This is a genomic window from Streptomyces sp. NPDC037288, from assembly GCF_055603265.1.
Genome location: NZ_JBVJVY010000005.1, coordinates 55,549 through 144,009, shown reverse-complemented (window position 1 = coordinate 144,009; position 88,461 = coordinate 55,549). Strand labels below are relative to the sequence as shown.

General features: G+C 72.0%; 74 protein-coding genes and 4 pseudogenes (1 of these 78 only partly in view). 48 read left to right on the top strand and 30 right to left on the bottom strand.

The window, feature by feature from the left end; translation table 11 throughout:
• Window positions 1-173 precede the first annotated feature (173 nt).
• The 3 genes from ACZ7GZ_RS08080 to ACZ7GZ_RS08070 all read left to right on the top strand — a co-directional run bounded on the left by ACZ7GZ_RS08080 (window position 174) and on the right by ACZ7GZ_RS08070 (window position 4,526).
• Entirely contained in the window at window positions 174-1,739 is a 1,566-nt protein-coding gene (locus ACZ7GZ_RS08080; protein ID WP_471021978.1) for a phytoene desaturase family protein, read from the top strand.
• A gap of 112 nt (window positions 1,740-1,851) precedes the next feature.
• A complete protein-coding gene (locus tag ACZ7GZ_RS08075; protein ID WP_471021977.1) occupies window positions 1,852-2,979 on the top strand; it encodes a nitronate monooxygenase in 1,128 nt (375 codons plus the stop codon).
• Window positions 2,976-4,526, top strand: coding sequence for an acyl-CoA synthetase (locus tag ACZ7GZ_RS08070; protein ID WP_471021975.1), 1,551 nt, complete (start codon window positions 2,976-2,978; stop codon window positions 4,524-4,526). The genes ACZ7GZ_RS08075 and ACZ7GZ_RS08070 overlap by 4 nt, the downstream gene beginning before the upstream one ends.
• Window positions 4,527-4,559: 33 nt before the next feature.
• On the opposite strand, the gene ACZ7GZ_RS08065 is transcribed toward ACZ7GZ_RS08070, so the two are convergent.
• From ACZ7GZ_RS08065 to ACZ7GZ_RS08055, 3 genes are all read right to left on the bottom strand, one after another.
• On the bottom strand, window positions 4,560-7,469 hold the full coding sequence (locus ACZ7GZ_RS08065; RefSeq protein WP_471021974.1) for an ATP-binding protein: 2,910 nt from the start codon (window positions 7,467-7,469) through the stop codon (window positions 4,560-4,562).
• A gap of 144 nt (window positions 7,470-7,613) precedes the next feature.
• On the bottom strand, window positions 7,614-8,531 hold the full coding sequence (locus ACZ7GZ_RS08060) for a (-)-alpha-amorphene synthase (RefSeq protein WP_471021971.1): 918 nt from the start codon (window positions 8,529-8,531) through the stop codon (window positions 7,614-7,616).
• A gap of 73 nt (window positions 8,532-8,604) precedes the next feature.
• Window positions 8,605-10,032, bottom strand: coding sequence for a cytochrome P450 (locus ACZ7GZ_RS08055; RefSeq protein ID WP_471021970.1), 1,428 nt, complete (start codon window positions 10,030-10,032; stop codon window positions 8,605-8,607).
• A gap of 207 nt (window positions 10,033-10,239) precedes the next feature.
• On the opposite strand from ACZ7GZ_RS08055, the gene ACZ7GZ_RS08050 reads away from it, so the two are divergent.
• Window positions 10,240-11,736 (top strand): acyl-CoA synthetase, encoded by a 1,497-nt coding sequence (locus ACZ7GZ_RS08050; protein ID WP_471021967.1) that lies wholly within the window; start codon window positions 10,240-10,242, stop codon window positions 11,734-11,736.
• A 150-nt stretch (window positions 11,737-11,886) separates the two neighbouring features.
• Here ACZ7GZ_RS08050 and paaK read toward each other — a convergent pair whose 3' ends face one another.
• Complete coding sequence (gene paaK, locus ACZ7GZ_RS08045; RefSeq protein WP_471021966.1) at window positions 11,887-13,191, bottom strand: phenylacetate--CoA ligase PaaK; 1,305 nt, start codon at window positions 13,189-13,191, stop codon at window positions 11,887-11,889.
• A gap of 208 nt (window positions 13,192-13,399) precedes the next feature.
• Between paaK and ACZ7GZ_RS08040 the strand changes: the two genes are divergently transcribed.
• Together ACZ7GZ_RS08040 and ACZ7GZ_RS08035 are read left to right on the top strand one after the other, a co-directional pair.
• Complete coding sequence (locus tag ACZ7GZ_RS08040; protein ID WP_471021965.1) at window positions 13,400-14,266, top strand: alpha/beta fold hydrolase; 867 nt, start codon at window positions 13,400-13,402, stop codon at window positions 14,264-14,266.
• Between the two features lie 38 nt (window positions 14,267-14,304).
• Entirely contained in the window at window positions 14,305-15,009 is a 705-nt protein-coding gene (locus ACZ7GZ_RS08035) for an alpha/beta fold hydrolase (RefSeq protein ID WP_471021962.1), read from the top strand.
• Between the two features lie 73 nt (window positions 15,010-15,082).
• On the opposite strand, the gene ACZ7GZ_RS08030 is transcribed toward ACZ7GZ_RS08035, so the two are convergent.
• Window positions 15,083-16,699 (bottom strand): acyl-CoA synthetase, encoded by a 1,617-nt coding sequence (locus ACZ7GZ_RS08030; protein WP_471021961.1) that lies wholly within the window; start codon window positions 16,697-16,699, stop codon window positions 15,083-15,085.
• Window positions 16,700-16,897: 198 nt separating this feature from the next.
• Between ACZ7GZ_RS08030 and ACZ7GZ_RS08025 the strand changes: the two genes are divergently transcribed.
• The 9 genes from ACZ7GZ_RS08025 to ACZ7GZ_RS07985 all read left to right on the top strand — a co-directional run bounded on the left by ACZ7GZ_RS08025 (window position 16,898) and on the right by ACZ7GZ_RS07985 (window position 25,945).
• Window positions 16,898-17,698: a crotonase/enoyl-CoA hydratase family protein gene (locus ACZ7GZ_RS08025; protein WP_471021959.1), complete on the top strand. Its 801-nt coding sequence runs from the start codon at window positions 16,898-16,900 to the stop codon at window positions 17,696-17,698.
• Between the two features lie 113 nt (window positions 17,699-17,811).
• Window positions 17,812-18,753: a Zn-ribbon domain-containing OB-fold protein gene (locus ACZ7GZ_RS08020; RefSeq protein WP_471021957.1), complete on the top strand. Its 942-nt coding sequence runs from the start codon at window positions 17,812-17,814 to the stop codon at window positions 18,751-18,753.
• Window positions 18,750-19,799 (top strand): thiolase domain-containing protein, encoded by a 1,050-nt coding sequence (locus ACZ7GZ_RS08015; protein ID WP_471021956.1) that lies wholly within the window; start codon window positions 18,750-18,752, stop codon window positions 19,797-19,799. The genes ACZ7GZ_RS08020 and ACZ7GZ_RS08015 overlap by 4 nt, the downstream gene beginning before the upstream one ends.
• A complete protein-coding gene (locus ACZ7GZ_RS08010; RefSeq protein WP_471021954.1) occupies window positions 19,796-20,962 on the top strand; it encodes a thiolase domain-containing protein in 1,167 nt (388 codons plus the stop codon). The genes ACZ7GZ_RS08015 and ACZ7GZ_RS08010 overlap by 4 nt, the downstream gene beginning before the upstream one ends.
• 82 nt (window positions 20,963-21,044) lie before the next feature.
• A complete protein-coding gene (locus ACZ7GZ_RS08005; protein WP_471021952.1) occupies window positions 21,045-21,287 on the top strand; it encodes a DUF397 domain-containing protein in 243 nt (80 codons plus the stop codon).
• 137 nt (window positions 21,288-21,424) lie between these two features.
• A complete protein-coding gene (locus ACZ7GZ_RS08000; RefSeq protein WP_471021950.1) occupies window positions 21,425-22,327 on the top strand; it encodes a universal stress protein in 903 nt (300 codons plus the stop codon).
• Window positions 22,328-22,539: 212 nt separating this feature from the next.
• A complete protein-coding gene (locus ACZ7GZ_RS07995; protein WP_471021947.1) occupies window positions 22,540-23,787 on the top strand; it encodes an extracellular catalytic domain type 1 short-chain-length polyhydroxyalkanoate depolymerase in 1,248 nt (415 codons plus the stop codon).
• Between the two features lie 185 nt (window positions 23,788-23,972).
• Complete coding sequence (locus tag ACZ7GZ_RS07990) at window positions 23,973-25,337, top strand: 3-hydroxybutyrate oligomer hydrolase family protein (protein ID WP_471021944.1); 1,365 nt, start codon at window positions 23,973-23,975, stop codon at window positions 25,335-25,337.
• 110 nt (window positions 25,338-25,447) lie between these two features.
• On the top strand, window positions 25,448-25,945 hold the full coding sequence (locus ACZ7GZ_RS07985; protein ID WP_471021942.1) for a hypothetical protein: 498 nt from the start codon (window positions 25,448-25,450) through the stop codon (window positions 25,943-25,945).
• A 16-nt stretch (window positions 25,946-25,961) separates the two neighbouring features.
• Here ACZ7GZ_RS07985 and ACZ7GZ_RS07980 read toward each other — a convergent pair whose 3' ends face one another.
• Both ACZ7GZ_RS07980 and ACZ7GZ_RS07975 read right to left on the bottom strand, forming a co-directional pair.
• Window positions 25,962-27,929 carry an N-acetylmuramoyl-L-alanine amidase gene (locus ACZ7GZ_RS07980; protein ID WP_471021941.1) on the bottom strand — a complete coding sequence of 656 codons (1,968 nt, stop codon included), beginning with the start codon at window positions 27,927-27,929 and terminating at the stop codon, window positions 25,962-25,964.
• A gap of 259 nt (window positions 27,930-28,188) precedes the next feature.
• Entirely contained in the window at window positions 28,189-29,334 is a 1,146-nt protein-coding gene (locus ACZ7GZ_RS07975) for an aminoglycoside phosphotransferase family protein (RefSeq protein WP_471021940.1), read from the bottom strand.
• 335 nt (window positions 29,335-29,669) lie between these two features.
• Here ACZ7GZ_RS07975 and ACZ7GZ_RS07970 point away from each other — a divergent pair, with 335 nt between their 5' ends.
• On the top strand, window positions 29,670-31,163 hold the full coding sequence (locus ACZ7GZ_RS07970) for a DNA-binding protein NsdB (protein WP_471021939.1): 1,494 nt from the start codon (window positions 29,670-29,672) through the stop codon (window positions 31,161-31,163).
• Window positions 31,164-31,226: 63 nt separating this feature from the next.
• On the opposite strand, the gene ACZ7GZ_RS07965 is transcribed toward ACZ7GZ_RS07970, so the two are convergent.
• Window positions 31,227-32,654 carry a PP2C family protein-serine/threonine phosphatase gene (locus ACZ7GZ_RS07965; RefSeq protein ID WP_471021937.1) on the bottom strand — a complete coding sequence of 476 codons (1,428 nt, stop codon included), beginning with the start codon at window positions 32,652-32,654 and terminating at the stop codon, window positions 31,227-31,229.
• 349 nt (window positions 32,655-33,003) lie between these two features.
• Here ACZ7GZ_RS07965 and ACZ7GZ_RS07960 point away from each other — a divergent pair, with 349 nt between their 5' ends.
• Window positions 33,004-33,420: an SsgA family sporulation/cell division regulator gene (locus tag ACZ7GZ_RS07960; protein ID WP_471021936.1), complete on the top strand. Its 417-nt coding sequence runs from the start codon at window positions 33,004-33,006 to the stop codon at window positions 33,418-33,420.
• Between the two features lie 131 nt (window positions 33,421-33,551).
• Window positions 33,552-35,576, top strand: a complete 2,025-nt coding sequence (locus ACZ7GZ_RS07955) for a phosphocholine-specific phospholipase C (protein ID WP_471021934.1) — start codon at window positions 33,552-33,554, stop codon at window positions 35,574-35,576.
• On the opposite strand, the gene ACZ7GZ_RS07950 is transcribed toward ACZ7GZ_RS07955, so the two are convergent.
• Both ACZ7GZ_RS07950 and ACZ7GZ_RS07945 read right to left on the bottom strand, forming a co-directional pair.
• The gene (locus tag ACZ7GZ_RS07950; RefSeq protein WP_471021932.1) at window positions 35,566-36,591 is read right to left on the bottom strand and encodes a Gfo/Idh/MocA family protein; all 1,026 of its coding nucleotides are present in this window, start codon (window positions 36,589-36,591) and stop codon (window positions 35,566-35,568) included. The two genes, ACZ7GZ_RS07955 and ACZ7GZ_RS07950, sit on opposite strands and share 11 nt — an antisense overlap.
• Before the next feature lie 96 nt (window positions 36,592-36,687).
• The gene (locus tag ACZ7GZ_RS07945) at window positions 36,688-37,782 is read right to left on the bottom strand and encodes a baeRF3 domain-containing protein (protein ID WP_471021930.1); all 1,095 of its coding nucleotides are present in this window, start codon (window positions 37,780-37,782) and stop codon (window positions 36,688-36,690) included.
• Between the two features lie 156 nt (window positions 37,783-37,938).
• On the opposite strand from ACZ7GZ_RS07945, the pseudogene ACZ7GZ_RS07940 reads away from it, so the two are divergent.
• Together ACZ7GZ_RS07940 and asnB are read left to right on the top strand one after the other, a co-directional pair.
• Window positions 37,939-38,427 (top strand): annotated as a pseudogene (locus ACZ7GZ_RS07940) (alpha/beta fold hydrolase); the annotation flags it as partial.
• A 342-nt stretch (window positions 38,428-38,769) separates the two neighbouring features.
• Window positions 38,770-40,611 carry an asparagine synthase (glutamine-hydrolyzing) gene (gene asnB, locus ACZ7GZ_RS07935; protein ID WP_471021929.1) on the top strand — a complete coding sequence of 614 codons (1,842 nt, stop codon included), beginning with the start codon at window positions 38,770-38,772 and terminating at the stop codon, window positions 40,609-40,611.
• On the opposite strand, the gene ACZ7GZ_RS07930 is transcribed toward asnB, so the two are convergent.
• Together ACZ7GZ_RS07930 and ACZ7GZ_RS07925 are read right to left on the bottom strand one after the other, a co-directional pair.
• Window positions 40,604-41,128: a DUF4232 domain-containing protein gene (locus ACZ7GZ_RS07930; protein ID WP_471021928.1), complete on the bottom strand. Its 525-nt coding sequence runs from the start codon at window positions 41,126-41,128 to the stop codon at window positions 40,604-40,606. The genes asnB and ACZ7GZ_RS07930 overlap by 8 nt on opposite strands.
• 130 nt (window positions 41,129-41,258) lie before the next feature.
• The gene (locus ACZ7GZ_RS07925; protein WP_471021925.1) at window positions 41,259-42,869 is read right to left on the bottom strand and encodes an alpha/beta hydrolase; all 1,611 of its coding nucleotides are present in this window, start codon (window positions 42,867-42,869) and stop codon (window positions 41,259-41,261) included.
• A 284-nt stretch (window positions 42,870-43,153) separates the two neighbouring features.
• On the opposite strand from ACZ7GZ_RS07925, the gene ACZ7GZ_RS07920 reads away from it, so the two are divergent.
• Window positions 43,154-43,813 carry a chaplin gene (locus tag ACZ7GZ_RS07920; RefSeq protein ID WP_471021924.1) on the top strand — a complete coding sequence of 220 codons (660 nt, stop codon included), beginning with the start codon at window positions 43,154-43,156 and terminating at the stop codon, window positions 43,811-43,813.
• Window positions 43,814-43,908: 95 nt separating this feature from the next.
• Window positions 43,909-44,340, top strand: a complete 432-nt coding sequence (locus tag ACZ7GZ_RS07915; protein WP_471021923.1) for a hypothetical protein — start codon at window positions 43,909-43,911, stop codon at window positions 44,338-44,340.
• Between the two features lie 208 nt (window positions 44,341-44,548).
• Here the strand turns inward: ACZ7GZ_RS07915 and ACZ7GZ_RS07910 are convergent, their stop codons facing one another.
• Window positions 44,549-45,511, bottom strand: coding sequence for an SDR family NAD(P)-dependent oxidoreductase (locus ACZ7GZ_RS07910; RefSeq protein WP_471021922.1), 963 nt, complete (start codon window positions 45,509-45,511; stop codon window positions 44,549-44,551).
• Window positions 45,512-45,650: 139 nt separating this feature from the next.
• Here ACZ7GZ_RS07910 and ACZ7GZ_RS07905 point away from each other — a divergent pair, with 139 nt between their 5' ends.
• Window positions 45,651-46,505 (top strand): GNAT family N-acetyltransferase, encoded by an 855-nt coding sequence (locus ACZ7GZ_RS07905; RefSeq protein ID WP_471021920.1) that lies wholly within the window; start codon window positions 45,651-45,653, stop codon window positions 46,503-46,505.
• A 128-nt stretch (window positions 46,506-46,633) separates the two neighbouring features.
• On the opposite strand, the gene ACZ7GZ_RS07900 is transcribed toward ACZ7GZ_RS07905, so the two are convergent.
• Complete coding sequence (locus tag ACZ7GZ_RS07900; RefSeq protein WP_471021919.1) at window positions 46,634-47,866, bottom strand: MFS transporter; 1,233 nt, start codon at window positions 47,864-47,866, stop codon at window positions 46,634-46,636.
• A 59-nt stretch (window positions 47,867-47,925) separates the two neighbouring features.
• Here ACZ7GZ_RS07900 and ACZ7GZ_RS07895 point away from each other — a divergent pair, with 59 nt between their 5' ends.
• Window positions 47,926-48,297, top strand: coding sequence for a MerR family transcriptional regulator (locus ACZ7GZ_RS07895; RefSeq protein ID WP_471021918.1), 372 nt, complete (start codon window positions 47,926-47,928; stop codon window positions 48,295-48,297).
• A 40-nt stretch (window positions 48,298-48,337) separates the two neighbouring features.
• Window positions 48,338-49,114: a GNAT family N-acetyltransferase gene (locus tag ACZ7GZ_RS07890; RefSeq protein WP_471021916.1), complete on the top strand. Its 777-nt coding sequence runs from the start codon at window positions 48,338-48,340 to the stop codon at window positions 49,112-49,114.
• An 8-nt stretch (window positions 49,115-49,122) separates the two neighbouring features.
• Here the strand turns inward: ACZ7GZ_RS07890 and ACZ7GZ_RS07885 are convergent, their stop codons facing one another.
• Window positions 49,123-49,386 (bottom strand): GlsB/YeaQ/YmgE family stress response membrane protein, encoded by a 264-nt coding sequence (locus ACZ7GZ_RS07885; RefSeq protein ID WP_471021914.1) that lies wholly within the window; start codon window positions 49,384-49,386, stop codon window positions 49,123-49,125.
• Window positions 49,387-49,598: 212 nt separating this feature from the next.
• Here ACZ7GZ_RS07885 and ACZ7GZ_RS07880 point away from each other — a divergent pair, with 212 nt between their 5' ends.
• Window positions 49,599-51,050, top strand: a complete 1,452-nt coding sequence (locus ACZ7GZ_RS07880) for a hydrolase (protein ID WP_471021912.1) — start codon at window positions 49,599-49,601, stop codon at window positions 51,048-51,050.
• A 39-nt stretch (window positions 51,051-51,089) separates the two neighbouring features.
• Here ACZ7GZ_RS07880 and ACZ7GZ_RS07875 read toward each other — a convergent pair whose 3' ends face one another.
• Together ACZ7GZ_RS07875 and ACZ7GZ_RS07870 are read right to left on the bottom strand one after the other, a co-directional pair.
• Window positions 51,090-53,810: a glycoside hydrolase family 2 protein gene (locus ACZ7GZ_RS07875; RefSeq protein ID WP_471021910.1), complete on the bottom strand. Its 2,721-nt coding sequence runs from the start codon at window positions 53,808-53,810 to the stop codon at window positions 51,090-51,092.
• 107 nt (window positions 53,811-53,917) lie between these two features.
• Window positions 53,918-55,102 (bottom strand): ROK family transcriptional regulator, encoded by a 1,185-nt coding sequence (locus ACZ7GZ_RS07870; RefSeq protein ID WP_471021909.1) that lies wholly within the window; start codon window positions 55,100-55,102, stop codon window positions 53,918-53,920.
• A 118-nt stretch (window positions 55,103-55,220) separates the two neighbouring features.
• Here ACZ7GZ_RS07870 and ACZ7GZ_RS07865 point away from each other — a divergent pair, with 118 nt between their 5' ends.
• Window positions 55,221-56,654: an APC family permease gene (locus tag ACZ7GZ_RS07865; protein ID WP_471021908.1), complete on the top strand. Its 1,434-nt coding sequence runs from the start codon at window positions 55,221-55,223 to the stop codon at window positions 56,652-56,654.
• Between the two features lie 65 nt (window positions 56,655-56,719).
• Window positions 56,720-57,487 (top strand): annotated as a pseudogene (locus ACZ7GZ_RS07860) (ArsR/SmtB family transcription factor).
• Between the two features lie 75 nt (window positions 57,488-57,562).
• Here the strand turns inward: ACZ7GZ_RS07860 and ACZ7GZ_RS07855 are convergent.
• Window positions 57,563-58,000, bottom strand: coding sequence for an SPW repeat protein (locus tag ACZ7GZ_RS07855; RefSeq protein WP_471021907.1), 438 nt, complete (start codon window positions 57,998-58,000; stop codon window positions 57,563-57,565).
• Between the two features lie 92 nt (window positions 58,001-58,092).
• Window positions 58,093-58,622: pseudogene (locus ACZ7GZ_RS07850) on the bottom strand (LysR family transcriptional regulator).
• Window positions 58,623-58,810: 188 nt separating this feature from the next.
• On the opposite strand from ACZ7GZ_RS07850, the gene ACZ7GZ_RS07845 reads away from it, so the two are divergent.
• The 6 genes from ACZ7GZ_RS07845 (at window position 58,811) to ACZ7GZ_RS07820 (ending at window position 63,662) form a co-directional block, all read left to right on the top strand.
• On the top strand, window positions 58,811-58,894 hold the full coding sequence (locus ACZ7GZ_RS07845; RefSeq protein ID WP_356032329.1) for a putative leader peptide: 84 nt from the start codon (window positions 58,811-58,813) through the stop codon (window positions 58,892-58,894).
• Between the two features lie 128 nt (window positions 58,895-59,022).
• Window positions 59,023-60,144 (top strand): dimethylsulfone monooxygenase SfnG, encoded by a 1,122-nt coding sequence (sfnG, locus tag ACZ7GZ_RS07840; protein ID WP_471021905.1) that lies wholly within the window; start codon window positions 59,023-59,025, stop codon window positions 60,142-60,144.
• Between the two features lie 41 nt (window positions 60,145-60,185).
• Window positions 60,186-60,740 carry an NADPH-dependent FMN reductase gene (gene ssuE, locus ACZ7GZ_RS07835; protein ID WP_471021904.1) on the top strand — a complete coding sequence of 185 codons (555 nt, stop codon included), beginning with the start codon at window positions 60,186-60,188 and terminating at the stop codon, window positions 60,738-60,740.
• Window positions 60,741-60,745: 5 nt separating this feature from the next.
• Window positions 60,746-61,930, top strand: coding sequence for an SfnB family sulfur acquisition oxidoreductase (locus ACZ7GZ_RS07830; RefSeq protein ID WP_471021903.1), 1,185 nt, complete (start codon window positions 60,746-60,748; stop codon window positions 61,928-61,930).
• Window positions 61,931-61,954: 24 nt separating this feature from the next.
• Window positions 61,955-63,097 carry an LLM class flavin-dependent oxidoreductase gene (locus ACZ7GZ_RS07825; protein WP_471021901.1) on the top strand — a complete coding sequence of 381 codons (1,143 nt, stop codon included), beginning with the start codon at window positions 61,955-61,957 and terminating at the stop codon, window positions 63,095-63,097.
• Window positions 63,098-63,125: 28 nt separating this feature from the next.
• Window positions 63,126-63,662 (top strand): HXXEE domain-containing protein, encoded by a 537-nt coding sequence (locus tag ACZ7GZ_RS07820; RefSeq protein WP_471021900.1) that lies wholly within the window; start codon window positions 63,126-63,128, stop codon window positions 63,660-63,662.
• Between the two features lie 112 nt (window positions 63,663-63,774).
• Here ACZ7GZ_RS07820 and ACZ7GZ_RS07815 read toward each other — a convergent pair.
• Window positions 63,775-64,816 (bottom strand): annotated as a pseudogene (locus ACZ7GZ_RS07815) (acyl-CoA dehydrogenase family protein).
• A gap of 112 nt (window positions 64,817-64,928) precedes the next feature.
• Between ACZ7GZ_RS07815 and ACZ7GZ_RS07810 the strand changes: the two are divergent.
• From ACZ7GZ_RS07810 to ACZ7GZ_RS07780, 7 genes are all read left to right on the top strand, one after another.
• On the top strand, window positions 64,929-65,279 hold the full coding sequence (locus ACZ7GZ_RS07810; RefSeq protein WP_471021898.1) for a YciI family protein: 351 nt from the start codon (window positions 64,929-64,931) through the stop codon (window positions 65,277-65,279).
• A 1-nt stretch (window position 65,280) separates the two neighbouring features.
• Window positions 65,281-66,513 carry an RNA polymerase sigma factor gene (locus ACZ7GZ_RS07805; protein WP_471021896.1) on the top strand — a complete coding sequence of 411 codons (1,233 nt, stop codon included), beginning with the start codon at window positions 65,281-65,283 and terminating at the stop codon, window positions 66,511-66,513.
• Window positions 66,514-66,625: 112 nt separating this feature from the next.
• Complete coding sequence (locus ACZ7GZ_RS07800) at window positions 66,626-67,948, top strand: aldehyde dehydrogenase family protein (protein WP_471021895.1); 1,323 nt, start codon at window positions 66,626-66,628, stop codon at window positions 67,946-67,948.
• 475 nt (window positions 67,949-68,423) lie between these two features.
• On the top strand, window positions 68,424-68,804 hold the full coding sequence (locus ACZ7GZ_RS07795; protein ID WP_471021893.1) for a BlaI/MecI/CopY family transcriptional regulator: 381 nt from the start codon (window positions 68,424-68,426) through the stop codon (window positions 68,802-68,804).
• A complete protein-coding gene (locus ACZ7GZ_RS07790) occupies window positions 68,801-69,727 on the top strand; it encodes a M48 family metalloprotease (RefSeq protein ID WP_471021891.1) in 927 nt (308 codons plus the stop codon). The genes ACZ7GZ_RS07795 and ACZ7GZ_RS07790 overlap by 4 nt, the downstream gene beginning before the upstream one ends.
• Window positions 69,728-69,856: 129 nt before the next feature.
• Window positions 69,857-70,249 (top strand): VOC family protein, encoded by a 393-nt coding sequence (locus ACZ7GZ_RS07785; protein WP_471021889.1) that lies wholly within the window; start codon window positions 69,857-69,859, stop codon window positions 70,247-70,249.
• 46 nt (window positions 70,250-70,295) lie between these two features.
• Window positions 70,296-71,375 carry an adenosine deaminase gene (locus ACZ7GZ_RS07780; protein ID WP_471021887.1) on the top strand — a complete coding sequence of 360 codons (1,080 nt, stop codon included), beginning with the start codon at window positions 70,296-70,298 and terminating at the stop codon, window positions 71,373-71,375.
• Here the strand turns inward: ACZ7GZ_RS07780 and ACZ7GZ_RS07775 are convergent.
• From ACZ7GZ_RS07775 to ACZ7GZ_RS07765, 3 genes are all read right to left on the bottom strand, one after another.
• On the bottom strand, window positions 71,357-71,872 hold the full coding sequence (locus ACZ7GZ_RS07775) for a mycothiol transferase (RefSeq protein WP_471021885.1): 516 nt from the start codon (window positions 71,870-71,872) through the stop codon (window positions 71,357-71,359). The genes ACZ7GZ_RS07780 and ACZ7GZ_RS07775 overlap by 19 nt on opposite strands.
• Before the next feature lie 28 nt (window positions 71,873-71,900).
• Window positions 71,901-73,403 (bottom strand): carotenoid oxygenase family protein, encoded by a 1,503-nt coding sequence (locus ACZ7GZ_RS07770; RefSeq protein ID WP_471021882.1) that lies wholly within the window; start codon window positions 73,401-73,403, stop codon window positions 71,901-71,903.
• A gap of 67 nt (window positions 73,404-73,470) precedes the next feature.
• Entirely contained in the window at window positions 73,471-74,385 is a 915-nt protein-coding gene (locus ACZ7GZ_RS07765) for a LysR family transcriptional regulator (RefSeq protein WP_471021880.1), read from the bottom strand.
• Window positions 74,386-74,533: 148 nt separating this feature from the next.
• On the opposite strand from ACZ7GZ_RS07765, the gene mgrA reads away from it, so the two are divergent.
• Entirely contained in the window at window positions 74,534-75,526 is a 993-nt protein-coding gene (mgrA, locus tag ACZ7GZ_RS07760) for an L-glyceraldehyde 3-phosphate reductase (protein ID WP_471021878.1), read from the top strand.
• Window positions 75,527-76,403: 877 nt separating this feature from the next.
• Here the strand turns inward: mgrA and ACZ7GZ_RS07755 are convergent.
• Entirely contained in the window at window positions 76,404-76,787 is a 384-nt protein-coding gene (locus ACZ7GZ_RS07755) for a nuclear transport factor 2 family protein (RefSeq protein ID WP_471021876.1), read from the bottom strand.
• 315 nt (window positions 76,788-77,102) lie between these two features.
• On the opposite strand from ACZ7GZ_RS07755, the gene ACZ7GZ_RS07750 reads away from it, so the two are divergent.
• Window positions 77,103-77,513 (top strand): hypothetical protein, encoded by a 411-nt coding sequence (locus ACZ7GZ_RS07750; RefSeq protein ID WP_471021874.1) that lies wholly within the window; start codon window positions 77,103-77,105, stop codon window positions 77,511-77,513.
• 58 nt (window positions 77,514-77,571) lie between these two features.
• Window positions 77,572-77,733, top strand: coding sequence for a hypothetical protein (locus ACZ7GZ_RS07745; RefSeq protein ID WP_471021872.1), 162 nt, complete (start codon window positions 77,572-77,574; stop codon window positions 77,731-77,733).
• On the opposite strand, the gene ACZ7GZ_RS07740 is transcribed toward ACZ7GZ_RS07745, so the two are convergent.
• The gene (locus ACZ7GZ_RS07740; protein ID WP_471021869.1) at window positions 77,730-78,998 is read right to left on the bottom strand and encodes a streptophobe family protein; all 1,269 of its coding nucleotides are present in this window, start codon (window positions 78,996-78,998) and stop codon (window positions 77,730-77,732) included. The genes ACZ7GZ_RS07745 and ACZ7GZ_RS07740 overlap by 4 nt on opposite strands.
• 432 nt (window positions 78,999-79,430) lie before the next feature.
• On the opposite strand from ACZ7GZ_RS07740, the gene ACZ7GZ_RS07735 reads away from it, so the two are divergent.
• Window positions 79,431-79,883, top strand: a complete 453-nt coding sequence (locus ACZ7GZ_RS07735) for an ATP-binding protein (protein ID WP_471021867.1) — start codon at window positions 79,431-79,433, stop codon at window positions 79,881-79,883.
• A gap of 49 nt (window positions 79,884-79,932) precedes the next feature.
• Here the strand turns inward: ACZ7GZ_RS07735 and ACZ7GZ_RS07730 are convergent, their stop codons facing one another.
• Window positions 79,933-80,820 carry an RNA polymerase sigma factor SigF gene (locus ACZ7GZ_RS07730; RefSeq protein WP_471021865.1) on the bottom strand — a complete coding sequence of 296 codons (888 nt, stop codon included), beginning with the start codon at window positions 80,818-80,820 and terminating at the stop codon, window positions 79,933-79,935.
• A gap of 254 nt (window positions 80,821-81,074) precedes the next feature.
• Between ACZ7GZ_RS07730 and ACZ7GZ_RS07725 the strand changes: the two genes are divergently transcribed.
• Window positions 81,075-81,497 carry a helix-turn-helix domain-containing protein gene (locus ACZ7GZ_RS07725; RefSeq protein ID WP_471021864.1) on the top strand — a complete coding sequence of 141 codons (423 nt, stop codon included), beginning with the start codon at window positions 81,075-81,077 and terminating at the stop codon, window positions 81,495-81,497.
• 250 nt (window positions 81,498-81,747) lie between these two features.
• Here the strand turns inward: ACZ7GZ_RS07725 and ACZ7GZ_RS07720 are convergent, their stop codons facing one another.
• The gene (locus tag ACZ7GZ_RS07720) at window positions 81,748-82,947 is read right to left on the bottom strand and encodes an epoxide hydrolase family protein (RefSeq protein WP_471021861.1); all 1,200 of its coding nucleotides are present in this window, start codon (window positions 82,945-82,947) and stop codon (window positions 81,748-81,750) included.
• 121 nt (window positions 82,948-83,068) lie between these two features.
• Here ACZ7GZ_RS07720 and ACZ7GZ_RS07715 point away from each other — a divergent pair, with 121 nt between their 5' ends.
• Window positions 83,069-83,551, top strand: coding sequence for a VOC family protein (locus ACZ7GZ_RS07715; protein ID WP_471021860.1), 483 nt, complete (start codon window positions 83,069-83,071; stop codon window positions 83,549-83,551).
• A 286-nt stretch (window positions 83,552-83,837) separates the two neighbouring features.
• Here the strand turns inward: ACZ7GZ_RS07715 and ACZ7GZ_RS07710 are convergent, their stop codons facing one another.
• From ACZ7GZ_RS07710 to ACZ7GZ_RS07700, 3 genes are read right to left on the bottom strand one after another with little or no spacing between them, the layout of a single operon-like run.
• The gene (locus ACZ7GZ_RS07710) at window positions 83,838-84,716 is read right to left on the bottom strand and encodes a geranyl diphosphate 2-C-methyltransferase (protein ID WP_471021858.1); all 879 of its coding nucleotides are present in this window, start codon (window positions 84,714-84,716) and stop codon (window positions 83,838-83,840) included.
• Window positions 84,717-84,770: 54 nt separating this feature from the next.
• Window positions 84,771-85,823: a family 2 encapsulin nanocompartment cargo protein terpene cyclase gene (locus tag ACZ7GZ_RS07705; protein ID WP_471021856.1), complete on the bottom strand. Its 1,053-nt coding sequence runs from the start codon at window positions 85,821-85,823 to the stop codon at window positions 84,771-84,773.
• Between the two features lie 14 nt (window positions 85,824-85,837).
• Window positions 85,838-87,280 carry a family 2B encapsulin nanocompartment shell protein gene (locus tag ACZ7GZ_RS07700; protein WP_471021854.1) on the bottom strand — a complete coding sequence of 481 codons (1,443 nt, stop codon included), beginning with the start codon at window positions 87,278-87,280 and terminating at the stop codon, window positions 85,838-85,840.
• Between the two features lie 409 nt (window positions 87,281-87,689).
• On the opposite strand from ACZ7GZ_RS07700, the gene ACZ7GZ_RS07695 reads away from it, so the two are divergent.
• A protein-coding gene (locus tag ACZ7GZ_RS07695; RefSeq protein WP_471021852.1) for a VOC family protein crosses the window boundary here: on the top strand, window positions 87,690-88,461 show its 5' portion. It continues 23 nt past the right edge of the window; only the first 772 of its 795 coding nucleotides appear in the window; its start codon is at window positions 87,690-87,692; the stop codon falls past the right edge of the window.

The window sequence follows — 88,461 nt, the reverse complement described above, 5'->3', positions numbered from 1 at the left end:
CCCCCACGCCCACCCCCCCCCCCCCCCCCCCCCCCCCCCCCCCCCCCCCCCCCCCCCTCCCCCCCCCCGCCCCCCCCCCCCCCCCCCCCCCGGGGCGGCCGGCCGCCGGGCGGCGAGGAGGACCACCGAAACGCGCTCTCGCCGACCGGGATCATCCCGTGTTACCAAGGACCATGTCTGCCAACGAGGGAACCCGCGCGTACGACGCCGTCATCGTCGGCGGCGGCCACAACGGCCTGGTCGCCGCCGCCTACCTGGCCCGCGCCGGCCGTTCGGTGCTGGTGCTGGAACGGCTGGACCACACCGGCGGCGCCGCCGTCTCCACCCGCCCCTTCGCCGGTGTCGACGCCCGGCTGTCGCGCTACTCCTACCTGGTCAGCCTGCTGCCGCAGAAGATCGTGCGCGACCTCTCACTGGACTTCCGCGTCCGCTCCCGCACCATCTCGTCCTACACCCCCACGGAGCGGGACGGCCGGCCCACCGGACTCCTCGTCGGCGGCGGCGAGCCGCGCACCAGGGAGGCCTTCGCCCGGCTGACCGGCGGCGACCGCGAGTACACGGCATGGCAGCGCTTCTACGGCATGACCACGCGCGTCGCCGAGCGCGTCTTCCCGACCCTCACCGAGCCCCTGCCCACCCGCGAGGAACTGTGCCGCCGCATCGACGACGAGACCGCCTGGCGGACCCTGTTCGAGGAGCCGATCGGCGTCGCCGTCGAGGAGAACTTCGAGGACGACCTCGTGCGGGGAGTCGTCCTCACCGACGCCCTCATCGGCACCTTCGCCGACGCCCACGATCCCTCCCTGGCCCAGAACCGCTGCTTCCTCTACCACGTCATCGGCGGCGGCACCGGTGCCTGGGACGTGCCCGTCGGCGGCATGGGCGCCCTCACCGACGCCCTGGCCGCCGCGGCCCGCTCGGCGGGCGCGGTCATCGCGACCGGGCACGAGGCGGTCCGGATCGCCACCGACGGACACACCGCCGAGGTCACCTACCGCACGGCCGACGGCGAGGGCGTCGCCGCCGCCCGGCACGTCCTGGTGAACGCCTCCCCTCAGGATTTGGCCACGCTCACCGGCGGGGCGGCGACCGAACCCGCCGAGGGCGCCCAGCTCAAGGTCAACATGCTGCTCACCCGGCTGCCCAAGCTGCGCGACCCGGCCGCCGACCCGCGCGAAGCCTTCGCCGGCACGTTCCACATCGCCGAGGGCTACGCGCAGCTCGCCACCGCCCACACCCAGGCCGCCGCCGGTGAACTCCCCGCCGTCCCGCCCTCGGAGATCTACTGCCACTCCCTGACCGATCCCACCATCCTCGGCCCCGACCTCGCCGCGCGCGGCTACCAGACACTCACCCTGTTCGGCCTGCACACCCCGGCCCGGCTCTTCGACCGGGACAACGACGGCGTACGCGAGGAACTGCTCAAGGCCACCCTCGCCCAGCTCGACGCCCACCTCGCCGAACCCCTCGACGACTGCCTGGCCACCGACGCCGAAGGCCGCCCCTGTATCGAGGCGAAGACCCCGCTCGACCTCGAACGGGACCTGCGACTGCCCGGCGGCAACATCTTCCACCGCGCCCTGTCCTGGCCCTACGCCCAGCAGGAGACGGGCCGTTGGGGCGTGGAGACCCGGCACCCGAACGTCCTGCTGTGCGGCGCGGGCGCGGTGCGCGGGGGAGGGGTGAGCGGCGTACCGGGACACAACGCGGCGATGGCGGTGCTGGAGGCCACCGCGTAAAACGGCGGACGCGACGAACACGGCGGACGCGGCGGACGAAGCGGCCAAAGTAATCTGACGGGACGTCAGAAAAGGTCTTCCGTCGTCCGGCCGGCTGCGGCATCCTGCGCCCATGCAGACGGAGCTGAGCAGGAAACTGGGAGTCGAGCACGCCGTCTTCGGCTTCACGCCGTTCCCCGCCGTCGCCGCGGCCATCAGCCGGGCGGGCGGCTTCGGGGTGCTCGGCGCGGTCCGCTACACCGCCCCCGACGACCTCAAACGCGACCTCGACTGGCTCGACGCACACACTGGCGGCCGGCCCTACGGGCTGGACGTCGTCATGCCCGCCAGGAAGATCGAGGCCCCGAAAGACCAAACACTGACCGAGGCGGACGTCGAGGCCATGATCCCCGAGGGCCACCGGCGGTTCGTGCGCGAGACCCTCGCCCGGTACGGCGTCCCCGAGCTGGCCGACGGGGAGGCGTCCGGGTGGCGCATCACGGGTTGGATGGAGCAGGTCGCCCGCACCCAGCTCGACGTCGCCTTCGACTATCCGATCCGGCTCCTCGCCAACGCCCTCGGCTCCCCGCCCGCCGACGTCGTCGCCCGAGCCCACGACCGGGACATCCTGGTGGCCGCGCTCGCGGGCAGCGCCCGGCACGCCCGCAAGCACCAGGAGGCGGGCATCGACATCGTCGTCGCCCAGGGCTACGAGGCCGGCGGCCACACCGGCGAGATCGCCACCATGGTGCTCACCCCCGAGGTCGTGGAAGCCGTCGACCCCCTGCCCGTGCTCGCCGCGGGAGGCATCGGCAGCGGACAACAGGTGGCCGCCGCCCTCACACTCGGCGCCCAAGGAGTGTGGCTGGGCTCGATATGGCTGACCACCACAGAGGCGGACCTGCACTCGGCCGCCCTGACCCGCAAGCTCCTCGCCGCCGGCTCCGGCGACACCGTCCGCTCCCGTGCCCTGACGGGCAAGCCCGCACGGCAGCTCCGTACCGAGTGGACCGACGCCTGGGACGACCCGTCCGGACCCGGCACCCTGCCCATGCCGCTGCAGGGCCTGCTGGTCGCCGAGGCGGTCTCCCGTATCCAGAAGTACGAGGTCGAACCGCTGCTCGGCACCCCGGTCGGCCAGATCGTCGGCCGGATGAGCGGCGAACGCAGCGTCAAGGCCGTCTTCGACGACCTCACCCGCGGCTTCGAGGAGGCCGTGGACCGCATCAACCGCATCGCCGGAAGGAGCGGCCAGTCGTGAGCACACCCACTGCCGGATTCTGGGCCCAGGCCGCCCAGCACCCCGACCGCACCGTCCTGGTCGACCCCGACGGCGAGGAGTGGACCGCCGGACGTCTGCACTCCGCCGCCAACCGGCTCGTCCACGGGCTGCGCGCGGCCGGCCTGGAGCGCGGCGACGCCTTCGCCGTCGTCCTGCCCAACGGCGTCGAGTTCCTCACCGCCTACCTGGCCGCGACCCAGGCCGGCCTCTACCTGGTCCCGGTCAACCACCACCTCGTCGGCCCGGAGATCGCCTGGATCGTCGCAGACTCCGGCGCCAGGGTGCTCATCGCCCACGAGCGGTTCGCCGACGCGGCGCGCCGGGCCGCCGACGAGGCGGGGCTGCCGGCCACGCACCGGTACGGCGTCGGCGCGGTCGACGGCTTCCGGCCGTACGCCGAACTCCTCGACGGACAGCCGCAGTCGGCCCCCTCCGGCCGCGAACTCGGCTGGGTCATGAACTACACGTCCGGTACCACGGGACGCCCGCGCGGCATCCGCCGCCCGCTGCCCGGCAAACCGCCCGAGGAGGCCTACCTGGGCGGCTTCCTCGGAATCTTCGGCATCAAGCCGTTCGACGACAACGTCCACCTGGTCTGCTCGCCGCTCTACCACACGGCCGTCCTGCAGTTCGCGGGAGCGTCCCTGCACATCGGCCACCGTCTGGTGCTGATGGACAAGTGGACACCCGAGGAGATGCTCCGCCGCATCGACACCCACCGCTGCACCCACACCCATATGGTCCCCACCCAGTTCCACCGCCTGCTGGCCCTCCCGGACCAGGTGAAGGCCCGCTACGACGTCTCGTCCATGCGGCACGCCGTCCATGGCGCCGCTCCCTGCCCCGACCACGTCAAGAGGGCCATGATCGACTGGTGGGGACACTGCGTGGAGGAGTACTACGCGGCCAGCGAGGGCGGCGGCGCCTTCGCCACCGCCGAGGACTGGCTGAAGAAACCCGGCACCGTCGGCAAGGCCTGGCCCATCAGCGAACTCGCGGTGTTCGACGACGACGGCAACCGGCTCCCGCCCGGCCGACTCGGCACCGTCTACATGAAGATGAGCACCGGCGGCTTCTCGTACCACAAGGACGAGACCAAGACCCGCAAGAACCGCATCGGCGACTTCTTCACCGTCGGCGACCTCGGCTACCTCGACGAGGACGGCTGTCTCTTCCTGCGCGACCGGAAGATCGACATGATCATCTCCGGCGGGGTCAACATCTACCCCGCCGAGATCGAGTCCGTGCTGCTCTCCCATCCGGCCGTCGCCGACGCCGCCGCCTTCGGCATCCCGCACGACGACTGGGGTGAGGAGGTCAAGGCCGTGGTCGAGCCGGCCCCCGGACACGACCCCGGCCCGGATCTGGCCGCGTCCCTCCTCGACCACTGCGCCGAGCGGCTCGCCGGTTACAAGCGGCCCAGGAGCGTCGACTTCGTCACCGAGATGCCCCGCGACCCCAACGGCAAGCTGTACAAGCGGCGGCTGCGCGACCCGTACTGGGAGGGGCGCACGCGGCCGGTGTGACCGCGGCCCGGCGCGAAGCCGGGACGCACGGCCTCAAGGGTGGTGGTGAGGACAGCTCGCCAGGAACCCGGCGAGACCGGCGGCATCGGTGCCGATCTTGCGGTAGACGCTGGACAGCAACTGCCGCACGCCCTGCTCGGTCAAGCGCAGTTCCTTGGCGATCACGGCTACCGGGTGCCCCTGGGCGGTCAGTTCGGCGGTACGGCGTTCCCGGGCGGTCAGGGTGTCCGCCTGGACGTAACGCAACGGCAGCGGGCGCAGACCGGCCGCCGAGAGTTCTGCCCTGGCCCGGGCGGCGAGTCCCTCGGCTCCGCAGTGGACGGCGCCCTCCAGGCCCTGGTAGAGCCGGTCGGCGGCCTCCTGCAGCCGCCCGTTGCGGGACAGCGCGGCGCCGTGACCGATCTGGGCGCGGGCGAGTTCGTAGGCGGCGGGTGACTGCTCCAGGTGGTCGACGGCCTGCGCGTACAGATCGAGTGCCGCCGTCCCGCCGGTCACCTCGGCGAGGGTGTGCAGGGCCTGGCCGACGATGGAGGCGGCACCGAAGTCCCGGGCGCGGCGGACGGCGTCCTTGGCGTGGGCGATCGCCGCGTCCGGGGCGGCGGGGGCGAGCGCGCTGGCGAGCCGTAGCTGCCACGGACACCAGGCCGGGTTGCGCCAGGCCCGTCCGTCCAGCCAGTTCCCGACCGCCAACAGCAGCTCCGCTGCTTCCGCGTGCCGCCCCTCCGCCAGGAGGAGTTCCGCGTACACGGTGCGCGGGTCGGGATAGATGACGGCGTTCGGAGTCATCTCACCGAAGTGGTGGTCGTCGGCGAGTGCGCGGGCCTCGATGACCCGCCCGCGAGCCAGCAGCGTCTGGATCAGGACGCTGACGCCGTACCACTGGGCGGCCACGACCCCTTCCACCTTGTCGGCGATGCGCAGGCCCTCCCGGACCAGGTCCTCGGCTTCGGCCAGGCAACCGCGGTGGTAGCGGACGTAACCGGCGATGGTCTGGCCGAAGGCCAGGTGAGAGCCGTGCCAGCCCTTGCCCGCGCACTCGGCGATCCCCTTCTCGAACAACTCCTCGGCCCGTCGCGGCTGGTCTGCGTACATGAACACCAGGGCGACCGAGAGGGGCACCTCGAAGCCCCGGTTCTCGTCGGTCCAGCTCATGCCGCCGCGCAGGGACTTCTCGGCATAGGCCAGGGCGGTCTGCCGCGGTTCGCCGCGCAGGACGGCATCCCAGGCCCGCAGCCCCAGGATGTAGCGCTCCTCCAGCCTGCGACCGGGCAGTTGCTCGGCGAGGCGCGTCAGGGTCCGGGAGCGGGCGGGCGAGTCGGGATCGTCGGCGCGCATCGTGCTCCAGACGAACTGGTCGGCCTGCATCCGCAGTTTGACGCGCGGATTCGTGGCCTGCCGCACCTCCTCGGCGGCCACGGTCACGGCCTCGGCCATCCGGTCCGTGTGGGCCAGCGCTGTGGTCAGCCGATAGACGATGGAGGCGCGCAGATCGGGGTCGACGTCGGGCTCGGCCAGCGCCTGGCGGAGATGCCGCACCGTGGCCGTGGGCTCGATCAGGAACGTGGCGCACGCGAGTTCGTGCAGGACCCTGGCACGGTCCTCGGGGAGGGGCGGCTCCTGCAGCGCGCGGGTCAGCAGACGCCGGGCGGCCTCGGTGGCCCCGGCGCGAAGGTACTCGCGAGCGGCCTCGCGCAGACATTCGACCGTCTGGGGGCTGCCCTCGCAGGGCACCTCCAGCAGATGCCGGGCGGCGGCGGTGGGGCCGTATCCCGCGGCCAGGACGGCGTCCGCGGCCGCATTGTGCAGACCGGCCCGGAAGCCGGTGCGAATGGACCGGTAGATCGTGGTGGCGATCAGCGGGTGGACGAACTCGAGCTCCCCCTCGGGGCCGTGGCCGTCGGTGAGGAACCGGGCCGCGCGCAGCTTCTGGGTCGCCTCGGCGGCGGCCTCGTCGCCGAGCACCGCGATGGTCGCGGCGAGCTGCGGTGAGAAGGGCGACCCCAGGACGGCCGCGGTGTGCGCGAAGCGGACGGTCGCCGTGTCGAGCTGTTCCAGACGCTCGATCAGTCCCGGGCCCTTGATCGCTGCGGCGAGCTCACGCATCGCGGGCAGGTCGTCCGCGGTGCCGCTCAGTTTCCGCTCGGCGAGCCCGATGGCGAGCTCCACCGCTTCGAAGGGGCTCCCGCCGGTGGCCGACCAGCATTCCTTGCAGAAGCCGTCCTCGGCCGTCTCACCGATTTCGCTCCTGATGATCTGCGCCACGCCCTCGGCGGTGAGCTGCGCCAGGTCGTGCGGGCGGTCCCCGTGATGTCCGACCAGGGTGCGCAGTTCGCCCGCGTCGGACGGCAGCTCCTCGGGCCGGTAGGCGACCACGATCAGCAGGGGAAGGTCATCGACCCGTGACGCGAAGGAATCGAGCCAGCTCAGGGATTCGGTGTCCGCCCAGTGCAGGTCGTCCAGGAGCAGGACAACGGGTGCCTTCTTCACGGTGAGGCGTGTCATGACCCAGTCAAGACCTTCGCGGACCCCGGTCAGGTCCGGCGCGGGGTCGCAGCCCCTGGCTTCAAGACCGAGCACGGCGGCGACGATGTCGTACCAGCTTCCCAGAAGGGTACGGAGTTCCGCCCCGTCCATCTTCGCCAGTGAGGGCTGCACCAGCTGGCGCACCACGCGCAACGCCGACCCCTGTTCCGTCTCGGCGCCCCTGCCCGACAGCACCGTGAATCCGTACGCCGCGGCCCGGTCACGTGCTTCCGTGATGAGTGCCGTCTTGCCCAGTCCGGCCGATCCGCGGAAGGTGAGCAGACCCCTGCGCCGCGCTCGGGGCATGCCGTCCGTGGTGCGTCGCAGCTCCCGGAACGCGGCATCGAGGGACTGCATTTCCCGTTGGCGCTCGATCAGCGTGCGCTGTTCCGTGACCGGTTGCCGGCGCTCCGTCGCCATGTGCCGTACCGCCTTCTGTCGTTCGCCCGGGGCAGCCGAGCGTACGCCTGGTCGCCGTGCGGCAGGTCGGATTGGGCACCATAGGGTGAATCATGAACTGAAGGTGGGATAATGTCCCCTCGCCGGGTATCAGGTCCGGATGGCCTACGGCATGGCGGGCACCGACGCCACATCCGCGTAGCGTGGCACCGTGCGGGACCAGTGGTAACACCCGCGGATCCAGCCGATCATGCCCTCCACGTAGCCGACGCCCGCCGGGCTCAACTCCGGTTCGACCCCGGCGTAGAGCTCCTGGAACTCCTTGATCGCGGCGTTGATCTCCCCGATGGCCAGGATGACGGCGGCCTGCAGAGAGCACCGGTGTTCGCGCCGGCGGGCGAGGGCCAGGTTGATCATTTCGCCCGTCCGCTGTTCCTTCACCGCGGAGAACAGATCGGCTGTCCATACCGCAACGTCGGCGGACAGCCGGCTCAGACGCCGTACGACGGGGTGGTGGAGTTCGGCAGGGGGCGGTTCGTGTGGCTGGGCGGCCTCGTACAGCGGGTAGAACGGCTCGACGCCGGCGGTCAGCGACCGTATGGAGGTGCAGTCTCCGGTCCGCAGGAGGAGGGGGTGGGCCTGGGCCACCGCTTCGTACAACAGGCCGTGGACGTATTCACGGCTCTTGTCGGCCCACCGCGCGGCCTGTGCGGGTGTGCACCGTTCCCGGACCTGCCGGTGGAGATCGGCCAGGGCTGCTCCGAGGGGAGTGGTGGGCGGCCGGCCGTCCCGCAGAATCGCGACGCTCTCGCACAGCATGGGCAGCAGACTGCCCGGGGAGAGCCGACCGATGTCCTCCGCTCGGTCGTCGAAGACGAACTGGTAGGCGATCTGATTGGCCACGATCTTGAGAAGGCCGGAATCCACGGTGGGGCTGGTATAAGAGGCGAGTTCGGCGGGGCGAGTGCGGGCGATCATCGCCGCCACACCTGGTTCGTCGGTCAGCCCCCACACGCTCAGCCATGCGTCGACGCCGGCCGCGGCTTCGGATTCACAGGGGTTGCTCCGGAACGGAAAGGGCATGTGGAGATTTGTCTCGATCAAGTCCCTGAGGTTGGAGACCGGAGGCCCCGCCGGCAGGCCGAGCGTGGTTTCCTCATGCGTTGTCGACAACGGGTTCACCTGCCATCCGGGAATCCGACGCGCCTGGTGTCGTACGTGAACGGGCTTCGCAGACCATGACCAGTGACCGCGGGCCCAGCGTGATCCCAGCGCGTGGTATCCGTGCGACATACCCGGGCAGATGGCGCAGGCGCCGCCGGCCGGCGATGGTCGCGAGTGCCAATGTGGCCTCCACCATGGCGAACTCGTCACCGAGGCATTTGCGGTTGCCCGCGGAGAACGGCATCATCGCGCGGCGCTGCTCGGCGGTGGGCCGCCCCGGCAGCCAGCGGCCGGGGTCGAAACGCTCCGGGTCGGGGAAGGACGAGGGATCGTGGTGCAGGAGGTAGGGGCTGTACAGAACGGTGGCTCCCTCGGGCAGACGGCACCCGGCGAGCTCGGTCTCCCTGGTGGTGACGCGGGTGAAGAGCCAGCCGGGCGACGAGTGGCGCAGCGTCTCGGATACGACGCACCTGGTGTAGACGAGGTGCGGCACATCGTCGGGACCGGGGCTCCGGCCTTCGGCGAGGACGGAGTCGAGTTCGTCGTGCAGCCGGCGCTCCGCCTCCGGATGGCGGGCCAGCAGGCTGAAGGCGCTGGCCAGGCACAGTGCCTGGGTCTCGACGCCCGTGAGCAGCAGCGTGATCAGATGGTCGTGGACCTCCTGGTCGGTGATCGCCGCTGCTCCGCCGTCACCGCGCGCGGCGGCCAGCAGCGTTCCCAGGACATCGTCGCGGTCGGCACCCCGGCGGCGTTCCGCGATCACCGCGTCGATGATCGCGTGCAGGCGGGCGAGGGCGCGCCGGTAGCGGCGGTTGGCGGGCGTGGGGAGGCGGAAGAGGGCGTCGATCGGGACGACGGTACGGACGAACAGGCCGCGGACGACGGCGGTGAGACAGTCCCGCACCTCGGCGGTCCTGGTGTCGTCCAGCGAGTCGGAGAGGAGGACCCGGCTGATCACGCGTGCCGTGAGAGTCATCATCGTCTCGGTGACGGGAACCGTCTGCCCCGTCGGCCACGCGTCGCACACCGACTCGGCCTCCTCGGTGATGAGGTCCGTGTAGCGGGCGACGTGGGAGGGGCGGAAGCCGGGCTGCAGCAGCGCCCGCTTGCTCCGGTGCGCCGGCTGGCGGCAGGTGACGAGACCGTCCCCCATCAGCTTCCCGAGCCTGTCGTACAGCGGGCCCCCCTTGTCGAAGGTGTGCGGATCCATGAGCACCTCGTGGGTCAGCTCCGGGTGGCACACCATCCAGGCGCGCTGCGGCCCCAGCCGTATTTCGACCAGATCCCCGTACGCGGGCAAAGAATTCAGAAACGCCAGCGGCCGACGGTAGAAGGCGATACCGTGGCCGAGGAGTGGGAATATGCCGGGAGCAGTACCTGTCCTCCACGTTGGTTTCTGTTCAGGCACAGCACGGCTCATGGGTACCTCCAGCCCGATGTGACATGAAATGTGCGAACTCGCTGGGGACTTCGCTCGAGAAATGTCCTGCCCAGGTTCGAGGGTGCTCGGTTTCAGGAAACCTTTCTCCAAAGGGGCGCACAGGAGCACGCGGAAGCAAAAAGTTGCACTCCGTGAGTGTCCGTTGATGCTTGACCTGCCTCGGCGACGCACCGAGGATCATGAGTCATGACGCAGGGACACGGCAGCACGGTCGACGGGGTGCTGCGCCGCAGCGCCCGGCGCACCCCGGCCCGCCTCGCGGTGGAGTACGGCGGACGCCGCTGGACGTACGAGGAACTCGACGACGCGGTCTCCCGCGCGGCCTCGGTACTCCTCGCGCAGGGCCTCACGCCCGGCGACCGGGTCGGCGCCTACGGCCACAACTCCGACGCCTACCTCATCGGCTTCCTCGCCTGCGCCCGCGCGGGCCTGGTCCATGTGCCGGTCAACCAGAACCTCGCCGGGGACGACCTGGCGTACCTCGTCGGCCAGTCCGGCAGCACCCTCGTGCTCGCCGACCCCGACCTCGCCGGCCGGCTCCCGGACGGGGCACGCGTGCTGCCGCTCCGGGACGCCGAGGGCTCGCTCCTCGCCCGGCTGGCCGGCACATCGCCGTACGACGGGCCCGAACCCCGCACCGAGGACCTGGTACAGCTGCTGTACACCTCCGGTACGACCGCCCTGCCCAAGGGCGCGATGATGACCCACCGGGCTCTGGTGCACGAGTACCTGAGCGCCATCACCGCCCTCGACCTGAGCGCCGGCGACCGGCCGGTGCACGCGCTGCCGCTGTACCACTCGGCGCAGATGCACGTGTTCCTGCTGCCGTACCTAGCGGTCGGCGCGACGAACATCATCCTGGACGCGCCGGACGGGGACCGGCTCTTCGATCTGGTCGAAGCTGGGCGCGTGGACAGCCTGTTCGCGCCGCCCACGGTGTGGATCGGCCTGGCGAACCGGCCCGACTTCGCCACCCGTGACCTCGGCGGCCTGCGCAAGGCCTACTACGGCGCGTCGATCATGCCCGTCCCGGTCCTGCGGCGGCTGCGCGAGCGCCTGCCGGGACTCGCCTTCTACAACTGCTTCGGGCAGAGCGAGATCGGCCCGCTGGCCACGGTGCTCGGCCCCGGCGAACACGAGGGCCGGCTGGACTCCTGCGGCCGTACCGTGCTGTTCGTGGACGCCCGGGTCGTGGACGACAACGGCGAGGACGTGCCCGACGGCACGCCCGGCGAGATCGTCTACCGCTCACCGCAGCTGTGCGAGGGCTACTGGGACAAGCCCGAGGAGACCGCCGAGGCCTTCCGGGACGGCTGGTTCCACTCCGGCGACCTCGCGGTGCGGGACGCCGACGGTTACCTCACGATCGTGGACCGGGTGAAGGACGTCATCAACTCCGGTGGTGTCCTGGTGGCTTCGCGCCAGGTCGAGGACGCGCTCTACACCCACGAGGCCGTCGCCGAGGCCGCCGTGATCGGTCTGCCCGACGAGCGGTGGATCGAGGCCGTGACGGCGGTCGTCGTCCCGCGCGGGGAGGTGACGGAGAGTCAGCTCGTCGAGCACGTGAAGGAGAAGCTCGCCTCCTTCAAGGCGCCCAAGCGGGTGCTGTTCGTGGCGGAGTTGCCGCGCAACGCCAGCGGGAAGATCCTCAAGCGCGAACTGCGGGACCGCTTCAGCGGCTAGCGGAGGCCGTCAGCGGGCCTTCGCCGGCAGCAGGGCGTCCGCCGTGCGTGAACGCGTCCCGCCCGAGCGCCTCCGGGATCCAGACGGCCCGCCGATTTCGAGGTACGTCGATGCGACCCCGCCCGCCGTCCGTCAGGCCAGGTCGAGGCCCTACCCGGCGTCCTTGGGCCGCAGGTCCACGATCCGCCGGATCTTGCCGACCGACCGCTCCAGCGACTCCGGTTCCACGATCTCCACGTCGACGGACACCCCGATCCCGTCCTTCACGGCCGCGACGATGGACCGGGCCGCCGCGTCCCGTGTCTCCGGACCCGCGTCCGGGCGGGCCTCGGCGCGGACGGTCAGCCGGTCCAGCCGGCCCTCCCTCGTCAGCCGGAGCTGGAAGTGGGGCGCCACGCCGGGCGTGCACAGCACGATCTCCTCGATCTGGGTCGGGAACAGGTTGACCCCGCGCAGGATCACCATGTCGTCACTGCGTCCGGTGATCCTCTCCATCCGCCGGAACGCCCGCGCCGTGCCGGGCAGCAGCCGGGTGAGGTCGCGGGTACGGTACCGGATGACCGGCATGGCCTCCTTGGTCAGCGAGGTGAACACCAGCTCACCCCGCTCGCCCTCCGGCAGGACCTCGCCCGTGATCGGATCGACCACCTCCGGATAGAAGTGGTCCTCCCACACGGTCAGCCCGTCCTTGGTCTCCACGCACTCCTGAGCCACACCCGGGCCGATCACCTCGGACAGGCCGTAGATGTCGACGGCGTCGATCGCGCACCGCTCCTCGATCTCGCGCCGCATCTGCTCGGTCCAGGGTTCGGCCCCGAAGATGCCCACGCGCAGCGAGGTGGCGCGCGGGTCCACGCCTTGCCGCTCGAACTCGTCCAGCAGCGTGAGCATGTAGGAGGGGGTCACCATGATGACGGCCGGCTCCAGGTCCCGGATCAGCTGCACCTGCCGGGCCGTCATGCCGCCGGAGGCCGGCACGACCGTGCAGCCCAGGCGCTCGGCGCCATAGTGGGCGCCCAGACCGCCGGTGAACAGCCCATAGCCGTACGCCACATGCACGAGGTCACCGGGCCGCCCGCCGGCCGCCCGGATCGACCGCGCCACCATGTCGGCCCACAGGGAAAGGTCGTTGTCCGTGTAGCCGACCACCGTGGGGCGCCCGGTGGTGCCGCTGGAGGCGTGCAGCCGGCGGATCCGCTCTCGCGGCACGGCGAACATGCCGTACGGGTAGTTCTCCCTGAGGTCGGCCTTGGTCGTGAACGGGAAACGGGCCAGATCGGCGAGGCAGCGGCAGTCCTCGGGGCGGACGCCGGCCTTGTCGAAGGACTCCCGGTAGAACGGCACGTTGTCGTAGGCGTGCCGCAGCGAGGTGCGCAGCCGCTCCAGCTGGAGCTTCCGCAGCTCCTCGGGTCCGAGCCGTTCGCCCGCGTCGCGCAGATCCGTCGCGTCCGCCATCGAGCCGTCTCCCTCGCGTCCTCACATTCCGGGCGACCGATCATTCGGTAGATCCGTCGGGGCCAGTAATTCAGGCCATGCGACTGGGGGCAAGAGGGCTGCGAGGATTTTCTGCACCAGCCGCGCGGACCGGGCACGGGGAGCTGCGACGGGCACCGGTGACCTTCCGCGTTGCGCCGCTCCGGGGCGGAACGACATGATCATGCCCATGCCGACCTTCACCACACCCGACGGGACCCGGCTCGCCTACCACCTGCGGGGCGGTGGTGAGCCTCTCGCCGTCCTGCCCGGCGGGCCCATGCGTGCCTCCGCCTACCTCGGCGACCTCGGCGGGCTGTCCGCGCACCGGCGCCTCGCCCTGCTGGACCTGCGGGGCACCGGTGACTCCGCGCTGCCGTCGGACCCGGCGACATACCGCTGCGACCGGATGGTCGAGGACGTGGAGGTATGGCGCGCACACATGGGTCTGGAGCACATGGACCTGCTCGCCCACTCGGCCGGCGCGGCCCTGGCCATGCTCTACGCGGCCCGCCATCCGCAGCGGATCCGGCGGCTGCTGCTCATCACACCCAACCCGTCCGCCCTGGGTCTGCGGGCGACCCCCGAGGACCGGCTGGCAGCGGCCCGGCTGCGTGCGGACGAGCCGTGGTTCGCTCAGGCGTTCCCCGCCTTCCGGGACTGGCTGGCGGGCGACGCGGACTTCGACGACGCGTTCCTGCCGTTCTTCCACGGCCGCTGGGACGACGCCGCCCGCGCGCACACCGACGACGAACTGGAGCAGACCAACGAGGAGGCGGCCGAGCGCTACTTCGCCGACGGTGCCTTCACGCCGGACGCGACCCGGACCGCCCTCGCCGCGCTGACCGCGCCGGCCCTCGTCCATGCCGGGGAACTCGACGGCGGTCCGCGCCCGAGCCTTGCCCGCCGTGCCGCCAAGGCCTTCGCGCGGGCCGAGCTCGCCGTCCAGCCCGGCGCCGGCCACTATCCCTGGCTGGACGACCCGGAGTGGTTCGTGCGGCGAACCCTCGCCTTCCTGGACGGGCCCGCGGGCGCCGCTCTGCCCTCGGCAGAGTAGGCGGCCGGGGACGGACGGGCCCGGTTAGCGTGTCCGGCATGGACACCGCGGCGCTGCACACCGTCGAGGCGAACGGCATCACCCTGGCCTGGCGGGCCTGGGGACCGGCGGACGCCCCGCCCGTCGTGCTGCTGCACGGCCGGGGCGCCGACGGCGGGGACTGGACGCACATCGCCGAGCGGCTCGCAACACCCCCGCGCCCCCGCCGGGTGTACGCCCCCGACCTGCGCGGCCACGGACACAGCGACTGGCCGGGTGACTACCCGGCCGAGGCGATGAGCGACGACGTCCGTGCCCTGCTGTCCGCCCTCGGGCTCGACAGCGCCGATGTCGTGGGCCATTCGCTGGGCGGGATCGTCGCCTACCTGCTGGCGCAGCGCCACCCCGGGGCCGTACGACGCCTGGTGCTGGAGGACGTCTGCGCACCCGTGCCGCTCGACCCGCCCCGCCCGCCCGCCGAACGGCCCGCGGGGGAGCTGCCGTTCGACTGGGCGATGGTGCGGGCCACCGACGCGCAACGCAACGCCCCTGATCCTGTGTGGTGGGACCACATGGACCGGATCACCATGCCGACGCTGGTCATCGGGGGTGGCACCACCAGTCTCATCCCGCAGGACCAGGTCGCGCAGCTCGCCCGGCTGATCCCGGACGCCTCGCTGGTGACCGTGGACGCGGGGCACCTGGTGCACGAGTCCTGCCCGGAGGAATTCCTCGCCCTGGTACGGGAGTTCCTCGACCGGTGATCACGGGCACCGCCGGGTCCGGCCCGGTCGCGGCCCGAACGCCGCCGGAAACCGGTCCTGACACCCCGGCGTGCTACCGCTGGTCGGCCGCGACCGCCACCTCCCGGGCCCACCGGTAGTCGGCCTTGCCGCTCGGGGACCGCTGGATGGATTCCGTGACGACCAGCTGGCGGGGAACCTTGTAACCGGCCAGCCGGGTACGGCAGTGGCTCTGGATGTCGGCCAGCGAGGGCCGCGCCGCTCCCTCGCGCAGCTGCACCACAGCCGCCACATGAGTGCCCCAGGTGGCGTCCGGCACCCCGGCGACCAGGGCGTCGTACACATCCGGGTGCGCCTTGAGCGCCTGTTCGACCTCCTCCGGGTACACCTTCTCGCCCCCGGTGTTGATGCACTGCGAGCCCCGGCCGAGCACGGTGACCACGCCGTCCTCGTCGACCGTCGCCATGTCGCCCAGCAGGACCCAGCGCTGTCCGTCCTTCTCGAAGAAGGTCTCGGCCGTCTTCCGCGGGTCGTTGTAGTAGCCCAGCGGCACATGGCCGCACTGGGCGACCCGGCCGATCCCGCCCGCGGTGACCATCTCGTGCGTGGCCGGGTCCACCACGCGGGTACGGGGGTTGACCCGGATGCGGAAGCCGCGCTCGGGCCCCGAGTCCTCCGTGGCCGTACCGTTGAAACCGGACTCTGAGGAGCCGAAGTTGTTGAGCAGCATGGCGTTCGGGACCAGCTCACGGAACTGCCGGCGCACCGTCTCCGACATGATCGCGCCCGACGAGGACACGCTGAACAGGGCCGAGCAGTCCGTGCCCTTCATCGGCCCGCTCAGCGCGTCGATCAGCGGCCGGAGCATCGCGTCGCCGACCAGCGACATGCTGGTGACCCTCTCCTTCTCGACGGTCCGCAGCACCTCCTCCGGGACGAACTTGCGGTGCAGGACGACGCGTTGGCCGAAGTTGAAGCCGATGAACGCCGTCAGCGTGGAGGTGCCGTGCATCAGCGGGGGAGTGGGGAAGAAGGTGATCCCGGAGCCGCCGGCGGCGACCCGCTCGGCCAGTTCCTGAGGCGTCTTCACCGGCTCCCCGGTCGGCGCCCCGCCGCCCAGCCCGGCGAAGAACAGGTCCTCCTGGCGCCACATCACACCCTTGGGCATGCCGGTCGTGCCGCCGGTGTAGATGATGAACTGGTCGTCGCCGGAGCGGGCCGGGAAGTCCCGCCCGGGCGACCCGGCGGCCTCCGCGTCGGCGAACGCCACCGCGCCCGGCACCCCGGCCGTCTCCGGACCGACCCGCAGCAGATGCCGCAGCTTCGGCACCCGCGGCAGCGCGCCCGCCACCCGGTCCGCGAACTCCGCGTCGAAGACCAGCGCGACCAGATCCGCGTCCCGGTAGAGATACACCAACTCCTCTTCGACGTAGCGGTAGTTGACGTTGACCGGGACGATCCGCGCCTTCAGGCAGGCCAGCACCGTCTGCAGGTACTCGACGCCGTTGTACAGGTGCAGGCCCAGGTGTTCGCCGGGGAGTATCCCGCTGTCGGTGAGATGGTGGGCGATGCGGTCGGCTGCCGCGTCCAGCTCCGCGTACGTCAGGCGGCGCTCCGCGCCGGTGCCGGGATGGTCGACGTACACGAGCGCCTCGCGGTCCGGGACCACGTCGACGACCGACTCGAACAGGTCGGCAAGGTTGTACTCCACCGCTCCTCCTGACCCCGGCAGTCCTGACGACCAAAGGCGCATCGGTCGGTTCGCCGGTCATCAGAGCAAAGCGCGCGGCAACTGTGAAGGCCCCGCGCCAACAAATCTGACTGTCTGTCAGAAAACCCTTGAAGCTCCCTTGAAGTGCCTCCCCGCCTCCTGCAACCTGTTCTCGTTCTCACCGAGGGGAGAAAGCCGATGGGCGGGACGGAACACCTCACCGTGCGACGCGAGGGCGCCACACTGGTGCTCACGCTCAACAGGCCCGACGCAAGGAACGCGCTCTCGCTCCCGATGCTCGTCGGCCTGTACGACGGCTGGCTCGAGGCCGACGGGGACGACGAGATCCGCTCGATCGTGCTCACCGGGTCCGGTGGCTCCTTCTGCGCCGGCATGGACCTCAAGGCGCTCGCCGGCAACGGCATGGAGGGGGAGCACTACCGCGACCGGCTCAAGGCCGACCCGGACCTGCACTGGAAGGCGATGCTGCGCCACCACCGCCCGCGCAAACCGGTCGTCGCCGCCGTCGAGGGGTACTGCGTCGCGGGCGGCACCGAGATACTCCAGGGCACCGACATCCGGGTCGCGGGCGAGTCCGCGACCTTCGGCCTGTTCGAGGTCAGGCGCGGGCTGTTCCCGATCGGCGGCTCCACCGTCCGGCTGCCACGCCAGATCCCACGCACCCACGCGCTGGAGATGCTGCTCACCGCACGGCCGTACAGCGCCCGGGAGGCCGCCGCCATCGGCCTGATCGGCCGGGTCGTCCCCGACGGCTCCGCGCTCGATGCGGCCCTGGAGATCGCCGGGCAGATCAACGCCTGCAGCCCGCTCGCCGTCGAGGCCGTCAAGGCGTCGGTGTACGAGACCGCCGAGATGACGGAGACCGACGGACTGGCGGCCGAACTCGCGCGCGGCTGGCCGGTCTTCGACACCGCCGACGCCAAGGAAGGCGCCCGCGCCTTCGCGGAGAAGCGGCCCCCCGTCTACAAGCGCGCCTGACGCTCCGCTGGAGGTGCGGTTCGGACCTGCGGGCCGTGCGTGGCTGGTCGCGCAGTTCCCCGCGCCCCTTCGGGCGCGACCTCACCGACCTTCCCGAAGGAGGCAAGTTCCCGATGCCCGAAGTCCTCAAAGCCCCCCTCGTCGTCGCATTCCCCTTCACCCGCTCCCTCGGCCCCGTTCAGAGCGCCTTCCTCACCGGCCTGCGGGAACGCGTCGTCCTCGGCGTGAAGACCACCGACGGACGCGTCCTCGTCCCGCCCGTCGAGTACGACCCCGTCACCGCCGAGGAGATCCGCGACCTGGTGGAGGTCGCCCCGACGGGCACCGTCACCACCTGGGCCTGGAACCACGAGCCCCGCCGCGGCCAGCCCCTCGACACCCCCTTCGCCTGGGTCCTGGTCCGGTTCGACGGCGCCGACACCGCCCTGCTGCACGCCCTCGACGCCCCCGGCCCCGACGCCGTCCGCACCGGCATGCGGGTCCGCGTGCGCTGGGCCGGGGAACGCACCGGCGCCATCACCGACATCGCCTGTTTCGAGCCGTACGACGGAGAGCCGGGGCAACCGGCAGGCCACAGCGGCGAATTCGCCGACCCGCTCACCCAGATCGTCGCCCCCGCCCGCCTCGACTACACCTACTCACCCGGCCGCGCCCAGTCCGACTACATCCACGCCCTCTCCGACCGGCGGACCGTCGGCGAACGCTGCCCCTCCTGCCGCAAGGTGTACGTCCCGCCGAGGGGTGCGTGCCCCACATGTGGCGTGGCCACAGTGGAACAGGTCGAAGTAGGTCCGCGCGGCACAGTCACCACCTTCTGCATCGTCAACATCAAGGCGAAGAACCTCGACATCGAGGTCCCCTACGTCTATGCGCACATCGCACTCGACGGCGCCGACCTCGCCCTGCACGCCCGGATCGGCGGCATCCCCTACGACCAGGTGCGCATGGGCCTGCGCGTCGAGCCCGTGTGGACGGACGGCGCCCGCTACCCCGACCACTACCGGCCCACCGGCGAACCCGACGCCGACTACGACACCTACAAGGAGCTGCTGTGACCCGGGAGATCGCGGTCGTCGCCTTCGCCCAGACCGACCACCGGCGCTCCACCGAGGAGTCCTCCGAGGTCGAGATGCTCATGCCGGTGCTGCACGAAGTCCTCGCGCAGACCGGCCTCAGGGCCGCGGACATCGGCTTCACCTGCTCCGGCTCCAGCGACTACCTCGCAGGCCGCGCCTTCTCCTTCACCCTCGCACTCGACGGCGTCGGCGCCTGGCCGCCGATATCCGAGTCGCACGTCGAGATGGACGGCGCCTGGGCGCTGTACGAGGCCTGGACCAAACTGCTCACCGGCGACGCCGACACCGCGCTCGTCTACTCCTACGGCAAGTGCTCGCCCGGCTCGGTGCGGGACGTGCTCACCCGCCAGCTGGACCCGTACTACGTCGCACCCCTGTGGCCCGACTCCATAGCCCTCGCCGCCCTCCAGGCACAGGCGCTCATGGACTCCGGCCACACCGACGAAGCGGCCCTCGCCGCCGTCGGCGCCCGCAGCCGGGCCGACGCCGCCGCCAACCCGCACGCCCAGCTCAAGGGGCCGGTTCCGCACGGCGACTACGTCGTACGGCCGCTGCGCACCGGCGACTGCCCGCCCGTCTCCGACGGCGCCGCCGCGGTGATCCTCGCGGCGGGGGAGCGGGCCCGGGAGCTGTGCGAGCGACCCGCCTGGATCCGCGGCATCGACCACCGCATCGAGGCGCACGGCCTGGGCGTGCGCGACCTCACCGACTCGCCCTCCGCCCGGCTCGCCGCCGAGCACGCCGGTGCCTTCGAACGGCCCGTCGACACCGCCGAGTTGCACGCGCCGTTCACCTCCCAGGAAGTGGTCCTGCGCAGGGCGCTCCGCCTCGGCGACGAGGTACGCGTCAACCCCTCCGGCGGGGCGCCGGCCGCCAACCCGGTCATGGCCGCCGGACTGATCCGCATCGGCGAGGCCGCCGCCCGCATCCACCGCGGCGCGTCCGACCGCGCCCTCGCCCACGCCACCTCCGGCCCCTGCCTCCAGCAGAACCTGGTCGCCGTACTCGAAGGGGATCCACGATGAGCAAGGAGCCCGTGGCCGTCGTCGGCATCGGCCAGACCAGGCACGTGGCCGCCCGCCGGGACGTGTCGATCGCCGGACTCGTCCGCGAGGCGGCCCGAAGGGCCCTGGACGACGCCGAGTTGACCTGGACCGACATCGACGCCGTCGTCATCGGCAAGGCGCCCGACTTCTTCGAGGGCGTGATGATGCCCGAGCTGTACCTGGCGGACGCGCTGGGCGCCGTGGGCAAGCCCATGCTGCGGGTGCACACCGCCGGCTCCGTCGGCGGCTCCACCGCGCTCGTGGCCGCGAACCTGGTCGCCGCCCGCGTCCACGGCACCGTCCTCACCCTCGCCTTCGAGAAGCAGTCCGAGTCGAACGCCATGTGGGGCCTGTCCCTCCCGATCCCCTTCCAGCAGCCCCTGCTCGCCGGCGCCGGCGGCTTCTTCGCCCCGCATGTGCGCGCCTACATGCGGCGCAGCGGCGCCCCCGACACCATCGGCTCCCTCGTCGCCTACAAGGACCGGCGCAACGCCCTGAAGAACCCCTGCGCCCACCTCCACGAGCACGACATCACGCTGGAGAAGGTCCAGGCCTCGCCGATGTTGTGGGACCCCATCCGCTACTCCGAGACCTGTCCGTCCTCCGACGGCGCCTGCGCCATGGTCCTCACCGACCGCGCCGGAGCAGCCCGCGCGCCCCGCCCGCCCGCCTGGATGCTCGGCGGCGCCATGCGCAGCGAACCGACCCTGTTCGCGGGCAAGGACTTCGTCTCCCCGCAGGCCGGCAAGGACTGCGCCGCAGACGTCTACCGGCAGGCCGGCATCACCGACCCGCGCCGGGACATCGACGCCGCCGAGATCTACGTGCCGTTCTCCTGGTACGAGCCCATGTGGCTGGAGAACCTCGGCTTCGCCGAGGAGGGGGAGGGCTGGAAACTCACCGAGTCCGGGGTGACCGAACTCGACGGCGACCTGCCCGTCAACATGTCGGGCGGTGTGCTGTCCACCAACCCCATCGGCGCCTCCGGCATGATCCGCTTCGCCGAGGCCGCCCTCCAGGTGCGCGGCCAGGCCGGGGAACACCAGGTGGACGGCGCCCGCCGGGTGCTCGGACACGCCTACGGCGGCGGCTCCCAGTTCTTCTCCATGTGGCTCGTGGGAGCGCGGCCACCGGAGTCCTGAAAGTCCTCCCCAGGTGGCCTGTCGGGCGTCGTGAGCGGTCGCTAGGCTGACCCGCGGACGACGAACCGGGAGGAGCAGGGACGTGGCCGAGAGCACGATCCAGCAGCAGCCGCTCGTGGGCTGGGACAAACCGGAGCTGGACCTCAGCAGCGCCGAGTGGCAGTCCAGCAGCCGAGGTCTGGGCGATGTCCAGATCGCGTTTGTCGAGGGCTTCATCGCGATGCGCAACAGCGGCCGTCCGGAAAGCCCATCCCTGATCTTCACACCGGCGGAGTGGGGCGCTTTCGTCACCGGGGCCCGTGAAGGGGAGTTCGACCTCACCTGACCCGGGTCCCGATGACCTGAACCGGGGGTGTTCCGAGCCGATTTCCGGACACGCGACCAGCGGGACCCCGCTGCGACCGCAGCCTGCGTCAGGCTGGCCGCAGCACGGGGAAGGTCGTGTTCCGGAAGGTGAGGACGATGAGCACTGCGCCGGTCATCGCCGCGGTCGACGGCTCGGACGACAGCCTGCGCGCGCTGGAGTGGGCCGTCGACGCCGCCCGCCGCCGCGCCGCACCGCTGCGCGTGGTGCACGTACGGCAGTACGCCGCCTGGGGCCAGGCCGACGTGCTGGTCGCCGGGCCGCCCGAGGCGGAGGGCGATCCGGTCCTGGACGACGTGCACGCCCGGCTCGCGGACCGCGGCGCGCAGCCCTCCGTGGAGTACGTCGCCCTGGAGGGCGTACCGGGCGCCGTGCTGCCGGAACTCGGCGCCGACGCCCAGCTGTTGGTCCTCGGCTCCCGGGGGCGCGGCGGCTTCGCCAGCCTGCTGCTCGGTTCCAACGGACTGGCCGCCGCCCGGGACGCCGAGTGCCCGGTGGTCGTCGTACCCCGGCCCGGCCGTCAGGTGCACGGCGACGGCCCGGCCGAGCCCGGGCCGCGGGTGGTGGTCGGCCTGCACGCCGACAGCCCCGACGAGGCCACCCTCGCCCTCGCCTTCGCCGAGGCCGCCCTGCGAGCGGCCCGCGTCCAGGTGATCGCCGCCTACCCGTGGCCGGTGCAGGCCTGGTCCGTCCCCGGTCAGTTCGTACCGCCCCAGGCCGACCAGGACGCCGTCGAGAACGAGACCCGCGCCCTCGCGGAGGGTTTCCTCGCCCCGCACCGCAAGCGGTACCCCGACGTCCGCGCCGACGCCGAGGCGCTGCCCGGCGACGCGGCCGGCCACCTCGTCGCCGCCTCCAAGGACGCCGAGCTGGTCGTCGTCGGCCGGCACCGGCGGCGCCTGCTCGCACCGGCCCGCATGATGGGCTCGGTCACCCAGGCCGTCCTGCTGCACGCCGCGAGCCCGATCGCGGTGGTGCCGCCGGGACCGCCGCAGGGGTGAGCCCGGCAGTCCGGCAGGACGCGGCCGAACCGGCGTAGCAGAGCACCCGGCACCCCGCAATCCGTGCGGCGCCGACCGGCACGGACCCGGCTGTGGTGTCCCGCGCCATGGCGGCGCCCCACCCGCGTACATACGGTTCCGCCACGCCCGGCGCCGTGTGCGCCCCCCGCGCACGAGCGACCGGGACACCTGTCCTTGTGAAGGAGCCGCCCATGCCGCCGCCACCGTACAGAAGGGTGCCCGGAGCGCCGCCCCGTGCCCGTCTCCTGTCCCGTCTCCTCGCCGTGGTCGCCGTCGTCCTCGGCACCGCGCTCGCCGGGCCCGCGCCCGCCGCCCGGGGCTCCGCGACACTCACCGAGGTGAGTGACTTCGGGTCCGATCCGGGCGCCCTCGCCATGTACGTGTACCGGCCCGCCTCCCTGCCCGCGCACCCGCCGGTCGTCGTGGCCCTGCACGGCTGCACCCAGAACGCACAGGTCTACGCCGACAACTCCGGTCTGCCCCAACTCGCCGACCGCGACGGCTTCCTGCTGGTGCTCGCCCAGACCAGCTCGGCCAACAACCCGAGCCAGTGCTTCAACTGGTTCCAGACCACGGACAACCGGCGCGGACAGGGCGAGGCGCTGTCCGTCCGGCAGATGGTGAGCCGGGCCGTGACCTCCTACGGAGCCGACCCCCGGCGGGTCTACGTCACCGGTCTGTCCGCGGGCGGCGCCATGACCGCCGTCCTGCTCGCCACCTATCCCGACGTCTTCTCCGCCGGTGCGGTCGTCGCCGGCCTGCCCTACGACTGCACCAAGGACGACAGCCCCTACACCTGCATGAACCCGGGCGTCGACCTCAGCCCGGACCAGTGGGCCCAGCGGGCGCGGGACGCCTATCCGGCGTACACCGGGCCGTGGCCGCGCACCGCCATCTGGTACGGCGACCAGGACACCACCGTCGTCCCGCGCAACGCCACGGAGCTGCGCGACCAGTGGACGGCCCTGCACGGCCTCTCCCAGACCCCGAGCCGCACCACGACCATCGGCCCCGACGCCACACGGCAGGACCAGTACCTCGCCGCCGACGGCACGGTCGCCGTCGAGGTCGACCGGGTCCCCGGCATCGGCCACGGCACCCCGGTCGACCCCGGCACCGGCACCGAGCAGTGCGGCAGCACCAAAGCCCCCTACTTCCCGGACTCGATCTGCTCCAGCTACTGGATCACCCGGTTCTTCGGCCTGGACACCTCCGACCCGGGCGGCGGCAGCGGCGGCGGTGGCGGCGACGGTGGTGGCGTCTGCTACACGGCGAGCAACTACGCCCAGGTGCAGGCCGGACGGGCCAGCACCAGCGGCGGATACACCTACGCCAACGGATCCCAGCAGAACATGGGCCTGTACAACACCTTCGTCACCCACACACTGAAGGAGTCACCCACGGGTTACTACACCATCGCCGACGACGGCTGCCCCTGACAGACAGTCAGCCACGCTCGGTCATGTGGCCGACGACACTTTGGGGGCCGCCTTCATGGCGGCCCCACACATGTCCGACACGCCCACTCCACCTCTAGCCTCCAGCGCGTCCACCCACAGCCGGAGGAATCCCCATGCCCATCGCACCGCCCGGACGGCCCCCACGCCGAACCCTTCTCCACGCGATGTCGCTCACCGCGGCCTGCCTGCTCCTGACCACACCGGCCACGGCGGCACCCACCGGCACCCCGGGCGACCACTGCGCCGGCCGCACCGATCTCCGCGTGCCCGGCGCCGCCCGCCAACAGTCCGACTGCCTGGACGAACTGACCACCGCGGGCACCGTGGCCTCCGGCCACACCGACCCCGCCGACTACGCCGGTCTCACACCCAAGGACCTGCCCACACCCCGCGGCGTCCCCGGCATCCAGATCGACGGCTACTTCCCGGACACCTCCACCACCAACACCGACCACGGCTGGAACCACGACTCCCAGTTCGTCATCCGCCTGCCCGACCACTGGAACGGCGGCCTGGTCGTCGCCGGAACCCCCGGCAACCGTGAGCAGTACGCCAACGACAAAGCCATCGCCGACTGGGTGCTGGCCCGCGGCTACGCCTACGCCGCCACCGACAAGGGCAACACGGGCACCGCTTTCTACCGCGACGGCCGGCGGCCCGGCGACGCCATCGCCGAATGGAACACCCGCCTCACCCAGCTCACCCGTGCGGCCCGCGCCGTGGTCACCCAGCGCTACCACCGGCCCCCGGCCCGCACCCTCGCCACCGGCCTGTCCAACGGCGGCTACCTCGTCCGCTGGCAGCTGGAGAACCACCCCGAGCTGTACGACGGCGGAGTCGACTGGGAGGGCACCCTCTGGCGTACGGCCGGGCCCAACCCGCTCACCTTCCTGCCGCCCGCGCTGCGCCACTACCCGGCGTACGCCGCCGGCGGCCCCGCAGCCGCCGACGCCGAGGCCGCCCTGCACAGGGCGGGCTTCCCGGCCGGCTCGGAATTCCTGTGGCCGTACCACCACCAGGTCTACTGGGACCTCACCCAGCGCATCTACCGGGAGGAACTCGACCCCGGCTACGACGGCGCCACCGAGGCCGGCACCCCCTTCTGCGCCTCCGGCACACCTGCCTGCGACGCCGACTACGACTACCCGGCCCGGCCCGCCGCCGTCCACCGCGCGGTCGACCGGATCGCCCTCACCGGACGCATCGGCAAGCCGCTGATCACCCTCCAGGGCACCCTCGACGTGCTGCTGCCGATCAGCCAGGACTCCGACGTCTACGCACGTATGGTCCAGGCAGCCGGACGGGGCTCGCTGCTGCGCTACTACCGCATCGAGGACGGCACCCACACCGACTCCCTCGTCGACGCCTTCCCCGACAGGCTGCGCCCCATGGTGCCTTGCCACCGCTCGGCCTTCGAGGCCCTGGAACGCTGGATCGACGGGGACGCGCTCCCGCCCGCCGACCACACCGTGCCGCGCCCGTCCGGCGCCACCCCGACCACTCTCCTCGCCGGCTGCCCCCTGAGCTGACCGGCAGCGGGACTGCGTTCACATACGGCTCCGCGGCCGAAGGGCGACCCGTCCCGGCGCTCACGGGGACCCGCACCGCACTTCCGGCGGAGCCCACGTACCATGGCCGCATGTCGTTCCTCCGCCGCCGCAGCGCCACTCCCGCCGGGCCCGAATTCGACGTGTTGGCCATGGACCCGGGCGACTGGCCGGGCAACCTCGGCGCGGGCCTGCTGCCCGCCCCCGACGGCACCTGCCAGGGTGTCTTCCTGCGCTACGACCTCTTCGGCGGCCGCGGCCCCGCCATGATCATCGGCAATCTGCCGGACGGCTCCCCGGCCCGCGAGGTCGCCGAGGGCGAGATCCCCTTCGAGGTGGGCCAGCTGCTGCTGGCGCTGGAGAACGACGAGGAGGTCACCGTCGTCGGCGTCGAGGACACGCCCGTCCTCCAGGGTGACAACCTCCTGATCGTGCGGCGGCTGAAGCTGTCCGAGTCCCGGATCTCCTGCGTCCAGTTCGACCGCAGCGACGGCGTCCTCGTCACCATCGCCGCCTGGGACCGCCCGATCACCGACGACCTGTACGCCCTGCTGAAGCCGCTCCCGGCGGAGCTTTTCCAGCAGGGCTGAGGCCGGTGGCGCGCGGCTAGTCCGTCGAGTCCTCCACGGTCACGTCCGCGGCGCGCACAAACCCGACCCGATGGCCGTACTGGATCTCGTAGTACAGGTCCTTGCCCACCACGACCCGGTGCGAGTCCGTGGTGAAGGTGACCGCGTAGTAGTACTCGCCCGGCACCGCGTCACCGACCACGTACCTCTGCCCGGCCGGGATCGTGTACGGCAGCGGGACGACCGGCTGGGCGGGGACATCCGCCGGATAGGCCTCCTTCTCCGGGTAGGCGCGGCCGTACACCGGGACGCTCGCCAGGCCGTCCTTCGGCGTGATCACCAGGCCCCTGGCGGGCACCGCCGTCGGTGCCTTGCGTGGATTCTCGAACCAGGCCTTCTGGCCCAGGTACCAGATCGCGGTCCAGTCGCCCCAGTAGTCGGCCACCACGTACTGCTGGCCCGTGGACACCCGGGAGGACAGGTCGTTCACGTCGGTCGTCGGGTCCTTCTTCAGACCGATGTCCCTGACCAGCGGCGCGTTCACGTCGTGGTCCGTGTACAGGCGCACCTCGCTGGAGCCGTGTGCCGGGCACGCGGCACCGCCGGTGGTGCAGCCGGTGTACGCCGGCTGGTTCGCCGCGTAGTCCGGCAGGATCGTCACCAGCCCGGCCGACCTGCCGGCCGTGCGCTTGAACGGGTGTCCCAGCAGCTGGAAGTAGTGCCGCCAGTCCCAGTACGGACCCGGGTCCGTGTGCATGCCGGGGATGGTGGACGTGGTCGGACCGGGCACGTTGTCGTGGCCCAGGATGTGCTGCCGGTCCAGCGGGATGTCGTACCTCTGGCTCAGGTACTTCACCAGCCGGGCCGAGGACCGGTACATCGCCTCCGTGTACCAGGCGTCCGGGTTGGCGAGGAAACCTTCATGCTCGATGCCGACGGACCGGGCGTTGACGTCCCAGTTGCCCGCGTGCCAGGCCACGTCCTTCGCCTTGACGTGCTGGGCGATCAGACCGTCCGTGGAGCGCACGGTGTAGTTCCACGACACGTAGGTGGGGTCCTGGATCAGATTCAGCACTCCGTCCCAGACACCCTCCGTGTCATGGATGACGATGTACGCGATGCGCTGCGACACCGGACGGTCGCCGAGGTCGTGGTTGCCGTAGTCGTCGTCTCCGAACTGCGCGTACGGCGCCCAGACCGCCTCGCAGGACACCGACCGCGGACACTCGACGCCGTCCGTGGGCAGCGTGCCCAGGCCGGCCCGGATCAGCTGGGCGGTGTCGGCGGTCAGCTCCGGTTGGGCGGCCAGCGCGACCAGCTGGCCGTCGTCCGTGGTGCGCTCCTCGCCGGTGCGCAGGACGTCGTACACGTCGTTCGCGTACGCCGCCGCGGTCGCCGTGTCGTCGGCGCCCGAGAAACGGGCCACCGCGCCGTACCAGTCGGCCGGGTCGGCGCTCAGCGGCTCGCCCAGCTCCTTCTGCGCGGCGGCGAGCAGGGCGGCACCGCCGGCCACGTTCGCCGCCGGGTCGGTGCGCAGCTCCTCGGCCGGGAGGCCGGTCAGCTCCGCCGCCTTCGGCAGCGTCTTCAGGCGGGGCGGCAGCGTCGAGACGGCCGGCACCTTGACGTCGGGGTGCAGGGCGGCGCGGGCGGTGTCGCCGCGGGCGTCCCCCGTGCCCTCGGCGAGGTGCTCCGTGGTGGCGAGCGCGGTCCGGGCGTCCGTGAGGTGCATCGGGCCGTAGCCGCCGGTCACGCTGGGCGCGCCCGCGTGCCGGTCCCAGCGGGACTGGAGGTAGGAGACGGCCAGCAGGACGCTCTGTGGTACGTGGTAGTCGGCCGCCGCGGCGGCGAACGCCTGTTGCAGCTGGTCGGTGGAGTCCGAGGCGCCCGGGGCGGGAGCCGCGCCGAGCAGCGGCAGCAGCAGGGCCGCGGAGGCCAGGGGGACGGCTGCCCGCCGCAGGTGTCTGTGGCCGGGTGTGGACGTGGGGTCGGTGGCGGAACCTCGCAATGCGGCCTCCTGTGACGGGCGGGCGTGGCGGGGTGTGCGGCGCCGGGCTGGGTCAGTGGTACCGGCTTGCCGACGATCCGTCAATGATGCCGTCAGGACGGTGATTTGCCTTGTCACGGAGGGGTTTCGGCGAGTTTCGCGGCGGCGGTGCGCGGGCCTGCGGGGCGTCACTGGCGTACACCAGTGACCACAGCCGGCCCGGACATACGAAGGTCCGCGGTGCGCCGCCGCTCTGGCGCACCGCGGACCTTCGTACCCGTCAGCGAGTGCCGACCGCCGCGCGGACGGCCTTGCGGGCCATCTGGCAGTCGTCGTGCAGCCGCCTGAGCAGCAGCCGCTGTTCCTCGCCGGACGGCGCGGCACCCGGCTGGGCCGGGACGGGTGCCGCCGGAGCCGCCTCGTGCATCGAACGCTGCACGGCCGTCTCGTACGTACGGATCTCCCGGGTCAGCAGCAGCATCAGGTTCACCAGGAAGGCGTCCCGGGAGGCCGGGCCCGCCGACTGGGCGATCTGGCTGATCTGCCGCCGGGCCGCCGGTGCGTCCCCGAGGACCAGCCACAGCGTCGCCAGGTCGTACCCCGGCAGATACCAGCCCGCGTGCTCCCAGTCCACCAGCACTGGACCGGCCGGTGACAGCAGGATGTTCGACAGCAGGGCGTCGCCGTGGCAGAACTGCAGCATGCCGTGGCGGCCCACCTCCTGGGCGATGCCGTGCAGCAGCTTCTGCAGGTCCCCGAGGTCCCGGTCGGTGAGCAGGCCCAGCTCGTGGTACCGGGAGATCCGGGCACCGTAGTCCAGCGGCATCTCGAACGTGCCCGCCGGGGGCCGCCAGGCGTTCAACCGGCAGATCGCGCCGAGCGCGGCCCGGATGTCCGCGCGGGGCGGCGCCTCGGCCGGATGCCGCTGCAGCGCCGCCACCCGGCCCGGCGAACGCTCGATCACCAGTGTGCAGTTGTCCGGGTCCGCCGCGATCAGCCGGGGCACGCGGACCGGTGGCCGGTGCCGGACGAACGAGCGGTATGCGGCTATCTCGTGGCGGAACCGCTCGGCCCAGGCGGGCGAGTGGTCCAGCAGACACTTGGCCACGGCCGTGCTGCGCCCTGTCGTCCCGACGAGGAGGACGGACCGTCCGCTGCGCCGCAACACCTGCACCGGAGCGAACTCCGGACAGATCCGGTGCACCGAGGCGATCGCGGTGCGTAGCTGTGCGCCCTGGGGACCGGACAAGTCGAGTCTTCCGCTGAGCGGTTGGGTACCGGGCTGGCCCGGGAACCTCCGGGGCCGGCCGGCGACCGGCACGGGTCCGCCCGGTCGCGCCACCGGCTCGAGGTACGGTCCGCCGCCCGCCGGGCGGGAGCGCAGCGGTCGTGGCGGGGCGGACACGGAGGACGATGCTGCGTACATGGGAGATACAGATCCCTTCGTGTGCCTGCGGTGCCTGCCTTGTGGTTCCGTGCTCGGCGCACGTGCGCGGGGCCGGTCGCTCCAGGAGCCCGTACTCCGATCGCATGCACTGCGAGCGTGCGCCTGCCCGGCCCGGCCGCTCGGGTGCACCCTGGGGAATGCATCCGTCAGCTCGACGAGGCCGGGCTGCGACCGGGTCGGGGTGGCGCGTTCCTACTCGACACCCGATGCCCAGTGGCACACCATCTGGCGGACCCTGGCGAACCCTGGCGAATAGTCGCCCGGCAACCTCCACGGGGCTACTGTCAACTCAGCCGAGAACCTGGGGGCTTGACGTGAGCGGACAACCCAACACCCGCCTTGCGGACCTGTTCGGCCTGGCCGGCTGGTCCAAGGGTGAACTCGCGAGGCTGGTCAACAAGCAGGCGGCGGCCATGGGTCACCCCCAGCTGTCGACCGACACCTCCCGGGTCCGTCGGTGGATCGACATGGGAGAGATCCCGCGTGATCCCGTACCGCGGGTGCTGGCGGTTCTGTTCACCGAGCGTCTCGGCCGTGTCGTGACCATCGAGGACCTCGGTCTGGTGCGGCACGGGCGCGCGGGGAAACGGCAGGGCGACGGGATCGAGGAACATCCCGACGGCGTGCCGTGGGCGCCCGAACGGACCGCCGCGGTCCTCACCGAATTCACGGGAATGGACCTCATGCTCAACCGACGCGGCTTGGTGGGCGCGGGTGCCGCGCTCGCCGCGGGATCCACACTCAGCAGCGCCATGTACGACTGGCTGCACACCGACCCCACCCTGAAGGCCGACGCCCCTGTCCTCGACGATCCCCTGCACGCCGACCCCGCTGGGTTCGACCGCTATGAGGCCGCCCCCATCGGGTCGCAGGAGATCGAGGAACTGGAGCGCTCGGTCGAGGTGTTCCGTGCCTGGGACGCGGCCCGTGGCGGCGGGCTTCAGCGCAAGGCGGTCGTGGGCCAGCTCAACGAGGTGGGCGGCATGCTCGCCTACCACCACCCACCCCATCTCCAGCGACGCCTGTGGGGCGTCGCCGCCAACCTGGCCGTCCTCGCGGGCTGGATGTCCCACGACGTGGGCCTGGAGCCCACGGCGCAGAAGTACTTCGTCATCGCCGCCCATGCCGCCCGCGAGGGCGGGGACCGGCCGCGCGCCGGTGAGGCCCTGTCCCGGGCGGCCCGGCAGATGGTGCACCTCGGCCGGCCCGACGACGCGCTGGACCTGATGAAGCTCGCCCAGTCCGGCGCCGGCGACCGTCTGCAGCCGCGCACGAAGGCGATGTTCCACACCATCGAGGCCTGGGCGCAGGCGTCGATGGGCAAGGGCCAGGCGATGCGCCGCACCCTCGGCCAGGCGGAGGACCTGTTCGTCTCCGACCGCCAGGACGCGCGGACACCGGACTGGATGCAGACCTTCAAGGACGAGGACCTGTACGGCATGCAGGCCCTCGCCTACCGCACGCTCGCGGAGTTCGACCCGGGCGCGGCCGTACACGCCCAGCACTACGCGGAGAAGGCCCTGGCCCTGCGCGTCGACGGCCGGGAGCGGTCGAAGATCTTCGACCATCTGTCCATGGCCTCGGCCTGCTTCATCGCCGACGATCCCGAACAGGCCGACCGCTACGCACGGCTGGCCCTGATGTCGATGGGGTCGAACTCCTCCCGTCGCACCTGGGACCGGCTGCGTCAGATGTACCGGCTGACCGCGGAGTACGCCGGCTATCCGGGGATCCACGAACTGCGGGAGGAGATCCGGCTCGCCCTGCCCAAGCCGCGGGGCAAGGGTGGCAGCAGCGCACAGGCGTGAGGGCACGGGCCCGGGGGCCTGTGCGCCGGTTCACCCACCACCTCGACGAACTCGCCGTTCAGCTCATGCGGTGACCTTGGCGACGAGCACGCAGGCGTCGTCCTCGCGTCCGGCTCCGCCGAACTCCTCGACCACCGTCCGTACGCAGTCCTGCGCGGTGCGCGCCGCGCCGAACCGCGGGGCGAGGTCGAGCAGGCGCTCCACGGCGTCGGCCGGGCTGTGTCCGGGCACCACCCCGTCGGTGTGCAGCAGGAGGAGGTCACCGGGTTCCAGGGTCGCCTCGGCCTGCCCGTAGACGGCGCCCGAGGTGGCGCCGAGCAGGACACCGTCCGGTGCGTTCAGCACGCGCCCCGTCCCGTCGCGGTACAGCAGCGGGGCGGGGTGCCCTGCCTGCGCCCAGACCAGGGTGCGGGTGTCGGGCCGGTAGCGGCAGCAGACAGCGCTGCCGAGGGCGGGCTGCACGGTGGCGTCGAGTAACTGGTTGAGCATGCCGAGCAGTTCACCGGGCCGGGTGCCGGCCAGGGCCATGCCGCGTACGGCACCGAGCAGCGTCGCCATGCCGGTGGCGACGGCCACCCCGTGCCCGGTGAGGTCGCCGACGCTGAGCAGGGTCTCGCCGTCGGACAGTTCCAGCGCGTCGTACCAGTCGCCGCCGAGCGGCGTGGTCGCCGTCGCGGTCAGACGGCGGGCGGCGAGGTCGAGGGTGCGGGGCCCCTGGTGCGGGAGCCGCAGGGAGCCGCGCCATGGCGGTAGCACGGCATCCTGCAGCTCGGCCGCGATCCGGTGCTCGGTCTGCTCCTGCCGACGGTGGCGCTGCAGCGAGTCACGGGTCTCGCTCACCGTCCGCCGGCAGCGGCGCAGTTCGCTGACGTCCCGCAGCACGGCCCACATGGAGGTCGTGCTGCCGTCGGCGCCGAGCACGGGCTCGCCCATCATGTGCACGGTCCGCACGGAGGCGTCGGGCCGGACGATCCGGAACTCGCCGTCGATCGGCTTGGCGTCGACCAGGCAGTCCGTGACCATCGCGGTCAGCCCCGGCCGGTCCTCCTCCAGGACCAGCGAGGGCAGTTCGTCCAGGGTGAGGGCGGGGGCGGCCGGGGCGAGGCCGAGGATCTGGTACAGCTCCCCGGACCAGGTCGCCTCGTCCGTGAGCAGGTTCCACTCCGCGCTGCCGACCCGGCTGAGCAGCGAGCCGCCCGGGCCGGCCGCCGGCCCCGGCGGCTCGACCGGTTCGGCCGGGACGGCGGGCTCGGCTTCGGGGCCGTCCCGCAGCTGGGCCAAGTGGGTGTCCAGGTCGTGCAGTTGGTGCAGCGCGAGGTCGTACAGGGCGCGCTGCCAGCGTTCCTCCGGGTCCGCGCCGTCGCTCCGGGTGTCGCGCCGTACGGCGTCCACGTCGCCCTTGAGCCGTCGCGTCTGCGTGATCAACGCCTCGACCGTGCCGCGTCCGGGTGGCTGGGCGGCTGGGTGGTCCGCGGAGACTGGGGACGGCATGACGCACTCCGATGGGGGACGATACGGCCGGGGAAGGACCGGGGGGACCGTTACGACTCTCGCACAGCCCGCGACGGCCCGTAAGGGAATTGGCAACACACGATACGGTGGTGCTTCCGGCATATGCCAGAGTCTTCCCGGAGTGTTCCCGACGCATGAATCATGTACGCGGCCGGTGGCCTAAGTCGTAGACGGACTACGGGAGTTGCCTAATTGCGGACGTTTTCCTACGGCGCTCAGTCATTTGTTCGTCGCTCCTGTGTTCGTGGGTACTCCGATCGTCTTGTACACGACGAAGTCTGACCGGATTTGGCGGCATGCGAGGTGCCCCCGAAGACTCCATAAGGGCATGGACTCCATCACAGTCGAACAGCCCGCCCAGGCCCGGCTCATCACCGCCGACGACCTGGAGATCCCCGTGCCGGCCACGCTGCGCTACACCACGGACGACCCCCTGGCCGTCCGCGTGGACTTCCCCGCCGAGGCCGCCCTGGAAGGCGAGGAGGTCACCTGGATCTTCGCGCGCTCCCTGCTCGACCAGGGCCTGCGGGCCCCGGCCGGCCATGGGGACGTACAGATATGGCCGTACGGCCGCACCCGGACCGTCGTGGAGTTCCACTCGCCCCACGGCGTGGCTCTGCTGCAGTTCCCCGCCTCGGCGCTGCGCCGCTTCCTGCTGCGCACCTACGCGGCGGTGGCGGCCGGGCAGGAGGACCTGGCCGGGGTGGTGGAGCGGGGGCTGAGTGCCCTGTTCGGCGGGGTATGAGGGGAACCGCGGACCACTTCGACTGCTGTTCATCTCCGCCTCATCGCACCGGTATGGACCCCTGAGCACCACCGCGGGCACCCTGGCGCGCGGTGTGCCGCAGGGGCACTCCGGTGACGAGGACGGGGCCAATGACACCGATCAGCCGAAGAGGCTTCGTGGGTCTCGGCGCCTCCGTGGCGGCGGGTGCGGCGCTGGGCGCCGGCACGCGCACAACGGCGGCTGCCGCGACCACGGCGACCGGCACGATCAAGGATGTGCGGCACGTGGTGATCCTCATGCAGGAGAACCGCAGCTTCGACCACTACTTCGGCCGTCTGAAGGGGGTGCGCGGTTTCGACGACCGCAGCGGCATCACCCTCGGCGGCGGCTACCCGGTCTTCAACCAGCCGAACGGGACGGGCCGTCAGTACCCGTGGAAGCTCAGCGCGACACCGTCGGCCGGCGGCAAGGACGGCGAGACCCTGGCCCAGTGCAACGGCGACCTGCCCCACTCGTGGTCCTCGCAGCACTCGGCATGGAACAAGGGCCGCATGGACAACTGGGTCGCGGGCGTCGGCAACGTCCGCTCGCTCGGTTACCTGGACCGCTCCGACATCCCCTTCCACTACGCGCTCGCCGACAACTACACCATCTGCGACGCCTACTTCTGCTCCGCGCTCAGCGCGACCGGCCCCAACCGCACCTACCTGTGGAGCGGCAAGGTCGACTCCTCCTCCTACGACGGCGGTGACGAGTCCGGCCTGACCTGGCAGAACTACGCCGAGGCGCTGCAGGCCGCCGGAGTGACCTGGAAGGTCTACCAGAACGCGGCCGACAACTACGGTGACAACGGCTGCGCCTACTTCAAGAACTTCGCGAACGCCAAGGCCGGCGACCCGCTGTACGACCGCGGCATGTCCTCGGTACCGAGGACGACCGGCTCGACCCCCGACGACATCGCCGCGGCCATCAAGGCCGACGTCGTCGCGGGCACCCTCCCGCAGGTCTCCTGGATCGTCCCCGACCAGGCCTTCTCCGAGCACCCCTACGCCCCGCCCGGCGACGGTGCCCACTTCGTCAACCTCGTCTACCAGGCCCTCGCCGCCGACCAGGACGTCTTCGACTCCACCGTCCTGTTCCTCAACTACGACGAGAACGACGGCTACTTCGACCACGTGCCCCCGCCGGCACCGCCCGCCGGAACGGCCGGGGAGTTCCTGAACGGCGTGCCGTACGGCTTCGGCTTCCGTGTCCCGATGATCGTGATCTCGCCCTGGACGCGCGGCGGCTGGGTGTCCTCCGAGGTCTTCGAGCACACCTCGGTGCTGCGTTTCCTGGAGACCTGGACGACCGCGCTGGGCAAGCCGGCCGAGTGCCCGAACATCAGCGACTGGCGGCGCAAGGTCAGCGGCGACCTCACCGGCGTCTTCGACTTCGCCCACCCGGTCCCCGGCCCGGTGTCCCTGCCCTCGACCGGCGTCATCGGCATCGACACCTGCGGCCCGCTGCCCAACCCGGTGCCGACGGACAACGCCCTGCCCGCCCAGGAGCCCGGTACCCGTCCGGCCCGCCCGCTGCCCTACCAGCCCAACGGCTACCTGGACCACCTGGAGTTCGGCGCCGCCGGCAAGATCCTCGCCTGGTTCACCATGACCAACCAGGGCAGCCCGGCCTCCCGCGCCGCCCACTTCTCCATCCATCCGAACGCCTACCGCGACACCACCCCCTGGCAGTACACGGTCGACGCCGGCGGCACCGCCTCGGACTCCTTCGGCATCGGCACGGGCTACGGCAACGGCAAGTACGACCTGACCATGGTCGGCCCCAACCGCTTCCTGCGCCGCTTCCAGGGCGACGCCACCAAGGCCGGCAAGGCGGCGGAGGTGAGCACCCGGTACGCGGTCGAGCCGGGCACGGGCAAGCTCGCCCTCTACTTCAAGATGGCCAACTCGGGCACGTCGTCGGTGAGGTTCACGATCACCTCCCACCACTACCGCAGTGACGGCCCCTGGACGTACACCGTCGCCGCGGGTGCCTCGACGGAGGACTTCTTCAACGCCGTCGCGTACCAGAACGGCTGGTACGACTTCACGGTGACCGTCGACTCCGACGCGACCTGGTCGCGCCGGTTCACCGGCCACCTGGAGACGGGAGCCGCGAGCGTCAGCGGCTGAACGCGGCGTACAGGTCCGGGCGCGGGGCGAGGCCGACGGCCACCCGGCCGCCGGTCTCGAGCGCCCGGACCCCGGCCTCGGCGACGACGGAGGCGGCGTACCCGTCCCAGACGGTCGGACCGGTGACCTCGCCCCGCCGGGTGGCGTCGACCCAGGCCTGCACCTCGCGGTCGTAGGCGTCGGCGAAGCGGACGAGGTAGTCCTGCGCCACTTCCTCCCGGGCGCTGCCCGCGCTGGTGACCACCATGGCGTGCCCGTCGCCGATCCGCGCGCTGCCCTTCTCGCACACCGCCTCGCAGCGCACCTGGTAGCCGAAGCCGCAGTTCACGAAGACCTCGACGTCGACCAGCGCGCCCCCTTCGGTCTCGAACAGCACGAACTGCGGGTCGAGCAGGCCCTCGGGGGCACCGGCGGACGGCGTGGGCCGCAGCACGGTCACGGCCGTCAGCTCCTGCCCCAGCAGCCAGCGCGCCGCGTCGATCTCGTGCGAGACGGAGCTGTTGATCAGCATGGCGCTGGTGAAGTGGCCGGGGGAGGAGACGTTGCGGTGGGTGCAGTGCAGCATCAGCGGGCGGCCGAGGCCACCGCCGTCCAGCAGCGCCTTCAGGCGGCGGTACTCGGCGTCGTAGCGGCGCATGAAGCCGATCTGCGCCAGCCGCCGGCCCAGCCGTGCCTCGGACTCCACCACCCGCAACGCACCGGTGGAGTCCGGCACCATGGGCTTCTCGCACAGGACTGGCAGCCCACGGGCGAAGGCCGCGAGCAGGGCCTCCTCATGGGCGGGTCCGGGGGAGGCGATCAGCACGGCGGCCACACCGGGCGCGTCGAGCACGGCGACCGGGTCCGTGTGCACGGTGACCCCGTCGAGGCCGGCCGTGGCCTCCCTGGCGCGCTCGACGTCGGGGTCGGCCACCGCCGCGACCCTGGCTCCGCTGACCACCTGTTCGAGACGTCGTATGTGGTCGGCCCCCATGTGTCCGGCACCCAGCACCGCCACTCCCAGCAGGTCACCCACGCGTGCGCTCCCTTACGCCGACGATCACGCCGTAGCGTACGCCGCGCAGGGAGCGCTGCCGGGGGCCCGCCGGGACACCGCTGCCTGGGGTCGGTTTCAGTACCGCAGCACTCCGGCGATCCCGTTCGCGTCGCCCAGCGTGCCGTCGGGCACGAAGCGGACGTCGGCGCCGGTCTCCAGGCACTGCTCGACGATCTCGTCCACGATGTCATCGTGGGCGTCCAGTTCGCCGGGCCCGGCCGGCACCAGATGCTCGCCGAGGTCGCGGACGGCCGCCCGGAAGTTCTCCTCCACGGCGAGCAGCCGGACCCGGCCCTCGCGGGCGCTCTGCCACAGCTCGTCCAGACCGGCCGCGAAGGTCCGGTGACCGCGTGCCGAGGTCAGCTCCCGGACCACGTCCGTGGTGCCCTTGCGGGCCTCGGCCTCCAGCACCGGCCGCAGTGCCTGCCACACCGCCTCGGGACCGGCGTGCGCGAGGCCGCCGTGCGGGACGTGGACGGCCGCCTTGGCGACGCTGCCGACCTCCTCCAGCAGGGACAGGGCCGCCTGTTCGCCGGTGACGTACAGCGGCCGGGGCTGGTCGCGCAGGATCGTGTTCATGGCGGTGTCCGCCTCGCGCAGGAACTGCCGGGTGCCCTCGTCGCTGAAGGTGCTCGGCAGGCCGCCCGTGCGCATCTGGCGCTCGGGATCGAAGTTCTCCTGTCTGCGCTCCAGCGGGAAGCCGCCCGAGCGGTCCTGCACCACACGCTCGTCGCCGCCGCTCCACAGGGTGACGCGGTCCGCGGAGACCGACAGCACCCAGAAGGGGCGTCCGGCGGCCTGTGCGGCGACCAGGTTGCGGGTGAGGAAGGTGTCCGAGAGCACCACCCGCTCGGGGACGGTGCGGGCCAGGGACCACACCTGGTGCTCGCCCGGGGCGGCGAAGATCACCAGGCCGTCCTCGGCGTGCGCCAGGTCCACTTCCGCCAGCGCCCGGTCGAGTTGCGCCACGACCTCGTTGCGCCGCTCACGGGTGACGGCGGGGTCGGACTCCAGACGTCTGCGGGCCTCGGTGACCACATTGCGCAGCCGGACGGGATCCTGCCCGTTCTCGGGTTCGCGGCGGTGTGTCGGGGTCAGCACCGACACCGCCGGATACGGACGCGGGCGCCGGAGTTCGGCGAGGGTCGCGGGACTCAGTGCGTGCTCCATGACAGCACGATAGGTCGGATTCACATGTCCGGCATTCGGGGTAATCCAGACCGAAGCTCCTGTGAACGTCGTTGCCGCACCACGGTGACGCCACACCCCGCGGACCGTTACCGTACCGGCCAGTAACCGATCGCGGCGCACCCCCGGAGGCCAGACATGCCGCAGCTCGAACTCGACGGAGCGGCCCTGACGTACGACGACGAGGGTCCCCGTGACGCACCGCGGGTGCCCCTCGTCTTCATTCACGGCTGGACCGCCGACCGGCACCGCTGGGACCACCAGGTCGCGCACTTCTCACCGGGGCGCCGGGTGGTCCGGCTGGACCTGCGCGGGCACGGCGAGAGCACCGGGGCCGGGGTGCGCACCATCGCGGAGCTGGCCCAGGACGTCCTCGCCCTGCTCGATCACCTGAAGGTCGAACGGTTCGTGCCGGTCGGCCACTCGATGGGCGGGATGATCGCGCAGACCATCGCGCTGGCCCATCCCGAGCGGGTGGAGCGGATGGCGCTGGTGGGGTCCATCGGCCGGATGACGTACAGCCGTGGCCGGGGGCTGCTCATGGCCGCCTCCACCCTCGTGCCGTACAAGCTGTTCGTCGCCGCCAACATCCAGCGCGCCTTCGCGCCCGGCCATCCGCGTGCGCGCCGTTGGAGAAGCCGGCCGAGCTGACCGCCGTTCTGGATCGGTTCGTGACCGAAGAGGTCTGACCCCTGGGTGTTTGAGGAAGTTTTTGCCCGTGGCCGGTTCCTGACGGGACCGGCCCGGTGGCGCGGGCCGCGCGGGATGTCACGCGAGCAAAACACGGCCGAAACCATGGGGGCGGGGGAGGGCGTCCGTGTCGCCGCCGAGTTGACTGCCTCGGGCAACTGCCGGAGCCTGGCCATATAGGTGCTAGATACAACTGGTTTGCGGACCGGTCCCTGGTTCACCTGGGGAGGCCGAGGTGAGCGGGGGAGCCGGTCTCGCGCCGGAGGCAGGAGGTAGCGCATGTGCGGCATCACCGGATGGGTCTCCTTCGACCGTGACCTCACCACCGAGGCCACCACATTGCATGCGATGACCGAGACGATGGCCTGCCGCGGACCGGACGACCGCGGCACCTGGGTGCAGGGCCCGGCCGCCCTCGGACACCGCCGACTCGCGATCATCGACCTTCCCGGCGGCCGGCAGCCGATGTCCCTCGACACCGCCGAGGGGACCGTCGCCATGGTGTACTCCGGAGAGGCGTACAACTTCACCGAGCTGCGCCGGGAACTTGAGGGCCGCGGCCACCGGTTCACCACCGACTCCGACACCGAGGTCGTGTTGCACGGCTACCTCGAATGGGGTGACGGGGTCGCCGAACGGCTCAACGGGATGTACGCGTTCGCCGTCTGGGACGGCCGCCACGACAAACTCGTGATGATCCGCGACCGCATGGGCATCAAGCCGTTCTACCACTACCCCACCCCCGACGGCGTCCTGTTCGGCTCCGAGCCCAAGGCGATCCTCGCTCATCCGCTCGCCCGCCGCAGGGTCGCACTGAACGGCCTGCGGGAACTGTTCGTCCTGGTCAAGACGCCCGGACACGCGATCTGGGACGGCATGCGCGAGGTGGAACCCGGGACGGTCGTCACCGTCGGCCGCTCCGGCCTGTCCACCCGCGTCTACTGGCGGCTGGAGACCCGTCCGCACACCGACGACCGCGACACCACCATCGCCACCGTGCGCTCGCTGCTCGACGACATCGTGCGCCGCCAGCTGGTCGCCGACGTCCCGCGCTGCACCCTGCTCTCCGGCGGCCTCGACTCCTCCGCGATGACCGCGATCGCCGCCCGGCAACTCGGCGAGCAGGGCGAGAAGGTACGCAGCTTCGCCGTCGACTTCGTCGGCCAGACCGACAACTTCGTCGCCGACGAACTGCGCGGCACCCCCGACACGCCCTTCGTGCACGACGTGGCCGAACTGGCGGGCACCGACCACCAGGACATCGTCCTCGACGCACAGGCCCTCGCCGACCCCGCCGTGCGCGAGCAGGTGATCCGCGCCCGTGATCTGCCGGCCGGGTTCGGCGACATGGACACCTCGCTGCTGCTGCTCTTCCGCGCCATCCGCGAGAAGTCCACGGTGGCCCTGTCCGGCGAGTCCGCCGACGAGGTCTTCGGCGGCTACCTGCAGTTCTTCGACGAGGAGGCGCGGCGCGCCGACACCTTCCCCTGGCTGGCCAGCATGGGCCGCCTCATGGGCGACGACGCGGAGGTGCTGCGCGCCGACCTCGGCAGGTCCCTGGACCTTGAGGGGTATGTCGCCGACGGCTACCGCACCGCGGTCGCCGCCATCGACCGGCTGGACGGCGAGAGCGACTTCGAGTACCGGATGCGGCGGATGAGCCATCTGCACCTCACCCGCTTCGTCCGCGCCCTGCTCGACCGAAAGGACCGGATGAGCATGGCCGTCGGCCTGGAGGTCCGGGTGCCGTTCTGCGACCACCGGCTGGTCGAGTACGTCTACAACGCGCCCTGGGCGCTGAAGTCCTTCGACGGCCGGGAGAAGAGCCTGCTCCGGGAGGCGGCCGCGGACGTCCTGCCGCGCTCGGTGTACGAGCGGGTCAAGAGCCCGTACCCGTCCACACAGGACCCGCGGTACGCCCGCGCCCTCCAGGAACAGGCCAAGGAGCTGCTGTCCCGTCCCTCCCACCAGGTCTTCGACCTCGTCGACCGTGACCGGCTCCGCCGGGCCGCCGAACGCGAGGAGCCGGTCAGCACCCAGGCGGCCCGGCGAGGCCTGGAACGCACCCTGGACCTCGCGCGGTGGCTGGAGCTCTACTCCCCCGAGGTGACGCTCAGCTGAGGCCGACGGCCCGGTCCGCGGCCGCCGCCGTGGGCTGCCACCACGTCGTCACCGGCTCCCACACCAGGACCTGCCTCCCGGTGCCGAGCCGCGCGGCGGTGAAGGAGCGGCCCCGGTGCGCGGCAGACGCGGCCACGGTCACGGTGTCCACCCGGCGGGCCTCCGGGTCCGCCGGGTCGCCGATGGTCCGGACGTCGGCGTAGGCGGTCCGGCCCGCCGCGAGCCGGTAGCTGCCGGTGCCGCCCTTCGGCGTCGGCAGGGCGGCACCGTCCAGGTCCCCGAAGGTCACCGTGGGCACACGGTCGACGACGTACGCGTGGGCGCCGCGGTTGGTGACGCTCACCCGCACCACGGTCGGGTCGCCGGCCGCGGCCTTCGCCCGGACCGTCAGCGACGTCTCGGTGCAGCGGACCGGCCGGGCGTGGTCCGTGGCGGCCTGGCTCTGCGGCGCGGTCAGCAGCAGGACCGCCGTGGCGGCGGAGGCGGCGGGTACGGCGATGGCGGCGCGGATGCGCATGACGGGCTCCCCCTGTCCTGGTCACGAACGGGATGTGGCGGCCTGAGCACGCCTGCCCAGTGTGACGGCCGGGATGCGCGCGAGGTTGTGCCGGATTCGCACCTGTTACCCGGTTGCGTCGCCGCTGTCATCAGTCGGCGGTGTTCGCGGAGCCGCTCCAGTCGTCGCCGTCCGCCGGGCAGGAGCTGCCGCTCGGCGGCAGGGTGCCGTAGAGCAGGAAGTCGTCGACCTTGCGGTGGACGCACTTGGACGAGCCGTACCCGGTGTGGCCGTCGCCCTTGTTGTCGAGCACCACGGCCGACGGGCCGAGCCGTGCGGCCGTCTCCACGGTCCACCGGTACGGCGTCGCCGGGTCGCCGCGCGTCCCCACGAGCAGCATCTTCGCCGAGTGGACGTCCTTCACCCGGTCGCGGATGAAGTCGGTGCCCCTGGGCCAGCCGTAGCACATGAGCAGCTGGGCGAGCCGGTAGCGGCCGAAGACCGGGGAGGCCTTGTCGTAGGCGGACCGCAGGTTCCTGAGGTCCTTGGTGAGCTGGGCCGCGTCGGGCCGGTCGGGGTCGTCCGCGCAGTTGACCGCCATCAGCGCGGACGCCAGGTTGTCCGAGGGTACGTTCTGCGGATCGACCAGACCGCCGTTCTCCGGGTGCCCTTCCCGGGACGGAGCGGCGCCGCCGCCGGCGAAGTTCAGCACGCCCCGCGTGTCACCGTTCTCCGTCAGCGAGGCCAGGGCCCGCTCCAGGGCGGGCCACAGGTCCTTGCTGTAGAGGGCCTGGCCGATGGCGCCCACCAGGTCCTGGCCCGAGAACGTACCGCCGAAGTCCATCGGGACCGGGTGCTCGTCGAGCGAGTGCACCAGCCCGGTCACCTGCTCCCCGGCCGCACGCCGGTCCTGCCCGAACGGGCAGGCGACGTCGGTCGTACACCAGTCCAGGAAATCGTCCAGCGCGGTCTGCTCCCCCTGGGCGCCGGCCACCCCCTGCTCGGACAGCGGCTCGGTCAGGGTGTCCACGCCGTCCAGGGCGAGCCGGCCGACCTTGTCCGGGAACTGCGCCGCATAGACCGCGCCGAGCCGCGTTCCGTAGGAGAAACCGAGGTAGTTGAGCTTCTTGTCGCCGAGGGCCTGGCGGATGACGTCCAGGTCGCGGGAGGCGTTGACGGTGCCGATGTGCTGCAGCACCGGACCGGAGTGCCGGGCGCACTCGTCGGCGGCCTTCCGCAACTTCGTGAGCAGGGCCTGCGGATGGGCGAGGTCCGGGTGGCCGCCGGTCGCGTCCGCGGCCTCGTCGCCGCCCTCGCCGCAGCTGACGGGGGAGGACCGGCCGACTCCGCGCGGGTCGAAGGTGACCACGTCGTAGCCGTTGGTCAGATCCATGAACTCCTTGCTGTCAGAAGCGAGTTCGGGTATCCCCGCGCCGCCCGGGCCGCCGAAGTTCAGCAGCACCGAGCCCCGTGACGTGCCGGTCGCCCGATAGCGGGCGAGGGCCACGTCGAGGGTGCCCGCGCGGGGCCGGGCGTAGTCGAGCGGGACGGTGACCTTCGCGCACTGGAGGTCCTTCGGCATGTCCGGGCCCTGGCAGGCCGCCCACGTCACCTTCTGCCGGTAGAACCGGGACAGGTCGGGCTGCGGCTGCGGCCGGTCGGTACCGGCCCGGGGCAGCCCGGCACCCAGCAGGGCCAGGGCGAGGGCCCCGGCGCCCGCGCAGCGCCGCACGGTGGGCCGTCTGGACAGCTTGGCCAGCATCGATCGCCTCCCGGGACGCCTGTCGCGGACCGGGGGGACGGCGCCCTCGACTCACCATAAGCGGGCCCCCGGGGACCCGCCTCCGGACGAGCGGCACGGCGCCCGGTGCCGTACGCTTCGCGCCCTCCGTGCCCGTTGGCGATCATTGAGAGGCTTTACATGCAGTTCGATAACAGTGTCGCTCGACGGGGTGAAAGACCGATAAGCCATAACTCGGATGGTTCGCCTGCGTTCTATGTGGTGCGGGTGAGTGCCCGCGACGACGTCTGGAAGGCAGGGAACCTATGAGACGGGCTACCCGAAACGGTGTGATCGCCGTCGCCGCGGCCTCCGGGGCTATGGCCCTGGCGCTGCCGGTGTCCGCCGCCTTCGCGGCCGACGGCGCGGGCGCCGACGGCTCCGCGGGCGGCTCGCCCGGGCTGGTCTCCGGCAACGGCATCCAGCTCCCGGTGCACGTGCCGGTCAACGTGTGCGGCAACACCCTGAACGTGGTGGGGCTGCTCAATCCGGCCGCCGGCAACGCCTGCGCGAACCGCGGCACCGGCAAGGGCGGGTCGCCCACGTCCCGCGGCGCGTCCGCACACGGCGGCGCGCAGGACTCGCCCGGCGTGCTGTCCGGCAACGACATCCAGCTCCCCGTCGGCCTTCCGGTCAACGTCAGCGGAAACAGCGTCAACGTGGTCGGGGTGGGCAACCCGGCTGAGGGCAACCAGTCCGTCAACGGCGAGGCGCCCGGCACCCCCCGCCGTCCGCGCACCCCGGCCCCGAAGCCGCCGGCCCCCGCGAAGCACCATCCCAGCCCGCGCGCACACCCCGTCGCGCAGTCGGCGGCGCTGGCCCACACCGGAATGGACGTGACGGCCCCGGCCGTCGCCGGCAGCGCCACGCTCCTCCTCGCGGGCACGGCCCTCTACCGCCGCTTCCGCTCCGGTCGCCCCAACTGATCGCCACCCGCGGAAACGCCCCACCGGACAACGGCCCGGTGGGGTCCGCACCGCCCTCGGGCCGGCGGTGTCACAGGGCGCGGTAAGTTGACCAGGTGGCGGACGGTACACACGAGCGATGGCGGGCACTGCCACGCCGGGCGCGCTGGGCTCTCGTGGTGTACGTCGGCGGATTCCTGGAGGGGACCTGCTCCCATGTCCTCTGCCTGCTGCGGGGCGGTGTCCACGCCTACTCCGGCTTCGGCCCGCTCCCGCTGCAGGTGTTCTTCGTCGCCCTGGTCGTCCTCGACCCCCTGGCCGTCGTCCTGACCCTGCGGGCGCGGCCCTCGGCCGTCTGGGTGGCGGGCGGCGTGATGACGCTGGACGTCCTCGCCAACTGGTACGTCAACTGGTCCTGGGTGAAGGCGGACCCGGTGCAACTGCTGCAGCCGGTCGGGCTGTTGCCCATCACCCTGTTCGGGCTGTTCGTCGTGGCGACGGTGCTTCCCCTGCGCAATGCGTTCACCGGCGTGGCCACCCGCCAGTGATCCGCAGCCCGCCGCGATCACGAGGAGGACCGAGCCGACGACCACCGAACTGACCTGGCGGGCCAGGGCGCCCCGGACGCCCGGCGGCGCACTCGACGGCCGCGACGAGGGGCTCTCGGTGACCGACGGGACCAGCGGCTGCCGTACGTGCCGCGCGCCGCCTCCGTCACGCCGCGAGGTGACCGCGGCCCTCGACCGGCGGTGAGTGCTACGCGGCGAAAGCGTCGACGCCCGTCAGTTCCGCCGACAGCTGCCACAACCGAGCCGCCTGCTCCGGATCGATCGCCCACTCCCTGACGCCGGCGCGCGCGTCGCCCTCCGGGGCGAGTTCGGCGATGTCGCAGTCCTCCAGATAGACGCCACCGAGCCCGTCCAGCTGCGGGGAGGTCGCCGCCCACACCTGGGTGGCCGCACCCTGCGGCGGGGTCTTGAAGCCCTCGGGGTCGAGCACGTTGCCGTCCTCGTCGATCCACCCGCGCTCGATCATCTCCTCCTTGGGCAGGTGCCGTTGCAGCGGGGTGATGATGCCGCCGGGGTGCAGGGCGAAGGCGCGGACGCCGGCGTCCCGGCCGAGCTTGTCGAGCTGAACGGCGAACAGGACGTTGGCGGTCTTGGCCTGGCCGTAGGCCTCCCACTTGTCGTACCTCCGCCGCCAGTGGAGGTCGTCCCAGCGGACGCCGGAGAAGTGGTGGCCACGGGAGGAGACGGAGACGACTCGGGCACCGCCCGGTGCGATCGCGGGCCACAAACGGTTGACGAGGGCGAAGTGACCGAGGTGGTTGGTGGCGAACTGGGCCTCCCAGCCGGGCCCCACCCGGGTCTCCGGGCATGCCATGATCCCGGCGCTGTCGATCACGATGTCGATGGTCCGTCCGGAGGCGAGGAACCGCTCGGCGAAGCCCCGCACGCTCTCCAGGTCGCCGAGGTCCAGCTCGTCCCGTTCGACGCCGGGGATGCCGGCCAGCGCCTGCTCGGCGACGGCGGGGCGGCGGGCGGGCACGACCACGTGGGCGCCGGCCCTGACGAGCGCGCGGGTGGTCTCCAGGCCGATGCCCGAGTAACCGCCCGTGACCAGGGCGAGCCGTCCGGTCAGGTCGATGCCCCGTAGGACGTCGTCGGCGGTGCTGGCGGCGCCGAAACCGGATCCGATCTTGTGCTGTGCAGTGCTCATGTCCCGAACGCTACGAATTCGAGTGCTCTCGAAGTCAAGCCGGGCGCGCGCAACGGCCGATCTTGCCGTGGCGCGCCCACCCGTTGATCCGCAAGGATGCGGTACGGCAGTCCGGTCCCGACGGAAATGGAGCGCATCGATGACCTCTGCGGCCCCCCACGACCTCGTCGTCACGCAGGCCACCCTCGCCGACTGGCCGGTGATCGCCGGGTGGGCGGCGGCGGAGGGCTGGAATCCCGGACTGTCCGACGGGCCCGCGTTCTTCGCGCAGGACCCCGAAGGGTTCTTCCTCGGCCGCATCGACGGGGAGCCGGTCTCGGCCATCTCCGTCGTGAACTACGGCGCGGACTATGCCTTCCTGGGCTGCTACCTCGTCCGCCCCGACCTGCGCGGCCACGGTCACGGCCTCACCACCTGGAAGACCGCCCTCGCCCACGCCGGCGACCGGACCGTCGGCCTGGACGGCGTCGTCGCCCAGCAGGCCAACTACCGCCAGTCCGGGTTCGAACTCGCCTACCGCACCATCCGGTTCTGCGGCACCGCCCCGCAGGGTGAGACCCCCGCGGGCGTCCGTCCGGCCGGTCCCGGCGACCTCGCGGCGATCACCGCCTACGACCGTGCCTGCTACCCGGCCGACCGTCCGCGCTTCCTCGCCGAGTGGCTCGCCGGCCCCGGCCACCGGACCTTCGTCCGTCACGACGGCGCACGCCTCACCGGCTACGGCGTGCTCCGCCCCGGCCGGGACACCCTGCGCATCGGACCCCTCTTCGCGGACACCGCCGACGACGCCCGCGCCCTCTTCGCCGCCCTCACCGCCGGCGCCGCCGGACACGAGGTCGCCATCGACGTGCCCGAGCCGAACGCGGCCGGCGTCGCGCTCGCCGAACAGGCCGGATTCCAGGCCTCGTTCGAGACCGCCCGCATGTACACCGGGCCCGTCCGCCCGCATGCCCAGGACCGCGTGTTCGGCGTTACCACGCTCGAACTCGGCTGACCGGCCGGGCCGTTGCACCCGAAGGGGCGCCGGGCTGTGTCTGATATGCGGCACCGCCGCGTGGGCGCGACCAGCCACGATGGCGCCGCGGACGAACGACGGCACATCACGGCACTGCGAGCGGAGCGCTAGTGCACCGGCTCGGCCGGCACGTCTGCCTTCGGGGTGACGACGTGTCGCCGGGCCGGGAAGGCGTGACGCCGGCACGCGGCGACCGTCGCCAGCGCGAGAACCGCGGGCGTCAGCGCGGTCCAGGGCAGGGCTCCGGCGCCCAGCGCGTCCAGGGCCACGCCACCGGCGAGCGAACCGGCGGCGATACCCGCGTTGTACACCGTCGTCTGCAACGAGGTCGCCACATCGGCCTCGGCCGGACCCGAGGCGTCGACCAGTGCGGTCTGGATCAGCGTCGGCGCCCCGCCGAAGGCCGCACCCCACAGGGCCACCGCCCCGACCAGCAGCACATGCGCCCGCGCACCCAGGCCCAGCACCAGCAGCACCCCGGCGAACAGCACGAGCGCCGCGAGCAGCGTCGCCCGCAGATGCCGGTCGATCAGGACTCCGGTGACCCAGATCCCGGCCACCGTGGCCGTCCCGAACAGTGCCAGCAGCAGGCCCGTACGGCCGTACCCGGCATGCCGGGCGAACGGGGCGACGTAGGTGTACATCACCTGGTGCCCCAGCAGCAGGAACAGGGTCACCGAGAGCACCGGGCGGATCCCAGGGCGCAGGGCGACGCGGAGGAGCGGCACGCGCGCGTGCGGGGGTTCGCCGGGGAAACCGGGCACCCCGAGCCGTATCCAGGCCGCGAGCAGGACGGCGAGCGCGGCCAGTGTCCCGAAGGCCGCCCGCCAGCCCATCGCACCGGCCAGCGCGGTACCGGCGGGCACCCCGAGCGACAGGGCCAGGGTGATACCGGCGAGCACGATCGCGATGGCCCGCCCACGCCGATCGGCCGGCACCATCCGGGCCGCGTAACCGGCCAGCATCGCCCACAGTGTGCCGCCCATCGCGCCGGCCAGCAGCCGCGCCGCGAAGGTGAGCGGGTACGACGACGACAGCGCCACCAGTGCGTTGCTGACGGCGAAGCCCAGCAGGGCGCCGCACAGCACCGGCCGTCGCGGCAGCCCGCGCAGGGCCGCGGTGACCGGGACCGCGGCCAGGAAGGAGGCCGCCGCGTAGGCGGTGACGAGGAAGCCGATCCGGGACTCGGCGACCCCCAGCGGGGGCGCCATCGCGGGCAGCAGGCCGGCCGGGAGGAGTTCTGTGAGGACGGCGGTGAACGCCGCGCAGGACAGGGCGAGCAGCCCCGGCCAGGGCAGCGGGCCGCCCTTGACCTGGGAAGACGTGGAGGACAAGATCATGCGACCATGGTCGGAGCCTGACACCAGTGTGAAGGTCAAGCGCGGACCCGGAGGCAAGCATGCGGATCGGTGAACTGTCCCGTCGCACGGGTGTCGCCACCCGCCTGCTGCGCTACTACGAGGAACAGGATCTCCTCCACCCCGAACGCGCCGACAACGGCTACCGCAGCTACCCCGACTCCGCGGTCGCCGACGTCCAGCAGATCCGCGGCCTGCTGGACTCCGGCCTGACCACCGAGATGATCCGCGCGATCCTGCCGTACCTCTCCGGGCCCGGCGACCTCCACCCGCCCGCCGAGTGCGTGACCCCCGAGACGGCCGCCCTGCTCCAGGGGCACATCGAGCGCATCCAGTCCCGCATCGACTGCCTGGCCCGCAACCGCGACCGGCTCGGCGCCTACCTGGCCGCCGTACGGCCGGACACGCGGTAATCCCGTTGCCCGGCCGGAGCGCTCCTGCTGAGCTGGGTCCATGGACCACTCGGCGGTGCTCGCCCGCTACGACCGTGACATGCGCGAGAACGCGCCCCCCGACGGCCCCGGTGCCCGGACCGAACGGGCCGGCGCGGTCGTGCGCCAGGTCGCGGACGCGCACGGCTGGAACGGCGTGCTCTGGTCCGACCTGGACGCGGCGGGCGCGGACCGGGTGATCCAGGACCAGATCGCCCACTTCACGGGTCTCGGCCGCGACTTCGAGTGGAAGCTGTACGGCCACGACCGGCCGGAGGATCTCGGCGCCCGGCTCACCGCAGCCGGATTCCGGGCCGAGCCCGAGGAGACGCTGCTGATCGGCGAGACCGACCGGCTCGCCCTGGACGCCGAACCGCCGGCGGGCATCCGTCTCGTGCGGGTCACCGACCCGGCCGGCGTCGACCTCGTCGTGGGCGTCCACGAGAAGGCGTTCGGCGCCGACGGCACCCGGCTGCGGCACCGGCTGCTCGCCCGCCTGGCCGCCGACCCCGGCACGGTCGTCGCCGTGGTCGCCCTCGCCGGGGACGAACCCGTCAGCGCCGCCCGGATGGAGCTGGTGCCCGGCACCCGGTTCGCCGGGCTGTGGGGCGGCGGCACCGTCGAGGCCTTCCGGGGCCGGGGCGTCTACCGCGCCCTGGTCGCCCACCGTGCCCGCGTCGCCGCCGCCCACGGCTACCGCTACCTCCAGGTCGACGCCTCACCCATGAGCCGCCCGATCCTCGAGCGCCTCGGCTTCCACGCACTGAGCACCACGACTCCCTACCTGTACGGGAGTTGAAGCCGGCGTCAGTGCCGTACGCGGGCCCGGTCCAGCGCGGCGACACCCACCGCGGCCAGGGCGATCTGGAGGAACCACTCGATCCAGTCCGGCCCCTTGGTGTTCGCGACCCCGAACCCGGCGGCTATGGCCGAGCCCAGCAGCGCGGCCACGATGCCGACGACGATGGTCCACAGCATGCCGATGTGCTGGCGGCCGGGGACGACCAGGCGTCCCAGCACCCCGATGACGAGACCGATGACTATGGCACTGATGATGCCCGAGATCTCCATGTCCACCCCTTTGCATCGTGCTTCCCGCTCATCATCTGCCCGCTGTGGGCGAAGGCAGTCCGCTGCGCTTATTGCCGGGACTTTCTGTTCACCCGGCCTTCATGCCATGTACCTTTCAACTAATCGACGCGTGTAGAACCCTCAAGCGGGCTCTACGCGCGCAGACTTGGCGCCCGCACCGCCTCTCCCCACCCCTCATGGAGGTTCGCCGGATGCTTCGATCCAGGAGATCCCGCCACAGACTCACCACCGCCCTGGCCGGATTCGGGCTGCTGCTCACCGGGGCCGCGGTCCAGGCAGGCAGCGGGACCGCCGCCCACGCGGCGACCACGCACCGCATCCTGTTCGACAACGCCCACGCCGAGACGGCCGGAAACGCCGACTGGATCATCTCCACAAGTCAGCCCGACCCGCTCGGCCAGGACTCCTCCCCGTCGGCCGAGACGGACTGGACCGGCGCCCTGTCCTCCTGGGGCGTGGCGCTGCAGAAGACCGGTGGCTACAGCCTGAAGACGCTGCCGTCCGGATCCAGCCTCAGCTATGGCGGCTCGTCCTCGACCGACCTGTCGAACTTCGACACGCTGGTGCTTCCGGAGCCGAACACGCTGTTCACGAGCGCCGAGAAGACGGCGATCATGAACTTCGTCAAGAACGGCGGCGGTCTGTTCATGATCTCCGACCACACCGGGGCCGACCGCAACAACGACGGCCAGGACGCGGTCGAGATCCTCAACGACCTGATGACGAACAACAGCGTCGACTCCACCGACCCGTTCGGCTTCTCGATCGACTCGCTGAACATCACCTCCGGCTACCCGGCGGCGATCAGCGACAGCACCGACCCGGTCCTGCACGGCTCGTTCGGCACCGTCACCAAGAGTCTGATCGCCAACGGCACCACCGCCACCCTCAAGCCCGCCGACAACTCCTCCGTCAAGAGCCTGCTCTACCGCAGCGGCTACTCCGGCAACACCGGGGCCTTCTTCCTCACCAGCACCTTCGGCAGCGGCCGGGTCGCCTTCTGGGGCGACAGCTCCCCGATCGACGACGGCACCGGACAGTCCGGCAACACCCTGTACGACGGCTGGAACGACTCCGGCGCCACCAACGCGGCTCTCGCCCTCAACGCCACCGCCTGGCTGGCCGGTTCGGGCACCGGCGGCGGCAGCGGAGGCGGCGGTACAGGCAGCTGCACCGCCGCCCAGCTGCTGGTCAACCCGGGCTTCGAGTCCGGTGCCACCTCCTGGACCGCCTCCAGCGGTGTCATCAACAGCGACACCGGCGAGGCGGCCCGCACCGGCTCCTACAAGGCCTGGCTGAACGGATACGGTTCCGCCCACACCGACACGCTCTCCCAGCCGGTGACCGTCCCGGCCGCCTGCACGAGCGCGACTCTCTCCTTCTACCTGCACGTCGACACGGCGGAGACGACCACCTCGACGGCGTACGACACGCTCAAGGCACAGGTGGTCAACAGCAGCGGAACGGTGCTGTCCACGCTTGCGACCTACTCGAACCTGAACGCGGCGAGCGGATACACCCAGCGCAGCTTCAACCTCGCGGGCTACGCGGGCCAGACGGTCACGATCAAGTTCACCGGCACCGAGGGGTCCACCCTCCAGACGTCGTTCGTGATCGACGACACCGCGCTCAACGTGAGCTGAACCACGCGGGGGTGGGCCGTCCGGGCCCACCCCCCTCGGTCATGCCGCCGGCACGGTGGTCTGCGGAGTGTTCCAGCCGGAGACCCGCACACCCGGCGCCGAGCCGTGCAGATCGGCCGTCCGGTAGGTGGCCGTCAGCGTCACCGACTCGCCCGGCCACAGGCTCACCTCGTTGTCCGACCAGCGCACCGGCAGCACCGGCGTGCCCTGCCCGTCCACGAGGTGGACGTCCGTCAGCAGCGCCGGGGCCGTCCCGCTGCCCGTGTTCCGGAGGGTGACCGTCGTGGTCGAGGTGCCCTCCGACGACTCGGTGGCCGCCGTCGCCGACACCGGCACCCGCGCCATCGAGGCGAGCCCCTTCAGATCGGCGTAGCTCGTCGTCGGCGTGTAGTACCAGGTGGTGCCGTTCCAGTCGAGGGTGTCGGGCCGGGTGGAGAGCCAGTACACGTTCCGGCTCACCTCCTTGCCGTCCGCGCCCGTCAGAACCAGCCGGAGCAGATACGTCGGCGGCAGTCCGCTCACCGAGGACGGCAGGGTGAGCGCGGTGCTGTGCGCCCCGTCGCCGTTGACGCCCAGTCCGCTGACGGTCTTGTCGTACCTCCGCGTGCCGTCGGGGTCGAAGAGTGTGGCCCGTACGGTGAGTCCGGTCGCCGCGGCGTGCCGGTGGTTGACGACGACGACCGAGCGGTCGTCGTAGGAGTACTGGACGTGCAGCGGCTCGTTCGCCTTCTTCGCCCCGAAGTAGGCTCCGCCCTGGTCCAGGTAGCGATCCGTGAGCTGCCAGTGCAGGGAGGTCCAGCCGCTGTTGAACATCCAGTGGATGACGCCGGTCGAGGGCTTGGCGGAGTCCGTGGCGTTGCGGTCGTACGCCTCGAACTGGGCGCGGACGTTCTCGTACTGGGCCAGCTGGGCCTTGCCCACATAGTCGGCGAGGCTGGTGGGAGCGCCGTAGCGGCCGGTGAGGGCGGCGTCGTAGATCTTGAGCGTGCCGAAGACCGGGGACGGCGAGCGGTGGTACTGCTTGGCGTCCGGGTCCTTCCAGAGGGTGTCCAGTTCGGCGGGGGTCATCATGCGGCGCAGGGTGTCGAGGGTGGGGATGCTCGGTCCCGCGCTGGTCTCGGAGTTGAAGCCGGTGGCCCCGCCCTCGCGCTTGGCGTACCAGTAGCCGGGTGGCACCCAGTCGTACGGCCCCGTCATCTTCATGCCCGAGGCACCGAGTTGGGGCGAGGGCTTCTCCGAGGCGGCGGAGACCACCGGAAGGGGCCAGTCGGCGGCCTTCAGGGCGTCCAGGTAGGTCTTCTCGATCTTCGCGTCCGGTGCGAAGTCGCTGCCGATCAGGAAGGAGATCACGCTCGGGTGGCCGCGCAGCCGGGCGGCCTCGGCGGCCATGGACGCCTTCGCCACGGGGTAGTCGGCGTCGGTCCACTTGTCGCCGGTCTCGCCGCCGTTGACCTGGCCCTCCCACTTGTCGCAGCACTCCCAGCCGGGAAGGGTGAGGACGCCGTAGCGGTCGGCCAGGTCGAAGAACTCGTCCGGCTCCAGGTGCCCTTCCAGACGGATCGTGTTCAGGCCCAGGTCGAGGGCGTACTTCAGCCGGTCCTCGACATAGGTGCGGTCCCAGCGCAGGAACTCGTCCGGCGACCAGCCGCCGCCCTTGACCAGCAGCCTGCGGCCGTTGATCCGGTACCGGCGTGCGCCGTCGGCGTTCAGGGGCGCCTGGACGTCACGGATGCCGAAGGTCTCGTGCGCGGTGTCCGAGGTCGTACCGGCGACGGACGCGGTGACGTCGAGGTCGTACAGCGGCTGCCCGCCCATCCCGGCCGGCCACCACACCTTCGGCGAGGTGAGGCGCAGGCCCGGGACGTCGGCGGGGGAGAAGACGACGGTCTTCGTCTCGTGGGCGGCGAGCGGGACCTGCCGGGTGAACGTCGTGGCGCCGATGCGTCCGGTGATCTCGGCGGTGACCGCGGCGCCGGTGTCGTTGCGGGCCTGCGCCTTCACGGTCAGGTCGGCGGAGGCGAGCGACGGCACGGCCAGTTCGGTGACGACGTGCGCGTCGCGCAACGCCACCGGGCCGCCCCTGCGTACCACGACGTCCCGGACGATCCCCATGTTCCGGTCGGCCGGCGGCTGGAGCCAGTCGATCCAGCCCGTGGTGAGGTCCTTTTTCGGGTCGTTGGGCTGGACACGGAAGGCGACCGTGTTGGTGCCGGACCGGACCAGCGGGGTGATGTCCAGCTCGTGCCGGGGGTAGACGCCGGTGACGTCCGCGGCCTTTGCCGCCTGGTGGCCGTTGACATAGACGTCGGCCGCCGAGATCACCCCGCTGAAGTCGAGGAAGGTGCGCCGCGCGGTGTCCTCGACCGTGAAGTCGGAGCGGTACCACCAGGGGACCTGGAAGTCCGCCTTCGGGATCTTCTGCTGGTTGGTGGAGTAGAACGGGTCGGCGTACACGCCGTCGGCGAGCAGCGCGGCCAGGACCGTCGAGCGGGGGCCCGCCGGGAACCAGTTCCTGGCCGGATAGCCGGGGGAGGAGACGACCGCCGGCGCGTCGCTCACCTTCGCCGCGGACTGGATGGCGTATCCCTGGAGGGGGGTTCCGGTGCCGGCCGCCGACGGGACGCGGGTGGCCGGGACGGGACCGTGCGGCGCCGGCTGATGCCGGGAGCCGGCCCACGCGCCGCTGGTCAGGGAGCCGAGCAGGCCGAGGACCAGCGCGGTGACGGCGCATCGGCGTCCGGGGGCGGGGCGAGAGTACATGGCAGAGCTCCGGCCTTGTAAAGTTAGGAAACTTTACTAACTCGGTTCAAGCTAGGGCGCCGTGCGGGCCGTGTCAATGACCGTCGGCCCGCGCATTGTTCGACCCGTCAGTTTCCGGCCGCCCTGTGCTCGAACACCAGGTCGCGGGCCGTGTCCAACGCCGTGGCGACCGCGCCGAGCAGCACCGCGTCCTCGCCGAGCCGGCTCGGCGCGATCCGCGGGCGCAGCGGGGTGAGGGCGCGCACCCGCTCCTGGACCGGGCGCAGCAGCAGGTCGATGCTGTGGCCGACGCCGCCGCCGAGCACGACCAGATCCGGGTCGAGCACGGCGGCGGCCGCCGCCACGGTGTACGCGATCCGCTCGCCCTCCAGCTCCACCGCCCGTGCGGCGGCCGGGTGACCCTGCCGGGCCGCGTCGAAGACCGCCTTCGCCGTGAGCTGCCCGCTCATCCCGAACTCCCGGGCGGCCTCCACCACGGCCACCCCGGACACCGCGTCCTCCAGTCGCTCCGGCTTCTGCCGGCCCGGCCAGGGCAGGAAGCCGATCTCGCCGGCCAGTCCGTGCGCCCCCGTGAACAGCCGCCCGTCGCTGACGACACCCATGCCGAGTCCGGTGCCGATCAGGATGTACGCGAACAGCCGGCTGCCCCTGCCGACGCCGTACGCGTACTCGCCGAGCGCGGCGAGATTGGCGTCGTTGTGCACCTCCAGCGGCACGCCCAGTTCCCCGCGCATCCGGTCGACGAGCCCCGCGCGGCCCCAGCCGGGCAGATGCATCGCGTACCGCACCCGCCGCTGCTTAGCGTCGTAGACGCCGGGCGTGCCGACCACGCCGTGCACCACCCCGGCCGGGTCCACGCCCGAATTCGCGATCACCTGGCGGGCGGTGCCCACGACCAGGTCGGCGAGGGCGGCGGAGGCGCGGGCCCGGTTGCGTACGTCGGACCGGGCGACGACCGTGCCGTCCAGGTCGGCCACCGCCACCCGCAGCCAGCCCCGGCCGATGTCCACGCCGAGCGCGTATCCGGCGGCCGGGTCGGGGGCGTAGAGCACGGCGGTGCGTCCGCGCTCCGGGGCGTGCGTCCCGACCTCGTGCACCAGGCCGGCCGACTCCAGGGAGGCCAGCGCGCTGGAGACCGTCGGCTTCGACAGGCCGGTCTCGCGGGCGAGCTGGGCGCGCGAGGCGGCGCCGAGGGTGCGCAGCCGGTCCAGCAGCAGCCGCTCGTTGGCGCTGCGCAGCCGCCGGCGGCTCCAGGGCTGTTCCTGCTGCTCTTCGACGTCGCTGGCGGTCATCGGACCATTCTCAGGTATTCCCGGCGCATACTTGACGCCCCTAGTAAGGCTCCTTAACTTTATCGGCCAGTCAGCCCGCCGGGTGCCGTCGAGGCCGCCCGTGGCGTCAGGAGTCCCCATGTCCGGTAGTCCGCCACCCGCGGGTGGCTTCGTCCGCCGTGTCGGCCTGTTCCAGGCCACGGCCATCAACATGAGCCAGATGTGCGGCATCGGCCCGTTCGTCACGATCCCGCTGATGGTCACCGCCTTCGGCGGCCCGCAGGCGGTCATCGGGTTTGTCGCGGGTGCCGTCCTCGCGCTGTGCGACGGCCTGGTCTGGGCCGAGCTGGGCGCCGCGATGCCCGGCTCCGGCGGCAGTTACGTCTATCTGCGCCAGGCCTTCCAGTACCGCACGGGCCGGCTGATGCCGTTCCTGTTCGTGTGGACGGCGATGCTCTTCATCCCGCTGATCATGTCCACGGGCGTGGTCGGTTTCGTGCAGTACCTGGGCTATCTGGCCCCCGGTCTCGGACAGACGGCGGGCGACCTGGTCGGCCTCGGCGTCATCGCCCTGGTCGTGCTCCTGCTCTGGCGCGGCATCGAGCACATCGCCCGGATCACCACCGTGATGTGGACCGTGATGATCGCCTCGGTGCTCCTGGTGATCGCCGCCGCGGCCACCGACTTCAGTCCCCACCTGGCCTTCACCTACCCGTCGGGCGCCTTCGACCTGACGAGCGACCACTTCTGGCTCGGCTTCGCCGCGGGGCTGACCATCGGCATCTACGACTACCTCGGCTACAACACCACCGCGTACATGGGCGCCGAGATCAAGGACCCCGGCCGTACGCTCCCGCGCTCGATCCTGTTCTCCATCCTCGGCATCATGGCGATCTACCTGCTGCTGCAGATCGGCACCCTCGGCGTCGTCGACTGGTCCCGGATGGCCGACCCGCACGACATCGCCTCCACCTCGGTCGCCTCCGCGGTGCTGGAGAAGACCTGGGGCGAGGGCGCCGCCGACACGGTCACCGTGCTGATTCTGATCACGGCCTTCGCCTCGGTCTTCACCGGCCTGCTCGGCGGTTCCCGGGTGCCCTACGACGCCGCCCGCGACCGCGTCTTCTTCCGGCCGTACGAGAAGCTGCACCCGCGGCACCGCTTCCCGGTGCTGGGTCTGGCGACCATGGGTGTGATCACCGCCGTCGGCTTCCTGATCGGCCGTCACACCGACCTCGCCACCCTGATCCAGCTGCTGACCACGGTGATGGTCATCGTCCAGGCGCTCGCCCAGATCGTGGCGCTGACCGTGCTGCGCCGACGGCGGCCGGACCTGCGCCGCCCGTACCGGATGTGGCTCTACCCCCTGCCGAGCATCCTCGCCTTCGCCGGCTGGTGCGTGATCTACGGCTATGCCGACAAGAACTCCCCGGGCCGCCACCCCATCGAGTGGTCCCTGGCCTGGCTGGCCCTCGGCTGTGTGGCCTTCGTCGTCTGGGCGCGGCTCGAGAGGGTGTGGCCGTTCGGCGCAAGGGAGATCAGCGAGGAGTACAAGGTCCTTGAGATGAGCTAGCTGTGTTGTCCGGAGAGGTTGGTGACGCGGCAGTCTTCGGTGTGCGATCAGAGGACGACACCGGGTTGGACAGGGCCTTCAAGGCGCTGGCCGACGACACGCGCCGGCGCCTGCCGGACCGGCTCCACGAGAACAACGGCCAGACGCTGGGCGAACTGTGCGAGCGCATCGCCATGACGCGCCAGTCGGTCACCCAGCATCTGGCCGTCCTGGAGGCCGCCCACCTGATCAGCGCGGTGCGGCGGGGGCGGGAGAAGCTGCACTACCTCAACCCCGTGCCGCTCCAGGAGATCCAGGAGCGGTGGATCGACAAGTTCGAGCGCCCGCGCCTGGGCGCGCTCGGAGCCCTGAAGCGACGAGCCGAGTAAGCCATGACCGACAAGCCGGGTTTCGTGTACGTCACCTACATCGCGAGCACGCCCGGGAAGGTCTGGGAGGCGCTCACCGACGCCGACCTGACGGCCGCCTACTGGGGTCATCGCAACGAGTCCGACTGGCGACCGGGCTCCCGCTGGGCGCACGTACGCACCGACGGTTCCGGAACCGCCGACGTGGTCGGCCGGGTGGTGGAGAGCGAACCGCCGGTCCGGCTGGTCACCACCTGGGCCGCGCCCGACCAGGAGAACCGGGCGGACCGGCACTCCCGCGTCACCTTCGAGATCAGCCCGTACGAGGACATCGTGCGGCTGACCGTGGTCCACGAGGACCTCAACGACGAGGGCGAGCGTTCGGACGTCGCGTCCGGCTGGCCGGCCGTGCTGTCCAACCTCAAGTCGCTGCTGGAGACCGGCCGCACGCTGCCGCAGGAGCCCTGGCTGGTGCCGGGACGCTGAGCGGGCGCCGGGAGGCCGGTCCGCCCGCGCGGACCGGCCTGCCTCCTGTGTGTCTTCCTTTCCTCGCGTCTCTGGTTACGGCCTGGGCGTGCTCCTGGCCGCCGTGCCGGCACAGACGAGTCCGAGCGCGAGTGCCAGTGCGCCGATGACGATGTTGTTGATGATCACGCCCGCGTCCGGGCCGCTGCCCACGATCCACGGGGCGATGATCATCCAGATGCCCATGGCGCACATGGCCCAGCTGAGGCCGTACATCCGCTCGGGAGCCCGGGTGAATCCCAGTGCCAGCAGCCCTATGGCGATACCCAGGATCAGGTTGTGCGTCATGAGGGCGGGCTGGCTCGCCGTGTAGTGCACTATCCACGGAGATGCCGCGCAGTACAGGCCGACCAGGAAGACCGGCCCGTCCACGAGCGCCACATCACGACCGCCGAGCATGCGGGCGTAGCGTGCCCGCATTTCGGAGACATCGGGGTGGGTCGTCATATCACCCCTGTGCGAGACGTTGGCCATGACTCGTCTCCTTTTTGACTTTGCAGGCCAGACCGCGTCTGGTGCGGTGTGCGGATACCACCGCATGTTCCCAGTTTGCTCTTATTTATTCTTTATGTGTAGACCCGTGAGGGTGAGCGGGTGAGCACCGACTCCGCGTGGCGGCGCTGCAGCATGAGCAGCACCCGGGTGGTGTCGTGGGCGATCGGCCGGCAGGTGATCGTGCCGGACCGCTCCAGCGGATCCCCGGCGACGCTGAGGTCCGGCAGCACGGCCGCCCCCAGCCCCTCGGCCGGTGTACGTACCGGTGCGTCACGTATCCGGCGCGCATCGCGATCAGCGGCACGCCGGGCAGGTCCTCGGCACCGACCGCGGGAAGTGAGGCCGGTGGGGCTGTCCGGGCACACACACCACCGGCCGGCCGCTCAGCAGCTGCGTGCACTCCATGCCCGCGGGCACCTCGTCGCCGTCGAGGTGGTTGACCAGCCCCAGATCGAAACCGCCCTCCACGAGGCCGCGCCGGATCTCCACGTGGCGCCCGACCGCTTACGCTCCAGCAGATCGACCCCGAGTTCCCGCTCCAGGTTGCGTACCGTCTCACTCAACGCCGGCTGGGACGCAGTTCGTCAGCCGCCCGGCGCAGTTAGCCGAGCCGGGTCACGGCCGCTGTGTATTCCAGCTGTTCGGTCCGCACCGGCGCAGAATGCGGGGCGCCAAGGACCCGGTTCAAGAGTTTTCCCGTCACACCTTCGTGAAATTCAATGGTCCGGGATACGAGACCGGTCGGGTTTTCCTTGACGGTCCTCCCCGGCGGCTGCCACGATCGTCGGCATGACGATGCGACTGGACCTTACGCGGCGACGCCATGTCGACCTCGCGCGCGTTTCCAGCGCCTCCTGTTGCGCCGCGGCCTGATCGCCCGACTCCTCCGCCGATCCGCCGCTCTCCGCTCCACTCCGGTACCCCCTGAATTCCCTCTTCGTTCCGTGGAATTCGGCATGCCCGGAAAACGTCACCGAGCAATTCCGCACCAGGAGTTCCGCATGCCCGCAGCGCCCGTGAAATTCGCCTACTGGGTCCCCAATGTCAGCGGGGGACTCGTCACCAGCACGATCGAACAGCGCACCGACTGGGGTTACGACTACAACCGCGAACTCGCCGTACTCGCCGAGAACAACGGGTTCGAGTACGCCCTCAGCCAGGTCCGCTACACGGCCAGCTACGGCGCCGAGTACCAGCACGAGTCGACCGGCTTCAGCCTGGCCCTGCTGCTGGCCACCGAGCGCCTGAAGGTCATCGCCGCCGTCCACCCCGGACTGTGGCACCCCGGTGTCCTCGCCAAACTGGGCGCCACCGCCGACCACTTGTCGGCCGGCCGCTTCGCCGTGAACGTCGTGTCCGGCTGGTTCAAGGGCGAGTTCACCGCGCTCGGCGAGCCCTGGCTGGAGCACGACGAGCGCTACCGTCGCTCGGAGGAGTTCATCACCGCCCTGCGGAAGATCTGGACCGAGGACCACGCCGAACTCGCCGGTGACTTCTACCGGTTGCGTGACTTCACCCTCAAGCCCAAGCCCCTCAACACCCCCGAACGCCCGCACCCGGAGATCTTCCAGGGCGGCAACTCCACGGCCGCCCGGCGGATGGCGGGCCGGGTCTCCGACTGGTACTTCTCCAACGGCAAGGACTTCGACGGGGTCGTCGACCAGGTCGAGGACGTCCGCGTCTTTGCCGCCCAAGCCGGCCGCAAGGCACCGGGGTTCGGCCTCAACGGTTTCCTCATCGCCCGCGACACCGAGGCCGAGGCCCGCGAGACCCTCCGCGAGATCGTCGCGAAGGCCGACACCGAGGCGGTCGAGGGCTTCGGTGCCGCCGTGCGGCAGGCGGGTCAGTCCACGGCCGACAGGAAGGGCATGTGGCAGGACTCCGCCTTCGAGGACCTGGTGCAGTACAACGACGGCTTCCGCACCGGGCTCATCGGCACCCCGGAGCAGATCGCGGAGCGCATCGTCGCCTACAAGAAGCTCGGCGTCGATCTCTTCCTGCTCGGCTTCCTGCACTACCACGAGGAGGTCGAGTACTTCGGCAAGCGGGTGCTGCCGCTCGTACGGGAGCTGGAGGCCCAACTGCCCGACGGCGACCCGGAGTCCGTGCCCGCGAGCATCTGACCGACCCCGTTCCGCACCGCACCGCAGAAAAAGAGGTACCCATGGCCACCGTCCTGTCCGTCTCCGGCAGCCCCTCCGCCTCCTCCCGCACGGGCCGCCTGCTGCGCCACCTGGACCAGCGGCTGATCGCCCAGGGACACGAGGTGATTCCGCTCGACGTCCGCACCATCCCCGGCGAGGCCCTGCTCGGGGCGGACGTCCGGCATCCCGCGATCGCCGAGGCCGCCGAGCTGTTCGCCCGTGCCGACGGCGTCCTGATCGGCACACCCATCTACAAGGCGTCGTACTCCGGTGTCCTGAAGGCGCTGCTGGATCTGCTCCCGCAGTACGCGCTCACCGGCAAGACCGTGCTGCCGCTCGCCACCGGAGGCTCGACCGCGCATGTCCTCGCCATCGACTACGCACTGCGTCCGGTGCTGCACTCCATGGGCGCCGCCCATGTCGTCCAGGGCTGGTTCACCCTCGACAAGGACATCACCGTACGGGAGGACGGCTCACTGACCGTCGCCGCGGCCACCGCCGAGGCGCTGGGCCACGTGGTGGACCAGTTCTCCGCCGTCCTCGACCGCGCCCCGGTGCTGGTGGCGGCGAGCTGACCGCCATGCCCGCACACATCATCGCCGACGACACCGAGGCGCTCGCCGTCGCCGGGGCCCTGGCCACGGAGTTCCGCGCCGGGGCCGCCGAGCGGGACGCCGGGCGGCGGCTGCCACGGGCCGAGCTGGACCGCCTGTCCGCCTCCGGGCTGCTCGCCGTGACCGTGCCCGCCGAGCACGGCGGCGCCGATGTAGGCGCCGGGACCCTGGCGGAGATCTTCCGGCTGCTCGGCTCGGCCGACGCCAGCCTCGCCCAGATCCCGCAGAGCCACTTCGCCTACGTCAACGTGATCCGTCGCCAGGGGACCGAGGAGCAGCGGAAGTTCTTCTTCGCCGAGCTGCTGGCCGGCCGCCGGCTCGGCAACGCCCAGTCCGAGGCCGGCACCAGGCACGTCCAGGACATCCGCACCCGCCTGGAACCCCAGCGCGACGGTTCGTACCTGCTGACCGGCGTCAAGCACTACTGCACCGGTGCCCTGTTCGCCGACTGGATCCCGGTGCTGGCCCGCGCCGAGGGCGACGACCCGCATGTCGCCTACGTCCCCCGGGACGCCCCCGGTGTGACGGTGGTCGACGACTGGGACGGCATGGGCCAGCGGACGACCGCGAGCGGTACCGTCCGCCTGGACGCCGTCCCCGTGCCCGCCGACCGTGTCCTGCCGCACCATCTCACCTTCCAGGGTCCGCAACTCCACGGCGCCCTCGCCCAGTTGTTGCACGCGGCCATCGACGCCGGCATCGCCTGGGGAGCGCTCACGGAGGCGGCCGAGTTCGTCCGCACCAGGAGCCGCCCCTGGTTCGAGAGCGGAGCCGAGACCGCGGCCGAGGACCCGCTCCTCGTGCAGCGCTTCGGCGAACTCGGTCTCCAGGTGCGGACGGCCGAGGCGCTGCTGAAGGAGGCCGCACGCGCGGTCGACGTGGCCCGCGCCCACCTCACCGACGACTCGGCGGCCGAAGCCTCCCTCGCCGTGGCCGCCGCCAAGGTGCGCTCGGCCGAGGCCGCGGTGGAGGTGGCGAGCGCCCTGTTCGAGGTGGCCGGCACCCGGTCGGCGCTGAACTCGCTGAACCTGCACCGCCATTGGCGCGACGCCCGCACCCACAGCCTGCACGACCCGGCCCGCTGGAAGATCCAGCACATCGGCCGGTACGTGCTCAACGGAACCCGGCCGCCCCGGCACGGCCTGCTCTAACGGACACTCGCGATCGGAGACCCCGTGTCCCTCACCTTCCACTGGTTCCTGCCCACCAACGGCGACAGCCGCCATGTCGTCGGCGGCGGCCACGGCACCCCGGCCACCGCCTCCGGACGGGACCGGCCCCCGACGGTCGCCTATCTGAGCCAGATCGCCCGGGCCGCCGAGGACCTCGGCTTCGTCGGCGCGCTCACCCCGACCGGTGCCTGGTGCGAGGACGCATGGCTGACCACCGCGATGGTCAGCCAGAACTCCGAGCGGCTGAAGTTCCTCGTCGCCTTCCGGCCCGGCTCCGTCTCGCCCACGCTCGCCGCGCAGATGGCGTCCACCTTCCAGCGGCACACCGCGGGGCGGCTGCTGCTCAACGTCGTCACCGGCGGCGAGAGCCACGAGCAGCGGGCCTACGGCGACTTCCTCGACAAGGACGCACGGTACCGCCGTACCGGCGAATTCCTGCACATCGTGCGGGACCTGTGGGACGGCAGGAGCGTCGACCTGCACGGCGAGCACCTGCGGGTCGAGGAGGCGCAGCTCAGCCGGGTGCCCGACCCGGTGCCCGAGGTGTACTTCGGCGGCTCCTCGCCCGCCGCCGGTGAGGTCGCGGCCCGGTACGCGGACGTGTACCTCACCTGGGGCGAGCCGCCCGCCCAGGTCGCCGGGAAGATCGCCTGGATCCGGAAGCTCGCCGCCGGGCACGGCCGTACCCCCCGCTTCGGGATCCGGTTGCACGTCATCACCCGGGACACCTCCGAGCAGGCCTGGGCGGAGGCCGGCCGGCTGCTCGACGGCTTCGACCCGCAGACCGTACGGGCCGTCCAGGCGGGCCTCGCCCGCAGCGAGTCGCAGGGCCAGCAGCGCATGCTCGCCCTGCACGGCGGCAGCCGCGAGAGCCTGGAGATCCACCCCAACCTGTGGGCCGGCATCGGTCTGGTGCGCGGAGGCGCGGGCACCGCCCTGGTCGGCAGCCACGAGGAGGTCGCCGACCGGATCAGGGAGTACCACGCCCTCGGCATCGACGAGTTCGTCCTCTCCGGCTATCCGCACCTGGAGGAGGCGTACTGGTTCGGCGAGGGCGTGCTGCCCCGGCTCGCAGCGCGGGGACTGTGGACGCATCCCGGCGGTACGGCGTCCGCCGCATCGGCCCAGGTGCCGTTCGCGAGCTGACCAACCGGCCGTGGCAGGCTTCGGGTTCATGACACGAGAACCGAACGGCGTCTCCGGGGCCGTCACTTGGGGCCTGCTGGCCGCGTGGGCCGTGCACGACACCGAGGAAGTGGTGATGATGCCGCGGTGGGTGCGCACCCATGTGCCGGAGCTGCGCAAGAAGTTCCCCCGGGTGCCGGAGACCGTGTGGCGGCGGCTGGAGTCCGTGGACGCCCGGGAGTTCAGCACGGCGGTCGCCGCGATGGCGGTGGTGCTGGCCGCCGCGGCGGCCGACGGCCACCGGACCGGGGGCCGCTCGGCCGTCTACCAGACGGCGCTCAACGCGTTCGGGCTGCACGGCCTGGTCCACCTGGCCCAGGCGGCCGCGATGCGCGGCTACACCCCGGGCTCCGCGACCACCCCCCTGGTGGTCCTCCCCTTCACCGTGTGGGCCCGCGGCCGACTTCGCCGCTCCGGCGCCCTGCGCCCCACCCGGCCACGGCACCTGGCCGAGGGCCTCGCCTTCGCCACGGCAGCCGCGGTCGGCACCCACGCACTGGCCCAGGGCATACTGCGCCGACGGTGACGCCAGGCGCCCCGTGCCACCCACCGACAGCGCCCACAGCCGCGCTGCGAGGTCTCCGGCTCGGGCTTGTCGGTTGCCTGTGGACGCGTCGCCGCCGGCGGCGGCCCCTGGCTCAGGTGGCTCCCAGGGCTCGCAGATGTGCTGCCCGGGACTCGGTCGTCTGTCCCTGTACCAACAGGAACAGCGCCTCCCGGGCCAGACGCTGGGCGCGGCTCGTCAGGGTCATCGACCGGCCGCCGCCGGCCACCGCCGCGGTGGTGGCCGGCCGCAGCACCTCGTACGCCTCCGCGCGCACCGCCAGCCGTTCCGCGACCCGCTCCAGCGGTGCCGGATGGTCGGCCAGGGCGCAGGCGCGGCGGCGGACGCCGGCGAGCCGGGCCGTGAGCGGGGCGGCCGTCCTTGGATCCAGCGCGGACAGGGCGGCCTCCGCCACGCCGAAGACCGCCGGGTTCGCGTTCAGCGTCCTGGCCCGGTCCCCGGGCGCCCCGCGCTCGTACGCCGCCCACAGGGCCACCGCCTCCTCGGGCAGCCAGAGTCCGGTCAGCTCCAGCGACACCGTGCGCGCCGCGGTCAGCGCCGCGAGGCACATCGGCTCCGAAGCCCGCAGCCCCGGCTGCTCGCGCGCGTCGGCGAAGGCGCACAGCACCTCGCCCGCGTCGGTCACCCCGGCGAGCAGCATCACGTCGTTCAGGCCCCACCCGGTGTACCAGGGCACGGTCCCGTCGAACCGCCAGCCACCGCCCTCCCGGCGGACGCGCACCGCGACGCGGCGCGGCGCGGATACGACCGCAGATGCGCGTACGCCACCCCCGACAGCAGCTCACCCCGGGCCGAGGCCCCAACAGCCGGTCACGGACCGGGAGTTCGCTGCGCACCGGGGTCTGCACCGGCGTGTGATGCCGGGTCTGCACGAACCACGTCGAACAGCACGCCCCGGCCAGGATCTCCGCGGTCTCGCGCAGCACGGCCGGCGACGCGTCCGAGCCGCCGTACGCGACGGGAGCGCCCGCCCCGAGCAGCCCCGGCCGTTTCACCGCCTCGATGTGGCTCGCCGGCAAACCCTTCTGGTCGACCCGCTCGGCCTCGGGAGCGAGCAGGTCCACGGCGAGCCGGCGGGCGCGGTCGACGAGCGGATGGGCGGTGGCGGCTGTCATACGGAAGATTCTTTCGAAGATTCCGCCGGGTGCGGTGTCGATCCGGGCGCCGGTCGTTCGTGTAGGAGGTGACGGGCATCCGAGAGACCCTGAAGTCACCAAGGAGGACACCATGAAGCACTACCTGCTCAGCGTGGTCCAGCCGGCCGACGGCACCCCGCCCGCCCCCGACGCGCTCGCCGCGATCACGCGCGACGTCGAGGCCTTCAACGACGAGCTGCGCGCCGCCGGCGCCTGGGTGTTCGCCGGCGGCCTGCACGGCCCGGAGACCGCCACCGTGCTCCGGCCCAAGGACGGCGACGTCCTCATCACCGACGGCCCCTACGCCGAGGGCAAGGAGTACCTGGGCGGGCTCTGCCTGATCAGGGCCGCCGACCTGGACGAGGCGCTGGAGTGGGGCCGCAGGGCCGCCCTGGCGACCACGCTGCCCATCGAGGTGCGGCCGTTCGCCGACCAGCACTGAGATGTCCGCGGCCCCCGGCATCGAAGCCGTCTTCCGCGCCGAGTACGGGCGCGCGGTCTCCGTCCTCGTCCGCTTCCTCGGCGACATCGACCTCGCCGAGGAAGCGGTACAGGACGCCTTCACCACCGCCGTGCGCACCTGGCCCGAGACCGGCGTGCCGCCGAGCCCGGCCGGCTGGATCATCACCACCGCCCGCAACCGGGCGATCGACCGGCTGCGCCGCGAGTCCTCCCGGGACGCCCGGCACGCCGAGGCCGCCCGGCTTTACACGCCGCACCCGCACACGCCCGGCCCGTACGTGCCCGACGCACCGCCCGAGGACGGCCCCGTGCGAGACGACCGGCTCCGTCTGGTCTTCACCTGCTGCCACCCCGCGCTCGCCCTCCAGGCCCGGGTCGCCCTGACCCTGCGTCTGCTCGGCGGTCTCAGCACCGCGCAGATCGCCCGCGCCTTCCTGGTGCCGGAGCCCACGCTCGCTCAGCGGCTGGTCCGGGCCAAGGCCAAGATCCGGGACGCGGGCATCCCCTACCGAGTGCCCCGCGACGCCGACCTGCCCGAGCGGCTGGGCGGTGTCCTCGCCGTCATCTACCTGATCTTCAACGAGGGCTACACCGGTGACCCCGCCCTGTGCGCCGAGGCGCTCCGCCTCGGCCGGCTGCTCGCCGCCCTGATGCCGGACGAACCCGAGGTCACCGGCCTGCTCGCGCTGATGCTGCTGACCGAGTCCCGGCGGCCGGCCCGGCGGGGCGCGGACGGCGCCCTCGTCCCGCTGCCCGAGCAGGACCGCTCCCGCTGGGACCGGGCACTCGTCGCCGAGGGCCAGGACCTGGTCCGGCGCTGTCTGCGCCGCGGCCGGCCCGGGCCGTACCAGATCCAGGCGGCCATCAACGCCGTGCACAGCGACGCGCCCACCGCCGCCGCCACCGACTGGCAGCAGATCCTGCGGCTGTACGACCAGCTCATGGCCGTGGCGCCGTCCCCGGTCGTGGCCCTGAACCGCGCGGTCGCCGTGGCCGAGACCGCGGGTCCGGCCAGGGCGCTGGACCTGGTCGGCACTCTGGATCTCGGTCGCTATCACGTGCTGCACGCCGTCCGCGCCGACCTGCTGCGCCGCCTGGGCCGCGCCGCCGAGGCGGCCGCCGAGTACGGCCTGGCCGCCGAACTGGCCGTAGGCGAGGCCGAGCGGGCCCACCTGGAGCGACGCCGACGCGAGACCGAACCCACGCAGACGTGACCCTTGTCACCCGTGCGCCGGAATGAACTTGAGGACCTGAAAGGTTGGCAAATGCATCTACCGACCCCTAGGCTCGGGCCGAACCAGCCCGTGCACCCCCAGCGAGGCAACCGTGACCCACCCCGCACCCGAGCGGCCCGCCGACGTCGTGGCCCGGCTGCGCGCCACCTTCACCACCGGCCGCACCAGGCCGGTCGAGTGGCGCACCGGCCAGCTTCGCCGCCTGCGCGCGATGCTCACCGAGCGCGGCGCCGATCTCGCCGCCGCCCTCCACGCCGACCTCGGCAAGAGCAGCACCGAGGCCTACCGCACCGAGATCGACTTCACCGTCCGCGAGATCGACCACACCCTCGACCACCTCGCGGACTGGCTGCGCCCCGAGCCCGCGCCGGTCCCGGCCCACCTCGGTGCCGACGCGCGGGCCTGGACGCAGTACGACCCGCTCGGCGTCGTCCTCGTCATAGCGCCCTGGAACTACCCGGCGCAGCTGCTGCTCGCCCCCATGGTCGGCGCCCTGGCCTCCGGCAACGCGGTCGTCGCCAAGCCGAGCGAGCTGGCCCCGGCCACCTCGGCCGCGCTGGCCGAGCTGATCCCGGCCTATCTCGACACCGACGCGGTCGCCGTCGTCGAGGGCGGCATCCCGGAGACCACCGCCCTGCTGGCCGAGCGCTTCGACCACATCTTCTACACCGGCAACGGCGCCGTCGGCCGGATCGTGATGCGTGCCGCCGCCGAGCACCTCACCCCGGTCACCCTCGAACTCGGCGGCAAGTCCCCGGTGTTCGTGGACCGCGACGCCGACCCCGACGTGGTCGCGGACCGGCTCGCGCGCGGCAAGTTCCTCAACGCGGGCCAGACCTGCGTCGCCCCCGACTACGTGCTGACCGACCCGGAGACCGCCGCCGCCCTGGAGGCGGCGCTCGTCCGGGCCGTGGAGGTGCTGTACGGCGCCGACCCGGCGGCCTCGCCCGAGTACGGCCGGATCGTCAACGAGCGGCACTTCGACCGGCTCTCCGGCCTCCTCGACTCCGGCCGGATCGCGATCGGCGGCACGAGCGACCGTACGGCCAAGTACCTCGCGCCCACCGTCCTCGCGGACGTCGACCCGAAGTCGCCCGTCATGCAGGAGGAGATCTTCGGCCCGATCCTGCCCATCGTCACCGTGTCCGGCCTGGACGAGGCGATCGGCTTCATCAACGACCGCGACAAGCCGCTCGCGTTGTACGTCTTCACCGAGTCCGAGGAGACCCGCGCGCGCATCGCCGCCGAGACCTCCTCCGGCGGCCTGGGCCACGGCCTGCCCCTCGCTCATCTGACCGTCTCCGACCTGCCGTTCGGCGGTGTGGGGGAGAGCGGCATGGGCAGCTACCACGGCCGCTACTCCATCGAGACCTTCAGCCACCGCAAGGCGGTCCTGGAGAAGCCGCTGAGCTGAAGTCCGTGCGCGGCGCGGCAGATGTGCGGCACTCCGCCGGCCGAGCGCCGAAAGGACCACTGCGGACGCCTCCGGCGCCTCCGCACGGGGCGACCTGCCCGTCCACCGCATCGGCTTCGGAGCCCTGCGGCTGACGGGCAGCGCCGCCTTCCACCCCGGCACTCCCAGTGACCGCGCACGCTCCCGAGCCGTGCTGCGGCGCGCCGTCGGACTGGGCGAGTATCACGTCGACCCCGCGGCCGAGGTCGGTCCCTTCCGCGACTACTGCGGCCAGTGGGGCACCTCGGCCACGGCGAGTGGGGCACCTCGGCCCGCCCCGACCAGCTGCGCGGCGACGCGGAGGAGAACCTGCGGCGGCTCGGACTGCCGCCCCTCCCGTAAGGGGGGCCGGGCACGGCCGTACGAGGCCCCGATTGACTACCATCGTGTAGACGGTCGCACGGGCCGCAGACGAGGACGGGGTGAGGAACGTTCCATGACCGAGGCGAAGGACGAGCGCCGGCCGGCGGGCGAACTCGAGGCGAGCGTCATGGCCGCACTCTGGGCCGCGGGCGGCGCCCGGACACCCGGCGAGGTCCAGCGGAGCCTCGGCACGGACCTGGCCCGTACGACGGTGACCACGATCCTCACCCGCCTGTACGACAAGGGAGTCGTCGAGCGGCACCGCCAGGGCCGGGGCTATGCCTACGTCCCCGTCCGGGACGTCCAGGACGCCCACGGCCTCACCGCCCGCCGGATGCACAGCGAACTGGACCGGGACAGCGACCGCGAGACGGTCCTCGCCCGCTTCGTCGCCCAGCTCAGCCCCGGCGACGAACGCATTCTGCGGGACCTGCTCGAATCCGGCGAACGATGACCGCACTGCTCCTGCTGCCCCTGCTGCTGCCGTTCGCCCTGCCGGCCCTCGCCCGCCGGGCGCTGGACCGGCTGGTCCCGGCCGCCGCGCTGTGGGCGATCACCGCCTGCGCGGTCCTCCTCGCGGGCTGCTCGCTGGCCGCCCTCGGCTCGTTCGTCCTGGTCGGTCTGCTCAAGTTCCCGCTGTTCGCCGCGCTCGGCGAACTGATCCACCCCCTGCGCACCGCCTCTGACCTCGTTGTCCTGCCGGCCGCCGCGACCTCCGTCGGTGCGCTCGCCGTCTGCGGCTGGACCCTCGTCCGCTCGGTGCTGCGCCAGAGCCGCGCCTTCCGCGCGGCCCGGACCGAGGCCGGGCACGGCCCCGCGGCCGGCGACCTGTGCGTGGTGGACTCGCCCCGCCCGGACGCCTACGCGCTGCCCGGCCGTCCGCACCGCGTCGTCGTCACCACCGCGATGCTCCGCAGCCTGGACGGGCCCGAGCGGGAGGCGCTGTTCGCACACGAGCGGGCGCACAACGACGGCGGCCACCACTACTTCCTCGCCGCCGCCGAACTCACCGCGCACTGCCATCCGGCGCTGCGCCCGGTCCGTGAGACCATCCGGCTCGCCGCCGAGCGCGCCGCCGACGAGGCCGCCGCCGCCCGGATCGGCGACCGGCGCCTGATCGCCCGGGCCATCGCCCGTGCGGCCCTCGCCGGGCAGGCCGCCCGCGCCGAGCGCCCCGGCTTCGCGGCCGCCGCGACCACCGGCCCCGTCCCGCAGCGCGTCCAGGCCCTGCTCGCCGCTCCGCTCGTGCCCCGGGCCGGCCGGACGATCGCCGCTCTCCTCGTCGCCTGCACCGCCGTCTCCTGTGTGGCCTCGGCCGCCGGAATGGCCGACTTCCACCACCGGGTCGAGGTCGCCCAGGGCGACGAGACACCCTGACGCCCCGCCCGCCTCCCTGGGGCCAGGGGCCCTGGGACCACCGTCGGCAACGCGCGTAGAACCGGGACTGGCGCCCTCTGGGTTTTACGTATAACCTCACCCGCTAACCACCCCCACCGGAAGGTCCCGATGCGACGCGTCGCCCTGGTCACCCTCGTCGTCGACGACTACGACGAGGCCATCCGCTTCTATACCGAGGCCCTCGGCTTCCGGCTGGCCGAGGACGCCCCGCGCCCCGACGGCTCCCGCTGGGTCGTCGTGGAACCGGGGAGCGAAGAAGCGGGAACCGGTCTGCTCCTGGCCCGCGCCAAGGGCGAGGACCAGCGGGCCCGGATCGGCGACCAGACCGGCGGACGCGTCGGGTTCTTCCTGCACACCGACGACTTCACCCGCGACCACGCCCGGATGACCGCGGCCGGCGTGACCTTCCTGGAGGAGCCGCGCCACGAGCCGTACGGCACCGTCGCCGTCTTCCAGGACCTGTACGGCAACCGCTGGGACCTGCTCCAGCCCGCCGCCTGACCCCTTGAGAACCACCCGCGAAACCACTGCTGAGGAAAGCCCTGCCATGACCGCGTCCCGCATCGACACCGAGACCCTCCGCCGGCTCCCCAAGGCCGTGCTGCACGACCACCTCGACGGCGGCCTGCGCCCCGCCACCGTCGTCGAACTCGCCGCGGAGATCGGTCACACCCTGCCCACCACCGACCCCGACGAGCTGGCCGCCTGGTACTTCGCAGCCGCCAACTCCGGCGACCTGGTCCGCTACATAGCCACCTTCGAGCACACCCTCGCCGTCATGCAGACCCGCGAAGGCCTGCTGCGCACCGCCGAGGAGTACGTCCTCGACCTCGCCGCCGACGGTGTCGTCTACGCCGAGGTGCGCTACGCCCCCGAGCTGAACACTCGGGGCGGGCTGACGATGAGCGAGGTCGTGGAGACCGTGCAGGAGGGCCTGGCCGCCGGTATGGCCAAGGCCGCCGCGGCGGGCACCCCCGTCCGGGTCGGCACCCTGCTGTGCGGTATGCGGATGTTCGACCGGGTCCGCGAGGCCGCCGACCTGGCCGTCGCCTACCGCGACGCCGGGGTCGTCGGCTTCGACATCGCCGGTGCCGAGGACGGTTTCCCGCCCGCCGACCACCTGGCCGCCTTCGAGCACCTGCGCCGTGAGAACGTGCCCTTCACCATCCACGCCGGTGAGGCGCACGGCCTGCCCAGCATCCACCAGGCCCTGCAGGTGTGCGGCGCCCAGCGCATCGGTCACGGCGTGCGCCTCACCGAGGACATCCCCGACCTCGCGGCCGGCAAGCTCGGCCGGCTCGCCTCCTGGGTGCGTGACCGCCGTATCGCGCTGGAGATGTGTCCCACCTCCAACCTGCAGACAGGTTGCGCCACCTCGATCGCCGAGCACCCGATCACGGCCCTCAAGGACCTGGGCTTCCGGGTCACCCTCAACACCGACAACCGTCTGGTGTCGGGTACGACGATGACCCGCGAGATGTCCCTGCTGGTCGAGGAGGCCGGCTGGACCGTCGAGGACCTGCGCACGGTCACGGTGAACGCCCTCAAGAGCGCGTTCATCCCGTTCGACGAGCGCAAGGCCCTCATCGAGGACGTCGTCCTGCCGGCTTACGCGGCAGCGCTCTGAACGAGCCCCCTGAGGTAGGCGGCCTGTCCGACGTGCTGAAGGTCGTCGGACAGGACGCTCACCAGGCGCACCCCCAGGCTGACCGGGGGATCCCAGCGCTCGTCCACGATCCGTTCCAGATCCCTGGCGGCGAGCGAGCGCAGCGCGCCGAGCGTCTGCTCGTGGACGGCGTCGTAGTACCCGGTCAGCTGGTCGGCCGACTCGACCCGCACCTTCGCGACCTTCGCGGGACTGTGCCCGTAGCCGGTGTCGTGGCGGGGCAGGCCGAGGCCGAAGCGTTTCTCCCAGCCCTGGGACAGCCACACCTGGTCGAGGTCGAAGGCGTCCGCGACATGGTCGTCCTGCACCCGGGTGAGATGCCAGACGAGCCAGGCGAGGGAGTTGGCGTCGGGGGCCGGGCGGTGGTGCAGCTCCTCCGGTCCGAGGCCGTCGAGGGCGGCATGGACTTCTTCCCGGATGCGGCCGTAGCCGTCGATGAGGATGTCCTTCGCATGCATACCGTCCACCATCCCAAAGAGCGGGCGCTCACGCGTCCGCAATCCAGCTCCCATGGAAACCGAGCGGCACCCGCCCCGGCAGGTGCACCCTCGCCACCGGCTCCCCGGTGAAGTCCTGCGCCGCGAGGATCACCAGGTCGGCCGCGCCCCGGTCCGGGTCGTGGACGTACGCGACCGCGTAACCGTCGTCCTCGGCCGCCCGGGGGTCGGCCGCGTCCCGCGGTACGAACACCGCCTCGCCCGCCGCCGCGCCCCTCGGCAGCCGGTGCACCTCGGTGGCGCCGCGCAGCAGATCGTGCTTGACGAGCGCGTTGGAGAACGCGCCGTCGTTCGGGGTGCCGCCGTCCGGCGTCAGATACGCGGCCGTCATCTCGGCGGCGGCGGCCGTGTAGCCGTAGCGGTGGCGCCGCGACACCAACGACTCGCTCACCCGCGGGAACTCCTGCGGCCGGTCGTCCAGTGCCCGCTGCCGTACGCACCCCCGACGCAGGTCGATCGTCCAGCGTTCCAGCCGGGCGGTACCGGCCGCGTAGGGCCCGTCGGAGCCGCGTCCGGCGACGTGGAACGGCGCCGGGTAGGCCGTCATGTCGACCACCACGGACCCGCCCTCGTCGTAGGCGTTGAGGGTGTGCGAGTAGAAGACCGGCTCGATCTCGAACCAGCGGACCGGGCCGCCGGTGCGCCGTGTGACACCCACCCGGGTCGGGTGGTTCCGGTTCCACGTGTACGGCACCGGGGCACCTTCCGCTGCCGCCGCCGCGTCGAAGGTGACCGGGAGGTCGAAGAGGACGACGTGCCGCTCGGTCAGTGCGAAGTCGTGCATCATCGGCGCGTCCGCGACCGGGATCCGGGTCGTGCGGGTGACCCGCCCGGCGGGGTCCACGACCAGGTGCCGGACGTGGTCCCAGGTCGGGTGGTAGGCGATCGCGTGCAGCTCACCGGCGTGCACGTCGAACTTGGTGTGCGCGGCGAACGCCCCCTCCAGGGTGCCGTCGAAGTCGTACGTGCCCACGGTGCCGAGGTCGCCGTCGAGTTCGTACGGCAGCGGGCTGCTCTCCTGGAGGGCGAGGATCCGCCCCCGGTAGGGGATCACATGGGTGTTGCACGCGAAGTCCTCCTCGGGCACCGGGCCCGGATGCGGTTCACCCAGTTTCTTCGCGACCTGCGAGGAGCGCACCCAGCGGTTGCGGTACCACTCGGCCCTGCCCTCGCGCAGCCGCACGCCGTGCACCATGCCCTCGCCGAGCATCCAGTGGTGGGCCCGGGGATCCTCCAGCCCGAGCACGTTCGGGCCGTTGCGCAGGAAGCGGCCGTTCAGTTCGCGCGGGATGCGGCCCGTCACCGGCAGGTCGAAGGCGGTCAGCTCCTCGTTGACGGGCGCGAACGCACCCTCCAGGAACGGATGGTGACGCTTCGTCGCCTCTCTCGCGGGGCGGGCCGCAGCCCGGCCGGAGCCCAGGCCCGCGAGGGCGCCCGCCGCCGTGAGCCCGGCCGTTCCGCGCAGTACGGTCCGCCGTGTGTGTTCCGCCATGACAGGTCCTCCTGACCGTCGTCGTCTTGGCCGACGGCTTCGAGTCTGCGGCGGCGGACGGCCGGAATCAGGAGGTCTGGGGCCCCTCCTGGGGTGGTGCCAGGTCCCCTGTCTCGAGGAGCGTGACCAGTGCGCGGGCCGCGGGGCTGGTGGCCCGTTCCGGCGGCAGCAGGGCAACGGTCTCGTACTCCGCCTCGCCCGTGCCCTTCAGCGGCAGCGCCGTGAGCGAGGGCCGCTTGTGCCGGAAGTGCCGGGGTACGACCGCGACCCCCAGGTTCTCGTCCACCAGGTCCAGCAGGCCGTGCACGTCGTTGACCTCCAGCGCGACCGTGCGCCGGACACCGGCCGCGGTGAACGCGGCGTCGGTGGTGCGGCGCGGGCCCCAGTCCGGGTGGAAGTCCACGAAGACCTCATCGGCCAGGTCCTGAGGCGTCAGTACCGCGCCGGCCGAGGCCAGCCGGTGGCCGGGATGGCACAGCACGGTCATCGGCTCACTGGTCAGCGACACCGAGCGCAGCTGGTCGGTGTCCGCCTGCGTGCGGTAAGCGAAGGCGAGGTCGAGCCGGCCGGCCCCGACCTCCTCGGCCAGCGCGCCCGAACCTGCCTGCCGCAGCAGGATCTCCACGTCCGGATGCCGGCCCCGGAACGCGGCCAGCAGCGGGGCCACCTGCACCCCGGCGATGCACTGCTCGGTGCCCAGGGCGAGGGTGCCGCGGAGCACGCCCTGCACCGCCGCCACCGCCTCGTGCGCCGCCCGCACCTGCGCCAGGATCCGCTCGGCCTCCACCAGCAGGGCCCGCCCCGCCTCGGTGAGCGTCACCCGGCGGGTGGTGCGCACGAACAGCGGCGCCCGCAGCTCCCGCTCCAGCGCCCGGATGGACGCCGACAGTCCGGACTGGGAGACCATCAGCCGTTCGGCGGCCCGGGTGAAATGCCGGTCCTCGGCGACGGCCACGAAGTGCTGGAGATGGCGCAGTTCCATGATTGAGCAGCCTAGTCGCTGAATTCCATCGGATTCTTCTGTTGGACCGCTGCCGGCAGGGCGGGAAAGAGTGGAAGCGGTGACCAGGAGCCGAGGCTCCCGGGAGCCGGGACGACCGTGACCGTGTGCCAACCCCTCTGGAGTCGCGTTGTACACCGCACACCCCGACCGTTACGCAGACATGCCCCACCGGCGCACCGGACGCAGCGGGCTGAAACTGCCCGCGCTGTCCCTCGGCCTGTGGCACAACTTCGGCCCGGACCGGCCCGTCGAGACGCAGCGGGCCATCCTGCGCCGCGCGTTCGACCTGGGCGTCGTCCACTTCGACCTCGCCAACAACTACGGGCCGCCGCCCGGCGCCGCCGAGTCCGCGCTCGGCGAGGCGCTCAAGGCCGACTTCGCGCCGTACCGGGACGAACTGGTGATCTCCACCAAGGCCGGCTACCTCATGTGGCCCGGCCCCTACGGCGAATGGGGCTCGCGCAAGTACCTGCTCTCCTCGCTCGACCAGAGCCTGACCCGGATGGGCCTGGACCACGTCGACATCTTCTACTCGCACCGCCCCGACCCGGACACTCCGCTGGAGGAGACGATGGGCGCGCTGCACACCGCGGTGCAGCAGGGCAAGGCCCTCTACGTCGGCGTCTCCAACTATTCGGCGGAGCAGACCCGCGAGGCCGCCCGCATCCTCGCCGACCTCGGCACCCCCCTCCTCATCCACCAGCCGCGCTACTCGATGCTCGACCGGCGCCCCGAGGACGAGGGACTGCTCGACGCCCTGGACGAACTGCAGGTCGGCTCCATCGTCTACTCCCCGCTGGAGCAGGGCCTGCTCACCGGCCGCTACCTCGACGGCATCCCCGAGGACTCGCGGGCCGCGAGCGACAGCCCCTTCCTGAACTCGGACGCGGTCACCGAGGACCTGGTCGCCCGGCTGCGCGCCCTCGACGCGATCGCCAAGTCCCGCGGCCAGACCCTGGCCCAGCTGGCCCTGGCCTGGGTGCTGCGCGGCGGCCGGGTCACCTCGGCACTGGTCGGCGCGAGCAGCCCCCAGCAGATCGAGGACAGCGTCGGCACGATCCGCAATCTGGACTTCGAGGCGGAGGAACTGGCCCGGATCGACGCGATCGTGAAGCACTGAGCACCCCCGCGCACCGACGCGGGCCACGGGAACCGTGAGGACGGTTCCGAGGCGGCCCGGAGCCGGGGGCCTCGAACTTGAGCCGGGGCCGGGCCGGGCCGGGGCCGGAGTCAGGGCCGTTCGGAGGTGTGTCCGGGCTGGAGCGGTCACCGAGGCAACCCGGGGCAGGGGCGGTTCCGGGGCGGCTGGGGCGGTCCGCGGCGCAGGCTGGGCCTGGGACGATCCCCGCGGCAGCCGGGGCCGGGCAGGTCCGGGGCGAGGAGGGCCGGAGCGGTCCCAGGTGTGAGCCGGCGCCGGGCCGGTCCCCAAGGTGAGCCGGGGCCGGGGTGGTCCCCAAGGTGAGCCGGGGCCGGGGTGGTCCTCTGTCGCGGTCGGGCGTGGGTCGCCGAGTGGTGAGGCGGTCGCTGGGCTTCCGGGGGCCGGGTCGCTGCCTCAAGGGCCGGCCGCGTGTGCCGGGTGGCGCGGTCTGGTCGGCCAGGACGCTTCCTCGGCCGGGGCCGGCGGGCTGACGTCGGCGTTCTCGTCATAGCCGGTGCCCCGCCCGGCGACCGGTTGTCTCGCGAGGGAAGGAGCGGCCAGACGCATGGTCGCCGCCCCCTGCGGGATTGTGTTCGGCCGACGGGCGGGGTCACGTACCGGGCGGCCCCGGGCGCCGAGGGTGCCCGTGGTCCGCCTGTGCCGCGGGCCGAGGCCGCAGGTCAGGCGGGGGTCGACGAGGCTGCCGGGACGCACGGCGACGGCCCGCGCCCCCTTCCGCCCCGTCGACCGTACCGCGGACCTCGACCAGGCCGCCGGTGCCGGGGAACTCGGTTCTGTGCGGCGGTGGTTCGCCGGGACAGACTCGCACGCGGCGGAAGCCGTCGCCGGCCAGGCGGTGTCAGGCGCCCGCCGGGACCCGGTCCAGGAAGCCCAGGACCTGCCGGATCCGGCCCTCCTCGTCCAGCGTGACGACGTCGAACCCCGCCACCGGTGCCGAGCCGTCGGACTCGTTCACCAGCTCCCAGCCGAAGCGCGCGGTGTCGTGGTGTCCGTCCACCGCGCCGAGCGGGCGGAAGACGAATCCCGGGAACTGCTCGTGCGCCGCCGCGATCACCGCAGCGACGCCCTCGTGGCCGCGGACGTCGGCGAGGGGGTCGGTGTAGCCGCCGTCCGCCGTCCACGCGGCGGCGACCGCCTTCTTCAGCGCCTCCGGCTCGGTGGCGTTCCAGGCCTCGAAGTACCGGGCGGCGGCGGTCTCGTAACGGTCGGTGTGCGCGGACATGGTGAATCAGCCTCCATCGAGGTCGTAGCTGCTGTTCGGTGCCGGATCCGGGGCTTCGCCGATCCGGTGTGACCACCATGCCGGAGGTCCGAGGGGCGGGTCGATTACCTGCCAGGTCATGCCCGAGACCCCGCACACCCCGGTGGATTCCGGCCAGAGCAGCCGGTGAATATGCCAACAGACTGGCCTGAAAGTCATGGTGACACTGTTTCGGGAGTGGCGATACTCGAACGCCAGGGGCACTTCACCGCACGGGAGCCGCACGCAGAGCGAGGTCCAGGCCGGCACACCGGCGAGGCGACGGGGGAGTGGGACGTGCACGACGAATTCCTGTGCCATGTCACGGCGTACGGCATGTGCGACGGCCGGCGCATCGGCGTACCGCTGGGCACCTATCGCGCGCCGACGCTGTCCCTGGCTCTGTGGTGGCTGCGGGACCGGGCGTCCTGGATCGCCGAACGCCTCGACCCGAGCCCGGAGGGCCTGGCCTTCCCGGCGGGCGCGCTGGTGCCGGTCGCGGACACGGTGGCCGACGTGCCCGCCCTGCTGCGCGCCTGGTGCGCCGACGACGTCCGGCAGGAGCTGGTGGCCGACGAGCTGGCGGGCGGACGGCTTGTGCGCATCGCCGCCAGCGACGACACCACCGAGTACGAACTCCTCGCCGAGTCCGTGGACGCGCTGCGCATGCAGCGCACCCTGCCGGTGCTCGTGGTGCCCGTCGCCTGACACGTGTCCATGACGCCTCGGGCCGCGTACGCCGCGGTGCTTCCCTTTGCTGTCGGGCGTGGAGCTGGTGGAGCCGGTGGAGCGCCGGGGCGACTGGGGACACACCCGTTCTTCCAACGGCTGGGGCGCCTGGACCGACGGCCGCCGGTTCGTCGCCGTACCCGAGGAGCCGCCCGTCGCCAGCGGCCCGGACGGCACCGACCCGGTGTTCGGGCCCTAAAGCCGGTTCACCTCGCCCCGCCTGTGCAGCGGGCGCGCCAGCAGGCCGCCCAGGAAGCCCGCGACCAGTCCCCACAGTGCGCCCAGGCCCACCGCCTGCCAGAGCCGGGGCTCGAGGAACAGCTCTCCGGACAGCCCGCCGCCCAGGTCGCCGATGCCGAGCAGGGAAAGTCCGTAGTGCGCCGAGACGCGGCCCGTCAGACAGATCATCAGCACCGTCAGCGCCAGCGCCACGGCCAGGTGAACGGCGTGCTGCCACAGGCGGATCCGGGCCGGTGAGCGGACCGCCATCCGGAAGGCCACGGCCAGCAGCAGGATGGCGTCCACGACCACCAGCCACCACCACCGGCCGTCGCGGTCGGTGAGCGAGCCCAGGTTCAGCGCCGCGACGTCCGGGGTGCGCAGAACGGTGTCCAGGACGTGCGGCATCGGCAGGCCGAACGGACCGTCCACGCGGCCGTTCCAGGTCGCCCCCATGCCGAGGGTCAGGGCCAGCCAGGCCAGATTGGGCAGGCCGAGCAGGATCAGCGCGACGGTCTCCGGGGCGTGCCCACGGGTGGCCGCCGTGATCAGCGCGGTGGCGAGGCCGACCACGACGTATGCGAGGAGCAGGACCACCACCGCGTGTGCCGCCGGGCGCACCGACTCCTGGAAACGCAGCAGCCGAGCCGGCAGCGGCGCCCCGTACGCGACCAGCAGCGCCAGCAGCAGGACACCGGCCAGCCACAGCAGGCCGAACAGCACGGTCAGCGGCACGTCCGTGGTGAACCCCACCTTCGGCGCCACGTCGAACAGCCCGGTCAGGTCGCTGAGGGTGCCGCTGCCCATATCGACGGCGTAGGTCTGCCGGGCGCCGAAGGCCAGACCGATCAGCACGAGCACCCACAGGACCGCGATCCGGCCGGCCCAGCCGGCCAGTTCGCCCGCCGAGGCCACCGCCCGGTGCCGCAGCGGGCGCAGGAAACCCGCCCCGGTCACCAGGGCACCCGCGAGGGTCACCGACAGGGGGATCACGGTGATCCCGGCCCGGGTCTGCGCCAGGACCCCCGCGTTGCCGGCGAGTTCCACGCTGCCGCCCACCGCCGTGACCAGGGTGGCGGCCACCACCCTGGGGAACGCGCCGTCCGGCAGGTCCGCCGCTCCGGCCGCCCACAGTCCGAGCGCCGCCACCAGCACCATGACGGCCAGTGCGGTCAGCACCGTGGCCACGGCCCGCACCCAGCCGTGGTGGGCGGCGGGCCGCGCGGGGACGGTCGGAGCGCTCACGCTTGCCACGCTAAGCAGCGGCCCGGCACCGCGCCCGCCGGGTGGGCCGTCCGCGCGGACAGGCGTCGGCTTGCGAGCCTCACGCACCGACCGGGTTTCGACTGGGGAAAGCCGCGCATCCCGCCGCGCATCGCGACACCCCCGCGTCCGCTGCGCCTGCGGTGATCCGCCGGCGTCGCCGGTCGAGCAGAAGACGGCGCCGAAGCCGGTGGGCGCGTCGGGGAACTCCGCTCCCGGCGGGTCGTCGGTCACGCCCGCACCGCGGGAGCCGCAGGGTTCGCCCTCGGAGTGAGCGGCCGGAGTCTCCCCGCCGCGTGACCATCGCCACTGTGCGCGGTGGGCGAACGCTCCGGGGGACTGCCGGGCCCGGCTCCGGGTACGAGGACAGGTGCAACAGACGACCGGCCGGACCGGGTTTTCGAGAGAGACGGCATGACCAAGCATCTGGGCGGGGCAGTGATACCGACTGGTTTCGACGTACCCGTGGAGCCGCTGCGGCGCGCGGCGCATTACACCGGCGAACCCGGATGCATCGCCGAGGCACGCGTCTTCGCGTCCCAGTTCCTGGAGCAGTTGCGAACCGAGTGGTGCGCCACCGCCGACCGGCGCGCCGACGGCGAACTGCTGCTGGTCGTGAGCGAACTCGTCACCAACGCCGACCAGCACAGCAACGGCCCGTTCATCCTGGAACTGGAAGGCACGGACAGCGCCGTCACGGTGTGCGTGTACGACAGCAGCTCCGCCCTGCCCCGCCGTTACCCCAGGAACCCCGAACGTGTCGGACGGCATGGTCTGGAGATCGTGTGTGCTCTGGCCTCGGAGGTCACCGCGGAGCGCGTACCGGTCGGGAAGCGGGTACGGGCCCGCTTCGAACTGCAGCGCTGAGGCGGCGGACGCACCGCCGCCCCAGGGTCAGGCCGCTCTCCGGGCCGGCTCAGGTGCAGCCCAGCTCGCCGAGCATGCCCTCGCGCAGTCGGGTGATGATCCGCTTGATCAGCCGGGACACGTGCATCTGGGAGCAGCCGAGCCGTTCCCCGATCTCCGCCTGGGTGGCCTCCTCGACGAACCGCAGATGGATGATCTGCCGGTCCCGGTCGCTGAGTTCCGCCATCAGCGGGGCGAGTGCGTGGCAGTCCTCGACGAGCCGCAGCCCCTCCTCCTCCACACCGATGAAGTCCGCGAGCACCGCTTCGCCGTCCTCGGGGCCGTCGCCGGTGAGCGCCGCGTCCAGGGAGGCGGAGTTGTACCCGTTGGAGGCGAGCTGGGCCTCGACCACCTCGTCCTCGGAGATGTTCATCAGCGTCGCAAGCTCGGCCACCGTCGGATCCCGGTCGAGGCGGCTGGACAACTCCTCGCGCGCCTTGGCCAGCTCCACCCGCGCCTCCTGGAGCCGGCGCGGCACGTGCACCGCCCAGGTGGTGTCCCTGAAGAACCGCTTGATCTCGCCCACGATGTACGGCAGCGCGAAGGACGTGAACTCCACCTCGCGGGCCAGCTCGAACCGGTCGATGGCCTTGATCAGGCCGATCATGCCGGTCTGGACGATGTCCTCCATGTCGTCGCCGCGGCCACGGAACCGTCCGGCCGCGAACCGCACGAGCGACATGTTCATCTCGATGAGCGTGTTGCGCGCGTACTGGTACTCGTGCGTGCCCTCCTCCAGCTCGGTGAGCCGGCGGAAGAACTGGCGGGACAGCTCCCGTGCGTCACGTGGTGCGACGGACGCCGGGTCCGCGATCCCAGGCAGTGATCCCTCGCCCGTCCTGTCCTGCGCGGTCCTCACGGTGACCTCTGCTTGCGACCGGATCCCGGCGGTGTTCATTACCTCTCCCACGAAAGTCACGGTTCTCCGTCTGCTTAGGCGGTGGCTTTTGCCCGTTTATTACCATTTGAGTTGAAATACCCGCAACGCTGTGTTTCATGCGTGCGGGTGGTGCCGCTCACGGGGCGGGTACCCCCGGTCACAACTCGCATGCATCCGGGCTTGTGCGGTGGCGGGAAAGGGCCCCTCCGATTTCCCTGAGGGCGCAATGCCGGGTCCTTGTCCGACGGCCCGCCGCCCCTACGCTGACGTGGGTGACCAACCAGGTGAGCAACGAAGCCCGAGTGATCCCTCTGCGACCGGCGCCCGCCCGTCCGGCGGAGCGCCAGTCCGCGCCCGGACCTCACACACAGAGCCAGGAAAGCACAGAGAAGAAGGAGCCGCTGTGGCGCGATCTGGTCGGTGAGGTGCTGCGCCGCGAGCGGCGGGCGCAGGATCGCACCCTCAAGGACGTGGCCGACGCGGCCCGGATCTCGCTGCCCTATCTCTCCGAGATCGAGCGCGGGCGCAAGGAGGCCTCGTCGGAGGTCCTCGCCGCCGCGGCGCACGCGCTCGGCCTGGGCCTCGCCGACCTGCTGTCACTGGCCCACGCCGACCTGACCCGCCGCACGGCCCCCCGCTCCTGCCCCCGCCCCGCCACCGCCCGCCCCCACAACACCCTCTGCCTGGCAGCCTGAGCCGCACCGTCCGGGAGGGAGCGGCCGGCCGCTGGCAGCGTGAGCGGCACAGGTCCCCGGAAGGGGGCCCGCCCCCGGGCCGTAACGGGGCTGCGGGGGCTCCGCCCCGCGATCCGTTCGCCGGGCCGGCCGCCTGTCCCGCGCCCCTGCGACCACCTCGGCCGCCCCGGCCGCCCGCCCGGCCGGGTCGCGTCCCCGGTGGCCCTCCGGCCACCTGAGATGCCCCCGGCCACTCCGCCCGGCGGACGTGTCACTTCTCGCGGAGTTGGCGGAAGAACGCGCGGATGTCGGGGACCAGGAGGTCCGGCTCTTCCATGGCTGCGAAGTGGCCGCCGCGGTCGAACTCGGTCCAGCGGACCAGGTTCTCGGTGCGCTCCGACTTGTGCCGCAGCGGGATCTGGGGGTCGGCCGGGAACACGGCCAGGGCGGTCGGCGCCGTCGACGGCTCCGCCGGCTGCCACGCCCGGTCGCCCGTGACGTGGGCCCGCTCGTAGTAGATGCGCGCGGACGAACCGGCCGTACCGGTCAGCCAGTACAGCATCACGTTGGTCAGCAGCCGGTCCCGGTCCACCGCCTCCTCCGGCAGTTCCTCGCAGTCCGCCCACTCCCGGAACTTCTCGACGATCCAGGCGAGTTGACCGACGGGGGAGTCCGTCAGCGCGTAGGCGAGGGTGTGCGGGCGGGTGGCCTGCAGGCTGGCGTACCCGGCGCCGTCGCGGGACCACGCGTCCCACCGGCGCCAGGACCGCAGCGTCAGCTCCCGCTCCTCGGGACCGAGTGCGGCCAGCTCCTCTTCGGTGGGCTCGGTGGCCGCCTGTGCGCCCGGCAGCAGGTTGAGGTGGACGCCGATCACCCGCTCCGGATGGACGCGGCCCAGCTCGCGCGAGATCCCCGCGCCCCAGTCGCCGCCCTGCAGCCCGAACCGCTCGTAGCCGAGCCGCCGCATCAGCTCCGCCCAGGCGTCGGCCACCCGGCGTGCCTCCCAGCCCCGCTCGGTGGTGGGCCCGGACAGCCCGAAGCCGGGGATGCTCGGCACGACGACGTGGAAGGCGTCCGCCGCGTCCCCGCCGTGCGCCACGGGGTCGGTGAGCGGGCCGACCACGTCCAGGAACTCCACGATCGAACCCGGCCAGCCATGGGTGAGCACCAGCGGCGTGGCGTCCGGCTCCGGGGAGCGGATGTGGGCGAAGTGGACGTCGGCGCCGTCGATGGTGGTGGTGAACTGCGGCCACCGGTTCAGCTCGGCCTCGGCTGCGCGCCAGTCGTACTCATGCCGCCAGTACCGGACCAGCTCGCGCAGATAGCCGGCCGGAACGCCGTACTGCCAGCCGGCTCCGGGCAGCTCGGCCGGCCAGCGGGTGCGGTCGAGACGGTCGTACAGGTCGTCGAGGTCGCTCTGCGGGACGGACAGCCGGAAGGGGGCGATGCGTTCGGCGGGTAGGGAGGTCATGACCGGGATGCTAGGCGGGGACGCCGTTCACCCGCCCGGATTATCGGGCGGGCCGGCCGATGAGTTTCGCCGCGAGGATCGGTCGACACCGGTGACCGCGTTTCCCGTCAAGGAGGTACTCATGACCACCGAAGGATTCACCACCTGTCTCTGGTTCGACGGCCAGGCCGAGGAGGCTGCGCAGTTCTACGTGTCGGTCTTCAAGAACTCGAGCATCGGCCGCGTCGGCCGCCACACCGAGGCCGGCCCCGGCCCGGCCGGCTCGGTGCTGGTCGTCGAGTTCACGGCCAACGGCCAGAAGTTCATCGCGCTCAACGGCGGCCCCCAGTTCACGTTCAACGAGGCCATCTCCTTCCAGATCCTGTGCGCCGACCAGGACGAGATCGACCACTACTGGAACAAACTGACCGAGAACGGCGGCGAGGGCGGCCCCTGCGGCTGGCTCAAGGACAAGTACGGCGTCTCCTGGCAGGTCGTCTACGACCGGATGCCCGACCTGCTCGGCGACCCCGACCAGGAGAAGGCGGCCCGCACCATGAAGGCCATGATGAGCATGGGCAAGCTGGACGTCGCCGCGCTGGAGAAGGCGTACGCGGGGGAGTAGCGGCCACCGGCCCCGGCCCTCGGCCCGGGCCCGGCCCCTCCGCCTCGCCCGGCCTCGGCGAGGAGCTCGCTCGGCGACGGCGGCCCGGGTGGGCTCGTCCCGGTCCCGCAAGGGGCCGCCCCGGTAACCGGGCGGCCCTCCTGCGGGGCGATCCGGCGAAGCGCGCGCACGAACGACCCGAGGTCCCCTGCGGGCCGCTCCGGCTCGGGTACGGAGCCCGCCGCGGATTGCGTCCCTGCGGCCGGCGGCAGACGGATCAGGCCTGCGGATACCGGTTTCCCCGGGCTCAGACCCGGTCGGCCGCGATCAGCAGGTACTGGAAGCTGCCGTTGCGGTAGGCGTCGAGGAACGTGTCCTCGATGCCCGTGACCAGATGGTCGGCCTGCTTGCGCAGCTCCCAGTAGGGGATCGTGGCCTCGGTGAGATCCTGGACGTGCACCGGCACCAGGCGGTTGCGGGCCATCGCCCTGAAGTACTCCGAGCGCGGGTGGATGTCGCAGATGTAGTGGGCGTTGATCAGGGACACCTCGCGCGAGGCCTGTCCGTAGGTGTCGTTGTAGCAGCCGGTGATCACCACATAGCGTCCGCCGCGGCGCAGCAGCCGGGCGTGCTCGGCGAACAGCAGGTCCAGTTCGACGTACATGGTGGACTCGTTGTTCCACGACGCCGCGTACGCGCCCGACGGGAAGCCGGTGTCCAGCATGTTGCGGTGGTGGTAGCGCACCTTGTCGTCGATGCCCCGCGTGCGGGCCTGCTCGTTCGCGAACTCGGCCTGCTTGGCGGAGATCGTGACGCCGTCGGCGTGGCAGCCGTAGCGCAGATGCGCCACCACGCTGCCGCCGCCCCGTCCGCAGCCGGCGTCGAAGACCCGGTCGGCGGGGGCCAGCGGCCCGAGGTGGGCGGTGAGCAGTTCGGCCTGGGCGTGTTCCAGGCGGTGCAGTTCCGCGGTGACGCGCGCCCGCCGCCGGTCCGGGTCGGGCTCGTCGAGCACCGAGCGGTCGGCCTCTCCGATGCCGTAGTGGTGGTGGTACAGGTCGTCGATCTTGCCGAGTTCGAGGTTGACCGGGTTCTCCTCGGCGTTCCAGTAGTCCGCGACCCGGCTCTGGTAGATGGACTGGGTCGGAACCGGAGCGGGCGTGGTCCGGGCGGCGGGGGCAGTGGTCAACGAGGACTCCTCTGAGCGGTATGTGACGGTGTTTCGCGGGTGGTGGTTACGCGGTTACCAGTAGTCGGGCAGGTGGTAGCGGTGGGTGTTGGTGGCGTGCCACTCGTGGTTGCCGGACACCCAGGCGGCGAGTCCCTGGGCGTAGCGCTCCACCAGCGGCGAGGTGGCGGACAGGATGGCCGCCTCCTCCTCGAAGGCCTCCATGATCCGGTTGTGGATCTCGACGGACTTCAGGTAGGCGGCCTTCAGACCGCGCCGCTCGTTGGCGGCGACGACCTGCGGCAGGTTCAGGTGCGTGGGGTCGCTGGCCAGTTCCTTGGTGAAGGAGTACAGGTCGTTGACGATCGTGGTGGCGTTGGCGGCCAGGGCGGTGATCCGCTGGATCTCGGGGCGTGCGTAGACCTGCTCGGGCAGCTCGTAGCCGTCCACGGCGTCGACGAGTGACAGGCACGGGCGGAAGTTGTTGAACTGCCGCATCACCAGGTACTCCCAGACCCGCGGTACGTACTTCGTCTCCATCCAGGCGGCCTCGCCCAGGTAGCCCAGGTGCAGCCGGGCGACGTCGTGCACGAACCGGTCGGTCTGGCTGGGCGTGGCGAAGGCCGCGTAGTCCGCGAGGGCGAAGTGGTACGAGCGCAGCGGGCCGTCGGCCTGGATGCCTTGGCGCCACTCCGCCTCCAGCTCCGGGACACCGTGGTAGGGGTCGAGCGCCGACTGGGCGATGATCAGCGGGCCGCCCAGACCGCTCCGCGACCCGCCTCTGCCCTCGTCCTCCTCGCAGTAGCAGGAGTCGACGATGTTCTCGGCGAGCAGCAGTTTCCCGGCGGCGGTGAGACGGTCCAGGTCGAGGCCGCCCGGATGCTGGAGTACGACGGCCCGGCCGAACTGGAAGCCGGAGAAGTCTCCGTTCCAGGCCGTGGGAAACAGGTCCAGCTCCCGGGCCCAGGTCTCCAGCCGACGGTCGATCTCGGCCGCCTTCTCGGGGTCGGCGGGAGCGGCCGGCCGGTAGTGCAGTCCGGGGATCGCCCCGGTGCGGTTGGGCCTGCGCAGGCTCTGGGCGATGTTGGGCGGCCCGGGCAGTGTGTAGGAGGGGGCGGGCGTGCTCATGGAGGGTTCGGACGTCATTCGGGGAACCGGCCGATCTGGACGTTCTCCAGGATCCCGGCCGCGTCGGGCACGAGGATCGCCAGGGAGTAGTAAGCGGTCACGAGGTAGTTGACGATCGCGGCGGTGTCGATGCCCATGAACCGGACGTTCAGGCCCGGCTGGTACTCCTCCGGGATGCCCGTCTGGTACAGGCCGATCACACCCTGGTCGGCCTCGCCGGTGCGCAGCGCGATGATGCTCGTGGTGTGGTCGTCGCTGATCGGGATCTTGCTGCACGGGAAGATCGGCACGCCGCGCCAGGCCGGCACCTCGTGGCCGTCGACGCTCGCGGTGCCGGGCACCAGACCGCGCCGGTTGCACTGCCGGAAGAACGCCGCGATCGCCTTGGGATGGGCGAGGAACACCTTGGTCTTGCGCCGCATCGACAGCAGCTCGTCCAGGTCGTCCGGCACCGGCGGGCCGGTGAAGGTGCTGATCCGCTGGCCGTAGTCGACGTTGTGCAGCAGCCCGAACTCCCGGTTGTTGACCAGCTCCCACTCCTGGCGCTCGCGGATCTCCTCGACCGTCAGCCGGAGCTGCTGCGCGGTCTGGTCCATGGGGTGGTTGTAGAGATCGGCGACCCGGGTGTGCACCCGCAGCACGGTCTGGGTCAGGGACAACTCGTACTCGCGCGGGGCGAGTTCGTAGTCCACGAACCCACCGGGCAGCGTGGGCTCGCCGACATGGCCGGCCTGCACCGGCACCTCGGACTCGCCCTTGCGGTTCATGGGCCGGTTCTGCCGCTCGACATGCGCCTGCAGGTGTGCGGCGAGGGACGGCACCCGCTCGGTGAACTCCTGCACCACGGCCCAGGGCAGCGCGAGCACCACGCCCGGGGTCTCGGCCCGCACCGAGGCCGGCCACAGCGGGTCGGACTGGCCGACCGCCTCGTCGCCCATCTGGTCGCCGTCGGTGACGACCCCGGTGATCTCCTCGTCGCCGTACTTGCCGGGGGTGTAGCGGGTGAACCGGCCGTGCACGACCAGGTAGGCCTCCGTCACCGGCTGGCCCGCCTCGAACAGCACCTGCCCGGCGCGCACCTCGCGGGGCTGGAAGCGGCCGGCGATCTCCCGCAGCACGTCGGCGTCCTCGTAGCCGCGCAGGATGGGCAGCTCGGTCAGTGTCTCCGGGACGACCCGGATGTCGTCGGCGCCGTTGTGCTCGAAGTGCACCCGGCCGCGCCCCGTGCGCAGCGTCAGGCGGCGGTTGACCCGGTAGGTGCCGCCCCTGACGTCCACCCACGGCAGCGTTTTCAGCAGCCATCGCGAGGTGATGGCCTGCATCTGCGGTTCGGACTTGGTGGTCGTGGTGAGCTGGCGGGCCGCCCGGGTGCTCAGGCTGGTGAGCTGCCCGTCGGCCCCGGGATCGGGGGCGGGTTCGTCTACGACGGGACCGGTGGCGCTGTCCGGTGTGGTCACATTCGCTCCAGCAGGGAGATGAACAGGGGTGACTGGATCGATCGGTGGTGTGCCAGGTGGTGGTGTGCACGCACAGCCAAACAGGCCGCATGATCACTGGGAAAGGCGTGAAAAGGGGCGCTTTCATTCCTTGGTGGTGCAAACCAACCAATGGCGGCAACAAGCCGGCGCGTGGAGGGGGCGCGCGCCGGGCTGCCGCCTCCACGCCCGTGGTTCGCGCGCCTTCCCGCCGTCCGGCACAGGACACGGTCACCCTCCGTGACGAGCGGCACGGGCCGACGGCGGCGGCCCGGCGGTCCCGCCCGTTCGGCGCGCGGCGCGAGGGCCGGATGGCTAGCGTGAGCTTCGGGACACACCGACTGTGGCGGGGGACCATCCGTACGGGACACAGACCAGGAGGGCCGCGAGCATGGCCGTGCAACCCGAGGGAACGCCCTGTTGGGCCGATGCGATGTTCAGCGACGTCGAGGGAGCCAAACGGTTCTACGCCGACGTCCTCGGCTGGACCTTCGGCGAGTCGTCGTCGGAGTACGGCAACTACACGCAGGCCTACGCGGACGGCAAGGCGGTGGCCGCCGTCGTCCCGCCCATGCCCGGCCAGGAGGGCCAGTCGCAGTGGTGCCTCTACTTCGCCTCGCCGGACGCCGCCGCCACCGCGGAGAAGATCCGCGAGAACGGCGGCGAGGTGCTGATGGAGCCGATGCAGGTCGGTGACTTCGGCACGATGTGTCTGGCCCGGGAGCCCAGCGGAGCCGTGTTCGGCGTCTGGCAGGGGGGCACCCACGAGGGCTTCGAGGCGACGGCGGTCCCGGGCGCCTACTGCTGGGCCGAGGTCTTCACCCGTGAGCCCGAGAAGGCCGACACCTTCTTCTCCGCGGTCTTCCCGTACCGGATGAAGCAGATCGAGGACCACGCCGTCGACTTCCGGATGTTCGACGTGGGGGAGAACACCGTCCTCGGCCGGATGCGGATGACCGACGACTTCCCGCCCGAGGTGCCGTCGTACATCAATGTCTACTTCACCGTCGACGACTGCGACGAGGCCGTGGCGCGCGCCACCAAGCTCGGTGGTGTCCTCCGCTTCGGGCCGATGAGCAGCCCCTTCGGCCGGTTCGCGGCCCTCAGTGATCCGCAGGGCGCGAACCTCTCCGTGATCGACATCGCGACCACGGAAGGGGAGA

Bases quoted from the DNA above. Each gene is read 5' to 3' on its own strand.
- ACZ7GZ_RS08020 (WP_471021957.1), top strand. From the start codon at position 17,812: ATGCCCGAAGTCCTCAAAGCCCCCCTCGTCGTCGCATTCCCCTTCACC.
- ACZ7GZ_RS07805 (WP_471021896.1), top strand. From the start codon at position 65,281: ATGTCCGCGGCCCCCGGCATCGAAGCCGTCTTCCGCGCCGAGTACGGG.
- ACZ7GZ_RS07885 (WP_471021914.1), bottom strand. From the start codon at position 49,386: ATGGAGATCTCGGGCATCATCAGTGCCATAGTCATCGGTCTCGTCATC.
- asnB (WP_471021929.1), top strand. From the start codon at position 38,770: ATGTGCGGCATCACCGGATGGGTCTCCTTCGACCGTGACCTCACCACC.
- ACZ7GZ_RS07985 (WP_471021942.1), top strand. From the start codon at position 25,448: ATGTCGTTCCTCCGCCGCCGCAGCGCCACTCCCGCCGGGCCCGAATTC.
- ACZ7GZ_RS07785 (WP_471021889.1), top strand. From the start codon at position 69,857: ATGCGACGCGTCGCCCTGGTCACCCTCGTCGTCGACGACTACGACGAG.
- ACZ7GZ_RS07890 (WP_471021916.1), top strand. From the start codon at position 48,338: ATGGACCACTCGGCGGTGCTCGCCCGCTACGACCGTGACATGCGCGAG.
- ACZ7GZ_RS07715 (WP_471021860.1), top strand. From the start codon at position 83,069: ATGACCACCGAAGGATTCACCACCTGTCTCTGGTTCGACGGCCAGGCC.
- ACZ7GZ_RS07720 (WP_471021861.1), bottom strand. From the start codon at position 82,947: ATGACCTCCCTACCCGCCGAACGCATCGCCCCCTTCCGGCTGTCCGTC.
- ACZ7GZ_RS07895 (WP_471021918.1), top strand. From the start codon at position 47,926: ATGCGGATCGGTGAACTGTCCCGTCGCACGGGTGTCGCCACCCGCCTG.
- ACZ7GZ_RS07995 (WP_471021947.1), top strand. From the start codon at position 22,540: ATGCCGCCGCCACCGTACAGAAGGGTGCCCGGAGCGCCGCCCCGTGCC.
- ACZ7GZ_RS07775 (WP_471021885.1), bottom strand. From the start codon at position 71,872: ATGCATGCGAAGGACATCCTCATCGACGGCTACGGCCGCATCCGGGAA.
- ACZ7GZ_RS07945 (WP_471021930.1), bottom strand. From the start codon at position 37,782: ATGGAGCACGCACTGAGTCCCGCGACCCTCGCCGAACTCCGGCGCCCG.
- ACZ7GZ_RS08025 (WP_471021959.1), top strand. From the start codon at position 16,898: ATGGGCGGGACGGAACACCTCACCGTGCGACGCGAGGGCGCCACACTG.
- ACZ7GZ_RS07730 (WP_471021865.1), bottom strand. From the start codon at position 80,820: ATGAACACCGCCGGGATCCGGTCGCAAGCAGAGGTCACCGTGAGGACC.
- ACZ7GZ_RS07735 (WP_471021867.1), top strand. From the start codon at position 79,431: ATGACCAAGCATCTGGGCGGGGCAGTGATACCGACTGGTTTCGACGTA.
- ACZ7GZ_RS08075 (WP_471021977.1), top strand. From the start codon at position 1,852: ATGCAGACGGAGCTGAGCAGGAAACTGGGAGTCGAGCACGCCGTCTTC.
- ACZ7GZ_RS07845 (WP_356032329.1), top strand. From the start codon at position 58,811: ATGACGATGCGACTGGACCTTACGCGGCGACGCCATGTCGACCTCGCG.
- ACZ7GZ_RS08060 (WP_471021971.1), bottom strand. From the start codon at position 8,531: ATGCCCTTTCCGTTCCGGAGCAACCCCTGTGAATCCGAAGCCGCGGCC.
- ACZ7GZ_RS07960 (WP_471021936.1), top strand. From the start codon at position 33,004: ATGGACTCCATCACAGTCGAACAGCCCGCCCAGGCCCGGCTCATCACC.
- ACZ7GZ_RS07865 (WP_471021908.1), top strand. From the start codon at position 55,221: ATGTCCGGTAGTCCGCCACCCGCGGGTGGCTTCGTCCGCCGTGTCGGC.
- ACZ7GZ_RS07705 (WP_471021856.1), bottom strand. From the start codon at position 85,823: ATGAGCACGCCCGCCCCCTCCTACACACTGCCCGGGCCGCCCAACATC.
- ACZ7GZ_RS07790 (WP_471021891.1), top strand. From the start codon at position 68,801: ATGACCGCACTGCTCCTGCTGCCCCTGCTGCTGCCGTTCGCCCTGCCG.
- ACZ7GZ_RS07875 (WP_471021910.1), bottom strand. From the start codon at position 53,810: ATGTACTCTCGCCCCGCCCCCGGACGCCGATGCGCCGTCACCGCGCTG.
- ACZ7GZ_RS08050 (WP_471021967.1), top strand. From the start codon at position 10,240: ATGACGCAGGGACACGGCAGCACGGTCGACGGGGTGCTGCGCCGCAGC.
- ACZ7GZ_RS08080 (WP_471021978.1), top strand. From the start codon at position 174: ATGTCTGCCAACGAGGGAACCCGCGCGTACGACGCCGTCATCGTCGGC.
- ACZ7GZ_RS07955 (WP_471021934.1), top strand. From the start codon at position 33,552: ATGACACCGATCAGCCGAAGAGGCTTCGTGGGTCTCGGCGCCTCCGTG.
- ACZ7GZ_RS07770 (WP_471021882.1), bottom strand. From the start codon at position 73,403: ATGGCGGAACACACACGGCGGACCGTACTGCGCGGAACGGCCGGGCTC.
- ACZ7GZ_RS08065 (WP_471021974.1), bottom strand. From the start codon at position 7,469: ATGGCGACGGAGCGCCGGCAACCGGTCACGGAACAGCGCACGCTGATC.
- ACZ7GZ_RS07870 (WP_471021909.1), bottom strand. From the start codon at position 55,102: ATGACCGCCAGCGACGTCGAAGAGCAGCAGGAACAGCCCTGGAGCCGC.
- ACZ7GZ_RS08000 (WP_471021950.1), top strand. From the start codon at position 21,425: ATGAGCACTGCGCCGGTCATCGCCGCGGTCGACGGCTCGGACGACAGC.
- ACZ7GZ_RS07780 (WP_471021887.1), top strand. From the start codon at position 70,296: ATGACCGCGTCCCGCATCGACACCGAGACCCTCCGCCGGCTCCCCAAG.
- ACZ7GZ_RS07795 (WP_471021893.1), top strand. From the start codon at position 68,424: ATGACCGAGGCGAAGGACGAGCGCCGGCCGGCGGGCGAACTCGAGGCG.
- ACZ7GZ_RS07855 (WP_471021907.1), bottom strand. From the start codon at position 58,000: ATGGCCAACGTCTCGCACAGGGGTGATATGACGACCCACCCCGATGTC.
- ACZ7GZ_RS07920 (WP_471021924.1), top strand. From the start codon at position 43,154: ATGAGACGGGCTACCCGAAACGGTGTGATCGCCGTCGCCGCGGCCTCC.
- ACZ7GZ_RS07810 (WP_471021898.1), top strand. From the start codon at position 64,929: ATGAAGCACTACCTGCTCAGCGTGGTCCAGCCGGCCGACGGCACCCCG.
- ACZ7GZ_RS08040 (WP_471021965.1), top strand. From the start codon at position 13,400: ATGCCGACCTTCACCACACCCGACGGGACCCGGCTCGCCTACCACCTG.
- ACZ7GZ_RS07930 (WP_471021928.1), bottom strand. From the start codon at position 41,128: ATGCGCATCCGCGCCGCCATCGCCGTACCCGCCGCCTCCGCCGCCACG.
- ACZ7GZ_RS07990 (WP_471021944.1), top strand. From the start codon at position 23,973: ATGTCGCTCACCGCGGCCTGCCTGCTCCTGACCACACCGGCCACGGCG.
- ACZ7GZ_RS07900 (WP_471021919.1), bottom strand. From the start codon at position 47,866: ATGATCTTGTCCTCCACGTCTTCCCAGGTCAAGGGCGGCCCGCTGCCC.
- paaK (WP_471021966.1), bottom strand. From the start codon at position 13,191: ATGGCGGACGCGACGGATCTGCGCGACGCGGGCGAACGGCTCGGACCC.
- ACZ7GZ_RS07820 (WP_471021900.1), top strand. From the start codon at position 63,126: ATGACACGAGAACCGAACGGCGTCTCCGGGGCCGTCACTTGGGGCCTG.
- ACZ7GZ_RS07905 (WP_471021920.1), top strand. From the start codon at position 45,651: ATGACCTCTGCGGCCCCCCACGACCTCGTCGTCACGCAGGCCACCCTC.
- ACZ7GZ_RS07765 (WP_471021880.1), bottom strand. From the start codon at position 74,385: ATGGAACTGCGCCATCTCCAGCACTTCGTGGCCGTCGCCGAGGACCGG.
- ACZ7GZ_RS07910 (WP_471021922.1), bottom strand. From the start codon at position 45,511: ATGAGCACTGCACAGCACAAGATCGGATCCGGTTTCGGCGCCGCCAGC.
- ACZ7GZ_RS07880 (WP_471021912.1), top strand. From the start codon at position 49,599: ATGCTTCGATCCAGGAGATCCCGCCACAGACTCACCACCGCCCTGGCC.
- sfnG (WP_471021905.1), top strand. From the start codon at position 59,023: ATGCCCGCAGCGCCCGTGAAATTCGCCTACTGGGTCCCCAATGTCAGC.
- ssuE (WP_471021904.1), top strand. From the start codon at position 60,186: ATGGCCACCGTCCTGTCCGTCTCCGGCAGCCCCTCCGCCTCCTCCCGC.
- ACZ7GZ_RS08035 (WP_471021962.1), top strand. From the start codon at position 14,305: ATGGACACCGCGGCGCTGCACACCGTCGAGGCGAACGGCATCACCCTG.
- ACZ7GZ_RS07925 (WP_471021925.1), bottom strand. From the start codon at position 42,869: ATGCTGGCCAAGCTGTCCAGACGGCCCACCGTGCGGCGCTGCGCGGGC.
- ACZ7GZ_RS07965 (WP_471021937.1), bottom strand. From the start codon at position 32,654: ATGCCGTCCCCAGTCTCCGCGGACCACCCAGCCGCCCAGCCACCCGGA.
- ACZ7GZ_RS07755 (WP_471021876.1), bottom strand. From the start codon at position 76,787: ATGTCCGCGCACACCGACCGTTACGAGACCGCCGCCGCCCGGTACTTC.
- ACZ7GZ_RS07975 (WP_471021940.1), bottom strand. From the start codon at position 29,334: ATGTACGCAGCATCGTCCTCCGTGTCCGCCCCGCCACGACCGCTGCGC.
- ACZ7GZ_RS08055 (WP_471021970.1), bottom strand. From the start codon at position 10,032: ATGAGCCGTGCTGTGCCTGAACAGAAACCAACGTGGAGGACAGGTACT.
- ACZ7GZ_RS08010 (WP_471021954.1), top strand. From the start codon at position 19,796: ATGAGCAAGGAGCCCGTGGCCGTCGTCGGCATCGGCCAGACCAGGCAC.
- ACZ7GZ_RS07830 (WP_471021903.1), top strand. From the start codon at position 60,746: ATGCCCGCACACATCATCGCCGACGACACCGAGGCGCTCGCCGTCGCC.